This window comes from Pseudomonas sp. E6002 (assembly GCF_013385565.1).
Classification (GTDB): Bacteria; Pseudomonadota; Gammaproteobacteria; order Pseudomonadales; family Pseudomonadaceae; genus Aquipseudomonas.
This window is the reverse complement of record NZ_JACAPT010000022.1, coordinates 209,904-325,246: the sequence shown is the minus strand read 5'-3', so window position 1 is coordinate 325,246 and position 115,343 is coordinate 209,904. Positions and strand designations below refer to the sequence as shown.

At 62.0% G+C, this 115,343-nt stretch carries 92 protein-coding genes and 1 riboswitch; of the genes, 49 read left to right on the top strand and 43 right to left on the bottom strand.

Annotation, left to right across the window (positions count from 1 at the left end):
- Window positions 1–69: 69 nt before the first annotated feature.
- Complete coding sequence (locus tag HX815_RS18450; protein WP_008439257.1) at window positions 70–2,289, bottom strand: primosomal protein N'; 2,220 nt, start codon at window positions 2,287–2,289, stop codon at window positions 70–72.
- A gap of 296 nt (window positions 2,290–2,585) precedes the next feature.
- Between HX815_RS18450 and rpmE the strand changes: the two genes are divergently transcribed.
- The 3 genes from rpmE (at window position 2,586) to HX815_RS18435 (ending at window position 5,096) form a co-directional block, all read left to right on the top strand.
- Complete coding sequence (rpmE, locus tag HX815_RS18445) at window positions 2,586–2,816, top strand: 50S ribosomal protein L31 (protein ID WP_003209330.1); 231 nt, start codon at window positions 2,586–2,588, stop codon at window positions 2,814–2,816.
- A 41-nt stretch (window positions 2,817–2,857) separates the two neighbouring features.
- Entirely contained in the window at window positions 2,858–3,646 is a 789-nt protein-coding gene (locus tag HX815_RS18440; RefSeq protein ID WP_177028690.1) for a thermonuclease family protein, read from the top strand.
- Window positions 3,647–3,827: 181 nt separating this feature from the next.
- Window positions 3,828–5,096 carry a malic enzyme-like NAD(P)-binding protein gene (locus HX815_RS18435; RefSeq protein WP_003209334.1) on the top strand — a complete coding sequence of 423 codons (1,269 nt, stop codon included), beginning with the start codon at window positions 3,828–3,830 and terminating at the stop codon, window positions 5,094–5,096.
- A gap of 195 nt (window positions 5,097–5,291) precedes the next feature.
- Here the strand turns inward: HX815_RS18435 and HX815_RS18430 are convergent, their stop codons facing one another.
- On the bottom strand, window positions 5,292–7,748 hold the full coding sequence (locus tag HX815_RS18430) for a penicillin-binding protein 1A (protein ID WP_371136002.1): 2,457 nt from the start codon (window positions 7,746–7,748) through the stop codon (window positions 5,292–5,294).
- 220 nt (window positions 7,749–7,968) lie between these two features.
- Here HX815_RS18430 and pilM point away from each other — a divergent pair, with 220 nt between their 5' ends.
- From pilM to hemE, 10 genes are all read left to right on the top strand, one after another.
- Window positions 7,969–8,622, top strand: coding sequence for a type IV pilus biogenesis protein PilM (gene pilM, locus HX815_RS18425; RefSeq protein WP_023659347.1), 654 nt, complete (start codon window positions 7,969–7,971; stop codon window positions 8,620–8,622).
- Window positions 8,622–9,173, top strand: coding sequence for a PilN domain-containing protein (locus HX815_RS18420; RefSeq protein ID WP_177028676.1), 552 nt, complete (start codon window positions 8,622–8,624; stop codon window positions 9,171–9,173). The genes pilM and HX815_RS18420 overlap by 1 nt, the downstream gene beginning before the upstream one ends.
- On the top strand, window positions 9,170–10,195 hold the full coding sequence (locus tag HX815_RS18415) for a pilus assembly protein PilP (RefSeq protein ID WP_177028675.1): 1,026 nt from the start codon (window positions 9,170–9,172) through the stop codon (window positions 10,193–10,195). Before HX815_RS18420 ends, HX815_RS18415 begins: the two co-directional genes overlap by 4 nt.
- A 69-nt stretch (window positions 10,196–10,264) precedes the next feature.
- Window positions 10,265–11,602, top strand: a complete 1,338-nt coding sequence (locus HX815_RS18410; RefSeq protein WP_177028689.1) for a type IV pilus secretin PilQ — start codon at window positions 10,265–10,267, stop codon at window positions 11,600–11,602.
- Between the two features lie 4 nt (window positions 11,603–11,606).
- Complete coding sequence (aroK, locus tag HX815_RS18405) at window positions 11,607–12,125, top strand: shikimate kinase AroK (RefSeq protein WP_003209345.1); 519 nt, start codon at window positions 11,607–11,609, stop codon at window positions 12,123–12,125.
- Between the two features lie 147 nt (window positions 12,126–12,272).
- Window positions 12,273–13,373, top strand: coding sequence for a 3-dehydroquinate synthase (aroB, locus tag HX815_RS18400; RefSeq protein WP_003209346.1), 1,101 nt, complete (start codon window positions 12,273–12,275; stop codon window positions 13,371–13,373).
- 10 nt (window positions 13,374–13,383) lie between these two features.
- Window positions 13,384–14,943 (top strand): SPOR domain-containing protein, encoded by a 1,560-nt coding sequence (locus tag HX815_RS18395; protein ID WP_003209350.1) that lies wholly within the window; start codon window positions 13,384–13,386, stop codon window positions 14,941–14,943.
- A 351-nt stretch (window positions 14,944–15,294) separates the two neighbouring features.
- Window positions 15,295–19,740 carry a glutamate synthase large subunit gene (gltB, locus tag HX815_RS18390; RefSeq protein WP_177028674.1) on the top strand — a complete coding sequence of 1,482 codons (4,446 nt, stop codon included), beginning with the start codon at window positions 15,295–15,297 and terminating at the stop codon, window positions 19,738–19,740.
- A gap of 32 nt (window positions 19,741–19,772) precedes the next feature.
- Window positions 19,773–21,191: an FAD-dependent oxidoreductase gene (locus HX815_RS18385; RefSeq protein ID WP_003209353.1), complete on the top strand. Its 1,419-nt coding sequence runs from the start codon at window positions 19,773–19,775 to the stop codon at window positions 21,189–21,191.
- A gap of 242 nt (window positions 21,192–21,433) precedes the next feature.
- Complete coding sequence (gene hemE / locus HX815_RS18380) at window positions 21,434–22,501, top strand: uroporphyrinogen decarboxylase (protein ID WP_003209355.1); 1,068 nt, start codon at window positions 21,434–21,436, stop codon at window positions 22,499–22,501.
- A 53-nt stretch (window positions 22,502–22,554) separates the two neighbouring features.
- On the opposite strand, the gene HX815_RS18375 is transcribed toward hemE, so the two are convergent.
- Window positions 22,555–23,772, bottom strand: coding sequence for an MFS transporter (locus tag HX815_RS18375; RefSeq protein WP_371132458.1), 1,218 nt, complete (start codon window positions 23,770–23,772; stop codon window positions 22,555–22,557).
- Window positions 23,773–23,953: 181 nt separating this feature from the next.
- On the opposite strand from HX815_RS18375, the gene HX815_RS18370 reads away from it, so the two are divergent.
- Window positions 23,954–24,847 (top strand): LysR family transcriptional regulator, encoded by an 894-nt coding sequence (locus HX815_RS18370; RefSeq protein WP_003209358.1) that lies wholly within the window; start codon window positions 23,954–23,956, stop codon window positions 24,845–24,847.
- 161 nt (window positions 24,848–25,008) lie between these two features.
- Here HX815_RS18370 and HX815_RS18365 read toward each other — a convergent pair whose 3' ends face one another.
- The 19 genes from HX815_RS18365 to HX815_RS18275 all read right to left on the bottom strand — a co-directional run bounded on the left by HX815_RS18365 (window position 25,009) and on the right by HX815_RS18275 (window position 41,265).
- Complete coding sequence (locus HX815_RS18365) at window positions 25,009–25,449, bottom strand: hypothetical protein (RefSeq protein WP_003209360.1); 441 nt, start codon at window positions 25,447–25,449, stop codon at window positions 25,009–25,011.
- A gap of 26 nt (window positions 25,450–25,475) precedes the next feature.
- Window positions 25,476–26,702: a beta-ketoacyl-ACP synthase gene (locus HX815_RS18360; protein WP_008439241.1), complete on the bottom strand. Its 1,227-nt coding sequence runs from the start codon at window positions 26,700–26,702 to the stop codon at window positions 25,476–25,478.
- Window positions 26,702–27,430 carry a 3-oxoacyl-ACP reductase FabG gene (fabG, locus tag HX815_RS18355; RefSeq protein ID WP_177028673.1) on the bottom strand — a complete coding sequence of 243 codons (729 nt, stop codon included), beginning with the start codon at window positions 27,428–27,430 and terminating at the stop codon, window positions 26,702–26,704. The genes HX815_RS18360 and fabG overlap by 1 nt, the downstream gene beginning before the upstream one ends.
- Window positions 27,427–27,888 (bottom strand): hotdog family protein, encoded by a 462-nt coding sequence (locus tag HX815_RS18350; protein WP_102604305.1) that lies wholly within the window; start codon window positions 27,886–27,888, stop codon window positions 27,427–27,429. Before HX815_RS18350 ends, fabG begins: the two co-directional genes overlap by 4 nt.
- Complete coding sequence (locus HX815_RS18345) at window positions 27,885–29,051, bottom strand: beta-ketoacyl-[acyl-carrier-protein] synthase family protein (protein ID WP_134325613.1); 1,167 nt, start codon at window positions 29,049–29,051, stop codon at window positions 27,885–27,887. The genes HX815_RS18350 and HX815_RS18345 overlap by 4 nt, the downstream gene beginning before the upstream one ends.
- Window positions 29,048–29,530, bottom strand: coding sequence for a hypothetical protein (locus HX815_RS18340; RefSeq protein WP_023659350.1), 483 nt, complete (start codon window positions 29,528–29,530; stop codon window positions 29,048–29,050). Before HX815_RS18340 ends, HX815_RS18345 begins: the two co-directional genes overlap by 4 nt.
- A complete protein-coding gene (locus HX815_RS18335) occupies window positions 29,527–30,261 on the bottom strand; it encodes a class I SAM-dependent methyltransferase (protein ID WP_003209370.1) in 735 nt (244 codons plus the stop codon). Before HX815_RS18335 ends, HX815_RS18340 begins: the two co-directional genes overlap by 4 nt.
- Window positions 30,258–32,576 carry an MMPL family transporter gene (locus tag HX815_RS18330; RefSeq protein ID WP_177028672.1) on the bottom strand — a complete coding sequence of 773 codons (2,319 nt, stop codon included), beginning with the start codon at window positions 32,574–32,576 and terminating at the stop codon, window positions 30,258–30,260. Before HX815_RS18330 ends, HX815_RS18335 begins: the two co-directional genes overlap by 4 nt.
- A complete protein-coding gene (locus HX815_RS18325; RefSeq protein WP_177028671.1) occupies window positions 32,566–33,261 on the bottom strand; it encodes an outer membrane lipoprotein carrier protein LolA in 696 nt (231 codons plus the stop codon). Before HX815_RS18325 ends, HX815_RS18330 begins: the two co-directional genes overlap by 11 nt.
- A complete protein-coding gene (locus HX815_RS18320; protein WP_177028670.1) occupies window positions 33,258–33,683 on the bottom strand; it encodes a thioesterase family protein in 426 nt (141 codons plus the stop codon). Before HX815_RS18320 ends, HX815_RS18325 begins: the two co-directional genes overlap by 4 nt.
- A complete protein-coding gene (hutH, locus tag HX815_RS18315) occupies window positions 33,676–35,217 on the bottom strand; it encodes a histidine ammonia-lyase (protein WP_003209379.1) in 1,542 nt (513 codons plus the stop codon). The genes HX815_RS18320 and hutH overlap by 8 nt, the downstream gene beginning before the upstream one ends.
- On the bottom strand, window positions 35,201–36,136 hold the full coding sequence (locus HX815_RS18310) for a glycosyl transferase (RefSeq protein WP_003209381.1): 936 nt from the start codon (window positions 36,134–36,136) through the stop codon (window positions 35,201–35,203). The genes hutH and HX815_RS18310 overlap by 17 nt, the downstream gene beginning before the upstream one ends.
- A complete protein-coding gene (locus tag HX815_RS18305) occupies window positions 36,133–36,867 on the bottom strand; it encodes a glycosyltransferase family 2 protein (RefSeq protein ID WP_177008295.1) in 735 nt (244 codons plus the stop codon). The genes HX815_RS18310 and HX815_RS18305 overlap by 4 nt, the downstream gene beginning before the upstream one ends.
- Before the next feature lie 167 nt (window positions 36,868–37,034).
- Complete coding sequence (locus tag HX815_RS18300) at window positions 37,035–38,705, bottom strand: acyl-CoA synthetase family protein (protein WP_177028669.1); 1,671 nt, start codon at window positions 38,703–38,705, stop codon at window positions 37,035–37,037.
- The gene (locus HX815_RS18295) at window positions 38,702–39,247 is read right to left on the bottom strand and encodes a membrane protein (protein ID WP_008439202.1); all 546 of its coding nucleotides are present in this window, start codon (window positions 39,245–39,247) and stop codon (window positions 38,702–38,704) included. Before HX815_RS18295 ends, HX815_RS18300 begins: the two co-directional genes overlap by 4 nt.
- On the bottom strand, window positions 39,244–39,498 hold the full coding sequence (locus tag HX815_RS18290; protein ID WP_003209389.1) for an acyl carrier protein: 255 nt from the start codon (window positions 39,496–39,498) through the stop codon (window positions 39,244–39,246). The genes HX815_RS18295 and HX815_RS18290 overlap by 4 nt, the downstream gene beginning before the upstream one ends.
- A 9-nt stretch (window positions 39,499–39,507) precedes the next feature.
- Window positions 39,508–39,777 (bottom strand): phosphopantetheine-binding protein, encoded by a 270-nt coding sequence (locus HX815_RS18285; protein WP_008439197.1) that lies wholly within the window; start codon window positions 39,775–39,777, stop codon window positions 39,508–39,510.
- Complete coding sequence (locus tag HX815_RS18280; RefSeq protein ID WP_102367952.1) at window positions 39,755–40,567, bottom strand: 1-acyl-sn-glycerol-3-phosphate acyltransferase; 813 nt, start codon at window positions 40,565–40,567, stop codon at window positions 39,755–39,757. Before HX815_RS18280 ends, HX815_RS18285 begins: the two co-directional genes overlap by 23 nt.
- The gene (locus HX815_RS18275) at window positions 40,543–41,265 is read right to left on the bottom strand and encodes a beta-ketoacyl synthase chain length factor (RefSeq protein ID WP_008439188.1); all 723 of its coding nucleotides are present in this window, start codon (window positions 41,263–41,265) and stop codon (window positions 40,543–40,545) included. The genes HX815_RS18280 and HX815_RS18275 overlap by 25 nt, the downstream gene beginning before the upstream one ends.
- A 348-nt stretch (window positions 41,266–41,613) precedes the next feature.
- Here HX815_RS18275 and HX815_RS18270 point away from each other — a divergent pair, with 348 nt between their 5' ends.
- Together HX815_RS18270 and HX815_RS18265 are read left to right on the top strand one after the other, a co-directional pair.
- Window positions 41,614–42,384 carry a ParA family protein gene (locus HX815_RS18270; RefSeq protein ID WP_003209397.1) on the top strand — a complete coding sequence of 257 codons (771 nt, stop codon included), beginning with the start codon at window positions 41,614–41,616 and terminating at the stop codon, window positions 42,382–42,384.
- 441 nt (window positions 42,385–42,825) lie between these two features.
- Window positions 42,826–43,074, top strand: a complete 249-nt coding sequence (locus tag HX815_RS18265) for a DUF6124 family protein (RefSeq protein WP_177028668.1) — start codon at window positions 42,826–42,828, stop codon at window positions 43,072–43,074.
- On the opposite strand, the gene trxC is transcribed toward HX815_RS18265, so the two are convergent.
- Window positions 43,062–43,496 (bottom strand): thioredoxin TrxC, encoded by a 435-nt coding sequence (trxC, locus tag HX815_RS18260; RefSeq protein WP_003209402.1) that lies wholly within the window; start codon window positions 43,494–43,496, stop codon window positions 43,062–43,064. The genes HX815_RS18265 and trxC overlap by 13 nt on opposite strands.
- A gap of 235 nt (window positions 43,497–43,731) precedes the next feature.
- Between trxC and HX815_RS18255 the strand changes: the two genes are divergently transcribed.
- Together HX815_RS18255 and HX815_RS18250 are read left to right on the top strand one after the other, a co-directional pair.
- The gene (locus HX815_RS18255) at window positions 43,732–44,028 is read left to right on the top strand and encodes a type II toxin-antitoxin system HigB family toxin (RefSeq protein ID WP_093202502.1); all 297 of its coding nucleotides are present in this window, start codon (window positions 43,732–43,734) and stop codon (window positions 44,026–44,028) included.
- Window positions 44,025–44,426, top strand: coding sequence for a type II toxin-antitoxin system HigA family antitoxin (locus HX815_RS18250; RefSeq protein ID WP_134325620.1), 402 nt, complete (start codon window positions 44,025–44,027; stop codon window positions 44,424–44,426). The genes HX815_RS18255 and HX815_RS18250 overlap by 4 nt, the downstream gene beginning before the upstream one ends.
- A gap of 6 nt (window positions 44,427–44,432) precedes the next feature.
- Here HX815_RS18250 and selO read toward each other — a convergent pair whose 3' ends face one another.
- The 4 genes from selO to HX815_RS18230 form a co-directional block, all read right to left on the bottom strand.
- On the bottom strand, window positions 44,433–45,896 hold the full coding sequence (gene selO / locus HX815_RS18245; protein WP_177028667.1) for a protein adenylyltransferase SelO: 1,464 nt from the start codon (window positions 45,894–45,896) through the stop codon (window positions 44,433–44,435).
- Between the two features lie 50 nt (window positions 45,897–45,946).
- A complete protein-coding gene (gene mscK / locus HX815_RS18240; RefSeq protein ID WP_102604294.1) occupies window positions 45,947–49,297 on the bottom strand; it encodes a mechanosensitive channel MscK in 3,351 nt (1,116 codons plus the stop codon).
- 70 nt (window positions 49,298–49,367) lie between these two features.
- On the bottom strand, window positions 49,368–51,110 hold the full coding sequence (locus HX815_RS18235) for a potassium/proton antiporter (protein WP_008439183.1): 1,743 nt from the start codon (window positions 51,108–51,110) through the stop codon (window positions 49,368–49,370).
- 234 nt (window positions 51,111–51,344) lie between these two features.
- Window positions 51,345–52,970: a methyl-accepting chemotaxis protein gene (locus tag HX815_RS18230; RefSeq protein WP_177028666.1), complete on the bottom strand. Its 1,626-nt coding sequence runs from the start codon at window positions 52,968–52,970 to the stop codon at window positions 51,345–51,347.
- A gap of 277 nt (window positions 52,971–53,247) precedes the next feature.
- On the opposite strand from HX815_RS18230, the gene HX815_RS18225 reads away from it, so the two are divergent.
- Together HX815_RS18225 and HX815_RS18220 are read left to right on the top strand one after the other, a co-directional pair.
- Window positions 53,248–53,478 carry a hypothetical protein gene (locus HX815_RS18225; protein ID WP_003209413.1) on the top strand — a complete coding sequence of 77 codons (231 nt, stop codon included), beginning with the start codon at window positions 53,248–53,250 and terminating at the stop codon, window positions 53,476–53,478.
- Window positions 53,475–53,768, top strand: coding sequence for a cell division protein ZapA (locus tag HX815_RS18220; protein WP_003209415.1), 294 nt, complete (start codon window positions 53,475–53,477; stop codon window positions 53,766–53,768). Before HX815_RS18225 ends, HX815_RS18220 begins: the two co-directional genes overlap by 4 nt.
- Here the strand turns inward: HX815_RS18220 and HX815_RS18215 are convergent.
- Both HX815_RS18215 and putA read right to left on the bottom strand, forming a co-directional pair.
- Window positions 53,765–55,567 (bottom strand): acyl-CoA dehydrogenase, encoded by a 1,803-nt coding sequence (locus HX815_RS18215; protein ID WP_177028665.1) that lies wholly within the window; start codon window positions 55,565–55,567, stop codon window positions 53,765–53,767. The genes HX815_RS18220 and HX815_RS18215 overlap by 4 nt on opposite strands.
- 227 nt (window positions 55,568–55,794) lie before the next feature.
- On the bottom strand, window positions 55,795–59,748 hold the full coding sequence (putA, locus tag HX815_RS18210) for a trifunctional transcriptional regulator/proline dehydrogenase/L-glutamate gamma-semialdehyde dehydrogenase (RefSeq protein WP_087692504.1): 3,954 nt from the start codon (window positions 59,746–59,748) through the stop codon (window positions 55,795–55,797).
- A gap of 29 nt (window positions 59,749–59,777) precedes the next feature.
- Here putA and HX815_RS18205 point away from each other — a divergent pair, with 29 nt between their 5' ends.
- Window positions 59,778–60,068 (top strand): hypothetical protein, encoded by a 291-nt coding sequence (locus tag HX815_RS18205; RefSeq protein WP_158244062.1) that lies wholly within the window; start codon window positions 59,778–59,780, stop codon window positions 60,066–60,068.
- 138 nt (window positions 60,069–60,206) lie between these two features.
- Window positions 60,207–61,691 (top strand): sodium/proline symporter PutP, encoded by a 1,485-nt coding sequence (putP, locus tag HX815_RS18200; RefSeq protein WP_177022510.1) that lies wholly within the window; start codon window positions 60,207–60,209, stop codon window positions 61,689–61,691.
- A gap of 269 nt (window positions 61,692–61,960) precedes the next feature.
- Here putP and HX815_RS18195 read toward each other — a convergent pair whose 3' ends face one another.
- Complete coding sequence (locus HX815_RS18195) at window positions 61,961–62,455, bottom strand: DUF2165 family protein (RefSeq protein WP_008439179.1); 495 nt, start codon at window positions 62,453–62,455, stop codon at window positions 61,961–61,963.
- 189 nt (window positions 62,456–62,644) lie between these two features.
- On the opposite strand from HX815_RS18195, the gene HX815_RS18190 reads away from it, so the two are divergent.
- Entirely contained in the window at window positions 62,645–64,678 is a 2,034-nt protein-coding gene (locus HX815_RS18190; RefSeq protein WP_177028664.1) for a type VI secretion system tip protein VgrG, read from the top strand.
- Entirely contained in the window at window positions 64,675–65,388 is a 714-nt protein-coding gene (locus HX815_RS18185; protein WP_177028663.1) for a DUF4123 domain-containing protein, read from the top strand. Before HX815_RS18190 ends, HX815_RS18185 begins: the two co-directional genes overlap by 4 nt.
- Here HX815_RS18185 and HX815_RS18180 read toward each other — a convergent pair.
- Window positions 65,374–66,651: an O-acetylhomoserine aminocarboxypropyltransferase/cysteine synthase family protein gene (locus HX815_RS18180; RefSeq protein ID WP_177028662.1), complete on the bottom strand. Its 1,278-nt coding sequence runs from the start codon at window positions 66,649–66,651 to the stop codon at window positions 65,374–65,376. The two genes, HX815_RS18185 and HX815_RS18180, sit on opposite strands and share 15 nt — an antisense overlap.
- 174 nt (window positions 66,652–66,825) lie before the next feature.
- Here HX815_RS18180 and HX815_RS18175 point away from each other — a divergent pair, with 174 nt between their 5' ends.
- Window positions 66,826–67,662, top strand: coding sequence for a 23S rRNA (adenine(2030)-N(6))-methyltransferase RlmJ (locus tag HX815_RS18175; RefSeq protein ID WP_003209435.1), 837 nt, complete (start codon window positions 66,826–66,828; stop codon window positions 67,660–67,662).
- Window positions 67,663–67,796: 134 nt separating this feature from the next.
- Here HX815_RS18175 and msrA read toward each other — a convergent pair whose 3' ends face one another.
- The 4 genes from msrA to aceE form a co-directional block, all read right to left on the bottom strand.
- Window positions 67,797–68,444: a peptide-methionine (S)-S-oxide reductase MsrA gene (msrA, locus tag HX815_RS18170; protein ID WP_003209436.1), complete on the bottom strand. Its 648-nt coding sequence runs from the start codon at window positions 68,442–68,444 to the stop codon at window positions 67,797–67,799.
- A gap of 74 nt (window positions 68,445–68,518) precedes the next feature.
- A complete protein-coding gene (locus tag HX815_RS18165; RefSeq protein WP_003209437.1) occupies window positions 68,519–71,209 on the bottom strand; it encodes a bifunctional diguanylate cyclase/phosphodiesterase in 2,691 nt (896 codons plus the stop codon).
- Window positions 71,210–71,523: 314 nt separating this feature from the next.
- Entirely contained in the window at window positions 71,524–73,170 is a 1,647-nt protein-coding gene (aceF, locus tag HX815_RS18160) for a dihydrolipoyllysine-residue acetyltransferase (RefSeq protein ID WP_177028661.1), read from the bottom strand.
- 11 nt (window positions 73,171–73,181) lie between these two features.
- On the bottom strand, window positions 73,182–75,827 hold the full coding sequence (aceE, locus tag HX815_RS18155) for a pyruvate dehydrogenase (acetyl-transferring), homodimeric type (RefSeq protein WP_003209439.1): 2,646 nt from the start codon (window positions 75,825–75,827) through the stop codon (window positions 73,182–73,184).
- Between the two features lie 383 nt (window positions 75,828–76,210).
- On the opposite strand from aceE, the gene glnE reads away from it, so the two are divergent.
- Genes glnE through HX815_RS18115 form a run of 8 tightly spaced genes read left to right on the top strand, consistent with a single transcriptional unit; the run spans window position 76,211 to window position 86,152 of the window.
- Complete coding sequence (glnE, locus tag HX815_RS18150; RefSeq protein ID WP_032899861.1) at window positions 76,211–79,150, top strand: bifunctional [glutamate--ammonia ligase]-adenylyl-L-tyrosine phosphorylase/[glutamate--ammonia-ligase] adenylyltransferase; 2,940 nt, start codon at window positions 76,211–76,213, stop codon at window positions 79,148–79,150.
- 55 nt (window positions 79,151–79,205) lie between these two features.
- Window positions 79,206–80,240, top strand: coding sequence for a lipopolysaccharide heptosyltransferase II (gene waaF / locus HX815_RS18145; protein WP_087692498.1), 1,035 nt, complete (start codon window positions 79,206–79,208; stop codon window positions 80,238–80,240).
- 1 nt (window position 80,241) lies between these two features.
- Entirely contained in the window at window positions 80,242–81,300 is a 1,059-nt protein-coding gene (gene waaC / locus HX815_RS18140) for a lipopolysaccharide heptosyltransferase I (RefSeq protein WP_003209442.1), read from the top strand.
- A complete protein-coding gene (locus HX815_RS18135) occupies window positions 81,300–82,424 on the top strand; it encodes a glycosyltransferase family 4 protein (protein ID WP_003209448.1) in 1,125 nt (374 codons plus the stop codon). The genes waaC and HX815_RS18135 overlap by 1 nt, the downstream gene beginning before the upstream one ends.
- Window positions 82,421–83,227: a lipopolysaccharide core heptose(I) kinase RfaP gene (rfaP, locus tag HX815_RS18130; RefSeq protein WP_177028660.1), complete on the top strand. Its 807-nt coding sequence runs from the start codon at window positions 82,421–82,423 to the stop codon at window positions 83,225–83,227. Before HX815_RS18135 ends, rfaP begins: the two co-directional genes overlap by 4 nt.
- Window positions 83,227–83,961: a lipopolysaccharide kinase InaA family protein gene (locus HX815_RS18125; RefSeq protein ID WP_003209451.1), complete on the top strand. Its 735-nt coding sequence runs from the start codon at window positions 83,227–83,229 to the stop codon at window positions 83,959–83,961. Before rfaP ends, HX815_RS18125 begins: the two co-directional genes overlap by 1 nt.
- Entirely contained in the window at window positions 83,958–84,710 is a 753-nt protein-coding gene (locus tag HX815_RS18120; protein WP_008439156.1) for a lipopolysaccharide kinase InaA family protein, read from the top strand. The genes HX815_RS18125 and HX815_RS18120 overlap by 4 nt, the downstream gene beginning before the upstream one ends.
- Window positions 84,710–86,152: a lipopolysaccharide kinase InaA family protein gene (locus HX815_RS18115; RefSeq protein WP_177028659.1), complete on the top strand. Its 1,443-nt coding sequence runs from the start codon at window positions 84,710–84,712 to the stop codon at window positions 86,150–86,152. Before HX815_RS18120 ends, HX815_RS18115 begins: the two co-directional genes overlap by 1 nt.
- Window positions 86,153–86,218: 66 nt before the next feature.
- Here HX815_RS18115 and HX815_RS18110 read toward each other — a convergent pair whose 3' ends face one another.
- Window positions 86,219–88,309, bottom strand: coding sequence for a TonB-dependent receptor (locus tag HX815_RS18110; protein WP_177028658.1), 2,091 nt, complete (start codon window positions 88,307–88,309; stop codon window positions 86,219–86,221).
- A gap of 157 nt (window positions 88,310–88,466) precedes the next feature.
- Between HX815_RS18110 and HX815_RS18105 the strand changes: the two genes are divergently transcribed.
- From HX815_RS18105 to HX815_RS18075, 7 genes are all read left to right on the top strand, one after another.
- Complete coding sequence (locus tag HX815_RS18105; protein WP_010169294.1) at window positions 88,467–88,799, top strand: YceK/YidQ family lipoprotein; 333 nt, start codon at window positions 88,467–88,469, stop codon at window positions 88,797–88,799.
- Between the two features lie 53 nt (window positions 88,800–88,852).
- A complete protein-coding gene (locus tag HX815_RS18100; RefSeq protein ID WP_008439144.1) occupies window positions 88,853–89,206 on the top strand; it encodes a YceK/YidQ family lipoprotein in 354 nt (117 codons plus the stop codon).
- A 154-nt stretch (window positions 89,207–89,360) separates the two neighbouring features.
- Entirely contained in the window at window positions 89,361–91,118 is a 1,758-nt protein-coding gene (locus HX815_RS18095; protein ID WP_008439143.1) for a carbamoyltransferase, read from the top strand.
- Entirely contained in the window at window positions 91,119–92,015 is an 897-nt protein-coding gene (locus tag HX815_RS18090) for a GNAT family N-acetyltransferase (RefSeq protein ID WP_008439141.1), read from the top strand.
- Window positions 92,012–93,418 carry a PIG-L deacetylase family protein gene (locus HX815_RS18085; protein ID WP_177028657.1) on the top strand — a complete coding sequence of 469 codons (1,407 nt, stop codon included), beginning with the start codon at window positions 92,012–92,014 and terminating at the stop codon, window positions 93,416–93,418. Before HX815_RS18090 ends, HX815_RS18085 begins: the two co-directional genes overlap by 4 nt.
- Window positions 93,419–93,503: 85 nt before the next feature.
- Window positions 93,504–94,652 carry a glycosyltransferase family 4 protein gene (locus HX815_RS18080; RefSeq protein ID WP_134325632.1) on the top strand — a complete coding sequence of 383 codons (1,149 nt, stop codon included), beginning with the start codon at window positions 93,504–93,506 and terminating at the stop codon, window positions 94,650–94,652.
- On the top strand, window positions 94,649–95,533 hold the full coding sequence (locus tag HX815_RS18075) for a glycosyltransferase (RefSeq protein WP_102604281.1): 885 nt from the start codon (window positions 94,649–94,651) through the stop codon (window positions 95,531–95,533). The genes HX815_RS18080 and HX815_RS18075 overlap by 4 nt, the downstream gene beginning before the upstream one ends.
- A gap of 66 nt (window positions 95,534–95,599) precedes the next feature.
- Here HX815_RS18075 and HX815_RS18070 read toward each other — a convergent pair whose 3' ends face one another.
- The gene (locus HX815_RS18070; RefSeq protein WP_177028656.1) at window positions 95,600–97,477 is read right to left on the bottom strand and encodes an O-antigen ligase family protein; all 1,878 of its coding nucleotides are present in this window, start codon (window positions 97,475–97,477) and stop codon (window positions 95,600–95,602) included.
- Window positions 97,478–97,636: 159 nt separating this feature from the next.
- Here HX815_RS18070 and msbA point away from each other — a divergent pair, with 159 nt between their 5' ends.
- A complete protein-coding gene (gene msbA, locus HX815_RS18065) occupies window positions 97,637–99,442 on the top strand; it encodes a lipid A export permease/ATP-binding protein MsbA (RefSeq protein ID WP_003209481.1) in 1,806 nt (601 codons plus the stop codon).
- Window positions 99,443–99,596: 154 nt separating this feature from the next.
- Window positions 99,597–101,018, top strand: a complete 1,422-nt coding sequence (gene hldE / locus HX815_RS18060; protein WP_177028655.1) for a bifunctional D-glycero-beta-D-manno-heptose-7-phosphate kinase/D-glycero-beta-D-manno-heptose 1-phosphate adenylyltransferase HldE — start codon at window positions 99,597–99,599, stop codon at window positions 101,016–101,018.
- A gap of 133 nt (window positions 101,019–101,151) precedes the next feature.
- On the opposite strand, the gene HX815_RS18055 is transcribed toward hldE, so the two are convergent.
- The 4 genes from HX815_RS18055 to HX815_RS18040 form a co-directional block, all read right to left on the bottom strand.
- Window positions 101,152–102,120: a hypothetical protein gene (locus HX815_RS18055; RefSeq protein WP_008439131.1), complete on the bottom strand. Its 969-nt coding sequence runs from the start codon at window positions 102,118–102,120 to the stop codon at window positions 101,152–101,154.
- Window positions 102,121–102,161: 41 nt separating this feature from the next.
- Window positions 102,162–102,974, bottom strand: a complete 813-nt coding sequence (locus tag HX815_RS18050; protein ID WP_003209490.1) for an aldo/keto reductase — start codon at window positions 102,972–102,974, stop codon at window positions 102,162–102,164.
- On the bottom strand, window positions 102,971–104,146 hold the full coding sequence (locus HX815_RS18045) for an FAD-binding oxidoreductase (protein WP_008439128.1): 1,176 nt from the start codon (window positions 104,144–104,146) through the stop codon (window positions 102,971–102,973). The genes HX815_RS18050 and HX815_RS18045 overlap by 4 nt, the downstream gene beginning before the upstream one ends.
- 153 nt (window positions 104,147–104,299) lie before the next feature.
- Window positions 104,300–104,635: a multidrug efflux SMR transporter gene (locus HX815_RS18040; RefSeq protein WP_003209492.1), complete on the bottom strand. Its 336-nt coding sequence runs from the start codon at window positions 104,633–104,635 to the stop codon at window positions 104,300–104,302.
- A gap of 103 nt (window positions 104,636–104,738) precedes the next feature.
- On the opposite strand from HX815_RS18040, the gene HX815_RS18035 reads away from it, so the two are divergent.
- Window positions 104,739–105,629, top strand: coding sequence for a LysR family transcriptional regulator (locus HX815_RS18035; protein WP_008439125.1), 891 nt, complete (start codon window positions 104,739–104,741; stop codon window positions 105,627–105,629).
- 23 nt (window positions 105,630–105,652) lie between these two features.
- Window positions 105,653–106,930 carry a lipid IV(A) 3-deoxy-D-manno-octulosonic acid transferase gene (gene waaA / locus HX815_RS18030; RefSeq protein WP_177028654.1) on the top strand — a complete coding sequence of 426 codons (1,278 nt, stop codon included), beginning with the start codon at window positions 105,653–105,655 and terminating at the stop codon, window positions 106,928–106,930.
- Window positions 106,931–107,052: 122 nt separating this feature from the next.
- On the opposite strand, the gene HX815_RS18025 is transcribed toward waaA, so the two are convergent.
- On the bottom strand, window positions 107,053–108,492 hold the full coding sequence (locus tag HX815_RS18025) for a TolC family outer membrane protein (RefSeq protein ID WP_087692490.1): 1,440 nt from the start codon (window positions 108,490–108,492) through the stop codon (window positions 107,053–107,055).
- A gap of 196 nt (window positions 108,493–108,688) precedes the next feature.
- Window positions 108,689–108,794, top strand: a riboswitch (TPP riboswitch).
- A 145-nt stretch (window positions 108,795–108,939) separates the two neighbouring features.
- Between HX815_RS18025 and thiC the strand changes: the two genes are divergently transcribed.
- Together thiC and cytX are read left to right on the top strand one after the other, a co-directional pair.
- On the top strand, window positions 108,940–110,844 hold the full coding sequence (gene thiC, locus HX815_RS18020) for a phosphomethylpyrimidine synthase ThiC (protein WP_256351147.1): 1,905 nt from the start codon (window positions 108,940–108,942) through the stop codon (window positions 110,842–110,844).
- 189 nt (window positions 110,845–111,033) lie between these two features.
- On the top strand, window positions 111,034–112,323 hold the full coding sequence (gene cytX / locus HX815_RS18015) for a putative hydroxymethylpyrimidine transporter CytX (RefSeq protein ID WP_177008312.1): 1,290 nt from the start codon (window positions 111,034–111,036) through the stop codon (window positions 112,321–112,323).
- On the opposite strand, the gene HX815_RS18010 is transcribed toward cytX, so the two are convergent.
- On the bottom strand, window positions 112,292–113,038 hold the full coding sequence (locus HX815_RS18010; RefSeq protein WP_087692488.1) for an RsiV family protein: 747 nt from the start codon (window positions 113,036–113,038) through the stop codon (window positions 112,292–112,294). The genes cytX and HX815_RS18010 overlap by 32 nt on opposite strands.
- A gap of 211 nt (window positions 113,039–113,249) precedes the next feature.
- On the opposite strand from HX815_RS18010, the gene HX815_RS18005 reads away from it, so the two are divergent.
- From HX815_RS18005 to cpdA, 3 genes are all read left to right on the top strand, one after another.
- Complete coding sequence (locus HX815_RS18005; RefSeq protein ID WP_003209505.1) at window positions 113,250–113,867, top strand: NUDIX domain-containing protein; 618 nt, start codon at window positions 113,250–113,252, stop codon at window positions 113,865–113,867.
- Window positions 113,858–114,307 (top strand): DUF1249 domain-containing protein, encoded by a 450-nt coding sequence (locus HX815_RS18000; protein WP_003209507.1) that lies wholly within the window; start codon window positions 113,858–113,860, stop codon window positions 114,305–114,307. The genes HX815_RS18005 and HX815_RS18000 overlap by 10 nt, the downstream gene beginning before the upstream one ends.
- Window positions 114,308–114,406: 99 nt before the next feature.
- Window positions 114,407–115,222, top strand: coding sequence for a 3',5'-cyclic-AMP phosphodiesterase (gene cpdA, locus HX815_RS17995; protein ID WP_177028687.1), 816 nt, complete (start codon window positions 114,407–114,409; stop codon window positions 115,220–115,222).
- Window positions 115,223–115,343 lie beyond the last annotated feature (121 nt).

Sequence of the window (115,343 nt, the reverse complement as noted above, 5' to 3'; positions counted from 1 at the left end):
CGACGGACGATTAACCTGTGGCGAGGGAGCTTGCTGTGGCGAGGGAGCAAGCTCCCTCGCCACAGGGGTTTAGTACAAATCTACCGGGTCTACGTCCAGCGACCATCTCACCTGGCGACCACTGGGCATTTGCTCCAGCGCAAGTAACCAGCTGCTTAATAAACGATGCAGCGGCGCGCGGGCACTGGCTTGCAAGAGTAGCTGGGCGCGGTAGCGCCCGGCGCGGCGTTCCATCGGTGCTGGCACCGGGCCCAATAGCTCGATGCCGGTCAGACCCAGTTCCCCCAGCAAACGTTCAGCCTCGCTGCACGCTTCATCCAGGAAACCTTCGGCCTGCCCCGGCTTGTGCGCTTCGGCCCGCAGCAGCGCCAGATGCGCAAACGGTGGCAAACCTGCCGAGCGTCGCTCGCTCAAGGCCTGTTCGGCGAAGGCAAAGTAGCCTTGTTCTGTCAGTTGAATCAGCAGCGGGTGGTCGGCCAGGTGCGTCTGGATGATCACTTTGCCCGGCTCTTCGGCCCGCCCGGCCCGGCCTGCGACCTGCACGATCAACTGCGCCATGCGCTCGCTGGCGCGAAAATCCCCGGAGAACAGCCCGCCGTCGGCATCCAGGATCGACACCAGGGTCACCCGTGGGAAGTGATGCCCTTTGGCAAGCATCTGCGTGCCCACCAGAATGCACGGCTGGCCCTTCTGGATCGTGGCGAACAACTGATTCATCGCGTCCTTGCGCGAGGTGCTGTCGCGGTCGACCCGCAGCACCGGGTAATCCGGGAACAGGATGCCCAGTCGTTCTTCGGCGCGCTCGGTACCCGCACCCACCGGTCGCAAGTCGACTTTGCCGCACTGCGGGCAGTGCCGCGGCACCCGCTCCACATGGCCGCAGTGATGGCAGCGCAACTCGCCGGAGCGCTGGTGCACGGTCATTCGCGCGTCGCAGCGATTGCACTCGGACATCCAGCCGCAGTCGTGGCACAGCAGCGTCGGCGCAAAACCCCGGCGGTTGAGGAACACCAGCACTTGCTGGCCCGCCGCGAGGGTTTGCCCGATGGCTTGCTGCATCGGCCCGGAAATGCCGCTGTCCAGCGGGCGACTTTTTACATCCAGGCGCAGGAAGCGGGGCTGCTTGGCACCGCCGGCACGTTCATTGAGACGCAGCAGGCCGTAGCGCCCGGTGTAGGCGTTGTGCAGGCTTTCCAGGGAAGGCGTGGCCGAGCCCAGCACAATCGGGATGTTTTCCTGGCGAGCACGCACCAGCGCCAAGTCGCGGGCGTGGTAGCGCAGGCCTTCCTGCTGTTTATAGGAGCCGTCGTGTTCTTCGTCGATGATGATCAGCCCGGGATTTTTCATCGGGGTGAACAGCGCCGAACGGGTGCCGATAATAATGTCGGCCTCGCCGTCCCGGGCGGCGAGCCAGGATTCCAGGCGCTCGCGGTCGTTGACCGCCGAGTGCACCAGGGCGATGCGCGCGTTGAAACGCTGCTCGAAACGCGCCAGGGTTTGCGGGCCGAGGTTGATCTCGGGGATCAGCACCAGTGCCTGTTTGCCGGCTTCGAGGGTTTCGCGGATCAGTTGCAAATAGACTTCGGTCTTGCCGCTGCCGGTGACGCCGGCCAGCAGGAACGCGTGGAAGCTGTCGAAGCCGGCGCGAATTGCCTCGTAGGCGGCGCGTTGTTCGGGGTTGAGCGGCAATTCCGGCTGAGCCAGCCAGTGTTCGTGGCGCTCGCCGGGGGCGTGCTTGCGGATTTCCACCTGCACCAAGCCCTTGGCCAGCAGCAAGTCCAGGCTGTCCTTGCTCAGCATCAGCTTGCTTAACAGCTGATGGGCGACGCCGTGGGGATGCTGGGCCAGGGTTGCCAGGGCTTCACGCTGGCGCGGGGCGCGGGCGATGCGCGGGTCGTCCATGCGCGCCCCCGGGACCATCGACCAGAAACGCTCCTGACGCGCCTCGGCCAGTTCGCCCTGGCGCAACAGCACCGGCAGCGCCCAGCTCAAGGTGTCGCCGAGGCTGTGCTGGTAATACTGCGAGGTCCACAGGCACAGTTTGAACAGTGCGGGCGGCAGCGGCGGCGTGCTGTCGAGGATGGCCACGGCGGGCTTGAGCTTCTCGGCGGGCACTTCGCTGTGATCGGCGACTTCCACCAGGATGCCGATCATCTCCCGCCGGCCAAACGGTACCCGTACGCGCATGCCGGGCTGCAACTGCGACCGCAATACGCCGGCAGGGGCCCGATAATCGAACAGGCGGCGCAGGGGCGAGGGCAGGGCGAGGCGCAAAATGGCGTCGGGCACGCGGGGGTTCTCATATGACGGGCGGCGAAGAAGGGCGGGAGCCTAGCAGACCAGCGGTGGATGTGGGAGCCGGGCTTGCCCGCGATAGTATCGACACGGTGCACCTGAGGCACCGCGGCGCCTGCATCGCGGGCAAGCCCGGCTCCCCAGGGCCTTGTGTATGCCGCGCTTTTCTGATGAAAGGGGCCGTTGTGCTTCTTGCGCGTTTAAAAAGGTCTGGTAGAATCCGCGGCCTAATTACGTGCGGTATTCAACAATAGTGTTGATTGGCGGCACGCTAGCCTGAGGAATACACCATGAAAGCCGATATCCATCCAAACTATGTTGCCATCGACGTTACCTGCAGCTGCGGTAACAAGTTCGAAACCCGTTCGACTTTCGGCAAAGCTCTGCCAATCGACGTGTGCAACGAGTGCCACCCGTTCTACACCGGTAAGCAGAAGACTCTGGATGTTGGCGGCCGTGTTGACCGCTTCAAGACCCGCTTCGGTGCTTTCGGCGCTAAAGCTGCTCCTAAAGCCGAGTAAGGCTGGTCCGCTTGGATGGCCTGTATGGCTTGTCCTCGCTGATGAAAAAGGCGTCCCTCGTGGGCGCCTTTTTTGTGTCTGCGATTTGGCTGGCGCCCGCCCAGGCCGAGGTGTTCTGCCCGGCGCCCAGGGATTTCGCGACCTTCGACGTGCAGCGGGTAGTGGATGGCGACACCGTGCGCCTCAAGGACGGCCGCAGCATACGCATGATCGGCGTCAATGCCCCGGAAACCGGCAAGCAGGGGCGCACTGACGAGCCCTTCGCCGTGGCTGCTCGCGAGCGCCTGCAAAGTCTTGTGGACGCGAGCGGTGGGCGCGTTGGCGTGGTGCCCGGACGGGAGAGCAAGGACCGTTACGGCCGCACCCTGGCCCATCTCTACGGTGCCAATGGAGCAAATCTGGAGGCACAGTTGCTCGCCGAAGGCCTTGGCTTCCAGGTGGCCGTCGCGCCGAATGTGGAACTGGTGGCCTGCCAGCAAGCCGCCGAACGCAGCGCCCGGCAGGCCCGGCTGGGGGTGTGGCGCCGGTCACCGGTGGTCGATGCGGCGAAGATCCAGCGCTCGGGCTTTGCCGTGGTCAACGGCCGAGTGAGCAAAATCGAACGCAATCGCGGCGGAGTCTGGATTGAGTTGCAGGGCTCACTGGTACTGCGCATTGCACCCAATCTGGTGGGCCGATTCGACAGTGCGCTGTTGAAGGGTTTGCAGGGCCAGTCCATCGAAGCCCGCGGCTGGGTGCTGGACCGCTCCCGACGTGGCGGCCTGGAAAAGGGCCAGGCACGCTGGCTGTTGCCACTGACCGATCCCGGCATGCTCGAGCAGGCGCCGTAAGAAAAAATTGTAGACATTTTTCAGGTCGATTGTGAACAGTTGAGCCCTTGTATCCCGTGGCTCTTGGCCAAAAGTCGTAGGGCAGGGCCCTTGACACCTGTGACTGCCCAGTCTTGTGGGGACTTTGCGACACGCGTATCCTCGGCGGTCCGTCGACCAACAGTAAAAGCGGAATGCCGATATGTCTGATTTGAAAACTGCCGCTCTCGAATATCATGCCCATCCTCGTCCAGGAAAGCTGAGTGTAGAGCTCACCAAAGCCACTGCCACCGCCCGCGACCTGTCGCTGGCCTACAGCCCTGGCGTTGCCGAGCCCGTACGTGAAATCGCCCGCGATCCTGAACTGGCCTACAAGTACACCGGCAAAGGCAACCTGGTTGCAGTGATCTCTGATGGCACCGCGATCCTCGGCCTGGGTAACCTCGGCCCATTGGCTTCCAAGCCAGTCATGGAAGGTAAAGGCGTGCTGTTCAAGCGCTTCGCCGGCATTGACGTATTCGATATCGAAGTCGATTCCGAGAGCCCGCAGGCTTTCATCGACACCGTAAAGCGCATCTCCATCACCTTCGGTGGCATCAACCTGGAAGACATCAAGGCACCTGAGTGCTTCGAGATCGAAAAGGCCCTGATCGAACAGTGCGACATCCCGGTATTCCACGATGACCAGCACGGCACCGCGATCGTTACCGCGGCCGGCATGATCAATGCCCTGGAAATCGCCGGCAAAACCCTTGGCGAAGCCAAGATCGTTTGCCTGGGCGCCGGCGCCGCGGCCATCTCCTGCATGAAGTTGCTGGTGAGCATGGGCGCCAAGCTGGAAAACATCTACATGGTCGACAGCAAGGGCGTTGTGCAGTCCGAGCGTACCGACCTGAACCAGTACAAGGCGATGTTCGCGCATCCGTCCTCCAAGCGTACCCTGGCTGACGCCCTGGACGGTGCAGACGTGTTCGTTGGCCTGTCCGGCCCGAACCTGCTGAGCGCCGAAGGCCTCAAGTCCATGGCGGCCAACCCGATCGTGTTCGCGTGCTCCAACCCGGATCCGGAAATCTCCCCGGAGCTGGCCCACGCCACCCGTAGCGACGTGATCATGGCCACCGGCCGTTCGGACTACCCGAACCAGGTCAACAACGTACTGGGCTTCCCGTTCATCTTCCGTGGTGCCCTGGACGTTCGCGCCAAGCGCATCAACGAAGAGATGAAAGTCGCGGCCGCCAACGCCCTGCGCGAACTGGCCAAACTGCCGGTTCCTCAGGAAGTGTGCGACGCCTACGGCGGCATCAAGCTGGAATTCGGTCGTGAGTACATCATCCCGAAACCAATGGACAAGCGCCTGATCACCCTGATCTCCGATGCCGTGGCCAAAGCCGCAATCGAGACTGGTGTGGCCACCCTGCCGTATCCGAAGAACTACCCGCTGCAAAGCGTGGATGATGTGTTCAACGGCTAAGCCGTTGTAGCGCACCACCAAAAAGCCCCGGCTCTTGCGAGTCGGGGCTTTTTTTGTGGCTGGCAATTGACTCGAACCTGGCGGTGATCCAACTGTGGGAGCGGGCTTGCTCGCGAAGACGGTGTGTCAGTCGGCCCATCTGAGCCTGATACTCCGCTTTCGCGAGCAAGCCCGCTCCCACATTGGAACTGCGTGTTAGAACAAATCGATCGGCGCCGCCTCGTCCGCCGGCAGCGGGCTGCCCGGTGCAACACCATTGCCCAGCTCGTTGACCGACGGCGGCGTATCCTCGCTCTTGAACAGCTCGAAGTACGCATTCGGCGTGCTCGGCGCTGCTGCACGGCCGCTGACCGGGTCGATCCGCAGGCTCAGGATGCCTTCCGGTTCCGGCTGGGTATGCAGCGGCATATCCTTCAGCGCGGCGCCCATGTAGCTCATCCAGATCGGCAGCGCGACAGTGCCGCCGAACTCCCGGCGACCGAGGCTTTCCGGCTGGTCGTAACCGGTCCATACGGTGGTCACGTAGTCGGCGTTGTAGCCGGAGAACCAGGCATCCTTGGAGTCGTTGGTGGTACCGGTCTTGCCGGCGATATCGGCACGGCCCAGGGCCAGGGCGCGACGCCCCGTACCTTTCTTGATCACGTCTTCCAGGATGCTGTTGAGGATGTAGGTGGTACGGCCATCCACAACGCGTTCGGCTACCGCCGGCGCTTGTGGTGCGGCGGGAGCGCCGGCTGCCGGGGCTTCGCCTGGCGTCGGCTCGATGGTGATGCCGCCGTTGGCCGGTGCTGCCTGGCCGTCAGTGGCCGCGACGCCATTGACCACGTCGCCCGGGACCCGTGGTGGGTTGGCGGTGAACAGGGTTTCGCCGCTACGGCTTTCTATCTTGTCGATCAGGTACGGGGTGATCTTGTAGCCGCCGTTGGCAAAGGTGCTCCAGCCGGTGGCGATTTCCATCGGCGTCAGCGTGGCGGTACCCAGTGCCAGGGACAGGTTGGGCGGCAGGTCCGACTTGTTGAAGCCGAAGCGGGTGATGTAGTCGATGGTCTTGCCTACGCCCATCGCCTGCAGCAGGCGGATCGACACCAGGTTACGCGACTTGTACAGCGCCTCGCGGACGCGGATCGGGCCGAGGAAGGTGTTGGTGTCGTTCTTCGGGCGCCAGACCTTGTCCAGGTACTCGTCGACGAACACGATCGGTGCATCGTTGACCAGGCTGGCGGCGGTGTAGCCGTTATCCAGTGCAGCGCTGTAGATGAACGGCTTGAAGCTGGAACCCGGCTGGCGCTTGGCCTGGGTGGCGCGGTTGTAGTTGCTCTGCTCGAAGGCAAAACCGCCGACCAGGGCACGGATTGCACCGTTCTGCGGGTCAAGCGACACCAGGGCGCCCTGTGCCACCGGCACCTGGCTGAATTTCAGGCTGTCGTCCTTCTGGCGCTGCACACGAATCAGGTCGCCGACCTGGGCCACGTCCGACGGCTGCTTGGGCATCGCCCCCATGCTGTTGGTGTTCAGGAACGGGCGAGCCCATTTCATGCTGTCCCACGACACATGTTCTTCGCCGGTGCGGGTCAATACCTGCAGGCCATCTTTCTTCACCTGGGTGACGATGGCGGGCTCAAGGCCGCTGATCGGGCGCTGTTTGCCCAACTCGACGGTCCAGGCGCTCAGGGTCTTGCCCGGCAGGCGCGATTCAGGGCCGCGGTAGCCATGGCGCTGGTCATAGGCGACCAGGCCATCGTGTACCGACTTGTTGGCGATTTCCTGCAGGTTGCTCGGAATCGTCGTGGTCACGCGGAAACCTTCGGTGTACGCCTCGCTGCCATAGCGGCCGACCATCTCGGCACGGGCCATTTCGGCGATATACGGGGCATTCACTTCCGGGGTCGGCACGTGATAGCTGGCGTTCAGCGGCTCGGCCACCGCACTTTCGTACGCGGCCTGGTCGATCTTGCCCAGCTTGTACATGCGGCCCAGGATCCAGTCGCGGCGCTCTTTGCTGCGCGCCGGGTTGGCCAGCGGGTTGAAGCGCGAAGGCGCCTTGGGCAGGCCGGCAATCATCGCCATCTGCGCCAGGCTGGCGTCACGAATCGACTTGCCGTAGTAAACCTGTGAAGCCGCCTCGATGCCGTAGGCGCGGTTGCCCAGATAGATCTTGTTGACGTAGAGCTCAAGGATCTCGTCCTTGGTCAGCTGACGTTCGATCTGCAACGCCAGGAGGATTTCCGTGGCTTTGCGGGAAAAGCTGCGTTCGCTGGTGAGGAAGAAGTTCTTCGCCACCTGCATGGTGATGGTGCTGCCACCGGATTGAATGTGTCCGCTTTTTACCAACTGCGTGGCCGCCCGCACCAGGCTGCTTGGGTCGACGCCATAGTGATTGGCGAAGTTATCGTCTTCAGCCGACAGCAGGGCGTTGATGAAATTGGGTGGAATGTCGGCGAAACGGATCGGTGTGCGGCGCATTTCGCCGAACTCCGCGATCAGTTTTTCATCGCTGCTGTAGACCCGCAAAGGAATCTGCAACTGGATACTTCTCAGGGCCTCTACGGAGGGCAAACCCGGACTAAGGTAGAGATAGGCCCCGCTGAGCACGAGCATCAGCCCGCAGACGATCGCGACAATGGAGTACCCGAAAAACTTCAGCAGACGAATCAAGGCTTTTGGATTTCCAAGGAAAAGAATGGGTTAGGCGTCGGGGCATGCACGGCAAGTGGTGGATCGACCCGGCCAGCAGATAAACGCGGGAAAAAACGCTGGGCATTAAAGCATTTTTCGGCTTCGGGCGTCATTCGCGCCGCTCATACAAGCCGACCGAATGCAGGAAGCCTGGCAGCAATCAGTCCGTAAGACAGGGAAAGTTTTGGGGAGTTTTATGAGAAAGGGATTTTTCAGGCGAAAAGCCGATGCCGTCCTGGGTATCGACATCAATGACACCGGCGTCAGGCTGGTGGAGCTGGAGGCTTCAGGCACTGGCTACAGCGTGCGGGGCTACGCTATGCAGCAGTTGCCGGCCCATGCGGTGGTCGACAGCAGCGTGGTTGATTTCGATGCCGTCGCGCAGGCACTTTCCCGGGCGCTGGTACAGGCGCATACATCACTCAGGCATGCCGCTGTGGCCGTGGCAGGGCCCTCGGTGATTACCCGCGTGCTGGAGATGGACACGGGGCTGACGGATGCTGAAATGGTGCGTCGAATCCATGGGGAAGCAGACCAGTACATTCCTTATCCGCTGGAGGATGTGGCTATCGACTTCCAAGTGCAGGGCCCGTCGGCCCATGACCCGCAAAGCGTCGATGTGCTGCTGGTTGCCTGCCTCAAGGAACAGGTGGAGGCCCGTGAGGCGGTTTTGGCCCTTGCGGGGCTGGCGACGCGGATAGTGGATGTCGAAGCATTTGCATTGGCTCGCGCGGGCAGGCAGGCTTCGGACAGCATCACGCCGGGCCGTCGTGTCGATGGCGCGCAATGGGCCGTGGATGCCCAGGGAATGGGAGTGGCCTGCGGGCTCGCCCTGAGGAGTTTCGACTGATGACACGAATCAACCTGTTGCCGTGGCGCGCAGAACGGAATGAGCGGCGGCGCAAATATTTTCTGGTGTTTTTGGCGGGGGCTGCAGCGGTGGCGCTGGCTGCGGTTTGGCTGGCAGACCAGGTGATCGACCGTGCAATCGATCGGCAGTTGGCCCGCAATAACCAGTTGAGCCAGGGTGTCACCGGGCTCGACTCACGGATCAAGGCCATCGACGAACTGCATGAGCAGCGCCAGCAGTTGATGGAACGGATGAAAGTTGTGCAGGGTTTGCAGGACGGTCGTGCGGCGGGTGCTCAGTTGCTGGACCAGTTGGCCCGTGCCGTGCCGGACGGGGTGCAGTTGCGCGAAGTGAGCGTCGACGGCGGTTCTGTTTCCATCAGCGGCACGGCCGGATCGAACCGGGACATTGCTCAGTTCATGCGAGGCCTCGAAGCTGCCGAAGACTTGGAAGCGCCCCGGCTTCAACGGGTTCGCGGCGCGCAGGAGGGCGACGACAATGGCTTCCAGTTGACGGTTCGCCATGGACACTCGGATGAGGTGCGCCAATGAGAGGGGCGTCAGGCCTGCCAGGGCTGACGGAATCCGATATAACCCAGCTCTGCCAAAACGCCGCCAACTGGCCCTTGCCGGGCAAGGCGTTGCTGGCTGGCGCGGTGGTTTGCCTGCTGTGGGCAGTGGGCAATACCTTCTACTTGAGTGGGGCGCGGGAGCAACTGCGCCAGCTTGAGTCGCAGGAAGTGGCGCTTGAACAGCAGGTCGCGCTGAAAACCATCCAGGCTGCCGGCCTGGAGTCCCTGGTCCGCGAACTCGAAACAATGCGAGGCCATTTCGCCAACCTGTTACGGCGGCTGCCTGCCGACACCCAGGTACCCGGCCTGCTTGAAGATATTGGCCGCCTGAGTGCCGCCAATGGCTTGGTGCTGGAGGCCATCGAACTTCGGGATGACCAGCCTCGCGGCCTGTACATCGAATCGCCCATGCAGATTGGCGTCACCGGGACTTTTCACGACCTGGCGGCGTTCATCAACGGCATGGCCAGCTTGCGAGGAATTGTCACGGTGCATGACTTGGCATTCAGTCCTGTCGATCCCTCGGAGTTGCATCTCAGTCTGGTAGCCAGGACCTATCGTCACAACCGCCAGGCGGGCGATGACCCGAAGGTTGATTTGCACCCGCCGGCACAGGCTGTCGCCGAGCCCGGGCCGCAGCAAGTGGCCTACGATTTTGCAGCCTTGCGCGACCCTTTCCAGCCGCCCTCTCGCCAACTGGTTCGACCCGCCGGGCGACCGGCTGCCGGACCTGATCTCGCCAGACCTCGCGGAATCCTCGAAGGCTTCGCCGTGGAGCAGTTCGAAATGGTCGGGACCTTGTCCCTGGGGGCTCAAACCTTCGCCCTGCTGCGCGGAGCGTCGTCTGTCCATCGCCTGGCAATCGGCGATTACCTGGGCCCGGACCACGGGCGCATCACGGCGATTCATGACTCCCATGTCGAACTGGCCGAGCTTTTCCCGGATGGCCAGGGCGCGTGGCTGGAACGCTCGCAAACCCTTGCCCTGAACGTGAACTCATAACGGAAACAAACAATGAAAAGGACTTTTTCGTCCTTCGGTGTGGCGCTATGGATAGCGTTCACGGCACCGATGGTCATGGCTGTGCCCAATCGAATCGACTTGATTCACCTGCCGCCACCTGGCAATGCGCCCCTAAGTACCGGACGCGTGGCATTCACCGGGGACAAGCTGTCCCTCAACTTCCAGAACATCGAGTTGCGCGCGGTGCTGCAGCAGATTGCCGACGTTGCCGGCCTCAATCTGGTGACCAGTGACGACGTGCAGGGTTCGATCACCCTGCGCCTCAAGGACGTGCCCTGGGACCAGGCCCTGGACCTGGTGCTGCAAACCAAGGGGCTGGACAAGCGTGTGACGGCCAATGTGCTGCTGGTCGCGCCGGCCGAGGAGTTGGCCGCCCGCGAGTTGCTGGCGATGGAGTCGCGCAAGCAAATGACTGAGTTGGCACCGCTGCGCCGCGAGTTGCTGCAAGTCAATTACGCCAAGGCGTCGGACCTGGCCAAGCTCTTCCAGTCGGCCGTGGGCCTGGAAGGCGCCACCGATGAGCGCGGCTCGGTGGCGGTGGATGACCGCACCAACAACATCATCGCTTACCAGACCCGGGAGCGGCTGGAGGAGCTGCGCACGATTGTGGCGCAACTGGATATTCCGGTAAGGCAGGTGATGATCGAGGCGCGGATCGTCGAGGCCAATGTGGATTACGACAAAAGCCTTGGCGTGCGCTGGGGCGGGCAACTGAATCGGGGTAACTGGAGCGCTGGCGGGATCAGGAAACCGCTGGCCGAAGGCACCGAGCCGCCTGAAATCCCGCCCAGCTCGCCGTTTGTGGACCTGGGGGCGGTCAACGGCAGCGCCGGCCTGGGTGTCGCGTTTATCACCGACAACCTGCTGCTGGACCTGGAACTGACCGCCATGGAAAAAACCGGCAATGGTGAAATCGTTTCGCAGCCCAAGGTCGTCACCTCCGACAAGGAAACCGCGCGAATCCTCAAGGGCACCGAGATTCCCTATCAGGAGTCCAGCTCCACCGGCGCGACCTCGGTGTCGTTCAAGGAGGCCTCCTTGTCATTGGAAGTGACCCCGCAAATCACCCCGGACGGCTGGGTGATCATGGAGGTCAAGGTCACCAAGGATGAGCCCGACTACCTGAACAGGCTCAACGATGTGCCGCCGATCAAGAAAAACGAGGTCAATGCCAAGGTGCTGGTCAAGGACGGGGAGACCATCGTGATCGGCGGGGTTTTCTCCAATACTCAAAGCAAAGTGGTAGATAAAGTGCCATTTTTGGGCGATGTGCCGTATCTTGGCCGCCTTTTCCGGCGGGATGTGGTTTCGGAGAAAAAATCCGAGCTGCTGGTATTCCTGACTCCGCGTATTATGAATAACCAGGCGATTGCTGTGAGTCGTTGATTCTGTGCGAAATTTGATTCTTGTAGGACCGATGGGGGCTGGAAAAAGCACCATCGGCCGTTTGCTGGCCAAAGAGCTGCGCCTGCCATTCAAAGACTCCGATAAGGAAATTGAATTGCGCACGGGCGCCAATATCCCGTGGATCTTCGATAAGGAAGGCGAACTGGGCTTTCGCGACCGCGAGCAGGCGATGATTGCCGAGCTGTGCGGCTGCGATGGCGTGGTATTGGCCACCGGCGGTGGCGCAGTGATGCGCGACGAGAACCGCCGGGCGCTGCACGCCGGCGGTCGCGTGGTTTATCTGCACGCGTCTGTCGAGCAGCAGGTGGGCCGCACCGCTCGCGACCGCAATCGCCCATTGCTGCGCACCGCCGACCCGGCAAAAACCCTGCGGGACCTGCTGACGCTGCGCGACCCGCTTTATCGGGAAATCGCCGATCTGGTGGTGGAAACCGATGAGCGGCCGCCACGAATGGTGGTTCTCGACATTCTCGAGCGCCTGGCACAGTTGCCACCCCGTTAAAGCCAGGGCCGAAATGCGCTATCCTCGGCGGCGCGTCATGACCGTCCGAGTTGTGGCGTAGAGCCATCAGGCAGCGTCAGATCCCGACGTTGCCGACAACGTTAATGTAGGGCAGGACGCCTGCTTTCATCTTCAACGCGGGGACACATGCAGACACTTAAGGTCGATCTTGGCGAGCGCAGCTACCCGATCCATATTGGCGAAGGTTTGTTGGACCAGCCCGAGTTGCTCGCACCGCATATTGCCGGGCGGCAAGTGGCGATCATCTCCAATGAAACGGTCGCGCCGCTGTATCTTGAGCGTCTGAGCCGCAGCCTGGCGGCGTACTCGGTGATCTCGGTGGTGCTGCCGGACGGCGAGGCCTTCAAGACCTGGGAAACCCTGCAACTGATCTTTGATGGCCTGCTGACGGCCCGTCATGACCGGCGCACCACGGTGGTGGCTCTGGGTGGCGGTGTGATCGGCGACATGGCCGGCTTTGCAGCCGCCTGCTATCAGCGCGGCGTGGACTTTATCCAGGTACCGACCACCTTGCTGTCCCAGGTCGATTCGTCGGTGGGCGGCAAGACGGGCATCAACCACCCGCTGGGCAAGAACATGGTCGGCGCGTTCTATCAGCCGAATGTGGTGCTGATCGACACTGCCACCCTCAATACCCTGCCACCCCGCGAGCTGTCGGCGGGCCTGGCGGAAGTCATCAAGTACGGGCTGATCTGCGACGAGCCGTTCCTGACCTGGCTGGAAGAACACGTCGACGCCCTGCGCGCCCTTGACCAGGTGGCACTCACCGAAGCGATTTCCCGCTCCTGCGCCGCCAAGGCGCTGGTGGTGAATGCCGACGAGCGTGAGTCCGGCGTGCGCGCCACCTTGAACCTCGGCCACACCTTCGGCCATGCGATCGAGACCCACATGGGCTATGGTGTGTGGTTGCATGGAGAGGCCGTAGCGGCTGGCACAGTGATGGCATTGGAGATGTCGCAACGCCTGGGCTGGATCAGCGCCCAGGAGCGTGATCGCGGGATCCGCCTGTTCCAGCGCGCCGGGTTGCCGGTCATTCCTCCCGAGGAGATGACCGAGGCAGATTTTCTCGAACATATGGCAATAGACAAGAAAGTGATCGACGGTCGACTGCGACTGGTGCTGTTGCGCCGAATGGGCGAAGCGGTAGTGACCGACGATTATCCGAAAGAGATTTTACAGGCCACGCTGGGAGCGGATTACCGCGCCCTGGCCCAGCTTAAAGGTTAATAAGATCCCGATGACTAGTTTGCATGCCGACGAGGCGTTCCTCGGCCATTACCAGTTAAGCCACGACCCTTTTGCTCCTCGGGTGCCTGGTTTCAAGTTTTTCCCTGCGCAACGCAAGCCGGTGCTGGGACAACTGCACCACCTGGCGCGCTACAGCCAGTTGCTGCTGGTGGTCACCGGCCCATTGGGCAGCGGCAAGACCTTGCTGCGCCAGGCACTGGTGGCCAGCACCAACAAGCAATCGGTACAGAGCGTGGTGGTTTCCGCCCGTGGTGCCGGTGATGCGGCAGGCGTGTTGCGTCAAGTGGCCCAGGCCCTCGACGTGTCCACTGCCGAGCCGAATGCGATCCTCAAGCAAGTGGTGCAACTGGGCCTGACCGGCCAGGAAGTCTACCTGCTGGTGGATGACGCCGAGCAGCTCGACGAATCTGCCCTTGAAGCGTTGCTGGCTCTGGCGGCCGGTACGCCTGAAGGGCGCCCGCATGTGTTCCTGTTTGGCGAGTCTTCGCTGATCGCCGAACTTGAACAGATCAGCGGCGAGCAGGAGCTGTTCCACGTCATCGAACTGCAGCCTTACGAAGAAGAAGAAACCCGCGAATACCTGGCCCAGCGGCTGGAAGGCGCAGGGCAGGGCATCGAACTTTTCTCCGCTTCGCAGATCTCTGATATTCACGAAAGCTCCGACGGCTGGCCTGGCACCATCAACCAGGTTGCCCGGGATGCCATGATCGAAGCCATGATTGCCAGCCGCTCAGCGGTAAAGCGTCCAAAGATGGGGTTTACTATGCCGAAGAAGCACGTATTGGCAATTTCTGCCGTTGTCGTGGTTGCCGTCGCCGCCGCCTGGTTGATTCCAGGTCGCAACAAGGCACCGACCACCGCTGGCGCGCCAACCGAACAGGCGCAGTTGCCACTGGGCAAGCCAACACCGAACGTTGAGTTTGCCAACTCCGGCCAACCCACCAACTTGCCAATGGTCGGCCAACCGGTGATGCGCGGCCCGCTCGCCGAAGAAGCTGGCGGCATCTCCGAAGGCGACGATGGGGTGCCGGTGGAAGGCTCCAGCGCCACGCCGCCGACCGTGACCACCACCGCGCCACCTGCGGGCGTGCCAGCCGGTCAGCCAGCGGCCAAGCCGACGCCAGCGCCAGCCCAGGTCGCCACCGCCAAGCCTGCGCCTGTTGCCAAGCCGGTCGCCCCGGCGCCTGCGGCCAAACCGGCTCCAGCCGCCAAGCCTGCCGAAAAACCGGCCGTCGTGGCCAAGGCCGCGACTGGCGCTGCCGGCAGCAGCTGGTATGCCAGCCAGCCTACCGGTAACTTCGTGGTGCAGATCCTCGGCACCAGCTCCGAAGCCAACGCCCAGGCGTTCGTGAAAGAGCAGGGCGGCGAGTACCGTTATTTCAAGAAAGTGCTCAACGGCAAGCCTCTCTACGTGATCACTTACGGCAACTTCTCCAGCCGTACAGCAGCGGAATCCGCTATCAAGGCCTTGCCAGCGAAGGTTCAGGCTGGTAAACCTTGGCCTCGCACTGTCGCCAGCGTTCAACAAGAACTGGCAACAACTCGCTGAAGATCCGGCGGCCTTACCCAGGCCGCCCTCTCGGCACCTCAAAAAAAACAACACAGCGTGCAGCCCTGAAGGCCGCGCGCTTTGTGGTGTCTGCGTCACAGTGGCTTTTGAGTCGTAGCGGTCAAAATTAAAAAAGTTTTGACTAGCACAGCATATCGCTTTAAACCTTTCATAAATGCGACATAGATTTGCGACATTTCGTCGCTAAATTTGTGAGCGTCTGTGTCGGTGTGTACAATGACCTCCCTTTTGCCCCCCGCTAAGCCGGCGTACGTTCGGCGTGGAAGGTAACCGGTTGAATTGAAAAGAAATTTGCCTCGGAATAAGAGGCAGCCTGGTGAGAAAGTGTCTATGAAAGCAGGTCTGTACCAACCCGATGAATTCAAGGATAACTGCGGTTTCGGCCTGATAGCCCACATGCAGGGCGAGCCCAGTCATACCCTTTTGCAAACGGCCATCGAGGCCCTGACCTGCATGACCCACCGCGGTGGGATCAACGCCGACGGCAAGACCGGTGACGGTTGCGGCTTGCTGATTCAAAAGCCCGACCAGTTCCTGCGCGCAGTCGCCAAGGAGCATTTCGGCGCCGATTTGCCCAAGCAATATGCCGTGGGCATGGTGTTCTTCAACCAGGACCCGGTAAAAGCCGAAGCCGCTCGCGAGAACATGAACCGCGAGATCCTGGCCGCTGGCCTGCAGCTCGTCGGCTGGCGCAAAGTGCCGATCGACACCAGCGTACTCGGCCGCCTGGCCCTGGAGCGCCTGCCGCAGATCGAACAAGTGTTCATCGCAGGCGACGGCCTGAGCGACCAGGACATGGCGATCAAGCTGTTCACCTCTCGTCGTCGCTCGTCCGTGGCCAATGCCGCCGACACCGACCACTACATCTGCAGCTTTTCCCACAAGACCATCATTTATAAAGGCCTGATGATGCCGGCGGACTTGACCGCCTTCTATCCAGACCTGAGCGATGAGCGCCTGCAAACCGCAATCTGCGTGTTCCACCAGCGCTTCTCCACCAACACCCTGCCGAAATGGCCGCTGGCCCAGCCATTCCGCTTCCTCGCCCACAACGGCGAGATCAACACCATCACCGGCAACCGCAACTGGGCCGTGGCCCGTCGAACCAAGTTCGCCAACGACCTGATGGACCTGGAAGAGCTCGGCCCGCTGGTCAACCGCGTGGGTTCCGACTCCTCCAGCATGGACAACATGCTCGAACTGATGGTCACCGGCGGCATCGACCTGTTCCGTGGCGTGCGCATGATCATTCCGCCAGCGTGGCAGAACGTCGAGACCATGGACCCCGACCTGCGGGCGTTCTATGAGTACAACTCGATGCACATGGAACCGTGGGACGGCCCGGCCGGCGTGGTAATGACCGACGGTCGCTACGCCGTGTGCCTGCTCGACCGTAACGGCCTGCGCCCGGCGCGCTGGGTGACCACTACCAACGGCTTCATCACCCTGGCGTCGGAAATCGGCGTGTGGAACTACAAGCCGGAAGACGTGATCGCCAAGGGCCGCGTTGGCCCGGGCCAGATCCTCGCCGTGGACACCGAGACCGGTCAGATCCTTGACACCGATGCCATCGACAACCGCTTGAAGTCCCGTCATCCGTACAAGCAATGGCTGCGCAAGAATGCCCTGCGCATCCAGGCAACCATGGAAGACAACGACCACGGTTCTGCCTTCTACGACGTCGACCAGCTCAAGCAGTACATGAAGATGTACCAGGTCACCTTCGAAGAACGTGACCAGGTGCTGCGCCCACTGGGCGAGCAGGGCTATGAGGCCGTTGGCTCCATGGGCGATGACACGCCAATGGCCGTGCTGTCCCAGCGCGTGCGCACGCCGTACGACTATTTCCGCCAGCAGTTCGCCCAGGTGACCAACCCGCCGATCGACCCGCTGCGCGAAGCCATCGTGATGTCCCTGGAAGTGTGCCTCGGTGCCGAGCGCAACATCTTCCAGGAATCGCCTGAGCACGCTTCCCGCGTGATCCTCAGCTCGCCGGTCATTTCCCCGGCCAAGTGGCGCTCGTTGATGACCCTGGATCGCCCGGGCTTCGACCGGCAGATCATCGACCTGAACTACGACGAGAGCTTCGGCCTGGAAGCCGCTGTGCGTAACGTCGCCGATCAGGCTGAAGAAGCCGTGCGCGCCGGCCGTACCCAGATTGTGCTGACCGACCGCCATATTGCTCCGGGCAAGTTGCCGATCCACGCTTCCCTGGCCACCGGCGCGGTACACCACCGCCTGACCGAAAAGGGCCTGCGTTGCGATTCCAATATCCTGGTTGAAACCGCCACCGCCCGCGACCCGCATCACTTTGCGGTGTTGATCGGCTTCGGCGCTTCGGCGGTGTATCCGTTCCTGGCTTACGAAGTACTCGGCGACCTGATCCGTACCGGCGAAGTGCTGGGCGACCTCTACGAGGTGTTCAAGAACTACCGTAAAGGCATCACCAAGGGCCTGCTGAAGATCCTGTCGAAGATGGGCATCTCCACCGTCACGTCCTACCGCGGCGCGCAATTGTTCGAAGCCATCGGCCTGTCGGAAGAAGTTTGCGAGATGAGCTTCCGTGGTGTGCCGAGCCGCATAAAGGGTGCGCGTTTCGTCGACATCGAAGCCGAGCAGAAAGCCCTGGCCGCCGAAGCCTGGAGCGCGCGCAAGCCGATCCAGCAAGGCGGCCTGCTGAAGTTCGTGCACGGTGGCGAATACCACGCCTACAACCCGGACGTGGTCAACACCCTGCAAGCCGCCGTGCAGCAAGGCGACTACGCCAAGTTCAAGGAATACACCGCGCTGGTGGATAACCGCCCGGTGTCGATGATCCGCGATTTGTTCAAGGTGAAAACCCTGGACACGCCGCTGGCCATCAGCGAGATCGAGCCACTGGAATCGATCCTCAAGCGTTTCGACTCCGCCGGTATTTCCCTGGGCGCCTTGTCGCCTGAGGCTCACGAAGCCCTGGCCGAAGCCATGAACCGCCTGGGTGCGCGTTCAAACTCCGGCGAAGGCGGTGAAGACCCGGCGCGCTACGGCACCATCAAGAGCTCGAAAATCAAGCAGGTCGCCACTGGCCGCTTTGGTGTGACCCCGGAATACCTGGTCAACGCCGAAGTGCTGCAGATCAAGGTTGCCCAGGGCGCCAAGCCGGGCGAAGGCGGGCAACTGCCAGGCGGCAAGGTCAACGGCCTGATCGCCAAGCTGCGTTATGCAGTGCCGGGCGTGACATTGATTTCGCCGCCGCCGCACCACGACATCTACTCGATCGAGGATTTGTCGCAGCTGATTTTCGACCTGAAACAAGTCAACCCGCAGGCCCTGGTCTCGGTGAAACTGGTCGCGGAAGCCGGCGTGGGCACCATCGCCGCCGGTGTGGCCAAGGCCTATGCCGACCTGATCACCATCTCCGGCTACGACGGCGGCACCGGCGCTTCGCCGCTGACCTCCATCAAGTACGCCGGTGCGCCGTGGGAACTGGGCCTGGCCGAGACTCACCAGACCCTGCGCGGCAACGACCTGCGCGGCAAGGTCCGGGTGCAGACCGACGGTGGCCTGAAAACCGGCCTCGACGTGATCAAGGCCGCAATCCTCGGCGCCGAAAGCTTCGGCTTCGGCACCGCGCCAATGATCGCCCTGGGCTGCAAATACCTGCGCATCTGCCACCTGAACAACTGCGCCACCGGCGTGGCCACTCAGAACGAGAAGCTGCGCAAGGACCACTACATCGGGACCGTCGACATGGTGGTGAATTTCTTCACCTACGTCGCCGAGGAAACCCGTGAGTGGCTGGCCAAGCTGGGCGTGCGTTCCCTGGAAGAGCTGATCGGCCGTACCGACCTGCTGGACATCCTCGAAGGCCAGACCGCCAAGCAACAGCACCTGGACCTGACGCCGCTGTTGGGCAGCGATCACATCCCGGCCGACAAGCCACAGTTCTGCCAGGTTGACCGCAACCCGCCGTTCGACAAGGGCCTGCTGGCCGAGAAGATGGTCGAGATGGCCACTTCGTCGATCAACGACGCAAGCGGCGGCGAATTCGCCCTGGATATCTGCAACTGCGACCGTTCCATCGGCGCACGCATCTCCGGCGAAATCGCGCGCAAGCACGGCAACCAGGGCATGGCCAAGGCGCCGATCACCTTCCGCTTCAAGGGTACCGCTGGCCAGAGCTTCGGCGTATGGAACGCCGGTGGCTTGAACATGTACCTCGAAGGCGACGCCAACGACTACGTGGGCAAGGGCATGACCGGCGGCAAGCTGGTGATCGTCCCGCCAGTCGGCAGCGTCTACAAGACTCAAGACAGTGCCATCATCGGCAACACCTGCCTGTACGGCGCAACCGGCGGCAAGCTGTTTGCCGCGGGCACGGCCGGTGAGCGTTTCGCAGTGCGTAACTCCGGTGCCCACACCGTGGTTGAAGGCACGGGCGATCACTGCTGCGAGTACATGACCGGGGGTTTTGTCGCGGTGCTGGGCAAGACCGGCTACAACTTCGGTTCGGGCATGACCGGCGGTTTCGCCTACGTGCTCGACCAGGACAACACCTTCGTCGACAAGGTGAACCACGAGTTGGTGGAGATCCAGCGGATCAGCGGCGAAGCGATGGAATCCTATCGCAACCACTTGCAGCATGTGCTGGACGAATATGTCGAGGAAACCAACAGCGAATGGGGTCGCAACCTCGCTGAAAACCTCGATGACTACCTGCGCCGTTTCTGGCTGGTCAAGCCCAAGGCTGCCAACCTGAAATCGTTGCTTTCCAGCATCCGTGCCAACCCGCAGTGATATGCGCCTGAAGAGTTTGATGAGGTTTTAACATGGCTGAACGTCTGAATAACGACTTCCAGTTCATCGATGTCGGGCGCAAAGATCCGAAGAAGAAACTGTTGCGTCAACGCAAGAAAGAGTTCGTGGAAATCTACGAGCCCTTCAAACCCCAGCACTCGGCCGACCAGGCCCACCGCTGCCTGGGTTGCGGTAACCCGTATTGCGAATGGAAGTGCCCGGTGCACAACTTCATTCCGAACTGGCTGAAGCTGGTGGCCGAGGGCAACATCCTCGCCGCCGCCGAGCTGTCGCACCAGACCAACACCCTGCCGGAAGTGTGCGGCCGGGTGTGCCCGCAGGACCGTCTGTGCGAGGGTGCGTGCACCCTCAACGACGGCTTCGGCGCGGTGACCATCGGTTCGGTGGAGAAGTACATCACCGACACCGCGTTCGCCATGGGCTGGCGCCCGGACATGTCCAAGGTCAAGCCGACCGGCAAGCGCGTCGCGATCATCGGCGCGGGCCCGGCGGGCCTGGGCTGTGCCGACGTGCTGGTACGTGGCGGCGTGACCCCGGTGGTGTTCGACAAGAACCCGGAAATCGGTGGCCTGCTGACCTTCGGCATCCCCGAGTTCAAGCTGGAAAAAACCGTTCTGAGCCATCGTCGCGAAGTCTTCACCGGCATGGGTATCGAGTTCCGCCTCAATACCGAAATCGGCAAGGACGTGACCATGGAGCAACTGCTCGAAGAATACGATGCCGTGTTCATGGGCATGGGCACCTACACCTACATGAAGGGCGGCTTTGCCGGTGAGGACCTGCCGGGCGTGTACGACGCTCTGGACTTCCTGATCGCCAACGTCAACCGCAACCTGGGCTTTGAAAAGTCGCCGGAAGATTTCGTCGACATGAAAGGCAAGAAGGTCGTGGTGCTGGGCGGTGGTGATACCGCGATGGACTGCAACCGCACTTCGATTCGCCAGGGCGCCAAGTCGGTGACCTGTGCCTACCGTCGTGACGAAGCCAACATGCCGGGTTCGCGCAAAGAGGTGAAGAACGCCAAGGAAGAAGGCGTGAAATTCCTCTACAACCGCCAGCCGATCGCTATCGTCGGTGAAGACCGTGTCGAAGGCGTGAAAGTGGTCGAGACCCGTCTCGGCGAACCGGATGCCCGTGGCCGTCGCAGCCCCGAGCCGATCCCGGGTTCCGAAGAGATCATCCCGGCAGACGCCGTGGTCATCGCCTTCGGTTTCCGCCCAAGCCCGGCGCCGTGGTTCGAGCAGTTCGAAATCCAGACCGACAGCCAGGGCCGCGTTGTAGCCCCGGAACAAGGCCAGTACAAACACCAGACCAGCAACCCGAAAATCTTCGCCGGTGGCGACATGGTGCGCGGTTCTGACCTGGTAGTGACGGCCATCTTCGAAGGCCGCAACGCCGCCGAAGGTATCCTGGATTACCTGCAGGTCTGACCCCGATCCCGGATTGAAATGGGATCAAAATGTGGGAGCGGGCTTGCTCGCGAATGCGGTATATCAGTCACCAGATGTGTTGGCTGACCCACCGCTTTCGCGAGCAAGCCCGCTCCCACATTTGTTTTGTGGCGCTTTCATATCCGCGACAAATTGACCCGATAGACAAAAGGCACGGCTCTTGCCGTGCCTTTTGCGTCGCGCTCTGAGAAAATGCCCGCACTTTTTTTGCGGATGCCGACATGACTGCCCTCAAGAACGACCGTTTCCTTCGTGCCCTGCTCAAGCAACCCGTGGACGTCACCCCTGTGTGGATGATGCGCCAGGCCGGTCGCTACCTGCCGGAATACCGCGCCAGTCGCGCCCACGCCGGCGACTTCATGAGCCTGTGCATGAACCCGGAGTTCGCCTGCGAAGTCACCATGCAACCGCTGGACCGCTATCCACAGCTGGATGCGGCCATCCTGTTCTCCGATATCCTGACCATCCCTGATGCCATGGGCCAGGGCCTGTACTTCGAAACCGGCGAAGGCCCGCGTTTCAAGAAAGTCGTCAGCACCCTGGCCGACATCGAAGCCCTGCCGATCCCCGATCCCCACAAGGACCTGGGCTACGTCATGGATGCGGTCAGCACCATCCGCCGCGAGCTGAACGGCCGCGTGCCGCTGATCGGCTTCTCCGGCAGCCCGTGGACCCTGGCCACCTACATGGTCGAAGGCGGCTCGTCGAAAGACTTCCGCAAGACCAAGGCCATGCTGTACGACAACCCGCAAGCCATGCACCTGCTGCTGGACAAGCTGGCGCAGTCGGTCACCTCCTACCTCAACGGCCAGATCATGGCCGGCGCTCAGGCGGTGCAGATCTTCGACACCTGGGGTGGCAACCTGTCGGCGGCGGCGTACCAGGAGTTCTCCCTGGCCTACATGCGCAAGATCGTCAGCGGCCTGATCCGCGAACACGAAGGCCGCAAGGTGCCGGTGATCATGTTCACCAAGGGCGGCGGCCTGTGGCTGGAAAGCATCGCCGACGCCGGCGCCGACGCGCTGGGCCTGGACTGGACCTGCGACCTCGGCGAAGCCCGTCGCCGCGTGGGCAACAAGGTTGCGCTGCAAGGCAACATGGACCCGACCGTGCTGTACGCCAAGCCGGAAGCGATCCGCGCTGAAGTGGGCCGCATCCTTGCCAGCTACGGCAAAGGCAGTGGTCACGTGTTCAACCTTGGCCACGGCATTACTCCGGAAGTTGATCCGGAGCACGCAGGCGCGTTCCTGCGGGCGGTGCACGAGTTGTCGGCGCAGTATCACGAGTGATCGCGCGGCAATGAAAAAGCCCGGCAGATGCCGGGCTTTTTTGTGAGCGGTGATTAAGCCTTGGCTTCCTGCAACGGCGGTAACTTCGCCAGCTTCAACGCCACCAGCAACGCGACGATCAACAGCGCGACGATAAACCCGCCAATCCCGTTCCACCCGGCGTAGTGCCAGAAAAACCCGCCCGCCGTCCCCGCAATACTCGACCCCACGTAGTAACTGAACAGGTACAGCGACGACGCCTGGCCCTTGGCTTTCAGCGCGCGGCGGCCGATCCAGCTGCTGGCCACTGAGTGGGCGCCGAAGAAGCCGAAGGTGAAGATCAGCATGCCGGGCACTACCAGCCACAGCGGGGTAAACAGCGTCAGGGCGATGCCGCCGAGCATCAGCACGATGGTGCCCCACAGCACTCGGCGACGGCCCAGGCGGTCGGCCAGGGAGCCGATTTTCGCCGAGCTGTAGATACCCGAGAGGTAGACCAGCGACAGCAGGCCTACCACGGCCTGGCTCAAATCGTACGGGTCCGCCAGCAAGCGGTAGCCGATGTAGTTGAACATCGTCACAAAGGCGCCCATCAGCACGAAGGCTTCGAGGAACAGCCACGGCAGGCCGGCGTCCTTGAAGTGCATGGTGAAGCCGTCCACCAGGCTGCGCGGGTGCAGGGTGCTGGCGCGGAAGTTGCGCGACTCGGGGAGGATCTTCCAGAACACCGTGGCTGCGATCAGCGCCAGGGCGCCAATGATCAGCATCGCCGTGTGCCAACTGACGAAGTCGATCAGCACACCGATGATCAAGCGCCCGCTCATGCCGCCAATGGCGTTACCACCGATGTACAAACCCATGGCCAGGCCGATGTGTTGCGGGTGGATCTCTTCACTCAGGTAGGTCATGGCCACCGCTGCCAGGCCGCTGAGGGACAGGCCCACCAGTGCGCGCATCAGCAGGATGCCTTCCCAGCTTGGCATCAAGCCGCTGGCGATGGTGCACAGTGCGGCGCAGAACAGCGCGGCAACCATCACCGGCTTGCGCCCCAGGGTGTCGGAAATCGGCCCGGTGATCAGCAGGCCAATGGCGAGCATGCCGGTGGCCACCGAGAGAATCAGGCTGCTTTGCGCGGCATTGATGGAAAATTCGTGGGACAGCGCCGGCATCATCGGCTGTACGCAGTAGAGCAGGGCGAAAGTGGCGAAACCGCCGGAGAACAGCGCCAGCACCGTGCGCATGAACATCGGGGTGCCTTTTTCGATGTACTGCTCGTTGAGCTGTGCCACCACTTCATCGAGGGCGGTGGGCGGTACTTCTTGAGCAAGCGGAGCGACAGCAGATTTCACGCGGGACCTCGGGGAGGAAAGACTGCCAGGGCTGGCAATGCAAAAAAGAATATAGCTCCCTATTGATTCTTTCCAATATATTGTTCGACCTGTTTAAGAGCTTTTACGACCTAATGAGGTTTTCATGGAATTGCGCCACCTGCGTTACTTCATCGCCGTGGCTGAAGAGCTGCATTTTGGCCGCGCCGCGCAGGTGCTGGGGATCTCCCAGCCGCCCCTGAGCCAGCAGATCCAGGCGCTGGAGCAGGAGATAGGTGCGCGGTTGTTTGAGCGTACCAATCGTCGGGTCGAGCTGAGCGAGGCCGGCAGGTTGTTCCTGCAAGAGGCGCGGTTGGTGCTGGCGCAGGTGGATAAAGCGGCGGACGTGGCGCGTCGGGCGCAGTTGGGGGAACTGGGGGAGTTGAAGATTGGCTTCACCTCTTCTGCGCCGTTCAACTCCAGCATCCCACAGGCGATCTTCGCGTTTCGCCAGGCATTCCCGGCGGTGCATTTGAATCTGCAGGAGATGAGCAGCACGGAGGTGGCCGAGTCGCTGGTGGATGAGTCGATTCAGGTGGGGTTGATGCGACCGTTGCCGTTGCCCGATTCCCTGAGCGTCGTGGAACTGATGCGCGAGCCCTTGGTGGCCGTGCTGAACGCCGGGCATCCGTTGGTGGAGGGCAGCGAGCGGGGTTTGCACCTGGCGCAATTGGCCGAAGAACCGTTTGTGTTTTTCCCGCGGACTTACGGCAGCGGGTTGTATGCCCAATTGATGAGCCTGGCGCGTGATGCCGGCTTCAGCCCGCACTTCGCGCAGGAGGCCGGGGAGGCGATGACCATCATCGGCCTGGTGGCGGCGGGGTTGGGTGTCTCGGTGTTGCCGGCGTCGTATCAGCGGATCCGCATTGATGGCGTGGTGTATCGCACGTTGCTGGATCAGGAGGCGGTGACGGCGGTGTGGCTGGTGCAGCGCAAGGGTCAGCAGACGCCGATGGCCAAGGCGTTTGTCGAGCTGCTGACCCGCAAGGCATTGGTATGACCGACGTATAACCTGTGGCGAGGGAGCTTGCTCCCGCTGGGCTGCGCAGCAGCCCCAAAACCCGACGACTGAGTTTTACCAGGCAACCCTCAATCGCAGGTTTCAGGGGCGCTTCGCGCCCCAACGGGAGCAAGCTCCCTCGCCACAGGGAAGCGGGTGTTTCAGTTCTGCTTCGACGTCCCGGTCTGCTGGAGCAACTGCGCCGTGTCACTCACACCATTGGTGCGCAACGCCGCCAGGATGTCACGGTCCAGCATGCTCACCCAGCGGTTGTAGTTGCGGTGAATCTTGCCGTCCTTGTAGCCCAGGTCGCGGCTGTCGCGGTAGGTGATGGCGTAGCTGGTGGCGGTGTAGCGAATGTCGATTTCAGCGTGGAACTGGTTGCGCACGTTGATCTCGGCCTGCACCAGTTGCGGGCTCAGGCGCTGCACCACCCATTGGCGTTTGTTCAAGGCCGCGATAATGGTCTGCTTCATTTTTTCTTCGTTGACCTGCGGGTTCGCCGGCAAGTCGTGCTGGGTGTTGAGCACCGGTTTGTTGGTGCAGCCAGCGGTGGTGAGCAGGGCCAAAGCGACCAGTGTTGCGCGTAGCAGGGAAGACATTCCATTTCTCCAGTCAGTAAAAAAACTTACACCCAGCGGCGGAAGATCAGCGAAGTGTTGACGCCGCCAAAGGCAAAATTGTTGTTCATCACGTAGTCGCTGTGCAGCTCGCGGAACTCACCTTGCAGGTAGTCCAGCTCGCCGCAGCGCGGGTCGACTTCGTCGAGGTTGAAGGTGTGCACGTATTGGTTGCGGTTCATCATCTCGATGCTGAACCACGACTCCAGCGCGCCGCATGCACCCAGGGTGTGGCCGAGGAAACTCTTCTGCGAACTGATGGGCATGCGGCTGCCGAACAGGCTGCTGGTGGCCAGGGTTTCGGCGATGTCGCCCTGGTCGGTGGCGGTGCCATGGCCGTTCACATAGCCGATCGCGTCGGGCGCAAGCCCCGCATCTTCCAGTGCCAGTTCCATGGCGCGGCGCATGGTGGCCTGTTCCGGGCGGGTGGTGTGCTGGCCGTCGGCGTTGCTGCCGAAGCCGACGATTTCGGCGTGGATATGCGCGCCACGGGCCAGTGCATGTTCCAGCTCTTCGAGTACCAGGATGCCGCCGCCTTCGCCGATCACCAGGCCGTCGCGGCCACTGTCGTAGGGACGCGGGCTGGTTTGTGGTGCATCGTTTTTCAGGCTGGTGGCGTACAGCGCATCGAACACCATGGCTTCGGTAGGGCACAGCTCTTCGGCGCCACCTGCCAACATCAGCGGCAGGCGGCCGAACTTGATGGCCTCATAGGCGTAGCCGATGCCCTGGCTGCCGCTGGTGCACGCGCTGGACGTGGGGATCAGCCGGCCGGTGAGGCCGAAGAAAATGCTGATATTCGCCGCCGTGGTGTGGGGCATCATCCGCACGTAGGAGTTGGCGTTCAGCCCCTCGGCCACCGAGTTCAGCAGCATATTGCCGAAGGCCTTGATCTCGTCGGTGCTGCCGGTGGACGAGCCACAGGCCACGCCCATGCGCCCGTCCTTGATCGACTCGTCGCCCAGCAAGCCGGCGTCTTTGAGCGCCTGCTCCGCCGCCCATACCGCTAGCCGGGAAACCCGGCCCATGCTGCGCAGTTGCTTGCGGGTCCAGTGGGCGGGCACCACGAAATCATCGATCGGCCCGGCCAGCCGGGTGTTCAGTTCGGTGAAACGGTCCCACTCGTCCATGCGCCGGATGCCGCTGCGGTTGGCGCGGAAGTTGGCGGCGATGGTTGCCCAATCGCTGCCCAGGGACGTAACGCCGGCCATGCCGGTGACCACCACGCGTTTCATCAGCACAGGCCTCCATTCACGGCCAGCACTTGGCGGGTGATGTAGCCGGCTTCTGCCGACATCAGGAAATTCACCGCCCCGGCGACTTCTTCCGGCGTGCCCATGCGCTGGGCCGGGATCATTTTCATCAGCTCTTCCACCGGTACGTTTTCATCGAGCATCGCGGTGTCGATCAGCCCGGGGGCCACGCAGTTGACGGTGATCTTGCGCTTGCCCAGCTCGATGGCCAGGGCTTTGGCGGCGCCGATCAGGCCGGCCTTGGACGCGCTGTAGTTGACCTGGCCGCGGTTGCCGATCAGCCCGGATACCGAGGTGATGCACACGATCCGCCCGGCGGCGCGACGACGAATCATCGGCATCATCACCGGGTGCAGCACGTTGTAGAAACCGTCGAGGTTGGTGCGTATCACCACGTCCCAATCGTCTTCCGACAGCGCTGGAAACGCGCCGTCGCGCGTCAGGCCCGCATTGAGCACCACGCCGTAATACGCGCCATGGGCTTCCACGTCGGCTTCAAGGATCTCCTTGCAGCTGGCGCGGTCCGCCACATCGAATTGCAACACCCGGGCCTTGCGCCCCAGCGCTTCGATTTCGACCTGCACCGCATCCGCCTCGGCACGCCCGCTGCGGCAGTGCAGCACGATGTCGTGCCCGGCCTGGGCCAGGCGCACAGCGATAGCGCGGCCGATGCCACGGCTGGAGCCGGTCACCAATACGGATTCAGTCATGGCGTGGTGTCCTTCGATTCATCTAAATAGTTGGCCGCCTGGGGCGGTCGAAATACGTTCAAGCGCGCGCTGGCCTGGATGCCGTGACCGGTGAGGTGGCATTCGAACACACCCATGCCGTTGTCGTCTTCCAGGGAGCGCAGGCCGTGGATGGTCAGCTCGGTGCCTGCGGGAAAGTGCTCGACGTTGCACTCGAACTTGCGCGTGCCCAGCAGGAAGCCCAACTCCACGGCTTCACCTTTCTGGCGCGCACGGCAACCGGCGTAGGCGGCGACGCTTTGCGCCATCAACTCAATGCCGACCCACGCGGGCAGGCTGCCATCGGCGCGGTTGAAAAGACCGCCGGGCTTGACCGTCAGGCGGGTCTGGATCTGTTCTTCATCAAAGCTCAGGACCTGATCGATCAGGATCATGTCACCGGCGTGGGGCAGCAGTTCGGCGAGCGGCCAATCAGTCATGGGGCGTCTCCGATAATCAGGCTGACGTTGTTGCCGCCGAAGGCAAACGAGTTGCTCATCAGGCAGCGTTTTTCCAGGGCGTCGCCGGGCGACGCCCACTTCAGTACGGGCAGGTCGGGGTCCGCCTGGCCATCCCAGACATGCGGCGGCACTACGCCTTCTGCCAGGCTCAGCCAGCAGAACGCCGCTTCCAGCGCGCCGGCGGCGCCCAGGGTGTGGCCGGTCATGGGTTTGGTCGAGGAGCAGGCTACGCCGTCCGGGAACAGGGCCGCGACCGCCAGGCTTTCCATGGCATCGTTATGTTGGGTAGCGGTGCCGTGCAGGTTCAGGTAACCGATTTGTCCGGGCGCCAGTTGTGCGCTGGCCAGGGCCTTGCGCATCGCTTGCAACGCACCCTTGCCGGTAGGCTCGGGGGCGGAAATATGGTGGGCGTCGCAACTGGCGCCACTGCCCAGCAGTGCGACCGGCGCCGGGGTTTTGCTCATCAGGAACAACACGGCGGCTTCGCCGATATTGATGCCGTTGCGGTTCAGCGAAAACGGATTGCAGCGCTCTGCCGAAACCGCTTCCAGGGACGAAAAACCATTGAGGGTCAGCTTGCACAGCGTGTCGACGCCACCGCAGATCACCGCATCGCACACACCCAGGTCCAACAGGCGTTGGGCACTCATCAGCGCTCGTGCGCTGGAGGTGCAGGCGGTGGAAATCACGTAAGCCGGGCCGCTCAGTTGCAGCCAGTCGGCGAGGAAATCGGCCGGGGCGCCAAGCGCCTGTTGCTGATAGTCGTAGTCGGCGGGGAACTGGTTTTCCCGCAGATAGTGGGCGATGCCACGGCTGGCTTCATCGATGCCCGAGGTGCTGGTGCCGAGCACGATGCCAATGCGCGACGCGCCGAACGTCTGGATCGCTTGCCGGATCTCGTCGTCAATCTGCAACGCGGCTTCCAGCAGCAACTGGTTATTGCGGCTGCGATGGGATTCCAGCCCGGGCGGTATCGCCGCCAGTTCACCGTGCACAGCGGCCACCGGCAACACACGCTCCGGCACCCAGCCGCTTTCGGCGCGCATGCCGGAGCAGTCGCCGGCAAACAGGCTGCGGCTGACTTCGCGCTTGTCGCGGCCCAGGGCGCAGATCACGCCGAGGGCATTGAGGTAGGCGCTCATCGGGCAGCCCCTAGCGGCGAGATGTGGTAGGTCAGGTGTTGCCCGATCACGTCCACGCGAAACACCAGGGAGGAGTGATAGGTGATCTTCCAGTGGGACGGCAGGGTGCGGATCAGGTCCATTTCCTGGGTGCCGGGGTACAGCCTGGAAACTTCATCCGCCGAGGTCAGGGCGAACAACAGCGCGGCAAACAGTTCACGCGCCTGGGGATTGGGCGGCAGCAGACCGTCGGCCTGCCAGGCGCCATTGATCAGCATCTGCCGAGCCTGGGGAATGCCCAGCGGGTCCATCATCGACCAGCGAATCCCGCCGCCTTCGCGCTGCATCACCAGCAACCAGTCCTGGCGTTGGCCATCCTGTTCGCGCTGTACGTGCAGTTGCAGTGGCAGGCTCAGTACCGGGTTTTTCGACGGCAACGGCGGCTGGCTGGCGCACGCGCCCAGCAGCAACAGGCAGCCGATCAACAGCATTCGGATCATGTTTCAGCGCTCGCCAGAGGTTTGCGGGCAACCACGTTGACCAAGGTTTCTTCGCGCTGGCCGGCCGGTTTTGGCTGGCGCAGGCCCCAGCGCTCAAGCAGGCCGAAATCGGTGGCGCGGCTCCACCACAGGTACGGGTACGAGACGTTCTGCGGGCCGAACTCAAAGCCCTGCTCGCGAATCATCTCAAGGTACTCCTCGGCGCTTTTCTGCACATGCATCGGGTGACGAAACAGCCAGCGGATTACCCAGGTGTCGATATAGGCCTCGGTGGATTCGGCAAACAGCAGGTAGCCGCCTGGCTTGAGCACGCGATAGAACTCTTTCAGGGCGCGATGCTGTTCCACCAGATGATGGAAGGTCTGGTGACAGAACAGCACGTCGACACTGGCGTCGGCCACGTCGAGGGTCGCGCAGTCGCTGCCGATCAACTCGATGGCGATGCCCTGGCGCGCGGCTTCGGCGCGGCTCAGGTCGAGGCTGTGGGGGTCGGCGTCGAGGCCGATCAGGCGTTCGGGGGCGAACACCTGCTGCAGGTACTGGAACGACTTGCCCTGGCCGCAGCCGGCGTCCAGCAGCACCGGGGCAACCGGCAGCGGGTCGCTGAACAGGCTGCGCAGGTCGTTGATGGCCACGCGCAGCACATGGTGCTGCCAGGTGTGGCTGCGCAGGAACCAGAAGCCGAATTTGGTTTCTTCGACGTAGTTTTTACTCAGGTATTGGCTGCTCATCTTATCTTCCTTGTCCCGGACGGGCTGGCCCACGGCGCCAGCATGAAGCTGAACGCCAGCCCCAGGCTCACCGACAGCCCAAAATTACTCACCGCCGGTGTGCTGGAAATAGCCAGCAGGCCGAACGATAGCCAAGTAGTCACGGCCGCCAACAGTGTGCCCAACAGGCTCACGGCGGCGCCGCCAATTTGTTCACGCATCAGGATCGCGTAGTCGACGCTGATGGCGGTCACCAGCAGCAGGCCGAACAGGCTGAACAACGTCAGCGGCTGCCCCAGCCAACCCAGGCTGGCCAGGCTGCACAGCGCCGCCAGCAACGGCAGGGCGACGATGCGCAAGGCACCGCCGAAGCCGAACGGCAGGATCAGCAGCAGTACGATCAACACGCAGGACATCAATTTCAATTCGGCGGCGCTGATTTGCGTCGCGGCAAACACCTGGTTCAAGTCGCCCAGGCGGTCCACCAACTGCACGCCGGGCAGATCCAGGGCCTGCACCCGCAGCAAGGCCGGGTTGTTCAACCCTTGCAGGCTCACCATCGCCGCCACGCCACCGTCGACATTCCCCAGCCACAGCGTGCGCCACGGCTCGGCCAGCGGGCCGACCAGTGCTGCGTCGATGTCCTCGGTGGGCAAGGCCTGCAACTGGGTCAGCTCGGCTTGCAGCGCACTGGCGGGTACGCCGAGGTCCAGCAATGGCTGCCAGTACTGCGGCAGTTGGTTCAGGGCCTCGCGCAGTTGCTGTTGCTCCGCCGGCGCGCTGACCAACTGGTTGAGCGCCAGGTAACCCTGGAGCTTGTCCATGTTCACCAACTGATCCAGGCGCTGGCTCAGCGCGGCCTGGCGTTCCAGCAACTGCTGCTGGTTGTCCGCCCGCACCAGGAAGAACTGGCTGGTGGGCTGGAACCCGGTAATCCGCGCAACGGCCTGGGCTTCCTGCAGCAACTGCGGCGGCGCACCGATCCACTGGCGGATATCGTTTTTGCTGTTCAGGTGCCACAGCCCACCGGCGCAAAACACCAACACCAGTACCAGCAACACCGGGCTTGGCAGGCGCTTGAGCAGCGACTCGCGCACGCTCAGCAGGAACTCGGCAATGCGCAGCGGCCATTGCGCCGGGCGCAGCTCGACGCCTTTGAGCAAGGCCGGCAACAGGCACACGGCCGACAGGTAAGCGCCCACCAGACCGGCAGCGGAGAACACCGCGATTTGCGTCAGCGCCGGGAACGGCGTCCACGCCAGGGCCAGGTAACCTATGCAACTGGTGGCCAGGCTCAGGCTCAGGCCCGGCAAGGTCAGGCGCAAGGCCGGCCAACTGCGCCAAGGGCTCATGCTCCAGCTCTTGGACAGGTAATGCAGCGGGTAATCCACCGCCACGCCGATCAGGCTCGAGCCCAGCACCAGCGTGATCACATGCATATGCCCGAACAGCGCCACACAGGCCACCGCACCAAACAGCATGCCCACCAGCACCGGCACAAACGCCAGCAACACCCGCCAGCGGCGGAACGCAAGCAGCAGCAATAACAGGATGCCTACCGTCGCGCCGCCGCCGACCCAAGTGATTTCCCGGGTGGCCTGCTGCTGACCATTGGCTGCATACTGCAGGCCGCTTGCGGCGAGCAATTGCGCGCCTTGCTGGTCGGCCTGCTCGCGGCTGGCCTTGAGCAGGTCAGCCACTTGCAGCGGCAGTTTCATGTCGAAGGCATTGCCGGTGGTGCGGGCCCGCAGCAGTACCCAGCTTTTGCCGTCGGCATCGGCGATCAGCGCGCCGCTGCCGATATCCAGCTGCACCGAACCGTGTTGCGGCTGGCTGTTCTGGATGCGCCCGGTGAGGCCCAGCCAATCGTCCTGGCTCGGCACCAGGCTGAAGCCGGTGAACGGGTCGAACAGCGCCTGAACCCGCTGCTGAATAAACGCCTGGGGCTCGTCGATCAGTTGCTCGCGATCCTTGGCCGAGAGCATCGCCAGCCGGCCTTGCAGCAACTGCTGACGCAGGGCCGGCAGGTCGGCTTGGAGGTTCCACTGAACTTTCTCAAACAGGCCGCTGGCTTGCCAGGCTTCGCCCAATTGCGTCGCCATAGCCACGGCTTTTTGTCGATCGGCATGCCCCACCAGCACCAGCATTTCGCGGTTCAGCGGTTCCTGCATGCGCTGTTCGGCGCGCAGCTCCAGCGCATCCGGCGCGGTGCCGGGCACCAGTTCCATCAAATTCGCCGACAACGGCGCGCCATGGCGCCATTGCCAGCCCGCCAGGGCCAACACGGCCACCAGCAGGATCAGGAACAGGCGCGGCAACCAGCGTTCACTCGGCAAAGTCGTGTTGCTCCGCGTCGCTCAAGGGCTGGCTGCTGGTGCTGTCCTGCATGCGCAGTACGGTGCTGTCGCCCTGGGTTTCCAGCAGCTCGATCTTCTGCACCAGTTCGCCGCCGTCGATATTGATTTGGGTGAACACCTGCTTGAGCAGCAGCGAGCGCGGGATCAACGTGAGTTTCCACTGCTGGGCTTCGCCTTGCAGCTGCAGTTCGAAGTCACGCTGCAAGCCGCTGCTGTCGCCCTGTAACACGGCGAGGAACAAACGGTTCTGCTCGGCGCCGGCGCTCTTGTTCGGCAACAATTGCCAGCCGTTGGCGTCACGCCGGGCGATGCCGTTGGCGCTGATGCGGTAGTCCTGTTGCAGCGGGGTTTTCAGCAGCCACAGCAGGCCGTGGTCCTTGGCCAGGACGAAGGTGCCCTTGCTGACCAGCGGTTGCGGTAGGGCGCGCAGGTGTTTTTCCTGGGTGAAGTTGCCGTGGATCACCGACGGTTTTGCAAGCTGATCGCTGAGTTGTTGCAGGTCGAAAGCATGGGCCAGGCCTGGAATGCATAACAACAGGATTAGCGCGGTCCTTGTGGGAGCGAGCTTGCTCGCGAAGAACCTGAGGGCGCCACGGGGTGTCAGGCGGCCTGCGTTATCGTTGACGATTTTCGCGAGCAAGCCCGCTCCCACAGGGAATCTCATTTCAAGGCTCTCTCTATGGCGTCAGTGAATATTTTTGGCGACGCCAACTGCATTTCGCGACTGGCAATTTCCACCGCCACTTGCACAGTGCTGGCGCGGGTCAGGCGTTCACCGGTGGCCTTGTCGCTGATCAGGTAATTGACCTTCAAGCGGTTCTCCCACTCCACCAGGCTGGCGCGCACGTTGATGGTCTGGCCGAAGGTCGCTCCGCGCACATAGCGCAGCTGCATGTCGATCACCGGCCAGGCGTAGCCCGCTTGCAGCATCGCTGTGTAGTTGTGGCCGAGCTTGTCCAGCAAGGCGCAGCGAGCGATTTCCAGGTACTTCACGTAGTGCCCGTGCCACACCACGTTCATGGTGTCGATATCGAAAAACGGCACGAGGATTTCAGTGTCGCAGTGCAACACGCCGGGGCTACGCATGCAGCCTCCAGTGTTGCTCGGCGATACGCTTGAGGCACAGGCGCAGTTCGCCTTCCAGTGCGCGGTCTTCGATGACCGGCGGGAAGTCTTTGGCCAGCTCGTCGTGCATGGCGGCCAGCGCCGGCGGCAGCGGGCGCGCGTCTTCTGCCTGAGCCCGCAGCCATACGCCCTGATTAGCGGCGAGCAAGGTGGCGGCGGCGACTTGTTCGGTCAGTTCCAGCACACGAATCGCATCGCGGGCGGCGATGGTGCCCATGCTCACCTTGTCCTGGTTGTGGCACTCGGTGGAGCGCGAGAACACGCTGGCCGGCATGGTGTTTTTCAGCGCTTCGGCGGTCCAGGCGCTGGTGCCGATCTGCACAGCCTTGAAGCCGTGGTTGATCATCGCCCGCTCGGCTGGCGCACCGGACAAATTGCTCGGCAAGCCGTGGTTGTAACGCACGTCCACCAGCAGCGCGAGCTGGCGGTCCAGCAGATCGGCGACGTTGGCCACCAGGGTCTTGAGGCTGTCCATGGCGAACGCGATGTGGCCGCCGTAGAAGTGGCCGCCGTGCAGCACGCGTTCTTCTTCGGCGTCGATGATCGGGTTGTCGTTGGCGCTGTTGAGTTCGATCTCGATGAACGAGCGCAACCAGTTCAGGCTGTCGGCCAGCACGCCCAGGACGTGGGGCGCGCAGCGCAGGGAGTAACGGTCTTGCAGGCGATGCAGCGGCGCGGTCGGCGCGTCAATCGCCAGATCCTTGCGCAGCCAGGCGGCGACTTGCATCTGCCCCGGGTGTGGCTTGGCGGCGAACAGGCGCTCGTCGAAATGCTCCGGATTGCCTTGCAGCGCCACCACGTTCAGCGCGGTGATGCGCGTGGCCAGTTGCAGCAGGTAGTCGGCGCGGGCGAAGGCCAGGCAGGCGAGGCCGGTCATCACGGCGGTGCCGTTCATCAGTGCCAGGGCCTCTTTCGGGCGCAGTACCAGCGGGTCCCAGCCCAGCTCGCGGTGCACCTCCGACGCCTGGCGGCGTTCGCCACGGAACATCACTTCGCGCTCACCAGACAAGGTTGCGGCCACGTAGGACAGCGGCGTCAAGTCACCGCTGGCGCCTACCGAGCCTTCTTCCGGAATCAGCGGCAGCACGTCGAATTCCAGGAACGCGTGCAGGCGCTCCAGCAACTCCACGCGCACGCCCGACACGCCATGGCACAGCGACTGCAACCGCGCCGCCAGCACCGCGCGGGTGGCTTGCGCATCCAGCAACTTGCCCAGGCCGCAGCCGTGGAACGTGTAGAGGTGGCGGGGCAGCGCTTCGACGTGCTCCAGCGGCACCGCCACCACGCACGAGTCGCCGTAGCCGGTGGTCACGCCGTAGATCACGCCTTCCTTGTCCAGCAACGAATCCAGGAACTGCGCGCCCTTGGCGATGCGCTGGCGGTACTTGGCATCAGCTTGCAGTTGAGTCGGCGCCTGACGGTTGGCCAGGGCCAGCACGTCTTCGATGCGCAGGGGAATTTCGCCGAAGGTTACCGGCTCAAGATGCGTCGTCATCGGTCTTCCAGAAAGGGTAAAAGTTGAACCATTGTTGGGGCGCTTCCAGGCAGAACTGGCCCAGGCGCTCGGCGTAGCGGGCGGTCCATTGTGCGATCACCTGCTGGCGGTCGCTGCGTTTCCATTCGATCAACCGGGCAAACGGCTCGATGATCAGGCGATAACGGCCTTGATGCTTCAAGCACATCAGCAGGTTGACCGGGCATTTCAGCAAACCGGCCAACAGCCACGGGCCTTGGGGGAAGGCGGCGTCATGGCCGAGGAAATCCACGCGTACCGTGCGCCCGCCATGCAGCGGTACGCGGTCGCCGGCAATCGCCAGCCACTCGCCGTCGTCGAGGCGCTGGCTGAGCAGCATCATCACTGCCGGGTCAAGTTCGCTGACCTGGATCAGGCGCAGATTGGTCGCCCCGGCTTCGCCCAGAATCCGGTTGAAACGTTCAGCGTGCTTGGTGTGCACCAGCACGTTCATGGTGACCTTTTCGCCAAGCTCGGCGAGGGCGCGGCACACCTCAAGATTGCCCAGGTGCGCGCCCACCAGCATCTGCCCGCGTTCGCTACGCAGTTGGCCGCGCAGTTGGGCCGGGTCGATGATTTCGATCTGCTCCAGGCGCAGCTTGCCGTTCCATACGTCGAGCTTGTCCAGCAGGGCGTCGGCGAACGCCATGAACTGGCCGAAGACGCTTCTGTGGGTAGGGCGCAGGTCGTCGCGCCGGCTCCAGTCGGCCAGGCGCTGCTGGTATTGCCAGGCGCTTTGGCGGGCCGTGCGGCCGAACAGAAAGAAGTAGAAAACGATGCCGTAGAGCAGCGGGCTCAGCAGCCGGCGCCCGAGGACCTTGGCGGCGAAGGCGGTGAATTTCATCAGCCAGAAGCTGCCGCGCTCCTCGCGGTCGGCCCAGTGCTTGGTGTCCTGGCTCATGCCTGCCACCGGCGCCAGAGGATCATCGGCGCGCGCACCAACATGCCGAAGAACAGCCGGGTGTGCATCGAGGAAATCAGCGCGTTGTCGTGGAACAGGCGAAAGTGCGACAGGCCGTCGGCGGGGTAGTGCACCTTGGTCGGCAGCCAGCGCATCGGCTGGTTGCGCCAGGCCAGGCGCACCAGGATGTCGGAGTCGAAATCCATGCGTTTGCCGATGTTGGCCGAGTCCATCAAGGCCAGGGTCGGTGGCAGTGGGTACACGCGAAAGCCGCACATGGAATCGCGGATCTGCAGCGACAAGGTATTGATCCACACCCAAACGTGGGTCAGGTAGCGCGCGTAAAGGCGGCCCTTGGGCACGCTGTCGTCGTATTCCGGGTAGCCGCAGATCACCGCATTCGGGTGGGCGCGGGAGGCGTCGAGGAAGGTACCGACTTCCCGCAGGTCGTGCTGACCGTCGGCGTCCACTTGCAGGGCGTGGGTGAAACCCAGGCGTGCGGCTTCGCGAAAGCCGGCCATGACGGCGGCGCCTTTGCCCTGGTTGGCGGGCAGGGTCAGCAGGGACACGTTGTCGAGGGTTGCCAGTTGCGCCAGCACGGCGGCGCAGGCGGCGCTGCTGCCGTCGTCTACCAGCAGGCATGGCAGGCCGCTGTCCAGCACGGTGCGCACCACGGCGGGCACGGCGGCTTCGTGGTTATAGACCGGGATCAAGGCGCAGGGCTTATGCATAACAGGTACCCCATTGGCACAAGCGCTGTGCGTGGCGAGGGAGCTTGCTCCCGCTGGGCTGCGAAGCAGCCCCAACACAGGCGACCGAGACCTGCCTGATAAACCACAGTGCCTGGGTTGGGAGTGCTGCGCACTCCAGCGGGAGCAAGCTCCCTCGCCACAAAAGCTTAATCACTGACCCTCCCCAGCACGATCCGCCCACTGGAGCAGGCGGCCGCCTCATTGCGGTAGGCGAAGTACAACTTGCCGCGCTCCTGGTCGAACCGCAGGTGCAGTTCGATCCGGTCATCCGGGCGTACCAGTTGCTGGAACTTGAGCACTTCCATCCCGGCGAACTTCCCCGGCAGCTTGAGCAGTTGCTGGCCCAGGCTCAGCGCCCAATCCACTTGCACCACACCCGGTAGCACCGGGGTTTGCGGGAAGTGGCCGCTGAAATAGGCGAGGTCCGGCGGGATCGCCAGTTGCAGGGTCCATTCACCGTTGGCTTCGACTTGTTCCAGCACTTCCGGGGCTTTCGGGCGCGGTGCCAGCAGCAGGGCTTCGACGTCGGCCTGGGGCAGCTTGCCTTGGGTGTTCAGCGGCAATTGGCGCAACAGGCGCCAGCGGCGGGGCAGGGCCAGGGCTTCGCAGTGTTGGCTCAAGTGCTGGCGCAGGGTTTGGGTGACGGTGCGCCGGCCCTGGTTACGCAGGGCATGCAAGCCGTCTGCGCTGAGCACCACGAGGGCGCCGAGGGAGGCGCGGTTTTCCTGCACCACGCCCAGGCGCGTTTCAGCGACCCAGGCATGGTCCATCAGCGCCTGTTCCAGCATCGGCAGGGAGATGCGTTTTTCTTCCAGCTTGACGATGCGGTCCAGGCGGCCGAGCAATTCGAAGCGGCCGTCGGCGTGGATGGTGGCGGCGTCGGCGGTCTGTTCGACATGGCCGGTGGGCAGGTATGGCGAGGCGATGCGCAAGGCGCCGTCGGCGTCCTGGCTCAGTTGCACGTCGGCAAACGGCTGCCACGGTTGTTCGCCCTGGCGCCAGGCGATACCACCGGTTTCCGAGCTGCCGAGGATTTCCGTCGGCCATTGCTGCAAACGCTGATGCAGGCTGCCGGCGGCTTCAAGGGGCAAGGCGCCGCCGGAGGAAAACACCCGTTTGACCGGTGTAAGCGCTGGCCAGTCGAGGTTGTCACCCATGCGCTTGAGGAGCGCCGGGCTGGCGACCCAGGCAAATTGCGCGTGCTCGCGGCTGGCGCGCTGCAAGTCCTCGGGGAATGCCAACTGCTGGCGCACAAAGGTGCGCCCGGCACACAACGGCCACAGCACCCGGAACAGCAAGCCATAGATATGCTGGGTGGCGACGCTGCCGATGATGCACGCCTCGCCGAGGTCGGCGCCCCACAAGGTTTCCAGCGCCTGGACTTCATTGGCCATCTGCCGCAGGGTTTTGTCGATGCGCTTAGGCTCGCCGCTGGAGCCGGAGGTGCACAGGCTCAGGCAGCAGGCGTCCAGGTCCAGGGCCGCGGCGCTTAATGGCGCTTGATACAGCGCATCCAGGTCGCCAGCTTTGGTCAACCAGGCGTCGACGGCATCGTCCCAGCGCTGGCGCGTTTGTGGTTGCAGGTCGGCAGGCAACAACACGCTGACGCCTGCTCGCCACGCACCCAGCAGCGCGATCGCCAGCAAGCCGGCATCTTCCAGGTACACCGCCAGGCGCTGGATGCCCCGGGCTTGCAACCCGGCGGCCAGGCTCAGGGACTTCTCCCACAGGTGTGGGTGATCCAGGGCAGGTTCGGTGGTCACCAAACGCTGCTCCACAGGCTCAAGCAGCAAGTGCTCAAGATTCAACCAATTCATACGCGGCCTCGAACCCTTTGTCGTACCAGCCATTCCACGGCAAACAACAGCCCCATCAGCCCGTAGGCGATCATGCCGTTGTACAACGTCCACCAGCTCAGCGGCGCCCACAGGGTGAGGGCGGCGGCGAGCAGGCCGTTACACAGGAAAAATACACTCCACACCACGGTGACCTGGCGGGTATACACAATCGCTTCTTCGGGCAGTTGCGGCTCGCTCATGCGCGCCAGGCGCTCGACCATCGGCGGCCCGTATTTCAAGCTCAGGCCGAACAGTGCCAGCATGAACGCGCTGACCAGGCTCGGGTACCAGCGCAGCATCTGCGGGTTGTCGAACCAGGCGAGCAGCAGGCAAAAGACAATGATCGCCGCCGCCATCCAGCGGCTGCCCGGGCGCCTGGCGCCGGTCAGGGCGCGCAACAGCCACAGGCTGCCCAGCAGCAGGCCAAATTGCCACGGGGCAAAATGCTCAGTGCCGTAATACACCGCAAAAGGGTACAGCAGCCCCGCCAGCAACAGGCCAAGGCCGATCAGCCGGCTCATGCGGCCGGTTGAACCAGACGGTAGACCGCCTCGACCACGTCATTCACGGTGCGCACGGCCTTGAACTCTTCGGCGGCGATTTTCTTGCCGGTCTGGCGCTTGATGTGGTCGATCAGGTCCACTGCATCAATGCTGTCGATTTCCAGGTCCTGGTACAGGTTGGCGTCGAGCGTGACGCGTTCCGGTTCCAGTTCAAACAGTTCCACCAGGGCGTCGCGCAAGGTGTTGAAAATATCGTCACGAGTTTGCATGGTACGGTCTCAAGCTGCCTGTCGGGCCGTGACGAACGCCGCGAGGCTGGCCACGTTGGTGAAGTGATTGCGGGTGTCCTTGGCGTCGGCATCGATCTTGATGCCGTACTTTTTCTGGATCGCCAGGCCCAATTCCAGGGCGTCGACTGAATCCAGGCCAAGGCCTTCGCCGAACAGGGTTTGCTCGTTGCCGATGTCGCTCTCGCTGATGTCTTCCAGGCCCAGGGCCTCGATGATCAGCGTTTTTATGTCGTGCTCAAGGCGGTGTTGGTCGCTCATCTTCGGCGAGCTCCTTAATAAAATACTGGTGCAGGTAATCGTTGAGCTTGCGTGATGCCTGGGGCGCGGGCCCTTGTGCGGCAAACGCCTGTGGTTCTATATCGGCACCCACGCGCAAACTGAAGTGAAAGCGGCGATTCGGGATGCGATACCAGGGTTCGGCCTTGGTCAGTGTGGTGGGGCTGACCTTGATCACTACCGGAGTGATGATGCTCGCACCGCGCAGGGCAATGGCGGCGGCGCCGCGATGAAAGGTCGGCGCCTGGCCCGGTGAGGTGCGGGTGCCTTCCGGGAAAATGATCAGGGTCTGGCCGTCCCGCAGGGCATCGGCGGCGGCGTCGAGCATGTCGGCGCTGCCGTCGTTGCTGATGTAGCCGGCGTCGCGCACCGGGCCCCGGGTGAAGGGGTTCTGCCACAGGCTCTGCTTGACCACGCAGTTGGTCTGGCGCATCTGGGCGATCAGGAACACCACATCCACCAGCGATGGGTGGTTGGCGATGATCATCTGGCCCGGGCGGCCGAGCTTTTCCGCGCCTTCGACGCTGTAGGTCAGGATGCCCAGGCGCGTCATCATGCGGATAAACAACCAGAACAGGCAGCTGATGGTGTGGCGGGCGCGTCGCTGATGCTGTTTGGCATCACCCGGCAGGCAACTGAGCAGCGGAAACACCAGCACACGCAGGCACAGGCCGCCGAGGCCAAACAGGGCGAAGGCGGTGGCAGTGGCGAACAGGCGCCAGTAGTAGGCCTTCCGGGGCTTTTCGGTCAGGACTTGCGTTGCCAGTTCCATACTCGGTTCTTCCAGGCATGTTGGCAGGCGCCCTCTTCGTTCAGCAGGGTGCGCAGCAGGTTCAGGGCGTGGGGCCACTGGGCTTTGGTGGTGGGTTGGACAGCGGCTGTATTCAGTTCCAGCTGCCACTCGTCGCCCGGTGTCAGCAGCAGGCCGAGGGCGTAGGGGAAGGGCACGTCCTCGATCCAGCGCGCATAGGCTTCGGGGGGCTGTTCCTCGGTAATGATCAGCAATACAGCCGGTGCGCCTTCATTGAGCAGGGCAGCGGCTTCGAGCATGCCGTGCTCCAGGCCATCGCCGGCGGCGGCGAGGGCGGTCATTTCACTGGTTTCATTGCGCAGGATCGACCACAGGCCAATCACCGCGTTATGCACCGACAGGCTGAACTGGGTCGGCGACAGGGGCTCGTCGTTGGCCAGGTCGCTGAGAATATCGAGGGTGCGTGGGGTTTCGCCGTGACGGGAAACAAACACCAATGGCAACTGTTGCAAGCCTTCGGCCAGGGGCCAGCCCACACTGAAGGCCATGCGCGCCAGGCGGCTCAGGCGCCGGCGCTGCATGGCAGGCAGGAAGGACACGTCGGGTGCCGCGTCGCTGCGGGCGAGCAACATCGGCTGCCGGCACCAGGTACGCCAGTCGTCCGCGCTTTCGAGCCCGGGAGCCCAGGCGCGCCATTGGGCGATGTTGAAATTGATCACTGAGAAGTTATCCCGCCCCTGCGGGCTTCCTTGTGCGGCCATTGGCCCCGAATACCGGGACAGGGTGCAATCGCCGAATGGCGCGCATTATCCCGGTGCTGCGGGGTTCTAGCAAACTTTGGTAAAGAATTGTTCACGGATGATTACAAATTCGCTGGAAAGAATTACCGATTGTCCATCATGCAGGTAGGGCAGCAGGTGTCAGGCAATTCCTGCTTTGTCGGACAGACGGGAAATTGTTATGCGAGATAGAGCCTCTGATGCTGTAGTACAGGAACAAACGAGGTAGCTAACGGGCGCTTTTGCCCTCTACACTCGGGTCATTCATTGATACACGGAGGTTTTTCCATGCGGCGCGTGGTGTTCAACCAAAAAGGCGGTGTTGGCAAGTCCAGCATTGCCTGCAACCTGGCGGCGGTCAGCGCCAGCGAAGGCTATCGAACCCTGTTGGTGGACCTCGATGCCCAGGCTAACTCTACCCAGTACCTCACCGGGCTGACCGGCGACGATATCCCCATGGGAATCGCCGACTTCTTCAAGCAAACCCTGTCTTCCGGGCCGTTTTCGAAGAAGAACCAGGTGGATATCTACGAAACCCCGTTCGACAACCTGCACGTCATCACCGCCACCGCGGAACTGGCAGACCTGCAGCCCAAGCTCGAGGCCAAGCACAAGATCAACAAGCTGCGAAAGCTGCTGGATGAATTGAGCGAGGACTACGACCGGATCTACCTGGATACGCCGCCGGCGTTGAACTTTTATGCCGTTTCAGCGCTGATTGCCGCTGATCGCGTGCTGATCCCCTTCGATTGCGACAGCTTCTCCCGCCAGGCGCTGTATGGCCTGCTGGCCGAGATTGAAGAATTGAAGGAAGACCACAACGAAGGGCTGGAAGTGGAAGGCATCGTGGTCAACCAGTTCCAGGCCCGGGCGAGCCTGCCGCAGCAGATGCTGGATGAATTGATTGCCGAAGGGTTGCCGGTACTGCCGGTGTACCTGACCAGCTCGGTGCGCATGCGTGAATCGCACCAGGCGAACATGCCGCTGATCCACCTGGACCCACGGCACAAGCTGACACAGCAGTTTGTGGAATTGCATAACTTGCTGGAAAACGCGTGATTTAGCAGGCAACACATCACCCATGTGGGAGCGGGCTTGCTCGCGAATGCGGTGGATCAGTCGAATTCTCTATTGACTGACTCACCGCATTCGCGAGCAAGCCCGCTCCCACATTTGGTCTTTGTTCCTACAGGGAAATCGTCGTCTTGCGCCGTTGCCTACAGTTACGCCAGAATCCGCCGGCTTGTGCGTCTGGATGGGCGTCTCTAAGGTTGCTCGGTCGCTGAATTCTCAGTGATCGGGTTTAGTAGCCCGAGTGTTTGTCGTTAAGTGCATAAGCTTCATCTTTCAGGCGCTGAGTCTGTGCTTGATGGTAGCTGTGCGTAGGGCGTCTTCGGGCGCGCCGGCTTCGACATTTCCCGGTCTACTAACCTGCGTACAGCTGCCACCCTAATTCGTTTAGTAGCGATCAGATGGCGGCTCCAATCAGGAATGTCGACCATGTTTAAAGCTACTCCAAATCCCCCGTCGTACCTTTTTACAGTCAGCCCCGGCCAAGCCACCGAAACCCTGATCCTCAATACCTACGAAACCTTCTCCTCAGTCACCACCCTCTTGCTCGACCTTTCCGACGACCTCACCGGCAAGCAGCGCGATGTCGCGTTGGCCATTCATCAGTTGAGCGAATTGGGCGTATTGCTGATGGGGCAGGTGATGGGGCGGGGCGTCCCGCTACCTCAAACGCCCTGACTGCGCAGCCAGCTCATCAACTGCGGTAACGGAAACGCACCGCTCTGACGCGCCACTTCCCGGCCATTCTTGAACAGGATCAGGCTGGGAATCGAGCGAATCCCCAACTGAGCGGATAACTGCTGATTGGCCTCGCTATCGAGCTTGGCCAATCGACACTTCCCGGCCAACTGCCCGGCGGCCTGCTCAAACACCGGCGCAAACGACTTGCACGGCCCGCACCATTCGGCCCACACATCCACCAGCAACGGCAGGTCGCCCTTGATCTGGCTGGCGTAATCGCCCTGTTTCAGCTCAAAGGGTTTGCTCAGCAGCACCGGTTGCTTGCAGCGCCCGCACTTCGGCGCATCGCCGAGGCGTTCATTGGGGATGCGGTTAAGACCGTTGCAGTGGGGGCAGGGAATTACTAGAGAGTCGGACATGCTGGGCTCCGTGAAAGTGGCCAATGGGTTCTATTTGGAGCCGGGAAGGGTGTTTATCAAGGTTCGACGCCAGTGACGTACGCGTTCACATTTTTGGTGGTGACTTCTATCGCGGCGTATCTAGGCTGTTGAAGGGTGCTTGGAATTGCGCCACTGGTCCGCCAAGGAATATCGCAGATTGCGATATTTTTTCGGCAAGACTAACCTTCATAGCAAGATGCGATAAGGATGTTGCATGCGAGTGATCAGCGAAAAAAGGATATGGGAAGCGAAAGAAAGATGGCCGCATTCAGCCACGGCACTGGATGAGTGGTATCGCAGAATGAAACGCAACAGTCCCGCCGACTTTGCGTCGATGAAAGGAATGTTCCCTGCAACAGACAAAGTCGGGCAGTTCCATGTGTTTGACATCGGGGGCAATAAGCTGAGGTTGATTGCCTTCGTGCATTACCAAGTACAACGAATTTATATCAAGTACCTGTTCGATCACCGTGAATATGAGCAAGGTAAATGGAAGGAGAAAATCAGATGAGCGCACTCATCAGGCAGGCTGCCGAACACTGGCAATTTGTTTCGTCATTGCTGCGCAAGCCAAGAAACGAGGCGGACTACGATACCTTGGTCAGCGCCCTCGACGAATTGCTGGACCTGATAGGCGAAGATGAATCCAGCCCGCTCATGAGCCTGGTGGATATCCTCAGTGACTGGATCGAGGCCTACGATCTCGAGCACCGGCCGATGCCCGTTGCCAGTGGCGTTGAAGTGCTACGTTCAATGATGCGAGAGCATGGCTTGACCCAAAGTGATCTCCCGGGCGTTGGTGCGCAGTCGGTTGTCTCTGAAGTACTTAGTGGCAAACGCCAGCTCAACCTGCGGCAGATTCGTTGGCTGGCGGAGCGCTTTGGGGTTTCAGTGGAGACCTTTATCTAGGTCGCGCTATGAAGAACAACTAATCTCCAAATGCTTCCCCCAATCCGGCGGCCGCTGAGCGTATTGCTCCATCCCCGGCTGCTCTTCAAACGGTTTGCTCAGCACTTCATGCAGCCGGCGCACTTCGCTGTAATCCCCAAGCTCCGCCGCCTGGATGGCGTTCTGCGCCAAATAGTTGCGCAGGATATAAAGCGGATTCACCCCATGCATCCGCTCACGTCGCTGTTCTTCTGTGCCGCTGGCGTCGCGCTCTACACGGGTTTTGTACAGATCCGCCCACTCATCAAACCCCCTGAGGTCGACAAAGTCGTCGCGCAACCGCGCCACGGCCAATGCGGCGGATTCATCCCCCAGCCGGCGGAAGAACAGGGTGTAGTCGACGCCGCTGTTCTGCATCAGTTGCAGCAGGCGCTCCACCAGTTTCTGGTCGTCATCTTCGGCGGTGGTGAGGCCCAGTCGGCGGCGCATCAGGTCCAGGTAGTGGGCCTGGAACAACGGCAGATACAGCCCCAGCGTTTCACGCAGCGCCTCGACGCTGATAAACGGCGTCAACGCCTGGGCCAGTGCGCTCAGGTTCCACTGCCCGATCGGCACCTGGTTGCTGAAGGAGTAACGCCCTTCATGGTCGGAGTGGTTGCAGACGAACTGCGCGTCGAAATCGTCCAGGAACGCAAACGGCCCGAAGTCGAAGGTGATGCCGAGGATCGACATGTTGTCGGTGTTCATCACTCCATGGCAGAACCCATAGGCCTGCCACTTGGCGATCAACTCGGCATTACGCTCGACGATTTCGCGGAACATCGCCAGGTACGGCTCGGGCTGTTCCATGCATTCCGGGAAGTGCAGGGACAGCACGTGCTCCGCCAATTGCTTCTGCAATTCAGGCTTCTTGGTGTAGTAGAAATATTCGAAATGCCCAAAGCGCACGTGGCTGTGGGCCAGGCGCAGCACCATGGCGGCGCGCTCCTGTTTCTCGCGCCACACCGGCGTGGTGGAACCGATCACACACAGCGCACGACTGCTGGGAATGCCCAGCGCATGCAGTGCTTCCGACGCCAGAAACTCCCGGATCGACGAGCGCAACACCGCACGACCATCGCCCATGCGCGAGTACGGGGTTTGCCCGGCACCCTTGAGGTGCAGGTCCCAATGCTCGCCGGCCTGGTTGTACACCTCGCCCAGCAACAATCCGCGGCCATCCCCCAGTTGCGGGTTGTACGAGCCAAACTGATGCCCGGAATAGATCATCGCCCGCGGCTCGGCCTCGGCCCACAGCTTGTGCCCGCCGAACAGCTCGGCAAACACCGGCGTTTCGGCCACGGCGGGGTCGAGATCCAGCAGCGCCATGGCTGCCTCGCTCGCCACCACTAAACGCGGTTCGTCGATGGGCTCGGGCAGCACATGGGTTGAGAAACCGTCGCCCAGGCGGGCGAAGCGGTTGTCGAAGGTCAGTTCGTCGAGGGCTTTCAACGGCCATCTCCTGAGCAGAATGTCCGACCATTCTGCTGGGGATAGCGCGTTTAGTCGAGTTTGGCGGGCGGCGGCTCGGGCAGGTCCTGGTCCTGGGCGGGCGGCAAGATGGTCCGGTTTTCTTCTTCCACCGGCACCAGCTTGTATTCCTGGCCATGCAGGTTCTTCAGGTAAACCTCCATCTGCCGGAACGAGATGTTGATGTGGTGGTTCTTGAACTCGCGGTTGATGAAGCGGTTGACCTCATCGATCACCGGGTTGCGGTCGCCCAGGTCCCGTACATGCATGCGCAGTTCGTGATCGAGGGTGCTTTCACCGAAGTTGAGGAAGTACACGTGGGGCGCCGGGTCCTTCAACACGCGTGGGTTTTCGGCGGCGGCCTTGAGCAGCAATTCCTTCACCAGGTCCAGGTCCGAGCCGTAGTCCACGCCCAGTTTCAGGGTGACCCGGGTGATGGTGTCGGTCAGCGACCAGTTGATCAGTTGCCCGGTGATGAACGTCTTGTTCGGGACAATGATGTCCTTGCGGTCGAAGTCGGTGATGGTGGTGGCACGGATGCGGATCTTGCTCACCGTGCCCGACAGGTTGCCGATGGTGATGGTGTCGCCGATCCGTACCGGGCGCTCGAACAGGATCATGATGCCGGAGATGAAGTTGGCGAAGATTTCCTGCATCCCGAACCCCAACCCCACCGACAGCGCGGCCACCAGCCATTGCAGCTTGTCCCAGCTCACGCCGAGGGTCGACAGGGTGGAGACAAACCCGACGCCGGCAATCACATAGGACAGCAAGGTGGTGGTGGCGTAGGCGCTGCCCTGGGCCAGGTCGAGCTTGGACAGCACCAGTACTTCCAGCAGGCCGGGCAGGTTGCGCGCCAGGGCGAAGGTGATGCCGATGATGATCAGGGCGCCGAGCAAGTCGCCGATGCTGATGGGCACCATGCTGATATTGGCGCCGGTGCCGCTGGTGTATTCGTAGAGGGTGACGTTGTCCAGGTAGGAAAACACCGAGATCAAGTCGGACCACACCCAGTACAACGCAGCGATAAAGCCGCCCAGCAGCGCCAGGCGAATCAGTCGCATCGACTGTTCGTTGACCTGTTCGATGTCCAGGGTCGGCTCTTCGATCACTGCTTCACCATCACCGGCTTCCTTGGCGGCCTGGCGTTTGGCCAGGGCCCGCGCATAGGCCAGGCGCCGTGCCGCAACACCCAGGCCACGTACGAAGGTGGCTTCGATCACCAGCCAGAACATCAGCAGGTACAAGGTGTTGATCAGCCGGTCGCTGAGCTTGAGGGCGGTGTAGTAGTAGCCAAAGCATACGGCGATAAACAGCGCCACCGGCAGTGCCGTAAACACCAGGCCCACGGCCTTGCGAAACAGCGAGGCTTTTTCATGAGTCGGGCTGTTGAGCAGCAGGCGCCCGAGCAGCCACGCCATCAGTGCGTAGCAGGTCAGTACCACGCCGATGCCCAGCACATCGTCGGCCAGCGCTGCCGGCTGATGCTCGGCGATGGCCACCACGGCCACCAACGCCAGTACCACGAGCCCGAGCTTGCGTACCCAGCCCTGGAGGAATTCGACCTGGGGTTTTTCCCAGCGGAAGTGCAACTCGGCGACGCCGCCGGGCGCGAGGATCCGATACGCGGTGTAGAACACCAGCCACGCCTGGGCGATCTGCAGCAGGGCGGCGCCGAGGTTGGCGTTTTGCCCGCGGGCGTCGATCTGCAGCGCATAGCCGCAGAGTGCCAGGCCCAGGGCCACCGGCATCGCCAGCGCGATATTCACCAGGATCGCCACCGGCGTGTGCCACTGGCTGTCGCGTTTGAAGTGGCCGATGTCCATATGGATTTTTTTCAGCCGGGCATACAGGTAGCTGCGACGCCACAGCAGCGCGCCGATCAACAACAGCAGGGGCAGGAACAGCAGCGGGCGCTGGGTCAGGCCGTCATACAGCTCGCTGACGCTGGAGGCCCACGGCAGGGTATTGACCTGTTTGCTCAGGTGCGCCGGTACGGTTTCCAGCCATTCGGTATCCAGCGGCTTGTTGCTGGGAATCCAGAACATCTGTTCGTCGAGGGTCGCCCGCAAGGTGGTGGCGGTGCTCAGCAGTTGTTTCTGGTTCAGTTGCAGGGTGATGGATTCGTTGAGCAGTGCGCTCAGTTCCCGGCTCAAGCGCTCCAGCAGGTCGCTGCGGGTGATCGCCAGTTCCAGCAGGGTGCGCCGCAGTTGTGGCGTCACCTGGTCGGCCGGCTGGTTGGCCAGCAAGCTGTCGACGTAGGTGCTCGGGGTGCTGATCAGTTCGCGCTGCTGGTTGACCTCGAACTGGTACAGGCGAATGTTGGCGATGTCATCCGCCAGGTCGCGGTCCACGGTCAGGCGCGGGAGGGCCTGCTTCTGTTTGTAGAGGATCTTGGACAGCAGCAGGCTGCCCTTGAGCACGTTGATCTGCTCGTCCAGCGCCGAGTCGCTTTGGGTCACGCTGTCCAGTTGCTGCTTGGTTTGCAGGTTTTTCTGGGTCAGCTCGTTGAGCCGGTCAGTGCTTTTGAGCAGGTAGTCGGACAGTTTCAGGTTGGCCGCGCTTTCCGTGGCGAGCAGGCTGCTGCCACCGGCCTTCTGGGCTTCGATGGACTGCTGGGTCACGGTTTCCTGGGACTGGGCCAGGCGTTTCTGGTTGATCAGGGTTTGCAGGTCCTGGATTTCCTGCTCCAGGCGCGCGGTCTTTTCCAGCACCAGGTCGTGCTGGCTGTTGCCCAGGTCTTGCAGTTGGCTGTTGCCGGCCAGTTCCTGGCGGCGCAGGGGAATCAGGGCGTTGAGGGCGGCCAACTCGGCGTTCAGCTGGTTGCGCTGGTCGCCGCTGAGGGTCTTGCCGTTGTCCTTGCCTGCCTTGAGAGTCGCGTTGATCTGCTGGATACGTGTCTGGCTGCTGCTGATTTCGGTCTGGGCGCGCTCGGGACGGGTTTGGGCCGCGATGGTCAGGCTGTTGGCGTCGGCCAGTTCCTTTTGCAGGTCGCCTTGCTGGGTGGTGCGCTGCACCAGCAGTTGTTCAAGCTGTGGCACGGGCAAGGTGGCGTAGCGCTGGGCGACGGGAATGACCTTGGTGGCCTTGAGGCGGGTCAGTTCGCGCTGGTTGTCGACGGTCTGGCGCGGCGCGTCTTCGAGCTGGCGCTTGAGGTCCACCAGGCGCTGCTGGTAGTCCTGCTGGTTGCCGAGGAAGGTGAGCGTTTGCTGCAGGATGCTTTGCAGCGCCTTCATGTCGGCGTCGGGCAGCTTGCGGTCCGGCAGCTTGTCCAGGGTTTGCTGGACGGAATCGATGCTGGGCGGGTCGGCCGCGTGTACGGTGCCGACGCAGAGAGTCAGGCCCAGCAGGGCAGTGGCGAGAAAAGTGCGCAGGGTTGTCATAGAGACCGGTCGAGCAAGGTGAAAAATAGGGGGCGTCCCGACATCGACTGGCGCGCCGTCGCCCCGCAGTTTAGAGGAAGAGTCCGGGGCCCGGGCGACTTCCTTCGGGGAATCTGACGCCGACTTTGCCGATCTTGTTCCCGTCCATGACCGCGACGGTCCAAATGGTGTTGTTCCATTCCACCTGGTCGCCGACCACGGGTGCCCCGCCGACTTTCTGGGTAATGAAACGACTCAGTGGCATGTCCGGGTCGATGCCCTCGAGCTTGAGCCCGTACAGGGCCGAAACCGCGCCCAGCTGGGCGTCGCCTTCCAGGACGAAGTCACCGAAGAAGCGCAGGTCGAGGCCCCGTTGTGGTGCCTGGCTGAACAGTTTGCCGAGGGCCGGCAAGTTGTGTTCATGGCCGATTACGCACAGCAGATCGTCGACTTCGAGCACCGTACTACCCGACGGATGGAGCAGTTGCTGGCCACGAAACAGCGCGGCGATCCGTGTGCCTTCGGGCATTTTCAGCTCCCGCAGGGCGGCGCCGATGCACCATTTCTCGGCACCCAGGCGGTAGACGAACAGCTCCCACTCGCTGGTGACGTGCACTTCCAGGGCCGCCCGGGAAATCGGCGCCGGCTCTGGCGGTACCGTCACTTTCAACAGTTTGGCGACCCACGGCAGGCTCGTACCCTGCACCAGCAACGACACCAGCACGATAAAGAACGCCAGGTTGAAGTACAGCTGCGCGTGGGGCAGGCCGGCCATCAGCGGGAACACCGCCAGAATGATCGGTACCGCGCCGCGCAGGCCGACCCAGGCGATAAAGGCTTTCTCTCGGCCGTGGAAGGCCTTGAACGGCAGCAGGCCGACGATCACCGACAGCGGCCGTGCGAAGAGAATCATCCACAGCGCCAGGCCCAGGGCTGGCAGCGCGATGGGCAGAAGATCATGGGGCGTGACCAGCAGGCCCAGCACCAGGAACATGCCGATCTGTGCCAGCCAGGCCATGCCGTCGAGCATATGCAAAATGCCGTGCCGGCTGCGCACCGGGCGGTTGCCGATCACCAGGCCGCACAGGTAAACGGCGAGGAAACCGCTGCCGTGCAAGGCGTTGGTCAGGGCGAACACCACCAGGCCGCCGGAAATCACCAGGATCGGGTACAGGCCGTTGGCCAGGTTGATCCGGTTGACCATCTGCAGCATCAACCAGCCGCCGCCCAGGCCGATGATGCCGCCGATGCCGAACTCGCGGATCAGGTGGCCCAACAGGCTCCAGTGCAGGCCGGTCTGGCCGCTGGCGAGCATGTCGATCAGGGTGACGGTGAGGAACACCGCCATCGGGTCGTTGCTGCCGGATTCGATTTCCAGGCTGGCGGTGACCCGTTCGTTCAGGCCTTTGCCGCCCAGCAGCGAGAACACCGCTGCGGCGTCCGTGGAGCCGACGATGGCGCCGATCAGCAGGCCTTGAATGATGTTGAGGTTGAACAGCCAGGCGGCTGCCATGCCGGTGAGGCCGGTGGTGATCAGCACCCCGACCGTCGCCAGGGACAACGCAGGCCAGAGGGCTACACGGAAACTGGCTACCCGCGTTCGCAGTCCGCCGTCGAGCAGGATCACGGCCAGGGCGAGGTTGCCCACGAGGTAGGCAGTCGGGTAGTTATCGAAGATGATGCCGCCGCCGTCGACGCCGGCGATCATGCCCACGGCCAGGATGATTACCAGGATCGGAATCCCCAGGCGGGACGAAAGAGAACTCACCAGAATGCTCGCACCTACCAGCAACGCGCCGATCAAGAACAGGCTGTTGATGGTCGTCGCATTCAAAGGCAGTACTCCATGAGCAGGAAAGACGAGGCGCAAACTGACCATGCAGTCTGCGTGCCAGCGATTCTAACCTGTTGAATTGCTGTGCTGTCAAAAAGGTTTTGAATGGCTGGCGCATATTCAATGTGGGAGCGGGCTTGCTCGCGAAAGCGGTGTGTCAGTCGCGTTATGCGTAGCTGATCCACCGCATTCGCGAGCAAGCCCGCTCCCACATTTTTAGCCCTGCGGTATCCGTTAAAGCCTGAACCGCCCCACCATCCCGTTCAAATCCACCGCCAACCGCGACAGCTCACTGCTCGCCGCACTGGTCTGGCTGGCGCCGGTTGCCGACTGCACCGACAAGTCACGAATATTCACCAGGTTGCGATCCACTTCCCGCGCCACCTGCGCCTGCTCTTCAGCGGCACTGGCGATCACCAGGTTGCGCTCGTTGATTTCAACGATGGCGGTATTGATGGTGTCCAGCGACATCCCCGCACCCTTGGCGATGTTCAACGTCGATTCCGCCCGCTCGGTGCTGTTGCGCATCGAATCCACTGCATGCTCGGTACCGGCCTGAATGCTGCCGATCATCCGCTCGATTTCGCTGGTGGACTGTTGGGTGCGATGGGCCAGGGCCCGCACCTCATCCGCCACCACCGCAAAACCACGCCCGGCTTCACCGGCACGCGCCGCTTCAATCGCGGCGTTCAGGGCCAGCAGGTTGGTCTGGTCAGCCAAGCCACGAATCACGTCCAGCACCTTGCCGATGTCCCGGGACTCTTCCGCCAGGTTGCCGATCAAGGTGGCAGTGGCTTGCACGTCGCTGCTCATGCGTTCAATGGCGCTGACGGTTTCCTGCACCAAATCACGTCCATCGCCCGCAGACGACGTGGCGTTCTTCGAGGCTTCGGAAGTGCTGACCGCGTTGCGGGCCACTTCTTCAACCGCGCTGGTCATCTCGTTCACCGCCGTGGCGGCCTGTTCGATTTCGTTGTTTTGCTGGGTCAGGCCACGGGCGCTTTCGTCGGTCACGGCATTCAGCTCTTCCGCGGCGGAGGCCAATTGGGTGGCCGAGCCGGAAATGCGCTGCAAGGTGTCCTTCAATTTGTCCTGCATCTTGGCCATTGCCAACAGTAGTCGGCCGGCTTCGTCGTTGCCTTCCACCTTGATCGGGCGCGTCAGGTTGCCTTCGGCGATTTCCTCGGCGGCATCCAGGGCCTGGGCGATCGGCTGGGTAATGCTGCGGGTCAGCAGCCAGGCGAACAGCATGGTCAATGCAGTGGCCAGGATCAGCAGGATCACCACCAGCTCAAACGCCATGTCGTACTGGTCGGCGGCTTGCTGGTTGGTGGCCAGCGCCATCTTGTTGTTGATGTCCAGCAGGCGGTTCAGTACGGCGTTGACCTGATCCGAGTTGTTCAGCAGCTCGGTATTCAGCAGCGTGCGCAGCTCTTCCACCTGATTGGCCCGTGACAGGCTCTTCATGCGCTCTTCAATCTGATGGTACTGGGCCAGCAGACGCACGTATTCGTCGTAGGCAGCACGTTCTTCGCTGCTGTCGATCAACTTCTCGTAGACCGCCTGGGCCGTACGAATCTGCTGATTGCGCACGTCAAAAGACTCAAGGGTCTTTTGCTGGACGTCAGGCTCGCGGTTGGTCAGCAGGCGATACGACAGCACCCGCAGGCGCAGGGTCAGTTGAGTGAACTCGTCCAGGGCGCGAATGCTCGGCACGCTGCTAAGGGTGATGTCTTCCGTCGCCGCACGGATCTTGCTCATCTGGTTCAGGGCGAACACACCGAGAAACAACATCAGCGCGCCAATCAACGCGAAGCCGAGAAAGGCCCGCGGCGCGATATTCATATTACGAAGAGACATGTTGTGATCCTGGGGAGAAGCGCGATCCATGCGGGGTTTGAGCGGGGTGTCCATGACCTATCGGTCATACGACTAAAGTCTTGAGGGGGTGCGCGCTTTTGTCGCAGATCGGGGCGGGCCGACGGGATTCAGGAACCAGATGCCATAAATGCAGTCACTAAGGCTCGAAAGCGTGGCCTGCCCTGTAAAATCAAGGCCCCGCGCCAGGGATAACCCTGGCATCCGAGGTGAATTTTCTTTATCGTCACCGCCCTTTGAAAAAGCCCGAGAAATCAAAATGTTAGAAGCATCCCTCAGCCAATTGGAACAACTGGTCAGCGACCTGGTACAGCAGAACCAGGATCTACTGGGCACCAACGAATCCCTCAAGGCCGAACTGGCTCGCGCCAAGGATGAAAACGACAGCTTGCAGCTGAACCTGATGGAACAGGAAGAAAAGCAGGGCGCCACCGCTGCCCGTATCCAGGCGTTGGTTGAGCGTGTGAGCGCAGGTCCTGTCAGCGCATGAATGAAGGGATAAAGGTCGTTTCGATTCTCGGTGAGGATTACTCGATCAAGGCACCGGAAGGGGAAGACAACACCCTGATGAGCGCCGTGACGATGCTCAAGGCATCCCTGGCCACCACCAAGAAAAAGTACCCGACGCTGATCGGTGACAAGCTATTGGTGCTGGCGGCGCTGAACCTGTGCGCCGAGCAGATCGAAATGCAAAAGCACCACCAGCAGGAACTCGACCGTTACCAAGAGCAAGTCAGCGCCACGGTCGAGGTGATTTCCAAGGCAATCGGAACGCCTTAGAACCACTCATCCTGCATCCCCAGGCACGTGTCATCGCGTGCCTCGAGAATCGCCAGTTCATGATGGCAGCCCGGTATTTCCCACGTCAGGAAGTACCGGGCGGCCTGGAGCTTGCCCTTATAGAAGGCGACATCGGCAGCATTGCCCTTGGCCAGCCCTTCCTCGGCGCGAATCGCCTGTTCCAGCCAGCGCCAGCCAATCACCGTATGCCCGAACACTTTCAGGTACAGCGCCGAATTCGCCAGGCTGCTGTTGACCTTGCCTTGGGCGAGATCCGTCAACAGGCCGAGGGTGACCGCTTGCAGGCGTGCCACCAGTTGTTCCAGCGGTTCCCGCAAGGCATTCAGCGACGGATACTCCTGTGCCCGTGCGCCGGTCTCGGCGATCAGGCGGATCAGTTGCTTCAAGCCCGCACCGCCGTTCTGCGCCAGTTTGCGCCCGAGCAAGTCCAGCGACTGAATGCCGTGGGTGCCTTCATGGATCGGGTTCAGGCGGTTGTCGCGGTAGTACTGTTCCACCGGGTATTCGCGGGTGTAGCCGTGGCCGCCGAGGATCTGGATCGCCAGTTCGTTGGCCTTCAGGCAAAACTCCGATGGCCAGGATTTGACGATCGGCGTCAGCAGGTCCAGCAGTTCGTGGGCCTGTTTGCGCTCGGCTTCGTTAGGCAGAGTAGTGGTGTCATCGAACAACCGTGCGGCGTACAAGCCAAGGTCGAAGGCGCCTTCCACGTAGGCTTTTTGGGTCAACAGCATGCGTTTGATATCGGCGTGCTGGATGATCGACACCGGCGCGGTGTTGGGGTCCTTGCTGTCGGGCAGGCGGCCTTGGGGACGTTCACGGGCATATTCCAGGGAGTACAGGTAGCCGGCGTAACCCAGCATCACCGCGCCCATGCCCACGCCGATCCGCGCTTCGTTCATCATCTGGAACATGCAACTCAGGCCCTGATGCGGCTGGCCCACCAGGTAGCCGACGCACTCGCTGTTATCGCCGAAATTCAACGCGGTCGAGGTGGTGCCACGCCAGCCCATCTTGTGAAACAGCCCGGCCAGCAGCACATCGTTGCGCTTGCCCAGGCTGCCGTCGTCGTTGACCAGGAACTTGGGCACGATAAACAGCGAAATGCCCTTCACCCCGGCAGGTGCGTCCGGCAGCTTGGCCAGCACCATGTGTACGATGTTCTCCGACAGCGGGTGATCGCCGCCGGAGATGAAGATCTTGTTGCCCTTGAGGCGATAGCTGCCATCAGCCGCCGGCTCTGCGCGGGTACGAATATCCGACAGCGATGAGCCCGCATGGGGCTCGGTCAAGGCCATGGTGCCGAAGAAGCGGCCTTCGATCATTGGTTGCAGGAAGCGTTGTTTCTGCTCCTCGGTGCCGAAGCTCTCGATCAGGTTGGCGGCGCCCATGGTCAGGAACGGGTAGGACGTGGATGCGGCGTTGGCCGACTGGAAGTGGGCGAAACACGCCTGGGAGAGCAGGGTGGGCAGTTGCATGCCACCGGCTTCGAAGCTGCGGGCGGCGTTGAGAAAACCGGCTTCGAGGAAGGCATCTACCGCCGGTTTCACCTCGGGAATCAGAATCGCCTGACCGTTTTCGTAGCGGGGCTCGTTCTCGTCGCCCTTGCGGTTATGCGGGGCGAAGAACTTCTCGGCAATGCTGCGGGCGGTGCCGATGGCGGCGTCGAAGGTTTCACGGTTGTGTTCGGCAAACCGCTCGCGCTGGGTCAGGCCCTCGGCATCGAGGACTTCGTACAGCTCGAAAGCCAGATTGCGGGAACTGAGCAGCGTCTCGGACATGGCGGCTTACCTGTGTGGGAATGGGCCTGAGTCTAAGTGCGCAAATAGAGGCTGGATAGCAAGATTGATCTGGGTGATGGAGGGGCAAAACGCGGCTCGAAGGTGGAACGCGGTCAATGTGGGAGCGGGCTTGCTCGCGAATGCGGTGGATCAGTCAGTACCTCCGGTGACTGACACTCCGCATTCGCGAGCAAGCCCGCTCCCACAGTTTTACCGCGTTTCTTCAGTTAGCCGATGGTCATCAGGCTGGCGTTGCCGCCCGCCGCAGCGGTGTTGACGCTCAACGCCCGCTCGATCACCAGACGCTCCAGGGCAATCCCGGTTTCGCCCGAAGACAAACCGTGAACCCCGACAATCGCCCCGCCACGCTTGGCCACTTGCTGGCAAACCCCGCGCAGTTGGTCGGAATCACCGTGATGCAGCACGGCATCAAACACGGTTTCATCCTTGGTCCAGTCAGCCACCCGCGCGATCTTCGCCTGAATATCCTTCGGCAAGCGTGCGAACACGGCCTTGGTCAATTCAGTTTCCGGCCATACCGCCGAGCCGCCGACTGCCAGCACGGCCGCCAGTTGCGTCAGCAGGTCGCCTTCCACTTCCGCCAGGCACAACACGTGCTCGCGGGGCAGGATGGCGTAGCTGTTGCGCTCGCCGGTCGGGCCGGCCAGTTGGCGGGTGATACCGCTTTGGGATTGCGCGGCGAACTGCACGCACAGGGCGCTCAAGTCGCTCAGCTTGCTGCTGTCGGCCCAGGCTTTCAGGGCGGTCAGCGGCTTGCTCATGGCATCCCGCAGGCGAACATCCGGTGCGGCCAGTGCATCACCACGGACGAAGGATTGCTCGATGGCATCCGTAGGACGGGTCGACAGCAAACGGTACAGATACAGCGGGCCGCCAGCTTTCGGGCCAGTGCCCGACAAGCCTTCGCCACCGAACGGCTGCACGCCGACCACGGCGCCCACGATGTTGCGGTTAACGTAGACGTTACCGGCATGGACGTTGTCGATCACCTTGGCGATGGTCTCGTCGATGCGGGTGTGCACGCCCAGGGTCAGGCCATAGCCGGAGGCATTGATCTGGCCGATAAGCTGGTCGATCTCTTTGCGCTTGTAGCGCACCACGTGCAGCACCGGGCCGAAGATCTCCCGTTGCAGTTCGTCGAAGCTTTCCAGTTCGATCAGGGTTGGCATCACGAAGGTGCCGCGCTTGATCTCTTCGCTATCGGCAATCGCGACCTGGTAAACGTTGCGGCCTTTGTCGCGCATGGCCTGGATATGTTTCTCGATGCCAGTCTTGGCTTCGGCGTCGATCACCGGGCCGATATCCACCGACAGGCGCTCCGGGTTGCCGAGGCGGCATTCAGCCATGGCACCTTTAAGCATTTCGATGACGCGGTCAGCGGAATCTTCCTGCAAGCACAGCACGCGCAGGGCCGAGCAACGTTGGCCGGCACTGTCGAAGGCCGAGGACACCACGTCGATCACCACTTGTTCGGTGAGCGCCGAGGAGTCGACGATCATTGCGTTCTGGCCACCGGTTTCGGCGATCAGCGGAATCGGACGACCCTGTGCATCCAGACGGCCGGCGACACTGCGTTGCAGCAAGCGCGCAACCTCGGTGGAACCGGTGAACATCACGCCCTTGACGCGATCATCACCCACCAGGCGCGCACCGACGGTTTCGCCCTGGCCCGGCAGCAGTTGCAGCACGCCTTCCGGAATCCCGGCTTCCAGCAGCAGGCGCACGGCTTGTGCGGCCACCAGCGGTGTTTGCTCGGCAGGCTTGGCCAGTACCGGGTTGCCGGCGGCCAGTGCAGCGGCGACCTGGCCACTGAAGATCGCCAGCGGGAAGTTCCACGGGCTGATGCACACCACCGGGCCCAGCGGGCGGTGAGCGTCGTTGGTGAAATCGTTGCGAGCCTGCACCGCGTAGTAACGCAGGAAGTCCACGGCTTCACGCACTTCGGCGATGGCGTTGGCGAAGGTCTTGCCGGCTTCGCGGGCCAGCAGGCCCATCAGCGGCTGGATCTCGCCTTCCATCAGGTCGGCGGCACGCTCCAGGATCGCGGCGCGTTCGGCGGGCGGGGTGGCCTGCCAGATTGGCGCAGCGTTCAGGGCGCACTGGATGGCGTTGTCGACGTCTTCGACAGTTGCTTCCTGTACGTGGCCGACGACGTCACGCAGATCCGACGGGTTCAACACCGGTGCAGCCGCTTCATTGCTGGAAGCGCAACCGAGCATCGGCGCGGCTTTCCAGTTGTTATGCGCGGTAGCCAGCAAGGCGCAGGACAGCGACGCCAGGCGGTGTTCGTTGGCCAGGTCGATACCGGCGGAGTTGGCGCGCTCGGCACCATACAGGTCACGCGGCAGCGGGATACGCGGGTGCGGCAGGCCGAAGCCGCCTTCCAGCGTCGCCATCTGCTCGATGCTGGCCACTGGATCGGCCACCAGCTCCTGGATCGAGATGGATTGGTCGGCAATACGGTTGACGAACGAGGTGTTGGCGCCGTTTTCCAGCAAGCGACGCACCAGGTAAGCCAGCAGTGTTTCGTGGGTGCCGACGGGTGCGTACACGCGGCACGGACGGTTCAGCTTGCCTTCGGAGACCTTGCCTACAACCTGCTCGTACAGAGGCTCGCCCATGCCGTGCAGGCATTGGAACTCGTACTGGCCGGGGTAATAGTTCTGACCGGCAATATGGTAAATCGCCGACAAGGTGTGAGCGTTGTGGGTGGCGAACTGCGGGTAGATAACTTCCGGTACCGAAAGCAGTTTGCGTGCACAGGCAATGTAGGAGACGTCGGTGTACACCTTGCGGGTGTACACCGGATAGCCTTCCAGGCCTTCGACCTGGGCGCGCTTGATTTCGCTGTCCCAGTACGCGCCTTTTACCAGGCGGATCATCAGGCGGTGGCGGCTGCGGCGTGCCAGGTCGATCACGTAGTCGATCACATACGGGCAACGCTTCTGGTAAGCCTGGATCACGAAACCGATGCCGTTCCAGCCGGTCAGTTGCGGCTCGAAGCACAGGCGTTCCAGCAGGTCGAGGGACAGCTCCAGGCGATCGGCTTCTTCGGCGTCGATGTTCAAACCGATGTCGTATTGCTTGGCCAGCAGGGTCAGCGACAGCAGGCGCGGGTACAGCTCATCCATCACGCGCTCGTACTGCGCACGGCTGTAACGCGGGTGCAGGGCCGAGAGCTTGATGGAAATGCCCGGGCCTTCATAAATCCCGCGACCGTGGGACGCCTTGCCGATCGAGTGGATGGCTTGTTCGTACGAGGCCAGGTATTTCTGGGCGTCATGTTCGGTAAGTGCGGCTTCACCGAGCATGTCGTAGGAATAGCGGAAGCCCTTGGCTTCGAACTTGCTCGCATTGGCCAGGGCTTCGGCGATGGTTTCGCCGGTGACGAACTGCTCGCCCATCAGGCGCATGGCCATGTCGACGCCCTTGCGGATCATCGGCTCGCCGCTCTTGCCGATGATGCGGCTCAGGGACGAGGTCAGGCCGGCTTCGTTGTGGGTGGCGACCAGTTTGCCGGTCAGCAACAGGCCCCAGGTGGCGGCGTTGACGAACAGCGACGGGCTGTTGCCCAGGTGCGGGTGCCAGTTGCCGGTGCTGATCTTGTCGCGGATCAGTGCGTCGCGGGTGCCCTTGTCCGGGATGCGCAGCAGCGCTTCGGCGAGGCACATCAGCGCTACGCCTTCCTGGGACGACAGGGAAAATTCTTGCAGCAGGCCCTGGACGATGCCTGCACGGCCGCCGGCGCTTTTCTGATTGCGCAGTTTCTCGGCGATCGAAGAGGCGAGCTTGTTGGTGGCCTCGGCCATTGCCGCGGGCAAGCGAGCCTGCTCGATCAGCATCGGCACCACTTCCGGCTCCGGGCGACGGTAGGCGGCGGTGATCGAGGCGCGCAGTACGGATTGCGGCAGGATGCTTTCGGCAAATTCCAGGAAGCACTGGTGGGCGTGGTCGGTCTGGACCTCGCCGGCTTCTTCCGCGTCCTTGCTGCCCAGGCCGTTGAGCTCGGCCAGGGTTGCACCACCCTCGAGTTTCTCCAGGTAATTGAAAATCGCCTGCTTGATCAGCCAGTGCGGCGTGCGATCAATGGAGGTCGCGGCCGCCTTCAGGCGCTCGCGGGTCGGGTCGTCAAGTTTGACCCCAAGGGTGGTCGTAGCCATCTTTTTATCCTCATGGGTGCCACTACTGCGTGGCATCAGCTGGCGGCAAGATTAGCTTTGCGCCGAGAGAGGTGCAACCGGGTGCAACCCTTTTTATCCATGAATTTTTTGATGCTGATCGGGAAAAATTATCGTCACAGCCGAATCGGCTGCGCCTTGGTGCATTTGCTTCTGACTTTGGCTGCTCTTGCTCCGAAAAGGAGCAAAAACACGGTGTTTTCCACAAAAAACATCGAGGTGCAACTTATTCTCAAGAAACTGGTTGCACCTTATTTGCTTTGTTGAATAGCATTCGCGCCCAAGGTGCAACCTCTTACTGACGGTTCATCGGCTGATGGCTTTCCTGGGGAAACGTCAGTCATAAATGCGCGGCGCCAGGCTTCGTCTATCCACTAGCAAAGTGGATGGCCGTCCGGACAGACCGCCGCTACATAAAAACAAAGCCAGGGCGTAACTCAATGAGCGTAAGTAATCCTACCCTGATCACATTTGTGATCTATATCGCTGCCATGGTGCTGATCGGCTTCATGGCCTATCGCTCCACCAACAACCTTTCCGACTACATCCTCGGCGGTCGCAGCCTCGGCAGCGTGGTTACCGCGCTTTCGGCCGGTGCCTCGGACATGAGCGGCTGGTTGCTGATGGGCTTGCCCGGCGCGATCTACATGTCTGGCCTGTCGGAAAGCTGGATCGCCATCGGCCTGATCGTCGGTGCCTACCTGAACTGGCTGTTTGTAGCCGGCCGCCTGCGGGTGCAGACCGAGCACAACGGCGACGCCCTGACCCTGCCGGATTACTTCTCGAGCCGTTTCGAAGATAAAAGCGGCCTGCTGCGAATCATCTCTGCGGTGGTGATCCTGGTGTTCTTCACCATCTACTGCGCTTCCGGCATCGTGGCTGGCGCCCGTCTGTTTGAAAGCACCTTCGGCATGTCCTACGAGACCGCGCTGTGGGCCGGTGCTGCCGCGACCATTGCCTACACCTTCGTCGGTGGTTTCCTGGCCGTGAGCTGGACCGACACCGTGCAAGCCACGCTGATGATCTTCGCCTTGTTGCTGACCCCGATCATCGTGCTGCTGGCCACCGGTGGCGTCGACACCACCTTCCTGGCGATCGAAGCGCAGAACCCTGACAACTTCAACATGCTGAAAAACACCACCTTCATCGGCATCATTTCGCTGATGGGCTGGGGCCTGGGTTACTTCGGCCAGCCGCACATCCTCGCGCGCTTCATGGCGGCGGATTCGGTGAAATCGATTGCCAAGGCGCGCCGCATCTCCATGACCTGGATGATCCTGTGCCTGGGCGGCACCGTGGCGGTGGGCTTCTTCGGTATCGCCTACTTCTCGGCGCACCCGGAAGTCGCCGGTCCCGTGACCGAGAACCACGAGCGTGTGTTCATCGAGCTGGCCAAGCTGCTCTTCAACCCATGGATTGCCGGTGTGCTGCTGTCGGCCATCCTGGCTGCCGTGATGAGCACCCTGAGCTGCCAGTTGCTGGTGTGCTCCAGTGCCCTCACCGAAGACTTCTACAAAACCTTCCTGCGTAAAAACGCCTCCCAGGTCGAGCTGGTATGGGTCGGTCGCGCCATGGTGCTGTTGGTGGCGCTGATTGCCATCGCCATGGCCGCCAACCCGGAAAACCGCGTACTGGGCCTGGTGAGCTACGCCTGGGCCGGTTTCGGTGCTGCGTTCGGTCCTGTGGTACTGATCTCCGTACTGTGGAAAGGCATGACGCGTAATGGCGCATTGGCCGGCATCCTGGTGGGTGCGATCACCGTGATCGTGTGGAAGCACTTCAGCCTGTTTGGCCTGTACGAAATCATCCCGGGCTTCATCTTCGCCAGCCTGGCGATTTACTTTGTGAGCAAGCTGGGTGCTCCGACGGCTGGCATGCTTCAGCGGTTTGACGCAGCCGAGGCGGATTACAACCTCAACAAGTAATCGGCGGGGGCTTGAATGCCCGCTGAAGTGAAAACGGCCCGCATCTTTTGGATGACGGGCCGTTTTTTTTGCCTTCCAGATTTCGCAGTGTTGTTTTCACAGGTTCAGATGATCACTGAAGTAAACGGCCAATGTAAGCGCTCGCCTGGTGGCTGTGAGCGTTGAATGTGAGGCGGTTTTTATACTTTGGGAAAAGGGCTACAAACTACCGTCAGCTATCTGACAGTAGTTTGTGAAAGGGCATCCACCGATTTTGAATTCGTGGTTTTTCAGTCGTGGTCAGTGTCCGGCTGGTTGAGAAAAATCAGCACACCCAGGATCGCCATATAGAACTTGAACGCCGCTTCCTGGCCGTTCCACTGATGGGATTGCCACATCAGGAACCACTCGCCGCCGATCACCATAAATCCGAAGAACCACACCACAAAACCCAGGGTCAGCCCGACGATTGCGCTTTTCTTGGCGCGATTGAAGTCGATACCTGTGGCACGACGAGCCCGCCACAAGGCCAGTGCTCCACGCGCCAGCAGCACGGCCGTCAGGGCTTCACCGGCGATGATCAGCCAATATGCACCGTGCCACAGCCATGGGGTGGTGATGGCGCGATACATCGCGGCGTTGCCGGGGAAGGTGGTGTCCATGCTCAGCACATGTTTGACGAAGGCAAAGTTGGAGCCGTAGTCGGTGATGTTGCTGAAGGCCACGAGTGTGGCGAAGGCTGCCAGGGCAAGGGTCAGGACGATTTTTGCGTAGCGGGTGGCCATGTTTTTTCCATTGTCATGGGGCGACGGGGGACGAATACGCTAGCACGCTGGTGGTAGGGCTTCGATGCCTGATACATGAAGATTAAAGCGCCTGCGATGTAGGGATTTACTGATTTGCCTGCAGCGCACTCAGCTCGGCAAACAGCTGGTGCAGAATCGGCCACCCCACTACTCGCAGAGAAACACCGGATGTTCGCTCCTGCCAATCAAAGTGCCTTTAGCCTGACCCTCGACGGTGTGCCAAGTGTTCTCAAGGTGCGTGAGTTCACGGGCGATGAATTCATCAGCCTGCCCTATCGTTTTGACCTTGAACTGGTCAGCGAGCAACCCGACCTTGACCTGGAAAGCTTGATGCATCGCCAGGCGTTCCTGGGGTTTGATGCGCATGGCCATGGTATTCATGGCCAGGTCTATCGGGTGGCGCAAGGCGACTCGGGCAAGCGCCTGACGCGTTATCAGATCACGCTGGTTCCGCAGTTGGCTTATCTTGAGCACAGCGGTCACCAGCGGATTTTCCAGAACCGGACGGTGCCGCAGATCATTGCACTGGTGCTGGAAGGGCAGGGTATCCAGGCGGATGCCTTCTCGTTTCAACTGAGCGGGGTGTACCCCGAGCGTGAGTACTGCGTTCAGTTTGGCGAAACCGATCTGGCGTTCATCCAGCGCTTGTGCGCCGAGTCGGGCATTCACTACCACTTCCAGCATCACCCCGAGCGCCACCTTTTGGTGTTCGGCGATGACCAGAGCGTGTTCGCCCAGCCTGAGCAAGCCACTCAATACGCGGCGGGTTCGGGGATGGTTGCCGACACGCCGGTGATCAAGCGTTTTACCCTGCGGTTGAAGACCCGTACCACCGATGTGAATCTGCGGGACTACGACTTCAGAAAGCCACGCCTGAGCTTGGAAAGCACGGCGTCCGGCGGCCAGCGTCCCATGCTGGAGGAACAGTGTTATCCCGGGAATTTTACGGATCGCGCTCATGGTAAATACCTGGCGCAACGTAGGTTGGAGCGCCATCGCGGTGACTTTCGCCAGGCCAGTGGCCATAGCGACCAGCCGTCCCTGGTCAGCGGGCAGTTCCTGAGGATGGGAGGGCATCCTCGCCAGGAATGGAATGATTTGTGGCTGGTCACCCAGGTGACGCATGCAGGGCGCCAGCCTCAGGTGCTGGAGGAGTCGACCATCGACGCCTCAGGTGATGAATCGGCTCAGGGCTACAGCAATCACTTTGTCGTAACGCCATGGGAGGTGCCGTTTCGAACACCGCTGCTGGTATCGCGACCGCCGGTGTCTGGCTATCAAAACGCCGTGGTTACAGGGCCGGCAGGCAGCGAGATCCATTGTGACGAGTATGGCCGGGTCAAGGTGCAGATGGCCTGGGATCGCGCCGGGGAGCACGACGAACATTCCAGTTGCTGGCTGCGGGTGGCCAGTGGCTGGGCCCATGAGCACTACGGCTCGGTGTTGATCCCGCGGGTGGGCATGGAGGTGCTGGTGGGTTTCGTCGACGGCGACGCCGACACGCCGCTGGTGGTCGGTTGCCTGGCCAATGCCGCCACGCCGGTGCCGCTGGACCTGCCAGCCGACAAGACCCGCAGCATCTTCCGTAGCCAGACCAGCCCCGGCGGCGGTGGCTACAACGAGCTGCGCATCGAGGACCGCAAGGGTGCCGAGGAAATCTACCTGCGCGCCCAGCGCAACTGGACCCAGCATGTACTGCACGACCAGCACGTGCAGGTCGACAACCAGCGCGATGTGATCGTCAAAGGCCTTGATCGTCACGAGCTTCAGGGCGAAGAACAGCGCACCACCCACGGCAACCGCCTGACCGAACTCAAGCAGGACGATCACCTGATGGTTGCGGGCTCCCAGCAGGTACGTGCCGGGTTGACCATTCACATCGGTGCCGGGCAAAACGTCGTTATTGATGCGGGTGCCAGCGTGACCCTCCAGGCCGGTGGGCAGTGGATCAACGTTTCGGCGGGCGGGATTTTCAGCAGCACGCAAATCCAGCTTGGCGGCTCCCCGGCACCGGCGGGAGCGCCGCTGACGCCGGGGCTGCAGGAAAAGTTGCTGGCGGTAATACCTGCACCGTTGAGTGCCGTCCAGGTGTCAAGCCTGAAGCGCAGCGCACCCTTTTGCGAAGAGTGCGAGCGCTGCAGGAATGGCGTGTGCAATACGCCCCTGCATCGCAATACATCACTGCCCGCGGGTGCGCCATGATTTCTCCCGGGCAGTGGCTTGAGGCTGCGCCGTTGCAGGCGGGCGAGCAGTTGTTTGTGGTGATGGGCAATGCCAGCGACTGCAAGCCGCTCGATGCGTGGCGGCGTACCGACGGACGTGCACTTAGCCCCATCTGGGCGGGCAGCGAGTATGCAGCGTGGGAGGAGGTCATGCCCTACGTCGCGGTGGTCGCCGTCGACAGCGCTTTTCTGAAATGGGCCGCCGAATGCGAAGGTATCGACTGGGGTTGGCTGGCGGTATCGTCCTGTTCCTTGCACACCGTCGTCGAGCATCTGCGCAGCCTGACCAAGGTACTGTTGCCGGAAGGGCCGGCGGTGTTCTTTCGCTTCTGGGACGGTGCTTATGTCCTGCCTGTGTTGCAGGCGCTGGGGCCACAGGCGAAGGAGTTGCTCCCGGTGTTCAGTCGCTACTGGATCAATGGTCGCCAGCATGAGGTAGCGGTTACGGCAGCGGGAGCGGCAAAGCCCGGCCCATGGTGGCAAGTGCCGCCGCATGTTCTCCAGCACCTGGGTGAGCAATCGAGCGTTACGCAGGTGGACAACCTGTTGCAATGGCTGGAAGAACAGCGCCCGGACCTATACAGCGCCTTTGTGCCAGCGACCTTGAAGCACAAGGTCGCCTACTTCGTGCGCCGGCCGGATGTCAGCCATCAGGCGCTGGCCGCCTGGCTGGTCTCAGAGTTGGGTTGAGGCCAGCGACTGCTGCAGGTCCTCGATCAGGTCTTCAATGGCCTCGATGCCCACCGACAGGCGAATCATCTCCGGCTTCACCCCGGCCTTCGCCTGCTCCTGTTCATTCATCTGGCGATGGGTGGTGGACGCCGGGTGGCAGGCCAGGGACTTGGCATCGCCGATGTTCACCAGGCGCTTGAAGATCTGCAGCGAATCGTAGAAACGCACGCCCGCCTCATAACCACCCTTCAGGCCGAAGGACAGAATCGCCGACGGTTTGCCCTGCATGTATTTCTGCGCCAGGTGATGGTGGGGGTGATCCGGCAGGCCGGCGTAGCTGACCCACTCCACCAGTGCGTGGTCTTGCAGAAAGTGGGCAATCTTCAAGGCGTTTTCGGTGTGGCGCTCCATGCGCAGGGCCAGGGTTTCCAGGCCTTGCAGCAGCAGGAATGCATTCATCGGCGCCAGGGCCGCGCCGGTGTTGCGCAGCGGCACGGTACGGGCGCGGGCAATGAACGCCGCCGGGCCGAATTTTTCGGTGTAGACCACACCGTGATAGGCCGGCTCCGGCTGGTTGAGTCCGGGGAATTTCTCCGGGTACTGGGTCCAGGGAAAGGTGCCGCTGTCGACGATCACGCCACCCAGCGAGTTGCCGTGGCCGCCCACGTATTTGGTCACCGAATGCACGACGATGTCCGCGCCGAACTGGATCGGCTTGCACAGGATTGGCGTGGCCACGGTGTTGTCCACCATCAGCGGCACGCCACGGGCGTGGGCGACGTTGGCCAGGGCTTCGATATCGATGATATTGCCTGCCGGGTTGCCGATGCTCTCGCAGTACACCAGTTTGGTGTTGTCATCGATCAGCTCGGCGATGGCTTCGGCGCAGTCGTTACGGGCGAAGCGCACGTCAACGCCGAAGCTCGGCAGCAAGTGGGCGAACAGGGTGTAGGTGCCACCGTACAGTTGCGGGGTGGTGACGATGTTGTCACCGGCACGGGTCAGGGTCTGGATCGCGTAGTGGATCGCCGCGCTGCCGGCCGACACCGCCAGGGCCGCGATGCCGCCTTCCAGTGCTGCGATGCGTTGCTCCAGCACGTCGTTGGTGGGGTTCATGATGCGCGTGTAGATATTGCCGGGCACGTCGAGGTTGAACAGGTCGGCGCCGTGCTGGGCGTTATCGAATTCGAAAGCGACGTTCTGGTAGATCGGCACGGCGACGGCCTTGGTAGTCGGGTCCGACTTGAAGCCATGGTGCAAAGCGATGGTGGCGTCTTTCATGAGTTGTTATGACCTCCATGGATAATTGCTCGCCACAATAAATCCGCTTTCGCACCGCCAATTAGACTATTTTCGGCAGCGCCCCTGTGTTTGCGGCATAAGCGCCACCTGACGCGCAGCCCTGCACCTTTGCCTGCGTAAAAGGTAAACTTCGCCCCCTGCGCAGGAGCAACCATGAATTATCGTCACGCCTATCACGCCGGCAACCACGCCGATGTCTTCAAACACCTGACCTTGACCCGCCTCATCGCCCTGATGTCGCGCAAGGAGCAGCCGTTTGCCTATCTCGACACCCACGCCGGCATTGGTCTGTACGACCTGCAGGGCGACCAGGCGAACCGTACCGGTGAATACCTGGAAGGCATCGCTCGCCTGTGGGGCCAGGCCGACCTGCCGCCGCTGACCGCCGATTACATGCGTGTGCTGCACGAGATGAACCCGGATGGCGAGTTGCGCTACTACCCGGGTTCGCCGGAGCTGGCGCGACGCCTGACTCGTCCTCAGGACCGCGTGCTGCTCAACGAAAAGCACCCGGAAGACGGCCTGCTGCTCAAGGACAACATGAAGGGTGATCGTCGGGTGAAAGTCCACCTTGGCGAAGGCTGGCACGTGCCACGGGCATTGCTGCCGGTGCCGGAAAAGCGTGCGTTGATGTTGATAGACCCGCCGTTCGAGAAGCTCGACGAGATGCAGCGCTGCGCCGCGTCCCTCAAGGAAGCCGTGAGCCGGATGCGCCAGACAGTGGCTGCGATCTGGTACCCGGTGAAGGACCAGCGCATGCTGCGCCGCTTCTACCAGGACCTGGCCGGTACCGGTGCGCCGAAGTTGCTGCGGGTGGAATTGCTGGTGCATCCGCTGGACACGCCCAACACCCTGACCGGTTCGGGTCTGGCGATTGCCAATCCGCCGTGGGGGCTGGAGGAGGAGTTGCGTGAGCTGCTGCCGTGGTTGTCCAAGCAGCTTGGGCAAACCCAGGGTGGCTGGCAGATGGATTGGCTTATCGCCGAGTAAGCCAATCTCAAGGTATTGAAGACCCAATGTGGGAGCGGGCTTGCTCGCGAATGCGGTGTATCAGAAACACATTCAGTGACTGACACTCCGCTTTCGCGAGCAAGCCCGCTCCCACATTTTTATCGGTGTCGCTCTTAGATCGGGCAGGTCACGCCGGTGCCGCCGATTCCGCAGTAACCCTGCGGATTCTTCGCCAGGTACTGCTGGTGGTACGCCTCGGCGAAATACACCGTCGGCGCTTCTTCGATTTCGGTGGTGATGGTGCCCAGGCCGGCCTTGGTCAATTCCGCCTGATAAGCCTCTGCGCTGGCCTTCGCCGCCTCCAGGTGCTCCGGCTTGACCGCGTAGATCACCGAGCGGTACTGGCTGCCGATGTCATTGCCCTGGCGCATGCCCTGGGTCGGGTTGTGCAGTTCCCAGAACATTTTCAGCAGCTCTTCGTAGCTGATCTTGTCCTGGTCAAACACCACCAACACCACTTCGCTGTGGCCGGTCAGGCCCGAGCAGACTTCTTCATACGTCGGGTTCGGCGTGTAGCCGCCGGCATAGCCCACCACAGTGCTGACCACACCGTCGCGCTGCCAGAAACGACGCTCTGCACCCCAAAAGCAACCCAGGCCGAAGATCGCAAACTCTACGTTGTCGACAAAGGGGCCCAGCAGGGGGTTGCCGTTGACGAAGTGCGTCTCGGGCAGCGACATCGGGGTTTCACGGCCAGGCAAAGCTTGTTCTTGAGTGGGAAGCACGTTTTTATTCACCAGGATTTCCGAGCGCAAGACCATGATCAGTCCTCTCAGTCAGATTGAGTTACAAGTAAGAGTTCAGACTGCCAGTGTGCCCGAGTGTTACCGCGCTGTCAGGCGATTGGCCCGCGAGGGTAGCGTTTAAGCATCGTCATCAGCTCGGCCCCCGGGATTGGCCGGTCGAACAGGTAGCCCTGGCCGACGTCGCAACGGTGGCGGCGCAGGAACGCCAGCTGCTCGGCAGTCTCGATGCCTTCGGCCACCACCTTGAGCTTGAGGTTGTGGGCCATGGCGATCACCGCCGAGGTGATTTCCATGTCGTCCTGGTTGTCCGGGATTTCATGGATGAAGCTGCGATCAATCTTGATGATGTCGATCGGGAATTTTTTCAGGTAGCTCAGCGACGAGTAACCGGTACCGAAGTCATCCATCGCCAGGGTCAAGCCGAAACTCTTCAGTTGGTCCAGTTGCAGGCGCGTGTCTTCGGTGGCTTCCAGCAGCAGGCCTTCGGTCAACTCCAGTTCCAGCAGGTTGGCCGGCAACTGTTCCTCCTTGAGGATCGTGGCAATCGAGGCCACCAGGTCCGGGTCGGAAAACTGCTTGGGCGACAGGTTGATCGCCACTTGCAGGTTGCCCATGCCGGCGGCGGTCAGCTGTCGGCTCATGCGGCAGGCCTGGCGGGCGATCCATTTGCCGATGGGGATGATCAGCCCAGTCTCTTCCGCCACGCTGATGAATTGATCGGGGCGGATCATGCCCTTTTCCGGATGGTTCCAGCGTAACAACGCTTCCATCCCCAGCAGACGACCGCTGCGCAGGCACAGCTTGGGCTGGTAGAACACGTCCAGTTCGTTCTGGGTCAGGGCGCGGCGCAGGTTGTTTTCCACGAACAGCTTGTAGCTGGCTTCGGCATTCAGCGCTTCGGTAAATACCTGCACCTGGTGTTTGCCGTTGGCCTTGGCCTTGTGCAGCGCCAGGCCGGCGTTGCGCATCAGGGTCTGCGGATCGCGGCCATGCAGCGGCGCGCAGGCGAGGCCCACGGAGCCGGTGACGCTGATCAGCTGGTTGTCGACGAACATCGGCTTGTCGAGGGTCGCCAGCAACTGGCTGGCGACCTGCTGGCCGGTTTCAAGGTCGGTATCGTCCAGCAGCACGGCAAATTCGTTACTGGCAAATCGCGCCAGGCTGCCACTGGCGGTCAGGCTGTTGCGCAGGCGCCGGGCCAGGCTGATCAGCAGCTTGTCGCCGGTCTGGTGGCCGAGGCTGTCGTTGATCCGCTTGAAGTTGTCGATGTCCACCAGCAGCAGGCTGATGGGGCTGTCGCTGTCCCGGGCAAAGCGTTCGTCCAGGTTGCGGATGAACGCCGGGCGGTTGCCCAGGTTGGTCAGGTTGTCGGTGTAGGCCAGCCGCTCGATGCGCTGCTGGGCCAGCTTGGTCTGGGTGATGTCTTCGTAGATGCCGATGTAATGGGTCAACTCACGGTTGTCGCCATAAACCTTGGAGATCGACAACTGGCCCCAGTAGGGTTCGAGGTTTTTGCGCCGGCTCTTGAACTCGCCTTGCCAACTGTTGCTCTTGGCCAGGCTTGAAGGCGCGTCGAACAGCAGCTCGCTTAGGTTCTCCAGCGCCGGCAGTTCCGACAGCTGGTGGCCGTGGACTTCTTCGGTGCTGTACTGGGTGATCGCGGTAAAGCTGGGGTTGACGTATTCCACCACGCCGTCGCAATTGACCAGCAGGAACGCATTGGCGCTTTGCTCCACGGCTCGCTGGAACAAGTGCAGGGCACTGGTGGCGGTGCGGCGGTTGTGGTTGTTGATCACCTGGGCGAACTGGTCGGCCAGCTCGCCGGCAAAGGCGATCTCGTCGGACTGCCAGACGCGGGTGCTGCCACTTTGCTCCAGGCACAACACGCCGACCACGTTGCCATCGACGCGGATGCTGGCGTCGAGCATGGCGTGGATATCCCGCGGGCGCAGGCTCTCGGCCATCTCACGCGTGCGTGGGTCGCGCATGGCGTTGGTGGCGTCGATCGCACGGCTGGTTTGCAGGGCTTCCAGGTAATCCGGGAAGCCACTGGCATCGATAGACTCTGGCAGGTGGTGCTGCTGATCGGCGCGGTGATAAGCGGAAATCGGCACCAGATGCTGGTTTTCGAGGTTCCAGATGCTCGCGCAGTCGATCTGGTAGATATCGCAGGCACTGCGGGTGATCAGCTCGGCGGCTTCCTGCAGCGAGTTGTTGGTGCTGTAGCGCTGGCGGGCCAGCAGCAGGATCAATTCCTGCTGGGCGCGTACCCGCTCAAGGTGTTGCAGTTGTTCCTGCTGGGCGCGCTGGTTGAGTTCCAGGGCAATCTGCAAGCGGCTGTTCTGGCTCTCCAGGTCTGCCGCAGGGGCCGGTGGGAGATCACTGAACAGGCCGTCGACCACCATCAGGTAGCCGCGCAGCAGGTGACGATTGTGTTGTTTGTAGGCTTCACCCAGTTCCAGCAGGCTCAACGGGCCGTCGTTGGTGTGCAGGGTGTAGCGCACCAGGTAATGCGGGCTGATGGTCAGCTGTTCCTGGATCGCATCATGCAGCTGATAGCGCGCCTGGGGCTCCATCAGGCTGGCGTAGGGCGAGCCGATCAGGGCGCACAGTTCCATCGCGGGCAGGCCGAACTGGCGTTCGCAATTGGGGTCGAGGTACAGCAGGGCCCAGCTAGCCTCATTAAGCCGCTCGAAACGCAGCATACCGAGGCGCGAAGGCACCGGTAATTGCGTCACTACCTCGGCCGCCGTACGGGCGACATCGGGTTGGCTTTTCATGGGGAAACTCGCTTGGAAAAATGCGCATCGCGCCGGGCTCACGCCCTCTTACTGTTGCCTGCGGCAAGGTTGCATCATGCAGCACAGGCTGACAAGAGAGGATGAAGGCTAAGTGCTATAAGTGGGTTATCGGCCAGCGAGCGGTTTTCTGCAACCGGGGTGATGGGCGGTGTACAACCTCGATTTCCGTGTCCAGGTTTTCCCTGGAAAGCAGGCAAAAAAAGCCCCGCCAATTGGCGGGGTTGAGGTACGAGCGTGGCGCTCGGAAATCGTTGAAGCCAGGTCTTCTGCATGGGCAGAAGACCTGTTGTGGCTTAAAGCAGGATGGTGCGGATGTCGTTCAGCAACTGGCTCAGGCGCTGGGTGAAGCGTGCGGCAGCCGCGCCGTTGATCACACGGTGATCGTAGGACAGCGACAGTGGCAGCATCAGCTTCGGCTGGAACGCTTTACCGTCCCACGCAGGCTGGATAGTGGCCTTGGAAACACCCAGGATCGCCACTTCCGGCGCGTTGACGATTGGCGTGAAGCCAGTGCCGCCAATGTGCCCGAGGCTGGAGATGGTGAAGCACGCGCCCTGCATGTCGTCCGGGGTGAGCTTCTTGTCGCGGGCCTTGGCAGCCAGTGCAGCAGCCTCAGCGGCAAGCTGCAGCAGGCTCTTCTGGTCGACGTTCTTGATGACCGGTACCAGCAGGCCATCCGGAGTGTCGACGGCAAAGCCGATGTGCACGTACTTCTTGCGAATGATCGCCTTGCCGCTTGGCGCCAGCGAACTGTTGAAGTCCGGCAGCTCCTTGAGCAAATGTGCGCAAGCCTTGAGCAGCAGGGGCAGCACGGTCAGCTTCACGCCGGCCTTCTCGGCCACGGCTTTCTGCGCAACGCGGAATGCTTCCAGGTCGGTTATGTCGGCCTGGTCGAACTGGGTCACGTGCGGGATGTTCAGCCAGCTGGCGTGCAGGCCGGCCGCGCCGATTTGCATCAGGCGGGTCATCGGCACTTCTTCGATTTCGCCGAAGCGGCTGAAGTCGACGGTGCGGATCGGCGGAATGCCCGAGCCACCGGTAGCAGCGCCGGCAGCCGGAGCTTCCTTGGCCTTCTGCATCATGGATTTGACGTAAACCTGCACGTCTTCCTTGAGCACGCGACCGTGAGGACCGCTGGCGGTTACCGCGCTCAACTCGACGCCGAATTCACGGGCCAGTTGGCGCACGGCAGGGCCGGCATGAACCTTGGCACCGCTTGGCGCAGGTGCAGCCGCCGGAGCCGGTGCGGCCTCGGCTTTTGCAGCAGGCGCAGGCGCGGCAGCAGCCGGTGCGGCTTCAGCCTTGGCGGCCGGAGCAGCGGCGGCCGGAGCGGCAGCAGCAGGAGCCGAAGCGCCCGCTACTTTCAGCTTGAGGATGAAGTCACCAGTGCCGACTTCGTCTTCCAGCTTCACGGCAATGCTTTCCACCACACCGGCAGCCGGCGAAGGGATTTCCATGGAGGCCTTGTCGGACTCCAGGGTGATCAGCGATTGATCAGCTTCGACGGTGTCGCCGACTTTAACCAGCAGCTCGATGATCTTGGCCTTGCCCGACGAACCGATGTCCGGAACATGAATGTCCTGGACTGTTTCGGCGGCAGGTGCAGCCGCCGGAGCCGCAGGGGCCTCGGCAGCAGCGGCAGGCTTCTCGGCGGCAGGAGCCGGGGCAGCAGCAGGAGCGGCCGCCGCAGGGGCCGCATCAGCGGCACCTTCGATTTCCAGCTCAAGCAGTTCGTCGCCTTCTTTCAGGCGGTCGCCCAGCTTCACTTTCAGGCTTTTGACCACGCCGGCCTTGGGAGCAGGGATTTCCATGCTCGCCTTGTCCGATTCCAGGGTCAGGATGCTCTGGTCGGCTTCGACGGTGTCGCCGACCTTCACAAACAGTTCAATTACTTCACCTTCACCGCTGCCGATGTCAGGTACGCGAATGAGTTCGCTCACAGAAAGTCTCCTCAGCAGTCCAGTGGGTTGCGTTTTTCCGGGTTGATCCCGAACTTGACGATAGCGTCTGCTACCACCTTGGGTTCGATTTCACCACGGTCAGCCAAGGCTTCCAGGGCTGCCAACACCACGAAGTGACGGTCGACTTCGAAGAAGTGACGCAGCTTCTTGCGGCTGTCACTACGGCCGAAACCGTCGGTGCCCAGGACTTTGAATTCCTTGGACGGTACCCACTGACGAATTTGTTCAGCAAACAGCTTCATGTAGTCGGTAGAGGCGATAACCGGACCCTTACGGCCAGCCAGGCACTCTTCGACGTAGGTGCGCGCAGGCTTCTGGCCTGGGTGCAGGCGGTTGCTGCGCTCTACGGCCAGGCCGTCGCGACGCAGTTCGTTGAAGCTGGTAACGCTCCATACGTCAGCACCGACGTTGAACTCTTCACGCAGGATTTTTGCAGCTTCACGCACTTCGCGCAGGATGGTGCCGGAGCCCATCAGTTGCACGTGGTGAGCGGCTTCCTTGGTGTCTTCTTCGAGCAGGTACATGCCCTTGATGATGCCTTCCTCGACACCGGCCGGCATGGCTGGCTGCTGGTAGGACTCGTTCATCACGGTGATGTAGTAGAAAACGTCCTGCTGCTCTTCGGTCATCTTCTTCATGCCGTCCTGGATGATCACCGCCAGCTCATAGCCGTAGGTTGGATCAAAGGTGCGGCAGTTCGGGATGGTGCCCGCCAGGATGTGGCTGTGACCGTCTTCGTGTTGCAGGCCTTCGCCGTTCAGCGTGGTCCGCCCGGCAGTACCGCCGATCAGGAAGCCACGGGTACGGCTGTCGCCTGCTGCCCAAGCCAGGTCGCCAATACGCTGGAAACCGAACATCGAGTAGAAGATGTAGAACGGCAGCATCGGCTGGTTGTGGCTGGAGTACGAAGTACCGGCAGCGATGAAGGAGCTCATGGCGCCCGCTTCGTTGATGCCTTCTTCGAGGATCTGGCCCTTCTTGTCTTCCTTGTAGAACATCACCTGGTCTTTATCGACTGGCTCGTAGAGCTGGCCGACGGAGGAGTAGATGCCCAGCTGACGGAACATGCCTTCCATACCGAAGGTACGGGCTTCGTCCGGGATGATCGGCACGATACGCGAGCCGATTTCCTTGTCCTTGACCAACTGCGCGAGGATCCGCACGAAGGCCATGGTGGTGGAGATTTCACGGTCGCCCGAGCCGTCCAGGATCGCCTTGAGGGTATCCAGTGGCGGAGTCGGGATGTTGAAGCTCTTGGCGCGGCGCTGTGGCACGAAACCGCCCAGTGCAGTGCGACGCTCGCTGAGGTAGCGGGCTTCGGCGCTGTTTGGCTCCGGCTTGAAGAACGGCAGGTTCTCCAGCTCTTCGTCCTTGACCGGGATGTCGAAGCGGTCGCGGAACAACTTCAGGCTGTCGACATCGACTTTCTTGGTGTTGTGCGCAGTGTTCTTCGCTTCGCCGGCACCGGTGCCATAACCCTTGATGGTCTTGGCCAGGATGACGGTCGGTTGTTCTTTGTGGTTGACCGCTTCGTGGTACGCCGCGTAGACCTTGTACGGGTCGTGGCCGCCACGGTTGAGTTTCCAGATCTCGTCGTCGGACAGGTCTGCAACCATTGCCTTGAGTTCAGGCGTGTTGAAGAAGTGTTCACGTACGAACGCGCCGTCTTTGGCCTTGTAGTTCTGGTACTCGCCGTCGATGACTTCGTCCATGCGGCGTTGCAGGATGCCGTCGACGTCCTTGGCCAGCAGTGGGTCCCAGAAACGGCCCCAGATGACTTTGGTCACGTTCCACTGAGCACCACGGAACACGCCTTCGAGTTCCTGGATGATCTTGCCGTTGCCGCGAACCGGGCCGTCGAGGCGCTGCAGGTTGCAGTTGATGACGAAGATCAGGTTGTCCAGCTTCTCGCGGCCGGCCAGGGAGATGGCGCCCAGGGATTCCGGCTCGTCACACTCGCCGTCGCCCAGGAAGCACCAGACTTTCTGCTTGCCTTCAGGGATGAAGCCACGGGCTTCCAGGTACTTCATGAAGCGTGCCTGGTAGATCGCCTGGATCGGGCCCAGGCCCATGGATACCGTCGGGAACTGCCAGAAATCAGGCATCAGCCAAGGGTGCGGATAGGACGAGAGGCCCTGGCCGTCGACTTCCTGGCGGAAGTTGTTCATTTGTTCTTCGGTGATGCGGCCTTCCATGAACGCACGGGCGTAGACGCCTGGCGAGGTGTGGCCTTGGAAGTAGATCAGGTCGCCGCCATGTTCTTCGGTCGGGGCCTGGAAGAAGTAGTTGAAGCCGATGTCATACAGGGTTGCGCTGGAAGCGAAGCTGGAGATGTGACCGCCCAGGTCAGAATCTTTCAAGTTCGTGCGCATTACCATCGCCATGGCGTTCCAGCGTACCAGCGAGCGAATGCGGCGTTCCATGAACAGGTCGCCAGGCATGCGTGCTTCGTGGGTTACCGGGATGGTGTTGCGATACGGCGTGGTGATGGCGTAGGGCAGTTGCGAGCCGCTGCGGGTCGCGAGTTCGCCCATACGGGTCATCAGGTAGTGAGCACGGTCTTCGCCTTCTTTGTCGAGAACCGATTCCAGGGCGTCCAGCCATTCCTGGGTTTCGACGGGATCGAGGTCTTGCATGGCTTGCTCCAGGGCGGAAAGGCTACCAGAATCGGTTGCCTGAAGTTTGCGACTGGCCTTGTGGGCAGACGACATAAATTCTTGGATGGCCGAAGGTTGCTTCGGCGTCCTGTAGTTTTACTACAAATCGTCGGCCATTTCAGCCTTTCGAATGTATATACGAGTAGTAAAACTACACAAGACTGAGCGGATTGCTCGGTCTAGCTGGCGAGCATAATCGTTATTGTTGATCTTTTGCGAACAAGAAAGGGTAGAGATTTGATGTTGACTGCCAAAAAAGAAAAATTTTCAGCTATTTCTAACCTTTGTTCGACAGTCCTTCACCGAGCGTGGTTCTTGCGTTCACAGCTACAAGCCCTTTACGCGCCGATCAAGGATAGACCATGAGCCTTCCAATGCAGGCCGAACTCCCGGCCATCCTGCTTCCATTTGCCAAGCGGGCCGAGCAGTCATTTCGTGACGCCGTGGCCGGATTGGACGGCGATAATGGCCTTTCTGAGTGGACGCCGCAACGTTGGGCTGACTTCGCCCGTGTGTGCGCCGCCAGTGATTTCGTCATTGAACAGAGTGTTCGTGACCCTTTGATGTTGCTCGAGCTGGTGGCCTGGGGCGAACTGGACCGCAGCTTTGCCCCCGGCGAGCTGTGCGGACAGATTGCGACGGCCGTGCAACAAGCCGAGACAGAAGACGAACTGGGCCGGGTTCTGCGCCGCCAGCGCACCCGCCAGCAGGTGCGGATCATCTGGCGCGACCTGACCCGACAGGCGGACCTGGTGCAAACCTGCCGTGATCTATCGGACATGGCCGACGCCAGCATCGACCAGGCCTATCAGTGGTTGTACCAGCGCCACTGCGTGTTGTTCGGCACACCCACGGGCCGTCGCAGCGGCGAACCGCAGCACATGGTCATCCTCGGCATGGGCAAGCTCGGCGCAGTGGAGCTGAACCTGTCGTCCGACATCGACCTGATCTTCGCCTACCCCGAAGGCGGCGACACGGTTGGCGTGAAGCGCTCGCTGGACAACCAGGAGTTCTTCATCCGCCTTGGTCAAAAACTGATCAAGGCCCTGGACCCGATGACCGTCGACGGCTTTGTGTTCCGGGTCGACATGCGCCTGCGACCTTACGGCTCAGCCGGGGCGCTGGTGCTCAGTTTCAACGCGCTGGAGCAGTACTACCAGGACCAGGGCCGCGACTGGGAACGCTACGCCATGATCAAGGCGCGGGTAGTGGCCGGTGACCAGGTGGCCGGTGCGCAACTGCTCGACATGTTGCGACCGTTTGTCTACCGGCGTTACCTGGACTTTTCCGCCATCGAAGCGCTGCGCACCATGAAGCAGTTGATCCAGCAGGAAGTGCGGCGCAAGGGCATGGCCGAGAACATCAAGCTCGGCTCGGGCGGCATCCGTGAAGTCGAATTTATCGCCCAGGCGTTCCAGCTGATCCACGGTGGCCGTGACCTGAGCCTGCAGCAGCGCCCACTGTTAAAAGTGCTGGGTACCCTGGAAGGCCAGGGTTACCTGCCGCCGGCGGTGGTCGCCGAGCTGCGCGATGGCTATGAATTCCTGCGCTACACCGAGCACGCGATCCAGGCGATCGCCGATCGCCAGACGCAGATGCTCCCGGATGGCACCGAAGACCAGGCGCGGATTGCCTTTATGCTGGGCTTTCCGGACTGGACCGCGTTTCATGAGCGCCTGATGTACTGGCGTGGCCGGGTGGACTGGCATTTCCGCCAGGTGATTGCCGATCCGGATGAAGAAGAGGGCGAAGAGAGCGAGTTGATGGTGGGCGGTGAGTGGTTGCCGTTGTGGGAAGAGTCCCAGGACGAGGAAGCCGCCTGCCGTCAGTTGCAGGAAGGCGGTTTTACCGACGCGCCCAAAGCCTTGAAAACCCTGGCCGGCCTGCGCAGCAGTCCGCAATTGCGTGCCATGCAGCGCCTGGGTCGCGAGCGTCTGGATGCATTTATCCCGCGCTTGCTGGCCCAGGCCGTCGAACATGCCAACCCGGACCTGGTGCTGGAGCGCGTCCTGCCCTTGGTCGAAGCCGTCGCCCGGCGTTCCGCTTATCTGGTGTTGCTGACGGAAAACCCCGACGCCCTGCGTCGCCTTCTGACCCTGTGCGCCGCCAGCCCGTGGATTGCCGAGCAGATCACTCGCTTCCCGCTGCTGCTGGACGAACTGCTCAACGAAGGCCGCCTGTTCAAGCCGCCGCTGGCGCCGGAACTGGCCGCCGAATTGCGCGAGCGCCTGACGCGCATCCCCGAAGATGACCTTGAGCAGCAGATGGAGGCCCTACGGCACTTCAAGCTGGCCCACCGCCTGCGGGTGGCCGCCTCGGAAATCGCCGGCAGCCTGCCGCTGATGAAAGTCAGCGACTACCTGACCTGGCTCGCCGAAGCCATCCTCGAACAAGTGCTGGCCCTGGCCTGGCGCCAGACGGTTGCCCGCTACGGCTCGCCGCAACGGGTGGACGGCACCTTGTGCGATCCTGGCTTCATCATTGTCGGTTATGGGAAAGTCGGCGGCATCGAATTGGGGCATGGTTCGGACCTGGACCTGGTGTTTATCCATGACGGTGACCCCCAGGCCGAAACCGACGGTGCCAAGCCGATCGACGGCGCGCAGTTCTTTACCCGGCTGGGGCAGCGAATCATTCATCTGCTGACCACCCAGACCAACTCGGGCCAGTTGTATGAAGTGGACATGCGCCTGCGGCCTTCGGGCGCATCCGGTTTGCTGGTGAGTTCCCTGGGCGCATTTGCGCGTTATCAGGAAAACGAAGCCTGGACCTGGGAGCACCAGGCGCTGGTGCGTGCGCGAGTGCTGGTAGGCAGTCAGGATGTGGGCCGTGCTTTCGAGCAGGTACGGGCGCAAGTGCTGGGCCGCGCGCAGGACCTGGACAAGCTGCGCCAGGAGGTCAGCGAGATGCGCGCCAAGATGCGCGACAACCTCGGCACCAAGTCCACGGCGGCGGGAACGGCGGCGAATGCCTTCGAACCCACGGCGTCGTTCGACCTCAAGCAGGACGCCGGAGGTATCGTCGATATTGAATTTATGGTGCAATACGCGGCTCTGGCGTGGTCTGCGCAACATCCATCGTTGCTGCGCTACACCGACAATATCCGCATTCTGGAAGGCCTGGAGCAGGTCGGGCTGATGCCCGCCGCCGATGCCCATTTGCTGCGCGAGGTGTATAAAGCCTACCGTTCCGCCGCTCACCGCCAGGCCCTGCAGAACGAGGCCGGTACGGTGGCCGGGGACCAGTTCGCTGACGAACGGCGCCAGGTGCAGCGAATCTGGCATGAACTGGGGTTAAGCTGAAACACTATATAAGGCGGGGAGGCATGAGCCTCCCCGTATCGTTTGTGGAAACTACATGAATATTCTGATCGTTGGGCCCAGTTGGGTCGGTGACATGGTGATGGCGCAGACACTGTTCCAGTGCCTCAAGCAACGTCATCCCGACTGCCAAATCGACGTGCTCGCCCCCGAGTGGAGCCGGCCGATCCTTGAGCGCATGCCCGAGGTGCGTCAGGCCTTGAGCTTCCCGCTCGGCCACGGCGCGCTGGAGCTGGCGACCCGTCGACGCATCGGCAAGTCCCTGGCCGGCCAGTACGATCAGGCGATCCTGTTGCCCAACTCGATGAAGTCGGCACTGGTGCCGTTCTTCGCCGGTATTCCCAAGCGCACCGGCTGGCGTGGCGAGTTTCGCTATGGCCTGCTCAACGATGTGCGCAAGCTCGACAAGGCCCGTTACCCGCTGATGATCGAGCGCTTCATGGCCCTGGCCTACGCGCCGGGAGCCGAGTTGCCGACGCCTTATCCGCGCCCGAGCCTGCAAATCGACCCGGTCACCCGCGACGCCGCCCTGGCCAAGTTCGGCCTGGAGCTGGACCGTCCGGTGCTGGCGCTGTGCCCTGGCGCCGAGTTTGGCGAGTCCAAGCGCTGGCCTTCGGAGCATTACGCCAAGGTTGCGGAGATGAAGATTCGCGAGGGCTGGCAGGTCTGGTTGTTCGGCTCGAAAAACGATCATTCGGTGGGCGAGGATATTCGCCAGCGCTTGATCCCGGGGCTGCGCGAAGAGGCGGTCAACCTGAGCGGCGACACGTCCCTGGCCGAGGCCATCGACCTGCTGTCCTGTGCCGACTCGGTGGTGTCCAACGACTCCGGCCTGATGCACGTGGCCGCGGCGCTGAACCGCCCGCTGGTGGCAGTGTATGGCTCGACGTCTCCCGGGTTTACCCCACCGCTGGCCGACAAGGTCGAAGTGGTGCGCCTGGGCCTGGATTGCAGCCCGTGTTTTGATCGCACCTGCCGCTTCGGCCACTACAACTGCCTGCGCCAGTTGCTGCCGCAACCTGTCAGCGACGCGTTGCAGCGGTTGCAGGGCACTGTGGTCGAGGTTCGTTAAGTTGCGGGTTCTGGTAATCAAGACCTCATCCCTGGGCGATGTGATTCATGCCTTGCCGGCGTTGACCGACGCGGCGCGGGCGATCCCGGGCATCCGGTTTGACTGGGTGGTGGAAGAAGGCTTCGCCGAGATTCCCACCTGGCACCCGGCGGTGGACAAGGTGATCCCGGTGGCGATCCGCCGCTGGCGCAAGAACCTCTGGCAGACCTTCAAGAGTGGCGAATGGCGGCGCTTCAAGAAGAGCGTGCAGTCGACCAAATATGACCTGGTGATCGACGCCCAGGGGCTGCTGAAAAGTGCCTGGCTTACCCGCTACGTACGTGCCCCGGTGGCCGGTTTCGACAAACAGTCGGCTCGCGAGCCATTGGCGGCGCACTTCTATTCCCGGCGCCTCGCCGTGGCCCGTGGGCAGCACGCGGTGGAGCGCTTGCGCCAGCTGTTTGCCGTCGCCCTCGGTTATGACCTGCCAAAAGGCCTGGGCGACTACGGCCTCAGTGTCGACAAGCTGCTGGGCCTGCCGCCGAAAAAACCGTTTGTACTGCTGCTGCACGGCACCACCTGGGACACCAAGCACTGGCCGGAAGCCTACTGGCGCGACCTGGCCGAACGCATGGACCGCTTTGGCGTGGACGTGAAGTTGCCGTGGGGCAATGCCGCCGAAAAAGCCCGGGCTGAACGCCTGGCCCAGGGCCTGAAAAACGCCGAAGTGCTGCCCAGGCTGAACCTCGCGGGGGTGGCCCGAGTGCTGGCGGGGGCGAAGGCGTGTGTTGCGGTCGACACCGGCCTTGGCCACTTGGCCGCAGCACTGGATGTGCCAACGATTTCCCTGTTCGGCCCTACCAATCCTGGCCTGACCGGGGCTTATGGCAAGGCGCAGATTCACCTGGCCAGCGACTTCCCGTGTGCGCCATGCCTGCAAAAGAAATGCACTTATCAACCGACTGCCGAAGACCAGCGTCGGTTCGATCTCAAGCGCGAGTGGCCCCTGTGCTTCACTCGCCTGAACCCTGAGCGTGTCGCAACTCGTTTAAGCACGTTGTTACTGGCTGAGGAACACTGATGCAACTGGCTTTTGTCCTCTACAAGTATTTCCCCTTTGGTGGCCTGCAGCGCGACTTCATGCGTATTGCCCTGGAGTGCCAGCAGCGCGGGCATCAGATTCGCGTCTATACGCTGATCTGGGAGGGTGACGTGCCGCCGGGCTTTGAAGTACTGGTGGCGCCGGTCAAGGCGCTGGTCAACCATCGGCGCAATGAAAAGCTCTACGCCTGGATCCAGGCCGACCTGGCCAAGCGCCCGGTGGACCGCGTGGTGGGCTTCAACAAGATGCCGGGGCTGGACCTGTACTTCGCCGCCGACGGCGTGTTCGAAGACAAGGCGCAGAACCTGCGCAACCCGATGTATCGCTGGTTCGGCCGGTACAAGCACTTTGCCGAATACGAGCGTGCAGTGTTCGACAAAGACGCCAAGACGCAGATCATGGTGCTGTCCGAACACCAGCAGCAGCTGTTCACCCAGTATTACGGGACCCAGGCCGAGCGTTTTCATTTGTTGCCGCCGGGCATCGCCCGCGACCGCCGCGCGCCGCCCAATGCTGCCGAGATCCGCGCCGAGTTTCGTCGCGAATTCGGCCTGGCCGACGATGATTTGCTGCTGGTGCAGATTGGCTCGGGCTTCAAGACCAAGGGCGTTGATCGCAGCCTCAAGGCCGTGGCCGCGCTGCCGTCGAGCCTGAAGAAACGCACCCGGCTATTTGTAATCGGCCAGGACGACCCCAAAGTATTCCAATTGCAGAGTGCTGCGCTGGGACTGGGCGACCAGGTGCAGTTCTTCAAGGGCCGCAGCGACATCCCGCGCTTTCTGCTGGGCGCCGACCTGTTGATCCACCCCGCGTACAACGAGGCGGCCGGCATGGTGCTGATCGAAGCGGTGGTCGCCGGCCTCCCGGTGCTGGTGAGCAAGGTCTGCGGCTACGCGTTTTACATCGACAAGGCCCAGAGTGGGCGGGTGTTGGACGAACCGTTCGAGCAGGCCCAGCTCAACCAGTACCTGGTGGATATGCTCGACGATCCACAAGCGCGCGCGGCCTGGAGCCGCAATGGTCTGGCCTTCGCTGAGACGGCCGACCTCTATAGCATGCCGCAGTACGCTGCGGACCTGATTCTGGCGGAGCCAAACCGATGAAGTTGATTCTTGCCGAACCGTTCAAGACCCTGTGGGCCGGACGCGATGCGTTCGCCGAAGTCGAGAAGCTGGACGGCCAGGTGTTTCGTGAGCTGGCCGCGCGCCGTACCCTGCGTACGGAAGTGGAAGGCCGCCATTATTTTGTAAAGATCCACCGGGGAATTGGCTGGGGTGAAATCCTCAAGAACCTGATCACGGCCAAGTTGCCTGTCTTGGGCGCGGGCCAGGAGTGGGACGCGATCCAGCGTCTGCAGGAACTCGGCGTGCCCACCATGACCGGCGTGGCCTTTGGTGAAAAGGGCAGCAACCCGGCCGACCAGCACTCGTTCATCGTCACTGAAGAGCTGGCGCCTATCGTCAGCCTTGAAGACCTGACCATGGACTGGGTCAAACAGCCGCCCGTGCCGGCGATTCGGCATGCCTTGACCGTTGAGCTTGCGCGCACCCTGGGCACGATGCACCGGGGGGGCGTGAACCATCGTGATTGCTACCTGTGCCACTTCCTGTTGCACACCGACCAACCGGTTACCGTGCACAACATCAAGCTCTCGGTGATCGACCTGCACCGTGCCCAGGTGCGTTCGAAGATTCCCCTGCGCTGGCGTGACAAGGACCTGGCGGGGCTTTACTACTCCGCCCTGGAGATCGGTTTGACCCGGCGCGACAAACTGCGGTTTCTCAAGGCGTACTTCCAGCAGCCTTTGCGCCAGATCCTGGGCGAGCAAAGCGCGCTGCTGTCGGCGCTGGAACGCATGGCCGCCAAGCTTTACGCACGCAAGCAACGATACGGGGATGCGCTCTGATGGCGGGTTGGAACCTGGAACCCGCTTACGCCGCCCTGGCGGATGACTTTGGTAGCCTGGAAGCCGTGTTCGCCCTGCAAGGCGAGCGGCTGACCCGCGATCCGTTGTCCGAAGTGATTCGCGTGGAGCGCGGCGGGGTCAACTATTACGTCAAGCGCTACGTCGGTGCAGGCAAGGGGTTGCGCCGCTATCTGGGCAAGCCACGAGTCAAGTCCGAATGGCAGAACCTCAAGCGCTTCGCCAAGTGGGGCATACCCACCGCCGATGTGATCGCCTGGGGTCTGGAGCGTAAAGGCCTGGCGTATCACCGCGGGGCGATGATCACGCGCGAGCTGCCGAAGACTGAAGACTTGTCGGCATTGGCCGAGCGCAATGACCCGCAACTGTCAGACCCGGTGTGGGTCAACAAGATCAGTCGCCAGCTCGCTGAATACACGCGGACCATGCACGACCACCGGTTTACCCACAACGATTTGAAGTGGCGCAACTTGTTGGTAGACGACCAGCAAACCCTGTACCTGATCGATTGCCCCAATGGCGATTTCTGGCGCGGGTTCTGGCTCAAGTACCGCATTACCAAGGACCTGGCCTGCCTGGACAAAGTCGCCAAGTATCACTTGTCGGCTACCCAGCGCCTGCGCTTCTACATGCAATACCGTCAGCGCAAACACTTGAGTGCGGCGGACAAACAGCGAATTCGCCACGTGGTGAAGTTTTTCGAGGGGCGAGAATGAGTGATTTCCTGGCGGCCGAAGATCGAGCATTGCTTGAGCGCAACGGCCTCGGCACTTTCGACGCGCTATGGGCCAAGCAACTGGATGCGGTGGACGAGCCCAATACCAGCCGCGGCGGCTGGAGCAGCGTGTTTCGCCTCGAACTCGAAGGCCAGGGCTACTACCTCAAGCGCCAGAGCAACTACCTGACGCGCACCTTGCACCGCCCGTTTGGCGAGCCGAGTTTTGCCCGCGAATTTCGTAATATCAGCCGCTATCGGCAATTGGGTATTCCGGCATTGCAGGCGGCGTTTTTCGGTGAGCGCAAAGTGGCCGGAGAGCATCGGGCGATGTTGCTGACCCGGGCGCTGGATGGTTGGAATGACCTGGATTCATTGCTGGAGCAATGGTCTGAGTTGAGCGACGTGCAGCAGCGGGCAATCCTGCTGGCCTGCGGTCAGCTTGCTCGTCAGTTGCACAGCGTGGGCCAGGTGCATGGCTGTTTTTATCCCAAGCATATTTTCCTGCAGGCCACCGGCGACGGGTACGCGGCGCAGTTGATCGACCTGGAGAAAACCCGCCCGCTGCTGTTCGGCTGGCGTGACCGGGTCAAGGACCTGGAACCGCTGTTGCGCCGTGCGCCGCAGTGGTCGGACGATCAGGTTCGCCAGCTGTTGGCGGCCTACCTGGACCAGCCGCAGGACAGCGCATTGGTTGCCACCTGGCACCAGCGCCTGGCGGCCCGGCGCAGTCACAAGGAGAACCGCTGATGCGTTTGTCCGAACTGAAAAATGCCGGCCGCACGCCAAGCCTGCCCCTGAGCATCGAACTGGCAGACGCTGCCGGGCCTGGGCAGTTGCAACTGCTGAGCCTGCTGCGGGTATTGCCGGGCCAGCGTTATGTCGGCGCAGCTGTGTGGCGCGGGCGCCCGGTGCTGGCCAAATTGTTGGTGGGCAGCAAGGCGGCGCGGCATTTTCAGCGTGAACTCAAGGGCGTGCGGCTGTTGGCCGAACAAGGCCTGACCACACCGCTGTTGCTGGCCGATGGTCTGCAAGAGGGTGAGGGTGGTTGGCTGCTGTTCGAGTTTCTGGAAGGCGCCGACAGCCTGGCTGATGCGTGGCAGGCTGTTGAACACTTGCCGCCGCTGGCTGACGAGCAGCAAGCGGTGCTCGCCGAAGCGCTGGGTGCGATTGCGCAGATGCACGCCAAGGGCCTGTGGCAGGATGACCTGCACCTGGACAACCTGCTGCGTCAGGACGGCAAACTGTATTTGATCGACGGCGCAGGGATCTGTGTCGAAGAGGCGGGCAAACCGCTGTCGCGTAACCGGGTGCTGGAAAACCTTGGGGTGTTTTTCGCGCAGTTGCCGAAAAACCTCGAGCCGTTTACCGAAGAGTTGCTGGTGTATTACCTGCTGAGCAATGGCGAACACGCGTTGCCGCTCGAAGCGTTGCAGAAGCAGGTACGCAAGGTCAGCGTCTGGCGCTTGAAGGACTTCCTGAGCAAGGTTGGCCGGGAGTGCACGCTGTTCAGCGTCGTGCGCGGGCCGTTCGCCCTGCGCGCGACTCGTCGTGAGGAAGAAGCGGCGATGCTGCCGGTGCTGGCGCAGGCCGATGCGCTGCTCGACCAGGGCCACCTGTATAAAACCGGTGGGGCGGCCAGTGTCGCCAAGGTCGAGGTGGCCGGTCGACCACTCGTGATCAAGCGCTACAACATCAAGGGGTTTGCCCATTGGCTCAAGCGCTTCTGGCGCCCGAGCCGGGCCTGGCATTCGTGGCGCGAAGGCAATCGCCTGGCGTTCCTCGGCATCGCCACGCCCAAGCCGCTGGCGTTGCTGGAAAAGCGCTTCCTGTGGCTGCGCAGCCGCGCGTATCTGGTGACCGAGTACCTGCCGGGGCCGGACATCATCGAGCGGTTCGCGCCGTATGTTGAGAGTGGCGAGGCACCCGAGGCCGAATTGCAGGCCCTGGATAATTTGTTCGCAGAGTTGATCCGCGAGCGCATCAGCCATGGGGATTTCAAGGGGCATAACCTGTTCTGGCACACGGATCGCTGGGCGCTGATCGACCTGGATTCGATGTGTCAGCACACGTCCTTGAGCAGCTTCGCTCCGGCATATGCCAGGGATCGGGCAAGGTTTATGCGTAACTGGCCTGAGAGCAGTGCGTTGTATCGGGTGATTGATCAGCGGTTGCCAAAGGCAGTGGGCTAGGGGTTTAGGGCCGCTGCGCGGCCCAACGGGAGCAAGCTCCCTCGCCACAAGTTCGATGGTCAGTTTCTAAAATGTGTACTCGGCGCCGGCGCCTGCATACCACGAGCGTCCCGGCGCTGCTTCGTAATAGCGGCCGTTGCCGTCTCCGACAATCACCGACCCCACATATTGGCGATCCAGCAAGTTATCCAGGCGCAGGGTCTGGTGGAACGTCCAGTGCTCCACCTTCTGCTCAAAGCGTGCACGCCAGTTGAACACGCTGTAGCCCGGTGCCGCGTGTTGCTGGTTGGTGTCTTCGACGTAGACCTTGCTGCGGTACATGCCTTCCACGGCGGTGCTGACCCAGTCCCGGGGTTTCCAGTTGAGCTCGGCGAATAGTGTGGTTTGCGGCACACCGGGGAGGTAGTTGCCTTTGTCCACCGGTTTGCCGCCACCGATGAAGTCGCTGTCGTAAGTGGCTTGCAAGCGGGTGTAGGCGATGTTGGTGCTCCACTGCTCGCTGAGCTGGCTTTCGATGCCCAGCTCGAAGCCGCGGCGCAGGGTGCGGCCGGCGTTCTGGTAGCTGGTGCGGCCGCCGATCGATTGGTCCACCACCAGCTCGTCCTCGGTGGTGATCTGGAAGACAGCGGCGTTGACCCGGGTGTCGTTCAACTGTGCCTTCAAGCCCACTTCATACTGCGTGCTTTCCGACGGCTTCAGGCCGAAGTTGAACCCTTCGATGTTGCCCGGCGCGTACGCCAGTTCCGCCTGGGTTGGCGTCTCGAACCCCTTGCCGGCACTGACGTAGCCGTGCAGGTCGGGCGTGAAGGCATACATCACGCTCACGGACGGTGTGTTCTTCTGATAGGTCTTGTTGCCGCTGGAGTCGCCGTTGCTCAGGAACTGGTCGTCGACATCCAGTTCCATGGTGCTGTGGCGTACCCCGGCTTGCAGGGTCCAGCGATTGATGGCCCAGTTGGCCTGGATGTAGGGGTCGAGGCTGCGGGCGGTGTCGATTTCATCCCGGCGCAACTGGCCTTTTACGCCAAGGGTGTTGCCGCTGTAATTCTGGTAGCCGTGGCGGCTGTCTTCGCTCTGGTCGAAATCCAGGCCGGTGATGATCATCAGCTCGCCCGGCACGCTGTCGACCGGTTGCATCCAGCGCACGGAGCCGCCGTAGAACTTGCGGTCGAACTGCACCACGCCGCCGCCGCGTTCGTTGGCGGGCGTTCCCTTGGGAATCGACAGGTACTGAATCACGCTCCGTCGCCCGGTATAGGCATTCACCTGCAGTGTGGCATCACCGAAATACCGCTCGTAATTCATCCCCAGTTGCTGGTGGTCGATGCTTTTGCGGGTGTTGTACAGCTCGGCGGCGCTGCTGACCGAGCGCGGGTCGGCCTTGTACGCATCCCACGCCTGCCCCAGCGGATCCTGCGTGCCGTTCTGTTCCAGGCTGCTGTAGATCAGCGCCAGTTTGCTGTCTTCATCGGGCTCGAAATTGAGCTTGGCAAAGGTCTGGTCGCGGCGGGCGCTGCTGTGGTCGCGATAACCGTCGGTGTCCATGCGCGAGGCGTCCAGCACGAAGCCTGCGCCGTCTGCCGCGCCTTCGGCGGTGAGGTGGTTCTTGCTCAGGCCGTCACTGCCCACCAGCATCTCGGCACCGATGCGCGGCGGGCCTTCGCCGTTGCGGGAGAACATCTGGATCACGCCGCCGGCATTGCTGCCATACAGCGTGGCGGCCGGGCCGCGCAGGACTTCGATGCGCTCGGCGGTGTCGAGGTTGAACGTCGCCGCCTGGCCCTGACCGTCCGGGGTGCTGGCGGGTATGCCGTCGGCGATCAGCTTGATACCGCGCACACCAAATGCCGAGCGGGCACCGAAGCCACGGGAGGAAATCTGCAAGTCCTGGGCGTAGTTCTGGCGATTTTGAACCACCAGGCCGGGCACGCGGGACAGTGCCTCTGAAGCATTGATGCCCAGTTGGCCATCGCTGATTTGCTCACGGCTGATGCTGTCCACCGAATACGGCAGGTCAAACGACGGGCTGGCACTGCGCGAACCGGTGACCACGCTGGGGTCCAGGACCAGTGGCGCTTCATCGGCCTGGGCGCTGCTGTACAGGCCAAGCAGTCCGGGAAGCAGCATCGCAAATCGAGTGGGTACAACAACTTTCATGAGTAAACCAGCATCCATGGCGCACAAAAGTGCGCGAGTTTAACGATTCAGCCAGCTTTTGCCATTTCGGAATCTTCTTACATGGCGCGGCGGTGCGTGGGGTCTGGGTCACCAACAGGGCCGATGTTAGCGTTGCTGGCCATTCAGAGGGCTTGCCATGACGCTAAAAATGACTGCTGCGCTAAGCATTGGAATCCTTGTGTTGAGCGGCTGCGGAACGGCCAATACGCTGTTGCGCGAAGACGCGGCGGCGGCACGTGAACTCAGGAAGCAAAAAACCTACTGCCAGTCGATTCCCCGTGTCTACAGCGGGGTTGCCTTTGATTTCTGCCTGCTGCACGCCGCGCCGGACCTCACTGGCGTGCTGATGCCATTCGTTCTATTGGATATAACGGTCTCGGGCATTGTTGATACAGTGGTCCTGCCCTATACGGTCTACAAGCAAGGTACCGATGGCAACATCAGTATCTATTGGCGCCCGGGTTCATAAACGGATCCGGCAAGGTTGTATGGGGCAGGGATGAATGCCCACACTTATGCCAAATGGAGTTGTCCGTGAGTCTTGCAACCAGAGTCCTTCTCGCCGCTGTACTGGTATCCACCACCGGTTGCGGCACCATCAACACGGTGTTTCGCCCGGACGCCGTTGCCAGCCAGAACCTCAAGGAATCGCGCAGTTATTGTGAAAACGTGCCGCGTATCTACAGTGGGGTGATCTACGGTTTCTGCACCTTGAACGGCGCGCCCGACACCACCAAAGAGCACACGCGCGATGCCTCCGGCTCCCTGCCGATCTTCGCCGCCGAGCTCGTGGCCTCCGGCTTGCTCGACACCCTTGTGCTGCCCTACACGGTCTACCGCCAGAACAGGGACGGCAGCATCGAGATTTTCCGCTAGGCCTGCAGTGACAACCGGTCGCCACAATCCCTAGATCATCCCGCGCCGTGTTTACGCTATAATCCCGCCCTTTAGCTGTTTCTCGCCCAGGCGGGGAGCACACTTTTTTCAGGCGTGACGCGCCTGCATGCAGACTAAAAGAGGCTAGACCCCTGTGGCATTGACGATTCTTGGCCTGTCCGGCGCCCTTAGCCATGATCCTTCCGCAGCCTTGTACATCGACGGCAAGCTGATCGCGGCCGCCGAAGAAGAGCGCTTCGTGCGCGACAAACATGCAAAGAACCGCATGCCCTACGAGTCGGCGAAGTTCTGCCTGGAACAAGCCGGTATCAAGCCTTCCGACGTTGATGTGGTGGCGATTCCGTTCGCCCCCATCAGCCTGTTCGGCGAGGCCCGCTGGCACTACGCCAAGCGTTACTGGTACGCCCCGGACCGCGCCCTCGACGCGATCCTGATGGGCAACCGTCGCTACAAGCGCTATCGCAACAAGATCGTCTGGTGCCTGGAGCAACTGGGCTTCGATCCGAAGAAAATCAAGATCGAACCGGTTGAACACCACCTGGCCCACGCCTCCAGTGCCTACCATTGCTCGGGCTTCCAGGAGAAGACCGCGATCCTCGGGATCGACGGCAAGGGCGAGTACGCCACCACCTTCTTCGGCTACGGCGAAAACGGCAAGATCCACAAGATCAAGGAATTCTACGATCCGGACTCCCTCGGCGGCCTGTATGGCGCGATCACCGAGTTCCTCGGTTTCGAGATGCTCGACGGTGAGTTCAAGGTCATGGGCATGGCGCCGTATGGCGATGCCAGCAAGTACGATTTCTCGCGCCTGGCCTCCTTTGAAAACGGCGAGCTGGTGATCAACACCGACTACGCCAACGTCATCGGCCTGCGCCGCTACAAAGAGAAGGGCAAGGGTTTCTACTTCTCGCCAAAACTGATCGAGTGGCTGGGTCCGAAGCGCGAAGGCGATATCGCCGACGAGCCGTACATCCACTACGCGGCCAGCATGCAGGCGCTGTTCGAGAAGCTGGCGTTGCAGATGATCGACCATTACCTGGGCGACATCCTCAAAGACACCGGCAAGCTGGCGTTTGCCGGCGGCTGTGCGCTGAACGTCAAGCTGAACCAGAAGATCATTGCCCGCGACGACGTCAAGGAGCTGTTCGTGCAGCCGGCGTCCGGCGATGCCGGTACTGCGGTGGGTGCAGCCGCCTACGTGTCTCACGCCCGTGGCGTACCGGTTGAGAAGATGGAACACGTCTATCTCGGCCCGTCCTACAGCAACGAAGACGTGATCGCGGCGTGCGCCAAGCACGAGAGCAAGCCGGTTTGGCGCAAGATTGAAAACATGCCCAAGCGCATCGCCAGGATCATGGTCGACGGCAACCCGGTGGCCTGGTTCCAGGGCCGCATGGAGTTTGGCCCGCGTGCCCTGGGCGGTCGTTCGATCATCGGTTGCCCAAGCGCCACCGGCGTGGCTGACCGGATCAACCACCAGATCAAGTTCCGCGAGCGCTGGAGGCCTTTCTGCCCGTCGATGCTCGACACCGTTGCGCCACAGATGATCAAGGTCGATCACCCGGCGCCGTTCATGACCTTCACTTTTGAAGTGTCGGAAGAGTGGAAAACCCGCGTGCCGGAAGTGGTCCATGAAGATGGTACCTCCCGTGCCCAGGTGCTCAAGCGCGAATACAACCCGCGCTACTACGACATGATGAAAGAACTGGAAGTACTGACCGGCAATGGTGTGTCGCTGAACACCTCGCTCAACCGTCGTGGCGAAGCGATGATCTGCTCGCCGACCGACGCGCTGAACATGTTCTTCGGTTCCGACCTGCAGTACCTGATCATGGAAGACATCCTCGTGGTCAAGGACGGCGTGGACCCTTATGACGCCGTGGTCTAAATGCTGAACCGCTTCCAGGGCTGGCGTGAACGTGGCTGGACGCCTGTCGAGGCCGAGGTTTACGCCCAGGCCTGGCAGCGTTTTGGCGGCAGCGTGGCGACTCATCCGCAGATCGTCGAGCGGCTGGCGCACCTGGCGCAGATTCCGGTGCGCTACCTGGGCTGGGAGCAGGACGGTGAGCTGAAGGGCGCAATTGCTACCTGGGGGCGCGACCTGGCCCTGTCCAAGGACGTGCTCAAGCGCAAAGGCAAAAAAGGCCTGTTTGATCTGGGTAATGCCGAGATCATTCTGCCGATTGCCGCCGATGCGCAGGTGCCATTGCGCCATCGCGCGCGTTATCTCTCTGCACTGAATGAGGGGCGCGTAAGCACCCTCAAGCCCCAGGCCGAGCAGTTGGCCATGGCGCGCACACCGGAAGAGCTGTCGAAGAAGTTTCGCTACAACCAGCGCCGCGAACTGCGTTTGCTGGAAGAGGCGGGCGGCGTGGTAAGGGCGGTCGGCGAGTTTTCCAGCAGCGAACTGGCGGCGATTTACTGCGACCTGTTCCAGCGGCGCTGGGGTTTCCCGGCGGCGGGTGCCGAGCGCTTGGCCGAGGTGCTGGAGTTGCTCAAGGAATTCCTGTTCGGCTCGGTGCTGTTTCTCAATGACGCTGCGATTGCCGTGCAACTGGTGTATCAGGTGCAGGCGCCGCAGTGGGTCAGCGCCGAATACGTCAACGGCGGTGTCGACCCTGAAACCAAGGCGTTCAGCCCCGGCAGCGTGCTGAGTTTCCTCAATACCCAAAGTGCCTGGGAGCAAGCGCGGGCGAGCGACAAGCCGCTGCGTTTCTCCTTCGGGCGTTCCGACCGTGAATACAAGGAGCGCTGGTGCAACCCGGTGCCGGTGTTCAGCGTATGAGTCGCAAACAGCAATTGCTCAAGCAGCACCGGCGCAACAAGCGTATTGCGCTGTTGGTGGGCCTGTTGCTATTGGTGGCTGTCGGTGTGCTGGTGGCCTGGTGGTTGCCGCTGCTGCTGGCGGTGGTGCTGTGGGCCGCGCATGAAGCCTGGTTTGCCGACCATCTGTTCTACTCGCCTAAAGACGACTATGAGTACGCGTTTCCTGAAGGGAGCGAGTGCGCGGGTCTGCGTCTTGAAGCCGGGCGCCTGCTGTTGGACACGCCTCTGGTGGGCGATGAAACCCTGATCGTCGGGGTTGAACTCAAAAGCTCTTGGCTCGGGCGTTTTCTCGATCCTGCGGTGGAGTTATCGGGCCTGGATGCACCAGACCGGCAAGTCTTCGAGCGGGGGGTTGCAGGACGGCGCTACCTCAACCTGACAGGCATGGGCGAAGCGCTGACCGGCGGTAAGCTGCGCTTGCGCGGGCGCTTCTGCCGGATCAAGGGGCAGCCGACGCTCTGGTTGTTCCGCCAGCCGGACTACCGTCGCCAACGGGTGATGGTCATCGCGCCCCATGCCGACGATGCCGAGCTGGCCGCCTTCAGCCTCTACAGCCAAGCCGATGAGAGCTGGATCGTCACCCTGACGGCGGGCGAAATCGAAGCCGATCACTATCAACAAATGGGCATGCCCAAGGCCGATGCCGCACGGCTTAAAGGCCGCCTGCGTGCCTGGGACAGCGTCACCGTGCCGCGCTGGGCGGGAGTACCCGAGGCGCAGTGCGTGCAGTTGGGCTACTTCTGCATGCAACTGCCGGCGATGCAGGCTGCGCCGGATCAGCCCCAGGCCTCCCGGGAAGCCCAGTTGGACGATACGCGGCTGTTTCGCCAGTTCAATGCCCTGGCCTTGCCCGGGGATGTGGACGGCGCCCCAACCTGGAATAACCTGATTGTCGACCTCCGAGCGCTGCTGCTCAAGGCGCGCCCTCAGGTGATCGTGTTGCCTACGCCGCTGCTGGATCCGCACCCGGATCACATCTGCGCCCACGCCGCGATCCTTGAGGCCCTGCAAGGCCTGGAGTGGCAACCGGGCACGTTGCTCGGCTACGCCAACCACCTGCATGATAACGATCGTTGGCCCATGGGGGATTCGGGCGCTGGCGTGGCCTTGCCGCCGCGTTTTGATGCCTCCCGTGAACTTGTGCCTTGCAGCTTGCCGCTGACGCTCAGCCAGCAGCAGGACAAGGCCATGGCCCTGGGCATGATGCACGACTTGCAGCCGCGGGCGCCGTTCAAGCGCCGCGTGCGCAGGTGGTTGCAGCAATTATTGGCGGGCCGTAGTCCATCGCCTTACGGAGAGAATGAGTTCTTCCGCAAGGCGGTGCGCCGTCATGAGTTGCTCTGGGTGTTGAAGCAGGATTGAGACCTTATTGAAGGCAGGCTTGCAGCGCCTGCCGCCCCTTTTCGCCGGGCTGCGCGCCCGCAGCCAGATTGCAGCATGGAGAGTTATGAAACCTCGTTTCAAGGTTTTGCAGTTACAGCCGGACTACAACGTCAAGACCCACGACTTCGCCGACCTCGGCGAGCAGATCGTCAAGGCCTTGCCGGCTGAACGTTTCGAGGTCACATCCGGGTTCCTCAGCGGCCGCCCGCTGCCCGGCCAGCCCCTGAGCGTGGCTGAGCACTCCCATTATTTCGAGTTGCCGGAAAAGTCCCTCAAGGGCATTCGTTTCGGCGCGATGTGGCAGATCTACAAATATTGCCGCGAGCAGAAATTCGACGTGGTCATCTGTAACCGCTTCAAGTCGGTGAACATGATGCTGTCGCTCAACCGCTGGTTGAAGATCCCCCTGTGCATCGGCATTTCCCACGGTTTTGGCGAGTACGCCCGGGGCTACCGCCGGCGCCAGACGCAGAAGTGGGTCAGCCCGGCGTGGCGATTCGTCGGGGTGTCGGCAGCGGTCAGGGATTACCTGGTGGACCTCAACTGCGGGTTCACCCGCGAAAACACCACCTTTGTCACCAATGCCATCGACATCCCCCAGGCCGAAGCCTTGCAGTTGCCACGGGATGAAGCGCGCGAGGCCCTGGGCCTGCCGCTGGATGCACGGATGATTGGCGCCCTGGGCCGCCTGGTGCCGATCAAGGGCCACACCCATTTGTTGCAAGCGTTCGCCACCCTCAAGGACAAATACCCTGAGGCCCAGGTGGGGATCATCGGCTCCGGCCGCGCCGAAGCAGACCTGCGCGCCGATATCGAGCGCCTGGGCCTGACCGGCCGTGCGCACCTGCTGGGCTTTCGCGAAGATGGCATGAAGTATGTGCGCGGTTTCGACATCTGGACCATGCCGTCGTTGTTCGAAGGCCTGGGCCTGGCGCTGCTGGAAGGCATGAGCGGCCATCTGCCGGTCATCGCCTCCAATGGCCCGGCGATGCTGCCGTTGGTGCAAGGTGCCGGCGGCCTCTCCCATGATCCGGGCAATGTCGAGCAGTTGGCGGCAGCACTGGACACTTACCTGGCGCTGAGCGACGAAGAACTGCGCGCCAAGGGTGAGCAAGTGTTCCGCTACCTGGAAGAAAACCACACCCTGGACGAGTTCCGGCACAAGTATTTGAACCTGATCGAAACCGGTCTGCGTGAAGTAGGTAAAGCATGAGTCTGCAGCAACCCCTGGTCACTGTGATCATCGCCTCCTACAACCACGGGCCGTACATCGAGCAGAGCATTCTCAGTGTGCTCGGCCAGACCTACCCCAACATCGAGTTGCTGGTGGTAGACGATGGCTCCAGGGATGACAGCGTGGAGCGCATCCAGCGCTTGCAGGCCGAACACGGGTTTGATTTCCAGGTGCAGCAGAACCAGGGCCTGACCAATACCCTGAACGGTGCCATCGCCCGCGCCAAAGGCAGCCTGATCGCGCCATTCGGCTCCGATGACATCATGCTGCCCGAGCGCATCGCCACCCAGGTTGCCTACATGGAAGGCAAGCCGAAGGTGGGCATTTGCGCCGGCAATATCGAGTTGATTGATGGGGACGGCAAGCCATACCCGGAGAAGAAGCAGCGCCGCGACTTGCCGTTTCGCAGCCTGGATTTCGATGACCTGTTCCTCGATCGCAAGCCCTTTCCGCCGGCACCGACGCTGATGATCCGTCGGCAGGCGCTGGAAGAGGTCGGAGGGTTCGACCCGCTGATTCCGCTGGAAGACTTGCTGATCGAATTGAAGATCACCCACGCCGGGTACACCATCGACGTGTTGAACGTGGTGATGGCGCGCTATCGCCAGCACGCGACCAACACCTACAAGAATCACCGCTACATGATCCAGAACATCCTCAAGACCTACGGGTTGTTCAGCGATCATCCAGCCTACGATCAGGTTCGCTACAACTTCCTGAACTCGATGTTCCTCAAGACCGCCGACCGTGACCGCCCACTGGCGCGGGAGATCCTCAAGCAGATTCCGTTGAAGTTTTGGGGTCGCAAGACCTTGCGTGGGTTGGTGCGGCTGTACCTGGCGCCGCAGCGCAGCTCATAGGGCTTCGGCCGGGCCATTGCGTTCACCGCAATGGCCCGGGGCCTGCAACCCCGGCGCTTCAAACCATCACTTGGCCGGGTTCGCTACCTGCGCAACCGGACGATTGAGCCTGGACACCTGGTCACGGATCTTCGCCGTGGCGCTTGGCGATGCTGCCGAAGCGTAGCCAGCGGCGAGTTGTTCAAAGTGGGTTTCGAACAACCAGTTGCGGTCCTGGGGATAACGCTGCATGTGCCGCAGGTTGCGCTGGCGCAGGGCGTTACGCAGCGGCGATGGGTAGATGCGCATGTCTGCCACGTCAATCAGTCCGAACTCGCCATCATCCATCAAAAGTACGTTGCCCAGGTGCAGGGAGCGGAAGTACACGCCGCGCTCGTGGAGCTGGGCCATGAACCGGCCGAAACGTTCGATCAGCGATTCCCGCAGGCTGCTGTCCAGGCTTTGCAGGGCCTGGCGCAGGGTCAGGCCGGGCAGCGGCTGATAACGTACGGCGCTGCTCGCATCCTTTAACTGATAGAGATTGAGGATGACCGGTGATGGAATCCCCAATGCACGCAGTTGCTCGCTGTTGCTGGCAAAGCGCTCTGAATAGGGATTGAAGCTGCCTGAGGTGTACCAGCGACGAGGGCGGAACAGCTTGAGGAAGCTGCCATCCTCCAGGCGCAGGACCTTGGGCCCCAGGCCATCGGCTTCGATCACGTGGGCGTTGGCGCACAGCTGTTCGAAGTCTTGCGATTTCAGGCGTTGAACCGGCATGCGCAGCAGGCTGCGGCGACGCTGGGCGATGCTCAGGCCGGCGATCAGTGCCAGCGGGATCCACAGCAGGAACCAGTGCTCTTTTGGTCGCGAGAGAATGCCGCCGCCTTCGGTCAGGCCGGCACCGATGCCATAGGCCAGCAGGGAGGAGGCCAGGATGAACAATGGCTGCGCACGTTCCTTGAGGCTTTTGTACAGGCCCCAGCCGAGCATGAATATCCACGGGATGAAGCCGATGATGCCGACGTAATAGAGCACGCCGAGGGCAAAGCTGTGGGGTTCGCGCAGTTGATTGCCGTCGGCGAGTGTCAGGTACAACTCTGAGTCGTAGCTGTGGCCGATCCAGGGGTGTTCGGCAATACGCTCAAGCGACATGCTCCAGAGTTCGAAGCGGGACGAGCTGCCACGATTGGTGATCAGTTCGGGATAGAGCAGCAGCAGCGCCGCGGCCGCCAGCGCCATACAGGCGATCAGCAGGGCCGAGCGCCGATTGCGAGTGATGAAACTTAGCCAGAGCACGGCAAGGAGCAGGGCAACCAGCGGCGTTCTCGAGCCGGTGGCCATCACTGCAGCGCCCATGATTGCCAGTGCCGGAACGCTGAACCAGAGCACGTGCGCACGCTTGGTGGTCATGCATACGTACAGCCAGTAAATGCAGAAGAAACCGAATACGTGAGAGCTCAACAGCGGATTATCAAGAGCGCCACGCCCGCCGATCATTCGCGAGCCATCCGATAGGTGGGGAGCAAAAGCCACCAGGCTGCAGGCGCTCGATATCAGCGCAATCAGCGCGGCACAGAAGAAGATCGGCTTGAACAGTTCGCTGCGGTAATGCAGCAACAGTCCTAAGCCGACAAACAACGTGAAGGTATTCGGTGGCCGCTTGAACAGGTCGGAGTCTGTCGTGGCCTCAGGGCTCCAGAGCAGGCTGGTGAGCGCCCAGCCCGAGAAAACCAGGAAGGCAATCGCCAGGGGCTCGCGCAATACCTGCTTGAATTCCGTCGGGCGCAGGCACAGCAGCAACAGTGTCGGCGCTGCGAACAGCAGGTAGTAGAACCTGTGCAGCACGTTTCGATTGGTGACGAAGAACAGCGAACTCAGGAGCAACAACAAGCCGATGGGCAGAATCCACAAACAGAGGAAGTCGAAAACGCGATTTGAGCCATAGGTAAGGCGCTTGGAGTGCATACAGAAAAGCCGTTCCAGAATAAAGAAAGCCAACCATACTAAAGTAGTGGCTATACAATGTCGCCCGTTGGATCCAACGGGGCCGCGGTTGTGCCGCGTGCAAGTACAACAGAGAAGCTGTGCTAAAGTCAGCCTCCTTTTTCAAAACCGCCGCGTGATATGACCGACTCCAGTCCGAGCGCAAGCCCTTCGAGCTTGAAAATATACTTCCGCCTGCTCAGCTACGTTAAGCCCTATGCCGGCTTGTTCGCGCTGAGTATCGTCGGCTTTCTGATTTTCGCTTCGACCCAGCCGATGCTGGGCTACATCCTCAAGTACTTTGTCGATGGCCTGTCCAACCCTGAAGCGGTGTTGTTCCCCACGGTGCCTTTCCTGCGTGACCTGCAACTGCTGCAGGCCGTGCCGTTGCTGATCATCCTGATCGCCGCGTGGCAGGGCCTCGGTTCGTTCCTGGGCAACTACCTGCTGGCCAAGGTTTCCCTGGGCCTGGTCCACGACCTGCGGGTGCAGTTGTTCAACAACCTGCTGACCCTGCCGAACCGCTATTTCGACAATCACAACTCCGGGCACCTGATCTCCCGCATCACCTTCAACGTGACCATGGTCACCGGTGCTGCGACCGATGCCATCAAGGTGGTGATTCGCGAAGGCATGACGGTGATCTTCCTGTTCGCCTCGCTGCTGTTCATGAACTGGCGGCTGACCCTGGTGATGATCGCCATCCTGCCGTTGATTGCCGTGATGGTCAGCACCGCAAGCAAGAAATTCCGCAAGCAGAGCAAGAAGATCCAGGTTGCGATGGGCGATGTGACCCACGTTGCCTCGGAAACCATCCAGGGCTACCGCGTGGTGCGCAGCTTCGGCGGTGAGGTGTATGAGCAGAAGCGCTTCCTCAAGGCCAGCCTGAGCAACACCAACAAACAACTGCGCATGACCCGCACCGGCGCGATCTATACGCCGGCGCTGCAACTGGTGATCTACAGCGCCATGGCAGTGTTGATGTTCCTGGTCCTGTACCTTCGCGGTGATGCGTCGGCGGGTGACATGGTGGCCTACATCACGTTGGCCGGCCTGTTGCCCAAGCCGATCCGCCAGCTGTCCGAAGTCAGCTCGACCATCCAGAAAGGCGTGGCCGGTGCCGAAAGTATTTTCGAGCAGTTGGACGAAGACGTGGAAATCGATCGCGGCACCATCGAGCGCGACAAGGTCAGCGGCCGCCTGGAAGTGCGCAACCTGAACTTCACCTACCCGGGCACCGAGCGCCATGTGCTCAAGGACATCACCTTTACCGCAGAGCCCGGGCAGATGGTTGCCCTGGTGGGGCGTTCGGGTAGCGGCAAGTCGACACTGGCCAGCCTGATCCCGCGTTTCTACCACCATGAGAGCGGTGAGATCCTGCTCGACGGCGTGGAAATCGAAGACTATCGCCTGCTCAACCTGCGTCGGCACATCGCCCAGGTGACCCAGCATGTGACCCTGTTCAGCGACACGGTGACCAACAACATCGCCTACGGTGACCTGGCCGGCGCACCGCGGGCCGATGTCGAGGCGGCAGCGGCCGATGCCTATGCCAAGGACTTCATCGACCAGTTGCCCAAGGGCTTCGACACCCAGGTCGGCGAAAACGGCGTGCTGCTGTCCGGCGGCCAGCGCCAGCGCCTGGCAATCGCCCGGGCCTTGCTCAAGAATGCGCCATTGCTGATCCTCGACGAGGCCACCTCGGCGCTGGACACCGAATCGGAGCGCCATATCCAGGCCGCCCTGGACAAGGTCATGCAAGGCCGCACGACCCTGGTGATCGCTCACCGCCTGTCGACCATCGAGAAAGCCGACCTGATCCTGGTGATGGACGATGGCCGGATAGTCGAGCGCGGTACCCACGGCGAATTGCTGGCGCAAAACGGTTACTACGCCCGGCTGCATGCCATGGGCCTGGACGCGCCGATCCCGGCCGACATCACCTGATCTGCAGGAGCCGGCTTGTCGGCGATGGCCACCGCGGTTGCACTGAAAAACCGCGGTGGCCGCATCGCCGGCAAGCTGGCTCCTACATTGCACAAGCCTTTGACAACCCTGTGGTAATATCGCGCCCCTGTTCATTTTGTATGTGGGTTGCTCCATGAAGTTGTCCATGCCGCGATTCGATCAAGCCCCTGTCTTGGTGGTCGGCGATGTCATGCTCGACCGTTACTGGCATGGCGGTACCTCACGGATTTCCCCTGAGGCACCGGTACCGGTAGTCAAGGTCGAGCAAATCGAAGACCGTCCAGGTGGCGCTGCCAACGTTGCCCTCAATATTGCCGCCCTCGGCGCCCCGGCGTCCCTCGTGGGTGTGACCGGCGACGACGAGGCTGCCAACAGCCTGGCCAACAGCCTGAAGGGTGCGGGTGTGCGTGCGCTGTTCCAGCGCATTCCCCACCAGCCGACCATCGTCAAGCTGCGGGTGATGAGCCGGCACCAGCAATTGCTGCGTATCGATTTTGAAGAACCCTTCGCCACCGACGCCCTGGTGCTCAGCGCCCAGGTCGACGAGATGCTCGAAGGCATCAAGGTGCTGGTGCTGTCCGACTACGGGAAAGGCGCCTTGAAAAACCATCAGGTACTGATCCAGGCCGCCAAGGCCCGGGGCATTCCGGTGCTGGCAGATCCCAAGGGCAAGGACTTCTCGATTTATCGGGGCGCCAGCCTGATCACGCCGAACCTCAGCGAATTTGAAACCATCGTCGGCGGTTGTGTCGATGAGCACGAGCTGGTGACCAAGGGCGCCCAACTCATGGCCGACCTCGACCTGGGTGCCTTGCTGGTGACCCGTGGCGAACACGGCATGACCTTGCTGCGTCCTGATCACCCGGCCATGCACCTGCCGGCGCGGGCCCGTGAAGTGTTCGACGTGACCGGTGCCGGTGATACCGTGATTTCCACCCTGGCCGCGGCAATTGCGGCGGGCGAGGAATTGCCCCATGCGGTGGCCCTGGCCAACCTGGCAGCAGGTATCGTGGTCGGCAAGCTCGGTACGGCGGCCATCAGTGCCCCTGAGCTGCGCCGCGCCATCCAGCGATCCGAAGGCTCGGAGCGCGGCGTGTTGAGCCTTGAGCAACTGTTGCTGGCGATTGACGATGCCCGTGCCCATAACGAGAGCATTGTCTTCACCAACGGTTGCTTCGACATCCTCCACGCCGGTCACGTGACCTACCTGGAGCAGGCGCGGGCCCAGGGCGATCGCTTGATCGTGGCAGTCAACGATGATGCGTCGGTCAGCCGCCTCAAGGGGCCAGGCCGGCCGATCAACAGTGTCGACCGTCGCATGGCGGTGCTGGCAGGTTTGGGGGCGGTGGACTGGGTGATCAGCTTTGCCGAGGCGACCCCGGAAAACCTGCTGGCCCAGGTCAAGCCGGACGTGCTGGTCAAGGGCGGTGATTATTCCGTCGACCAGGTGGTGGGTGCCGATATCGTCAGTGCCTACGGTGGCAAGGTCAAAGTGCTGGGGTTGGTGGAAAACAGCTCGACCACGGCGATTGTCGAGAAGATCCGCAATAACTGATGGTGGGAGCGGGCTTGTGTGGGAGCGGGCTTGCTCGCGAAAGCGGTGGGTCAGCTGGCTGATGCAGTGACTGATACACCGCATTCGCGAGCAAGCCCGCTCCCACATTTGACTGCCGCGACCTGACGTCCGGTTACCGGTTGGCTTTTTTCTTCGGCACGATCTTGCGCAAGATCTGCCGCGCCTTACCCGTCAAGCGCTTCAGCTTCGACTCTTTCTCGGGTGCACTCAGCCCTTGCTGGCGCAGCCAGTCCTTCCAGCGGATCCGCTCATCCCGCACGATCCAGCCTTCCTGCTGGGCAAAGCTTTCAGCCAGATACAACCCTCGCGTACTCGCCGGATACAGCTGATCCTTCTTCAAGGTATACAGCTCCGCACACGGCTGCCCGTCCTTCAGCGGCATCAGGTACAGGTCCGGGCGCTGGCGGTCCAGGCGGGCCACCAATTGGTCGCCCTCCAGGCGCTCGTCCACATGAAACAGGCTCAGGGACTTCGCCTCCTTGGGCACTTCCAGGCGCAAGTCATAAATCAACTGCAGCGAAGCCGTGGGTAGGTGCACGTAGGCGCGTGGCCGTTCAATCAATTGCATAGTGGCGCATCGCACCGGGCGCGCGGCCCCGGACAGCGGTGAGAGACGGAACGGCAACGCTTCGCGGTAGTGCAGGGCCGACGAGTAGGGCGCCGGCAGCCAGGTGTCATTGAAACGACCGCCCAGCCAGCCTTCCGGGGTTTCCAGCAGGCATTCCTCGGCGATTTCCTGGATGGCGGTGTGCAGTGGCAGGTTCAGTTCGTGGGCCGGCACATAGCCGGAGATCAGCTTGAGCACGACGTCGCCACGGTCTTGTCGGCGCTGGCGCACCAGCACCCAGTAATCGCGGTTCTGCCAGTGCAGCGTCAGGCGCACCGAGACCCCAAGGTTGGCCAGCTCCAGCACGAAACGCTCGGTGTCTTTCACCTCCACCGGCTTGCGCCGTTGCAGGGTCTGGGCGAAGTTGAGCGGCATGCCGACGCTCTGGTAGCTCAAGCCTTCGGGGGTTGCTTCGACGTGCAGCGGCAGTGTCTTGAAGTTGCTAGGGTTCTTTCTTATGAGCGTTCGCGGCATGTCGGCTCCTTCTTGCGTCGGGGTCGGCCGCGTCGGCGGCATCAGAGTTGGCGAATGACCTTGGCAGCGGTCGCCACGTTGTGGGCGAGGTGCAGCGGATTAATGGTCCCGACAATAGCACTGGCAACGCCAGTTTGCGCAAACAACAGCATGAAACTGGCGTGAATTGGATCCACTCCGGATTCCAGGCAGACATGGCCACTGGCTAGTGCCTTTTTCACCAGGATGCCCTTGCCGTGTGCGGCGGCATAATCAATGACGGCTTTCTCGGCCTGTTCGTTCAAATTGTAGGTGACCATGGCGCAATCACCTTGTTCCAGAGCCTTTACACCGCCCTCGACGGTTTTGCCGGAGAAGCCGAAACCACGGATCTTGCCCTCGCGCTTGAGGTCTTCCAGGGTCTGGTAAACCTCGCAATCATTGAGGATATGCAGGTCGTTGCCGTCGGAGTGCACCAGCACCAGGTCGATAAAATCCGTTTCCAGTCGTTTCAGGCTGCGCTCCACCGAAAGCCGGGTGTGGGCTGCGCTGAAGTCGTGATGGGATACGCCTTCGGCAAATTCTTCGCCCACCTTGCTGACAATTACCCATTCCTGGCGCTGGCCGCGCAACAGCGGGCCCAGGCGTTCTTCGCTGCGGCCATAGGCGGGCGCAGTGTCGATCAGGTTGATGCCCAATTGCCGGGCCTGGCGTAACAGCATCCGCGCCGCATCGTCATCGGGAATCTGGAAGCCACTGGGGTATTTCACCCCTTGGTCGCGGCCCAGCTTGACGGTGCCCAGGCCCAGCGGCGAGACCAGCAGGCCGGTGCTGCCCAGTGGGCGGTGGAGGTCGTGCAGAGTCGGCAGGGTCATGGCAGCAGTTGCTCCCAGGCAGGTTGGGCGATGGCGGGTTTCGGCAGCTCGGGCAGTTTTTCGGTAGTTCCGGGCTTGATGCCGTCACGTTCCAGTGCGTTGATCACTCGATCGGCGAAATCCGGTGCCAATGCCAGCTTGGTCGGCCAGCCCACCAACAGGCGATCCTGTTCGGCGAGGAACGCGTTGTCCGGGCGGGTCAGGCCTGACTGCAATGGTTCGGCGCGGTCGACGCGCAAGGTGGCCCATTGGGTCTGGCTCATGTCGATCCAGGGCAGCAACTGCCCCAGCTCTTTTTGGGCGGTGGCGATCTGTTGCTCCGGGGTACGGGCCACACCTTCGGCTTCGGCGATATCGCCGCCCAGGTACCACACCCAATTGCCGTCGGCGGCGGGATGCGTGGTCACGGTGATGCGCGGCTTGGTGCCGCCCCCCAGGCAGTGGGCGTACAGCGGCTTCAGGCCGGGGCCCTTGGCGATGATCATGTGCAGCGGTCGGCGTTGCATGGCGGGCTGGCTCAGGCCCAGGGCGCCGAGCAGGTCAGCGGTGCCGCCGCCGGCGCTGACGACGATACGCTGGGCGCGGATCTCACGGCCATCGACCTTCAGGCCGACCAGTGTGCCTTGTTCCAGCAAGGGTTCGATCTGTTTACCCGCGAGCAAACCGTCGCCGGCCAGTTGGGCCAGGCGTTCGATAAGGCTTGGGACGTCGATCACCAGTTCGGCCAGGCGATAGACCTTGCCCTTGAAGCGGCGATCTTGCAGGGCCGGTGGCAGGTCATCGCCCTTCACTTGATCCACGCGGCCACGCACGGCCTTGCTCGCGAAGAAACTGGTGAGGTTGCCGGCGATGGTGCCCGGCGACCACAAATAGTGGGCTTCGGACAGCAGGCGCACACCGGAGAGATCCAGTTCACCGTTGCCCGCCAGGGCTTCGCGCCAGCGGCGGGGCATGTCGGCGATGGCTTCGGAGGCACCGGTCAGGGCGCCGTGCAGTGCATATTTGGCGCCGCCGTGGATGATCCCCTGGGACTTCACGCTTTGCCCGCCACCGAGGGTGGCGCTTTCCACCAATACCGTGGAAAAGCCCTGGCGGCGCAGGCGCGCATTGAGCCAGAGGCCGGCAACCCCGGCGCCGACAATCAGAACGTCGGTGGAAATAACGGATGGCATGCAGCGACCTCAGTGTTCAAGACAGGCTGCGCAGTATACAGGCTCATGAAGTGAATCTTCGCCCCAATGCTCCCGGATGACAGACGCACCGCGGGAGCTGTCGAGTGGAACGAGGCTGCGAGTTTCGGCCTCAATTGAATCTCACGTGAACGCTCAGTGCCCGGCCGTTTTCGAGAACAACTGAATCACCACCACGCCCAGCACAATCAGGCCCATGCCCAGCATCGCCGGGATATCCAGTTTCTGCCCGTAGATAAACAGCGCGGCGATGCTGACCATCACGATGCCCATCCCGGCCCACACTGCATACGCGACACCCACCGGCACGGTGCGCACCACCAGCGTGAGCATCCAGAAGGCCACGCCGTAGCCGACGATCACCAGCAACAACGGGATTGGCGTGCTGAAACCCTTGATCGCTTTCATGGAAACGGTGGCGATCACTTCCGAGCAGATGGCAATGGCCAGGTAATAGTAGGCGGCGTTCATGGGGTAAATCCTCGGTACAGGGTCGCTTGATAAGGTTGGCATTTTAGAGACTTGTCAGATGCGGTAAAGTCATTACCTATCCGAATTGAAGATGGGTTGAGCCATGAGCGTGCAGTGGAGTCTTGAGCAAATGCGCCTGTTTGTCAGCGTCGCCGAGCAGCGTTCATTTTCGGCGGTGGCGCGGGACCAGCGTCGGGCGCAATCGGCGGTCAGCAATGGGATTGCCCTGTTGGAGGCGGACCTGGGCGTATCCCTGTTTGACCGCAGCAGCGGCCGCCAGCCCCGTTTGACCGAGGCGGGCACGGCACTGCTCGAGGAGGCGCGGGAAGTCTTGCGCCAGTGCGAGCGCCTGAATGGCCGTGCCTTGTCATTGATGCGCGGTGAAGAGGCGCGCCTGCGCCTGGCCCAGGATGAAGCCATGCTCTATCAGCCGGTGCTCGATAGCCTCGAAGCGCTGGCGGGAAAATTTCCCAGCCTGGAAGTGCAGTTGTCCAGCGCCGCCCAAGGCGATGTCGCGCGCAAGCTGGTGGAGCGCAAGGCGGATCTGGGCCTGCTGTTCTATCACGATCAGATTCCCGAAGCGTTGGAGCGCCGCGTGCTGGGCAGTGTGGAGATGGTGACCGTGTGCGGTATCGGGCATCCCATGGCCAAGGAACAGTTCGTGGATTGCCAGCGCCTGGCGCAGTTTCGCCAATTGCTGATGGCGACCCAGACCAGCGTGTATCCCGGCAGCGAGGCCGCCAGCCCGCAAGTGTGGCGGGCTGACAGTTTCTACGTGCTGGCCGAATGGCTGGCGCGCGGCCTGGGTTGGGCCTGGTTGCCGCGGCATGTGGTGCAGTATCCGGCCTATCAGAACCAGATGGTCGAACTGAACAGCGAATGGACCCCGCCGGCGCTGGTGGTGGAGCTGGTCTGGCGCCGCGACGAGCCCCTCGGCCCGGCCGCGCGTTTCCTCGCCGAACGTTTTGCCGAGTGCTTGCAGGCGATCGACTGAAAAAGCCGATAAACTCCGCCGCCATGAATAGAACTCTCTACAGCTGTCTGTTTTACCTGGCGCTGCCGTTGGTAGCTTTACGTCTGTGGCTGCGGGCCCGCAAAGCGCCTGCTTACGCGAAGCGCGTGGGTGAACGCTTCTCCTGGGGCTTGCCGGTGATGCAACCCGGCGGGATCTGGGTGCATGCGGTGTCGGTGGGCGAAAGCATCGCCGCTGCGCCGATGATTCGCGGGCTGCTGGAACGTTATCCACAGCTGCCGATCACCGTCACCTGCATGACGCCTACCGGTTCCGAGCGCATCCAGGCGTTGTTCGCCAACGAGCTGCGCATCCAGCACTGCTACCTGCCGTACGATTTGCCCTGTGCGGCCAAGCGTTTTCTCGATCGCGTGCAGCCGAAACTGGCGGTGATCATGGAGACCGAACTGTGGCCCAACCATATTCACCAGTGCGCCAAACGCGGGATTCCCGTGGCATTGGCCAACGCGCGGCTGTCGGCTCGCTCGGCCAAGGGCTACGGGCGTTTCGCCAGGCTGACCGCGCCGATGCTGGCGGAAATGAGCCTGTTCGCGGTCCAGACCGAAACCGAGGCCGAGCGTTTTCGCAGCCTGGGTGCACGGCCCGAGACTGTCGAAGTCACCGGCTCGATCAAGTTCGACCTGACCATCGACCCGCAACTGCTGGCGCGCGCCGCCGCGTTGCGTGAACAGTGGCACGCCAGTGAACGCCCGGTGTGGATCGCCGCCAGCACCCACGAAGGCGAAGACGAAGTGGTGCTCGCCGCCCATCGCCAGTTGCTTGCCAGTTATCCCAATGCGTTGCTGATCCTGGTGCCGCGCCATCAGGAGCGCTTCAACCCGATGTTCGAGCTGTGCCAGCAGCAGGGTTTCGCCACGGTGCGTCGCTCCAGCGGCGAGGCGGTGACGGCGCAAACCTCGGTGTTGCTGGGCGACACCATGGGCGAGTTGCTGTTTCTGTATGCCCTGGCCGACAGCGCTTTTGTCGGCGGCAGCCTGGTTGCCACGGGCGGGCATAACCCGTTGGAGCCGGCGGCCTTGGCCAAGCCGGTGATCTGCGGGCCCCACGTGTTCAACTTCCTGGAAATCAGCGCAATGATGCGCGACGCCGGCGCGTTGCAGGAAGTGGACGATGCCGAGGGTTTGGCGGTGGCGGTGCAGCGTTTGTTCGAGCTGCCGCAGGATGCGCAGAAGATGGGGCAGGCGGGGCTGGCGGTGATGCGCGCCAATCAGGGGGCGTTGAAGCGTTTGCTGGACGGGTTGGGCAGACTGCTTAACGTCTAACAACACAAATCAAATGTGGGAGCGGGTTTGCTCGCGAATGCGCAGTGTCAGTCAGCGAATAAGTCGACTGATACACCGCTTTCGCGAGCAAGCCCGCTCCCACATTGGGTTAACTGGCGGTCTTAGTAACCCGGGTTAGCCTTCAGCTGCGCCGCGGCGGCCTTGGCCAGGTCCGGCGGCAGGAAGTCCTTGTCCGGGTTGTAGTCGGCCTTCAGGTAACGCGCCAGATCCTGCAAGTCCCCCGGGTTCAACGTGCCCGCCGCCTGCTTCAAGCGCAGGTTGTCGAGGATGTAGTCGTAGCGGCTGTTGTTGTAGTTGCGCACCGAGGTGTACAGCTGGCGCTGGGCGTCCAGCACATCGACGATATTGCGCGTGCCCACCTGGTAACCGATTTCCGTGGCTTCCACCGCGCTCTGGTTGGAGATGATCGACTGACGGCGCGCCTGTACCTGCTCCACATCGGTGTTCACCGCGCGGTGCAGGTTGCGGGTGTTTTCCACCACCTGGCGACGCAGGCCTTCGCGTTGCTGCTCGGTCTGGCCCAGGCGGGAATAGGATTCGCGCACTTGCGAGCTGGTCAGGCCGCCGCTGTACAGCGGGATCCTCAACTGCAAGCCTACGGTGCGTTGCGACACGTCACCGTGATACGGCTGGCCAAAGGCGCTCGGGTTGCTGAAGCCCAGGGCGTCGTTGTCACCTTTTTCATATTGCGCCACGGCATCCAGCGTCGGCGCGTGGCCGGCCTTGCGTTGCTTGAGGGTTTCTTCGGCGGCGGTGACGGCATAGTTGCTGGCCAGCAGGTTCAGGTTCTGGCGGCCGGCGGTTTCGACCCAGGCCTTGGCGTCGTTCGGCGCCGGTGGCAGCACCGGCAGCGTGTGGACGATGCCCTGGATCGAGTTGTACTGGCGGTTGGTCAGGGTGATCAGCGCTTCGAAGGCGTCGTCCACCTGGCGCTGGGCCAGGATGCGATTGGCCCGTGCGGTGTCGTAGCTGGCCTGGGATTGCAGCACGTCGGTCTTGTCCGACAGGCCGACGTCAAAGCGTTCGTTGGACTGGTCCAGTTGGCGCTTGAACGCGGCTTCTTCGGCCTTGGTGGACGCCAGGTTGTCCTGGGCCCGCAGCACGGCGAAGTAGTTTTCGGCGCTTTGCAGGATCAGGTTCTGTTCGGTGGCCGAGAGTTGCAGCGCGGCCTGCTCGTTGACGGCTTCAGCGGCTTGCAGCTGGAACCAACGATCAGCGCGGAACAGCGGCTGGCTCAAGGTCGCGCGCCAGGAATGGGCGTCGCGGTTGACCGTGGCGGCGGGCTGGTCCAGCTGGGTGCGCACATTGTTGATGTCGGCGCCGGCCGACAGGTTCGGCAGCAACCCGGCGCGGGCCTGGGGCACCACTTCTTTCTGCGCGCCGTATTGGGCGCGGGCGGCGGCCAGGTCGGCGTTGTTGTCCACCGCTTCCTGGTAGACGCTGACCAGGTCGGTTTTGGTCGTCAGGGGCGCTTCAGCTGCCCAGACCAGTCCGTTGGTCGCACAAGACACGGCAAGAGCCAGTGAAAGTTTGCGCAGCATGAGGCGATCCCTAGAATAAATATTACAGCGATAATTTGGAGCCCAAGGCTAAGGCGACCCATTCCTGGCGTCAAGACCTCAGGCAGTCACCGAGTGTAGTGGCGCTATCACGGCACAACAATCCTGTAATTACGCCATTCATCACGATGAATGCACCGCCGTTGGCAATTTGCCTGCTCCATGGTCTAGACTGGTCGCGTTCTTGTCGGGGTGCCTTGTTGGAAGGCTGAGATCGGTAAATACCGGATCCCGTTGAACCTGATCAGGTTAGCGCCTGCGTAGGGAACAAGATTTCTCGTCACCCGGCGAGTCCTCTTGTGCTTCGTCCGGGATGTTGTTCGACAATCGAACAGCCCGTGCGCCAAGCACAGCACTGTCACAGTGCGTCCATCCGTCACAGGTTCACTCCGACAAAAATCCACCGCCTGGATAGTTGGAGAGCCCGTGATGAGCATCGAATTAAAAAGCCAAAAATCAAAAAACACTGTGCGCTTGAGTGAATCGGCCAAGGTCGACTCCGGTTCCGTGCAGCCGTTTACCCGCTCGCAAAAAATCTACGTCCAGGGCACCCGTCCGGATATCCGCGTGCCGATGCGCGAAGTCAGTCTCGACGTGACCCCCACCGACTTCGGCGGCGAAATCAATGCGCCCGTAGTGGTCTACGACACCTCAGGCCCCTACACCGACCCGAACGTGATCATCGACGTGCGCAAAGGCCTGGGCGATGTGCGCTCGCCGTGGATCGAATCCCGTGGCGACACTGAGCGCCTGTCGGGCTTGAGCTCGCACTTCGGCCAACAGCGCCTGAGCGATGCCGAGCTGACCGCGCTGCGTTTTGCCCACGTGAAAAACCCGCGCCGTGCCAAGGCCGGGGCCAACGTCACCCAGATGCACTACGCCCGCAAAGGCATCATCACCGCCGAGATGGAATACGTCGCCATCCGCGAAAACATGAAGCTGGAAGAGGCCCGCGCCGCCGGCCTGCTGGACCAGCAACACGCCGGCCACAGCTTCGGCGCCAGCGTGCCGAAAATCATCACCCCGGAATTTGTCCGCGAAGAAATCGCCCGTGGCCGCGCGATCATCCCGGCCAACATCAACCACACCGAACTGGAACCGATGATCATCGGCCGTAACTTCCTGGTGAAGATCAACGGCAACATCGGCAACAGCGCCCTGGGTTCGTCCATCGAAGAAGAGGTGGCGAAACTGACGTGGGGCATTCGCTGGGGTTCGGACACGGTGATGGACCTGTCCACCGGCAAGCACATCCATGAAACCCGCGAGTGGATCATCCGCAACTCGCCGGTGCCGATCGGTACCGTGCCGATCTACCAGGCCCTGGAAAAAGTCGGCGGCGCCGCTGAAGACCTGACCTGGGAGCTGTTCCGCGACACCCTGATCGAACAGGCCGAGCAGGGCGTCGACTACTTCACCATCCACGCCGGCGTATTGCTGCGCTATGTACCGCTGACCGCCAAGCGCGTCACCGGCATCGTGTCCCGTGGTGGTTCGATCATGGCCAAGTGGTGCCTGGCGCACCACAAAGAGAACTTCACCTACACCCATTTCGACGAAATCTGCGAAATCATGAAGGCGTACGACGTCAGCTTCTCCCTGGGAGACGGCCTGCGCCCGGGCTCGATTGCCGACGCCAACGACGCCGCACAATTCGGCGAGCTGGAAACCCTCGGTGAGTTGACCAAGATTGCCTGGAAGCACGACGTGCAAACCATGATCGAAGGCCCGGGCCACGTGCCGATGCAGTTGATCAAGGAGAACATGGACAAGCAGCTGGAGTGCTGCGACGAGGCGCCGTTCTACACCCTCGGTCCGCTGACCACCGACATCGCCCCGGGTTATGACCACATCACCTCGGGCATCGGGGCGGCGATGATCGGCTGGTTCGGTTGCGCGATGCTCTGCTACGTCACGCCGAAGGAGCATTTGGGCCTGCCGAACAAGGACGATGTGAAGACCGGGATCATCACCTACAAGATCGCGGCCCATGCGGCGGACTTGGCCAAGGGGCATCCGGGGGCGCAGATTCGTGACAACGCGTTGAGCAAGGCGCGCTTTGAATTCCGTTGGGAGGACCAGTTCAACCTGGGCCTGGACCCGGACACGGCGCGTTCTTACCACGATGAAACCTTGCCGAAGGACTCGGCCAAGGTCGCGCATTTCTGCTCGATGTGCGGGCCGAAATTCTGCTCGATGAAGATCACCCAGGAAGTGCGTGAGTACGCGGCCAACCAGCGCATTGAAGCGGTGGATGTGGACGTGGCCAAGGGACTGGCGGAGCAGGCGGAGCGGTTCAAGCAGGAAGGTAGCCAGCTGTACAAAAAGGTCTGAATCAGAACCTGTGGCGAGGGAGCTTGCTCCCGCTGGAGTGCGCAGCGCTCCCGGAATCTGGATCGGTGTCTTGACTGACACTCATCGGTTGCAGGTTTTGGGGCGGCTTCGCCGCCCAGCGGGAGCAAGCTCCCTCGCCACAGGGGACTTTGCTGATTCAAATAATAGTGTCCCTCTGAGATAACACCCTTGAGCATTCAACCCAGCACCTATTCCCCAGACATCGCAGTCCCCTTGGACAAACGCGTCTTCGGCGCCCGCGATCTCTTTTCCCTGTGGTTCTCCCTGGGCATCGGCCTGATGGTCCTGCAAACCGGTGCACTGTTGGCGCCGGGCCTGGGCCTCTCCGGTTCCTTACTGGCAATTTTCCTCGGCACTTTGGTCGGCGTGCTGTTGCTGGCCGCCGTCGGCGTGATCGGCAGCGATACCGGCCTGTCATCCATGGCCGCCCTGAAACTCAGCCTCGGCACCAAGGGTGCAAGCCTGCCGGCGCTGCTGAACCTGCTGCAGCTGATCGGCTGGGGCTCATTCGAAATCATCGTGATGCGCGACGCCGCCAGCCTGTTGGGCGCCCGCGCGTTCAGTGAAGGCAGCCTGCTGACCAGCCCATTGTTCTGGACCCTGGTATTCGGCGCCCTCGCGACCTTGCTTGCCGTCAGCGGTCCGCTGACCTTCGTGCGGCAGATCCTGCGCAAGTGGGGCATCTGGCTGCTGCTGGCCGCCTGCCTGTGGCTGACCTGGAACCTGTTTGCCAAGGCCGACCTGGCCACTCTCTGGGCCCAGGCTGGTGACGGTTCGATGCCGTTTGCCGTTGGCTTCGATATCGCGATTGCCATGCCGCTGTCCTGGCTGCCACTGATTGCCGACTACTCACGTTTCGGCAAACGCGCGAAAAACGTGTTCGGCGGCACGGCACTGGGTTTCTTCATCGGCAACTTCTGGCTGATGAGCCTTGGCGTGGCCTACACCCTGGCGTTTGCGCCGAGCGGTGAAGTGAATGCGTTGCTGCTGGCATTGGCCGGAGCCGGCCTGGGGATTCCGCTGCTGCTGATCCTGTTGGATGAATCAGAAAACGCGTTCGCCGATATTCACTCGGCGGCGGTGTCCAGCGGGATTCTGTTGCGCTTGAAAGTCGAGCACCTGGCATTGGCCATTGGCGTTATCTGCACGCTGATCGCCTGCTTTGCACCGTTGGCGCAGTACCAGAACTTCCTGCTGCTGATCGGCTCGGTGTTCGCGCCGCTGTTCGGCGTGGTGCTGGTGGATCACTTCATCCTGCGCCGTCGTGGCCATGGTGTTGCCGCCAACCTGCGCTGGCCGGCACTGCTGGCGTGGCTTGGAGGGATCAGCACCTATCACCTGTTGGCGAATCTGTACCCGGATGTCGGCGCGACCCTGCCGGCGCTGGTGCTGGCAGGGCTGTTGCACTTCATCCTGGGCCGGGCCTTCAGTGGCGTGCGGGCACCAGCTCAGGCTTGATCACGCCGGTGAGGCGCGCATAGGGGATGGTCATTTCGATCAGCCCCAATGCGTACGGCGCGATGGTGGTCACGTTGTACTTGAGCACCACTCCATTGCTGGTCAGCGCCACATTCGGGGTTTTCTGGAACGGCCAGTTCTTCACGAACTCCGGGTCGCGGTCCATCTGCGAGTTGATCAGCCAGTTGTTGTGGGCGACTTTCGCGGTCTTCCAGAATGCATCTTCCTGACCCGGCAACAGCATGTCGGTCAGGCTCAGCTCTTTGTGCAGCAGGCGTGAATAGTTGATGAAGCCGCGGCCCGGCTCGCCGTGGGCGGTGCCGGTGTCCAGGTAGCTGGACACTTCGATGATCACCAGTCCGTCATGCTGCTCACGTACCTTGGCCTGCAAGTACATGCTGTTGCGGTCCGGGGACTCACGCAAGAACTTGTCGCGGTAGGCGTTCAGGGTGGCGGGCATGGCCTGGCCAGGTGAAGTGCGGGCCATCTGCAGCAGGCGCTGTTCGATGATCTGGTCCAACTGCGGCTCGGACGGGAAGTGCACGGTATCGATATTTACCAGCGGGCAATCCGGACTGCTGCAGCCGGGTTTGATCTGCTCGGAGGCGTCGGCGGTGGTGTCCAGCGGCTTCAGATAGGCCGGTTGGAACAGGCTCTGGCAAGCACCCAGGGTCAAGGCGATACAGGCCACGGAGGCGATTTTTAAAAGCGACATGTGTGTCCTTCATAAATCGAGGAAAGGTGAAAATGTGGAGCTTCGACTCCCGACAAGGCAGTCAGTTCGCCACTAAGCTGATTAGAGTGAGTTTGACGCCCGCCGTCTATCCCGGCAACCGGAAAGGGGCTGCATCAAGGGGCACGAGCGCGTTAGGATGGCGCGATGTCGAGGCCGCCTCGATACCGCAAGGCAATAAACGAGGGTTGATATGACGGACACAGCGAAATCGACGCCGAGCAAGGTGGAGATTGTTCAGCGCGACAATGCCTACAAGGGCTTCTACAAACTGGATCGGCTGAAGCTGCGGCACGAGAAGTTTGATGGCGGCATGAGCCGTGAGCTCAATCGCGAAGTCTTTGTGCGTCATGACGCCGTGTGTGTACTGCCCTACGACCCGCAGCGCGATGAAGTGGTGCTGATCGAGCAGTTTCGCGTCGGCGCCATGGGGCGTACCGACAACCCGTGGCTGATCGAAATGGTCGCCGGCCTGATCGACAAGGATGAGCAACCGGAGGAGGTTGCACACCGCGAAGCCGAGGAGGAAGCTGGCCTTACATTCTCCGCACTCTGGCCGATCACCAAGTACTTTCCGTCGCCGGGTGGCAGCACCGAATTTGTCCACTTGTTCCTGGGCCGTTGCGAAAGCGCCGGGGCCGGTGGCGTCCATGGACTGGAAGAGGAAGCCGAAGATATCCGCGTCACCGTCTGGGCTTTTGAAGACGCCCTGCAGGCGGTACGTGACGGTAAAATTTCCAACGCAGCGAGCATTATTGCCCTGCAATGGCTTGCGCTTAATCGCGCGGAAGTGAGGGGGTTATGGCAGTAAAGGCACGGGAGCGATATCGGGTTGACCTGATCGGGCTGCAAGCAGCCTGCGAGGCCAACTATGCACGGCTCATGCGGCTGCTGCCGGACATGCGCCACACCCCCGAGGCGCGGCGCATTGCCGTGACCCACGGCGACCAGATGCTCGGCGTGCTGACCCTGGAAGTGATCGTGAACTGCCCGTACACCACCACTTTGCGGGTGCGTCAGGAGCACAGCCTGCCGTGGCTGCCGGTGCCGCAGCTGGAAGTGCAGGTGTACCACGACGCACGCATGGCCGAAGTGATCAGCGCCGAACATGCACGACGCTTTCGCAGCATCTATCCTTACCCCAACGTGTTCATGCACCAACCCGATGAGAAAGCACAGCTCAATGTGTTCCTCGGTGAATGGTTGAGTCACTGCCTGGCCCTGGGCCACGAGTTCGAAGTCGTTCGATAGATGTGAACTGCGTCCGCTTCACGGGTTTCCTCTTTGTGTCCTGCCCCAGCATAATCGCCTCAAATGTCCATTCCTGTGATCACGCCCTGGGAGAACGCCTTGCCGAGCGTATCCGCCTTGAACCCTGACGCTTCGGCGTTGCTGGTGCAGTTGTCCGACAGTCACCTGTTTGCTGAGGCGGACGGCGGCCTGCTGGGCATGAATACCCGCGAGAGCCTGCAACGGGTGATCGACACGGTGCTGGTGCAGCAGCCGCAGATTGATCTGGTGCTGGCCACCGGGGATTTGTCCCAGGACGGTACGCTGGAGTCGTATCAGGCGTTTCGTGACATGACGCGGCAGATTCAGGCGCCGGCGCGCTGGATCCCGGGGAATCACGATGAGCCGCAGGTGATGCAGCAGGCGGCGGTCAACAGCGCGTTGCTGGAACCGGTGGTGGATGTGGGCAACTGGCGCATTACCCTGCTGGACTCGGCGGTGCCGGGCTCGGTGCCGGGGTATTTGCAGGACCAGCAACTGCAACTGTTGGCGCAATCGTTGAGTGAGGCGCCGACTCGGCATCATCTGGTGTGTTTTCACCATCATCCGGTGTCTATTGGGTGTGCTTGGATGGAGCCCATCGGTTTGCGTAATCCTGAGGCGCTGTTTGCGGTACTGGATCGGTTCCCGCAGGTGCGTGCGGTGCTTTGGGGGCATGTGCATCAGGAAATCGACCGCGAACGCAACGGCGTGCGTCTGCTGGCTTCGCCGTCCACCTGCATCCAGTTCGCCCCCGGCAGCGAGGACTTCAAGGTGAGCGAGGAAGCGCCCGGTTATCGCTGGCTGCGCCTGCATGCCGACGGACGGTTGGAAACCGGCGTGGAGCGGGTGCAGGGCTTTGCGTTTCAGGTGGATTACGGTAGCAGCGGGTACTGACGGCTTTGGGGGCGGCGGCCTACCGGCCGGCTTGTGTGTTAAAAGCGAAAGCAAAGCTGCTTTCCTGTAGGAGCGAGCTTGCTCGCGAAAAACCTGAGACCGCCGCGTTGAATCAGGATGC

What these genes read in the sequence shown, in the direction of transcription:
- HX815_RS18230 (WP_177028666.1), bottom strand. Translation starts at nt 52,970, where the DNA reads ATGTCTCTTCGTAATATGAATATCGCGCCGCGGGCCTTTCTCGGCTTC.
- HX815_RS18005 (WP_003209505.1), top strand. Translation starts at nt 113,250, where the DNA reads ATGACGGACACAGCGAAATCGACGCCGAGCAAGGTGGAGATTGTTCAG.
- trxC (WP_003209402.1), bottom strand. Translation starts at nt 43,496, where the DNA reads ATGTCCGACTCTCTAGTAATTCCCTGCCCCCACTGCAACGGTCTTAAC.
- rpmE (WP_003209330.1), top strand. Translation starts at nt 2,586, where the DNA reads ATGAAAGCCGATATCCATCCAAACTATGTTGCCATCGACGTTACCTGC.
- HX815_RS18090 (WP_008439141.1), top strand. Translation starts at nt 91,119, where the DNA reads ATGCTGAACCGCTTCCAGGGCTGGCGTGAACGTGGCTGGACGCCTGTC.
- HX815_RS18420 (WP_177028676.1), top strand. Translation starts at nt 8,622, where the DNA reads ATGACACGAATCAACCTGTTGCCGTGGCGCGCAGAACGGAATGAGCGG.
- HX815_RS18055 (WP_008439131.1), bottom strand. Translation starts at nt 102,120, where the DNA reads ATGCCGCGAACGCTCATAAGAAAGAACCCTAGCAACTTCAAGACACTG.
- pilM (WP_023659347.1), top strand. Translation starts at nt 7,969, where the DNA reads ATGAGAAAGGGATTTTTCAGGCGAAAAGCCGATGCCGTCCTGGGTATC.
- HX815_RS18335 (WP_003209370.1), bottom strand. Translation starts at nt 30,261, where the DNA reads ATGAGCAGCCAATACCTGAGTAAAAACTACGTCGAAGAAACCAAATTC.
- fabG (WP_177028673.1), bottom strand. Translation starts at nt 27,430, where the DNA reads ATGACTGAATCCGTATTGGTGACCGGCTCCAGCCGTGGCATCGGCCGC.
- mscK (WP_102604294.1), bottom strand. Translation starts at nt 49,297, where the DNA reads ATGACAACCCTGCGCACTTTTCTCGCCACTGCCCTGCTGGGCCTGACT.
- HX815_RS18415 (WP_177028675.1), top strand. Translation starts at nt 9,170, where the DNA reads ATGAGAGGGGCGTCAGGCCTGCCAGGGCTGACGGAATCCGATATAACC.
- HX815_RS18300 (WP_177028669.1), bottom strand. Translation starts at nt 38,705, where the DNA reads ATGAATTGGTTGAATCTTGAGCACTTGCTGCTTGAGCCTGTGGAGCAG.
- glnE (WP_032899861.1), top strand. Translation starts at nt 76,211, where the DNA reads ATGAGCCTTCCAATGCAGGCCGAACTCCCGGCCATCCTGCTTCCATTT.
- HX815_RS18115 (WP_177028659.1), top strand. Translation starts at nt 84,710, where the DNA reads ATGCGTTTGTCCGAACTGAAAAATGCCGGCCGCACGCCAAGCCTGCCC.
- HX815_RS18100 (WP_008439144.1), top strand. Translation starts at nt 88,853, where the DNA reads ATGGAGTTGTCCGTGAGTCTTGCAACCAGAGTCCTTCTCGCCGCTGTA.
- aroB (WP_003209346.1), top strand. Translation starts at nt 12,273, where the DNA reads ATGCAGACACTTAAGGTCGATCTTGGCGAGCGCAGCTACCCGATCCAT.
- HX815_RS18215 (WP_177028665.1), bottom strand. Translation starts at nt 55,567, where the DNA reads ATGTCCGAGACGCTGCTCAGTTCCCGCAATCTGGCTTTCGAGCTGTAC.
- HX815_RS18305 (WP_177008295.1), bottom strand. Translation starts at nt 36,867, where the DNA reads ATGCATAAGCCCTGCGCCTTGATCCCGGTCTATAACCACGAAGCCGCC.
- HX815_RS18110 (WP_177028658.1), bottom strand. Translation starts at nt 88,309, where the DNA reads ATGAAAGTTGTTGTACCCACTCGATTTGCGATGCTGCTTCCCGGACTG.
- HX815_RS18370 (WP_003209358.1), top strand. Translation starts at nt 23,954, where the DNA reads ATGGAATTGCGCCACCTGCGTTACTTCATCGCCGTGGCTGAAGAGCTG.
- HX815_RS18270 (WP_003209397.1), top strand. Translation starts at nt 41,614, where the DNA reads ATGCGGCGCGTGGTGTTCAACCAAAAAGGCGGTGTTGGCAAGTCCAGC.
- HX815_RS18000 (WP_003209507.1), top strand. Translation starts at nt 113,858, where the DNA reads ATGGCAGTAAAGGCACGGGAGCGATATCGGGTTGACCTGATCGGGCTG.
- hutH (WP_003209379.1), bottom strand. Translation starts at nt 35,217, where the DNA reads ATGACGACGCATCTTGAGCCGGTAACCTTCGGCGAAATTCCCCTGCGC.
- HX815_RS18285 (WP_008439197.1), bottom strand. Translation starts at nt 39,777, where the DNA reads ATGAGCGACCAACACCGCCTTGAGCACGACATAAAAACGCTGATCATC.
- hemE (WP_003209355.1), top strand. Translation starts at nt 21,434, where the DNA reads ATGACTGCCCTCAAGAACGACCGTTTCCTTCGTGCCCTGCTCAAGCAA.
- msrA (WP_003209436.1), bottom strand. Translation starts at nt 68,444, where the DNA reads ATGGTCTTGCGCTCGGAAATCCTGGTGAATAAAAACGTGCTTCCCACT.
- HX815_RS18250 (WP_134325620.1), top strand. Translation starts at nt 44,025, where the DNA reads ATGAGCGCACTCATCAGGCAGGCTGCCGAACACTGGCAATTTGTTTCG.
- msbA (WP_003209481.1), top strand. Translation starts at nt 97,637, where the DNA reads ATGACCGACTCCAGTCCGAGCGCAAGCCCTTCGAGCTTGAAAATATAC.
- HX815_RS18125 (WP_003209451.1), top strand. Translation starts at nt 83,227, where the DNA reads ATGGCGGGTTGGAACCTGGAACCCGCTTACGCCGCCCTGGCGGATGAC.
- HX815_RS18175 (WP_003209435.1), top strand. Translation starts at nt 66,826, where the DNA reads ATGAATTATCGTCACGCCTATCACGCCGGCAACCACGCCGATGTCTTC.
- HX815_RS18040 (WP_003209492.1), bottom strand. Translation starts at nt 104,635, where the DNA reads ATGAACGCCGCCTACTATTACCTGGCCATTGCCATCTGCTCGGAAGTG.
- thiC (WP_256351147.1), top strand. Translation starts at nt 108,940, where the DNA reads ATGAGCATCGAATTAAAAAGCCAAAAATCAAAAAACACTGTGCGCTTG.
- HX815_RS18360 (WP_008439241.1), bottom strand. Translation starts at nt 26,702, where the DNA reads ATGAAACGCGTGGTGGTCACCGGCATGGCCGGCGTTACGTCCCTGGGC.
- HX815_RS18290 (WP_003209389.1), bottom strand. Translation starts at nt 39,498, where the DNA reads ATGCAAACTCGTGACGATATTTTCAACACCTTGCGCGACGCCCTGGTG.
- HX815_RS18080 (WP_134325632.1), top strand. Translation starts at nt 93,504, where the DNA reads ATGAAACCTCGTTTCAAGGTTTTGCAGTTACAGCCGGACTACAACGTC.
- HX815_RS18180 (WP_177028662.1), bottom strand. Translation starts at nt 66,651, where the DNA reads ATGAAAGACGCCACCATCGCTTTGCACCATGGCTTCAAGTCGGACCCG.
- HX815_RS18165 (WP_003209437.1), bottom strand. Translation starts at nt 71,209, where the DNA reads ATGAAAAGCCAACCCGATGTCGCCCGTACGGCGGCCGAGGTAGTGACG.
- HX815_RS18365 (WP_003209360.1), bottom strand. Translation starts at nt 25,449, where the DNA reads ATGTCTTCCCTGCTACGCGCAACACTGGTCGCTTTGGCCCTGCTCACC.
- HX815_RS18225 (WP_003209413.1), top strand. Translation starts at nt 53,248, where the DNA reads ATGTTAGAAGCATCCCTCAGCCAATTGGAACAACTGGTCAGCGACCTG.
- HX815_RS18280 (WP_102367952.1), bottom strand. Translation starts at nt 40,567, where the DNA reads ATGGAACTGGCAACGCAAGTCCTGACCGAAAAGCCCCGGAAGGCCTAC.
- HX815_RS18395 (WP_003209350.1), top strand. Translation starts at nt 13,384, where the DNA reads ATGACTAGTTTGCATGCCGACGAGGCGTTCCTCGGCCATTACCAGTTA.
- rfaP (WP_177028660.1), top strand. Translation starts at nt 82,421, where the DNA reads ATGAAGTTGATTCTTGCCGAACCGTTCAAGACCCTGTGGGCCGGACGC.
- aceE (WP_003209439.1), bottom strand. Translation starts at nt 75,827, where the DNA reads ATGCAAGACCTCGATCCCGTCGAAACCCAGGAATGGCTGGACGCCCTG.
- HX815_RS18220 (WP_003209415.1), top strand. Translation starts at nt 53,475, where the DNA reads ATGAATGAAGGGATAAAGGTCGTTTCGATTCTCGGTGAGGATTACTCG.
- hldE (WP_177028655.1), top strand. Translation starts at nt 99,597, where the DNA reads ATGAAGTTGTCCATGCCGCGATTCGATCAAGCCCCTGTCTTGGTGGTC.
- HX815_RS18320 (WP_177028670.1), bottom strand. Translation starts at nt 33,683, where the DNA reads ATGCGTAGCCCCGGCGTGTTGCACTGCGACACTGAAATCCTCGTGCCG.
- HX815_RS18050 (WP_003209490.1), bottom strand. Translation starts at nt 102,974, where the DNA reads ATGACCCTGCCGACTCTGCACGACCTCCACCGCCCACTGGGCAGCACC.
- HX815_RS18440 (WP_177028690.1), top strand. Translation starts at nt 2,858, where the DNA reads ATGAAAAAGGCGTCCCTCGTGGGCGCCTTTTTTGTGTCTGCGATTTGG.
- HX815_RS18295 (WP_008439202.1), bottom strand. Translation starts at nt 39,247, where the DNA reads ATGAGCCGGCTGATCGGCCTTGGCCTGTTGCTGGCGGGGCTGCTGTAC.
- gltB (WP_177028674.1), top strand. Translation starts at nt 15,295, where the DNA reads ATGAAAGCAGGTCTGTACCAACCCGATGAATTCAAGGATAACTGCGGT.
- putP (WP_177022510.1), top strand. Translation starts at nt 60,207, where the DNA reads ATGAGCGTAAGTAATCCTACCCTGATCACATTTGTGATCTATATCGCT.
- HX815_RS18195 (WP_008439179.1), bottom strand. Translation starts at nt 62,455, where the DNA reads ATGGCCACCCGCTACGCAAAAATCGTCCTGACCCTTGCCCTGGCAGCC.
- HX815_RS18410 (WP_177028689.1), top strand. Translation starts at nt 10,265, where the DNA reads ATGGTCATGGCTGTGCCCAATCGAATCGACTTGATTCACCTGCCGCCA.
- HX815_RS18325 (WP_177028671.1), bottom strand. Translation starts at nt 33,261, where the DNA reads ATGAGATTCCCTGTGGGAGCGGGCTTGCTCGCGAAAATCGTCAACGAT.
- waaF (WP_087692498.1), top strand. Translation starts at nt 79,206, where the DNA reads ATGAATATTCTGATCGTTGGGCCCAGTTGGGTCGGTGACATGGTGATG.
- HX815_RS18135 (WP_003209448.1), top strand. Translation starts at nt 81,300, where the DNA reads ATGCAACTGGCTTTTGTCCTCTACAAGTATTTCCCCTTTGGTGGCCTG.
- HX815_RS18035 (WP_008439125.1), top strand. Translation starts at nt 104,739, where the DNA reads ATGAGCGTGCAGTGGAGTCTTGAGCAAATGCGCCTGTTTGTCAGCGTC.
- HX815_RS18085 (WP_177028657.1), top strand. Translation starts at nt 92,012, where the DNA reads ATGAGTCGCAAACAGCAATTGCTCAAGCAGCACCGGCGCAACAAGCGT.
- HX815_RS18385 (WP_003209353.1), top strand. Translation starts at nt 19,773, where the DNA reads ATGGCTGAACGTCTGAATAACGACTTCCAGTTCATCGATGTCGGGCGC.
- HX815_RS18350 (WP_102604305.1), bottom strand. Translation starts at nt 27,888, where the DNA reads ATGACTGATTGGCCGCTCGCCGAACTGCTGCCCCACGCCGGTGACATG.
- HX815_RS18075 (WP_102604281.1), top strand. Translation starts at nt 94,649, where the DNA reads ATGAGTCTGCAGCAACCCCTGGTCACTGTGATCATCGCCTCCTACAAC.
- HX815_RS18120 (WP_008439156.1), top strand. Translation starts at nt 83,958, where the DNA reads ATGAGTGATTTCCTGGCGGCCGAAGATCGAGCATTGCTTGAGCGCAAC.
- HX815_RS18070 (WP_177028656.1), bottom strand. Translation starts at nt 97,477, where the DNA reads ATGCACTCCAAGCGCCTTACCTATGGCTCAAATCGCGTTTTCGACTTC.
- HX815_RS18045 (WP_008439128.1), bottom strand. Translation starts at nt 104,146, where the DNA reads ATGCCATCCGTTATTTCCACCGACGTTCTGATTGTCGGCGCCGGGGTT.
- waaA (WP_177028654.1), top strand. Translation starts at nt 105,653, where the DNA reads ATGAATAGAACTCTCTACAGCTGTCTGTTTTACCTGGCGCTGCCGTTG.
- HX815_RS18105 (WP_010169294.1), top strand. Translation starts at nt 88,467, where the DNA reads ATGACGCTAAAAATGACTGCTGCGCTAAGCATTGGAATCCTTGTGTTG.
- HX815_RS18010 (WP_087692488.1), bottom strand. Translation starts at nt 113,038, where the DNA reads ATGTCGCTTTTAAAAATCGCCTCCGTGGCCTGTATCGCCTTGACCCTG.
- HX815_RS18310 (WP_003209381.1), bottom strand. Translation starts at nt 36,136, where the DNA reads ATGAGCCAGGACACCAAGCACTGGGCCGACCGCGAGGAGCGCGGCAGC.
- HX815_RS18185 (WP_177028663.1), top strand. Translation starts at nt 64,675, where the DNA reads ATGATTTCTCCCGGGCAGTGGCTTGAGGCTGCGCCGTTGCAGGCGGGC.
- putA (WP_087692504.1), bottom strand. Translation starts at nt 59,748, where the DNA reads ATGGCTACGACCACCCTTGGGGTCAAACTTGACGACCCGACCCGCGAG.
- HX815_RS18025 (WP_087692490.1), bottom strand. Translation starts at nt 108,492, where the DNA reads ATGCTGCGCAAACTTTCACTGGCTCTTGCCGTGTCTTGTGCGACCAAC.
- HX815_RS18190 (WP_177028664.1), top strand. Translation starts at nt 62,645, where the DNA reads ATGTTCGCTCCTGCCAATCAAAGTGCCTTTAGCCTGACCCTCGACGGT.
- HX815_RS18265 (WP_177028668.1), top strand. Translation starts at nt 42,826, where the DNA reads ATGTTTAAAGCTACTCCAAATCCCCCGTCGTACCTTTTTACAGTCAGC.
- HX815_RS18435 (WP_003209334.1), top strand. Translation starts at nt 3,828, where the DNA reads ATGTCTGATTTGAAAACTGCCGCTCTCGAATATCATGCCCATCCTCGT.
- HX815_RS18345 (WP_134325613.1), bottom strand. Translation starts at nt 29,051, where the DNA reads ATGAGCGCCTACCTCAATGCCCTCGGCGTGATCTGCGCCCTGGGCCGC.
- HX815_RS18340 (WP_023659350.1), bottom strand. Translation starts at nt 29,530, where the DNA reads ATGATCCGAATGCTGTTGATCGGCTGCCTGTTGCTGCTGGGCGCGTGC.
- HX815_RS18255 (WP_093202502.1), top strand. Translation starts at nt 43,732, where the DNA reads ATGCGAGTGATCAGCGAAAAAAGGATATGGGAAGCGAAAGAAAGATGG.